This window comes from Lactobacillus sp. PV037, assembly GCF_014522345.1.
In the GTDB taxonomy this organism is placed as follows: Bacteria; Bacillota; Bacilli; order Lactobacillales; family Lactobacillaceae; genus Lactobacillus.
This window is the reverse complement of record NZ_CP041987.1, coordinates 807,401-922,743: the sequence shown is the minus strand read 5'-3', so window position 1 is coordinate 922,743 and position 115,343 is coordinate 807,401. Positions and strand designations below refer to the sequence as shown.

The 115,343-nt window shown below is 33.5% G+C and carries 132 protein-coding genes, 1 tRNA gene and 1 pseudogene (2 of these 134 running past the window's edge); 118 read left to right on the top strand and 16 right to left on the bottom strand.

Translation table 11 applies throughout. The features are described from left to right. The 21 genes from FP435_RS05015 to FP435_RS04915 form a co-directional block, all read left to right on the top strand. Positions 1-316 carry the 3' end of a phosphatidate cytidylyltransferase gene (locus FP435_RS05015; RefSeq protein ID WP_265483028.1) on the top strand. The gene continues 476 nt to the left of window position 1, outside the view, so 316 of the gene's 792 nt are visible here — the last part of the coding sequence; the start codon falls outside the window, past its left edge; its stop codon occupies positions 314-316. Between the two features lie 14 nt (positions 317-330). After that, entirely contained in the window at positions 331-1,587 is a 1,257-nt protein-coding gene (rseP, locus tag FP435_RS05010) for an RIP metalloprotease RseP (protein WP_265483026.1), read from the top strand. 24 nt (positions 1,588-1,611) lie between these two features. Then, positions 1,612-3,309: a proline--tRNA ligase gene (locus FP435_RS05005; protein ID WP_265483024.1), complete on the top strand. Its 1,698-nt coding sequence runs from the start codon at positions 1,612-1,614 to the stop codon at positions 3,307-3,309. 10 nt (positions 3,310-3,319) lie between these two features. Next, positions 3,320-7,627, top strand: coding sequence for a PolC-type DNA polymerase III (locus tag FP435_RS05000; RefSeq protein WP_265483023.1), 4,308 nt, complete (start codon positions 3,320-3,322; stop codon positions 7,625-7,627). A gap of 108 nt (positions 7,628-7,735) precedes the next feature. After that, positions 7,736-8,212, top strand: a complete 477-nt coding sequence (gene rimP, locus FP435_RS04995) for a ribosome maturation factor RimP (protein WP_265483021.1) — start codon at positions 7,736-7,738, stop codon at positions 8,210-8,212. A 17-nt stretch (positions 8,213-8,229) separates the two neighbouring features. Continuing rightward, entirely contained in the window at positions 8,230-9,402 is a 1,173-nt protein-coding gene (gene nusA / locus FP435_RS04990) for a transcription termination factor NusA (RefSeq protein WP_265483019.1), read from the top strand. A gap of 18 nt (positions 9,403-9,420) precedes the next feature. Continuing rightward, positions 9,421-9,714 carry an RNase P modulator RnpM gene (gene rnpM, locus FP435_RS04985; protein WP_265483017.1) on the top strand — a complete coding sequence of 98 codons (294 nt, stop codon included), beginning with the start codon at positions 9,421-9,423 and terminating at the stop codon, positions 9,712-9,714. Between the two features lie 3 nt (positions 9,715-9,717). Further along, positions 9,718-10,020 carry a L7Ae/L30e/S12e/Gadd45 family ribosomal protein gene (locus FP435_RS04980; RefSeq protein WP_265483016.1) on the top strand — a complete coding sequence of 101 codons (303 nt, stop codon included), beginning with the start codon at positions 9,718-9,720 and terminating at the stop codon, positions 10,018-10,020. A 13-nt stretch (positions 10,021-10,033) separates the two neighbouring features. Next, positions 10,034-12,724 carry a translation initiation factor IF-2 gene (gene infB, locus FP435_RS04975; protein WP_265483014.1) on the top strand — a complete coding sequence of 897 codons (2,691 nt, stop codon included), beginning with the start codon at positions 10,034-10,036 and terminating at the stop codon, positions 12,722-12,724. Between the two features lie 31 nt (positions 12,725-12,755). Then, positions 12,756-13,124 (top strand): ribosome-binding factor A, encoded by a 369-nt coding sequence (locus FP435_RS04970; protein ID WP_265483012.1) that lies wholly within the window; start codon positions 12,756-12,758, stop codon positions 13,122-13,124. A gap of 57 nt (positions 13,125-13,181) precedes the next feature. Further along, a complete protein-coding gene (gene truB, locus FP435_RS04965) occupies positions 13,182-14,078 on the top strand; it encodes a tRNA pseudouridine(55) synthase TruB (protein WP_265483011.1) in 897 nt (298 codons plus the stop codon). A gap of 11 nt (positions 14,079-14,089) precedes the next feature. Continuing rightward, on the top strand, positions 14,090-15,022 hold the full coding sequence (gene ribF / locus FP435_RS04960) for a riboflavin biosynthesis protein RibF (protein ID WP_265483009.1): 933 nt from the start codon (positions 14,090-14,092) through the stop codon (positions 15,020-15,022). A gap of 102 nt (positions 15,023-15,124) precedes the next feature. After that, on the top strand, positions 15,125-16,171 hold the full coding sequence (gene hrcA / locus FP435_RS04955) for a heat-inducible transcriptional repressor HrcA (protein WP_265483007.1): 1,047 nt from the start codon (positions 15,125-15,127) through the stop codon (positions 16,169-16,171). 12 nt (positions 16,172-16,183) lie between these two features. Then, positions 16,184-16,762: a nucleotide exchange factor GrpE gene (grpE, locus tag FP435_RS04950; protein WP_265483005.1), complete on the top strand. Its 579-nt coding sequence runs from the start codon at positions 16,184-16,186 to the stop codon at positions 16,760-16,762. An 18-nt stretch (positions 16,763-16,780) separates the two neighbouring features. Beyond that, complete coding sequence (dnaK, locus tag FP435_RS04945; RefSeq protein ID WP_265483004.1) at positions 16,781-18,643, top strand: molecular chaperone DnaK; 1,863 nt, start codon at positions 16,781-16,783, stop codon at positions 18,641-18,643. 79 nt (positions 18,644-18,722) lie between these two features. Beyond that, on the top strand, positions 18,723-19,868 hold the full coding sequence (dnaJ, locus tag FP435_RS04940) for a molecular chaperone DnaJ (protein ID WP_265483003.1): 1,146 nt from the start codon (positions 18,723-18,725) through the stop codon (positions 19,866-19,868). Positions 19,869-19,975: 107 nt separating this feature from the next. Further along, positions 19,976-21,427: a restriction endonuclease subunit S gene (locus tag FP435_RS04935; RefSeq protein ID WP_265483002.1), complete on the top strand. Its 1,452-nt coding sequence runs from the start codon at positions 19,976-19,978 to the stop codon at positions 21,425-21,427. Between the two features lie 62 nt (positions 21,428-21,489). Next, positions 21,490-23,328, top strand: a complete 1,839-nt coding sequence (gene lepA / locus FP435_RS04930) for a translation elongation factor 4 (protein WP_265483000.1) — start codon at positions 21,490-21,492, stop codon at positions 23,326-23,328. A 437-nt stretch (positions 23,329-23,765) separates the two neighbouring features. Then, positions 23,766-24,464: a class A sortase gene (locus FP435_RS04925; protein ID WP_265482999.1), complete on the top strand. Its 699-nt coding sequence runs from the start codon at positions 23,766-23,768 to the stop codon at positions 24,462-24,464. 62 nt (positions 24,465-24,526) lie between these two features. Further along, on the top strand, positions 24,527-26,812 hold the full coding sequence (recJ, locus tag FP435_RS04920) for a single-stranded-DNA-specific exonuclease RecJ (protein WP_265482997.1): 2,286 nt from the start codon (positions 24,527-24,529) through the stop codon (positions 26,810-26,812). A gap of 101 nt (positions 26,813-26,913) precedes the next feature. Next, entirely contained in the window at positions 26,914-27,450 is a 537-nt protein-coding gene (locus tag FP435_RS04915; protein WP_265482995.1) for an adenine phosphoribosyltransferase, read from the top strand. Positions 27,451-27,515: 65 nt separating this feature from the next. Here the strand turns inward: FP435_RS04915 and FP435_RS08435 are convergent, their stop codons facing one another. Continuing rightward, positions 27,516-27,704 carry a tyrosine-type recombinase/integrase gene (locus FP435_RS08435; RefSeq protein ID WP_416202981.1) on the bottom strand — a complete coding sequence of 63 codons (189 nt, stop codon included), beginning with the start codon at positions 27,702-27,704 and terminating at the stop codon, positions 27,516-27,518. 5 nt (positions 27,705-27,709) lie between these two features. Continuing rightward, complete coding sequence (locus FP435_RS04910; protein ID WP_265482994.1) at positions 27,710-28,150, bottom strand: tyrosine-type recombinase/integrase; 441 nt, start codon at positions 28,148-28,150, stop codon at positions 27,710-27,712. Positions 28,151-28,266: 116 nt separating this feature from the next. Here FP435_RS04910 and FP435_RS04905 point away from each other — a divergent pair, with 116 nt between their 5' ends. The 4 genes from FP435_RS04905 (at position 28,267) to FP435_RS04890 (ending at position 31,058) form a co-directional block, all read left to right on the top strand. After that, entirely contained in the window at positions 28,267-28,545 is a 279-nt protein-coding gene (locus tag FP435_RS04905; RefSeq protein WP_265482993.1) for an AbrB/MazE/SpoVT family DNA-binding domain-containing protein, read from the top strand. Between the two features lie 31 nt (positions 28,546-28,576). Next, the gene (locus FP435_RS04900; protein ID WP_265482992.1) at positions 28,577-28,906 is read left to right on the top strand and encodes a type II toxin-antitoxin system PemK/MazF family toxin; all 330 of its coding nucleotides are present in this window, start codon (positions 28,577-28,579) and stop codon (positions 28,904-28,906) included. Positions 28,907-29,387: 481 nt separating this feature from the next. Next, positions 29,388-29,576, top strand: coding sequence for a hypothetical protein (locus tag FP435_RS04895; protein ID WP_265482990.1), 189 nt, complete (start codon positions 29,388-29,390; stop codon positions 29,574-29,576). A gap of 93 nt (positions 29,577-29,669) precedes the next feature. Further along, entirely contained in the window at positions 29,670-31,058 is a 1,389-nt protein-coding gene (locus FP435_RS04890; RefSeq protein ID WP_265482988.1) for an IS3 family transposase, read from the top strand. A 681-nt stretch (positions 31,059-31,739) separates the two neighbouring features. Here the strand turns inward: FP435_RS04890 and FP435_RS04885 are convergent. The 4 genes from FP435_RS04885 to FP435_RS04870 all read right to left on the bottom strand — a co-directional run bounded on the left by FP435_RS04885 (position 31,740) and on the right by FP435_RS04870 (position 34,614). Beyond that, positions 31,740-32,915, bottom strand: coding sequence for a tyrosine-type recombinase/integrase (locus tag FP435_RS04885; RefSeq protein WP_265482987.1), 1,176 nt, complete (start codon positions 32,913-32,915; stop codon positions 31,740-31,742). Positions 32,916-32,975: 60 nt separating this feature from the next. After that, on the bottom strand, positions 32,976-33,572 hold the full coding sequence (locus FP435_RS04880; RefSeq protein WP_265482986.1) for an SHOCT domain-containing protein: 597 nt from the start codon (positions 33,570-33,572) through the stop codon (positions 32,976-32,978). 313 nt (positions 33,573-33,885) lie between these two features. After that, on the bottom strand, positions 33,886-34,260 hold the full coding sequence (locus tag FP435_RS04875; protein WP_265482985.1) for a hypothetical protein: 375 nt from the start codon (positions 34,258-34,260) through the stop codon (positions 33,886-33,888). Next, positions 34,261-34,614 carry a hypothetical protein gene (locus tag FP435_RS04870; RefSeq protein ID WP_265482984.1) on the bottom strand — a complete coding sequence of 118 codons (354 nt, stop codon included), beginning with the start codon at positions 34,612-34,614 and terminating at the stop codon, positions 34,261-34,263. Between the two features lie 100 nt (positions 34,615-34,714). Here FP435_RS04870 and FP435_RS04865 point away from each other — a divergent pair, with 100 nt between their 5' ends. Beyond that, positions 34,715-34,888, top strand: a complete 174-nt coding sequence (locus tag FP435_RS04865; RefSeq protein ID WP_265482983.1) for a hypothetical protein — start codon at positions 34,715-34,717, stop codon at positions 34,886-34,888. A gap of 2 nt (positions 34,889-34,890) precedes the next feature. Beyond that, positions 34,891-35,547: a hypothetical protein gene (locus tag FP435_RS04860; protein ID WP_265482981.1), complete on the top strand. Its 657-nt coding sequence runs from the start codon at positions 34,891-34,893 to the stop codon at positions 35,545-35,547. Between the two features lie 3 nt (positions 35,548-35,550). On the opposite strand, the gene FP435_RS04855 is transcribed toward FP435_RS04860, so the two are convergent. The 3 genes from FP435_RS04855 to FP435_RS04845 all read right to left on the bottom strand — a co-directional run bounded on the left by FP435_RS04855 (position 35,551) and on the right by FP435_RS04845 (position 36,504). After that, complete coding sequence (locus tag FP435_RS04855) at positions 35,551-35,679, bottom strand: hypothetical protein (RefSeq protein ID WP_265482980.1); 129 nt, start codon at positions 35,677-35,679, stop codon at positions 35,551-35,553. A gap of 37 nt (positions 35,680-35,716) precedes the next feature. Further along, entirely contained in the window at positions 35,717-35,971 is a 255-nt protein-coding gene (locus FP435_RS04850) for a hypothetical protein (protein WP_265482979.1), read from the bottom strand. A 128-nt stretch (positions 35,972-36,099) separates the two neighbouring features. Continuing rightward, positions 36,100-36,504 (bottom strand): helix-turn-helix domain-containing protein, encoded by a 405-nt coding sequence (locus FP435_RS04845; RefSeq protein WP_265482977.1) that lies wholly within the window; start codon positions 36,502-36,504, stop codon positions 36,100-36,102. Between the two features lie 143 nt (positions 36,505-36,647). Here FP435_RS04845 and FP435_RS04840 point away from each other — a divergent pair, with 143 nt between their 5' ends. Both FP435_RS04840 and FP435_RS04835 read left to right on the top strand, forming a co-directional pair. Continuing rightward, the gene (locus tag FP435_RS04840; RefSeq protein ID WP_265482975.1) at positions 36,648-36,833 is read left to right on the top strand and encodes a helix-turn-helix domain-containing protein; all 186 of its coding nucleotides are present in this window, start codon (positions 36,648-36,650) and stop codon (positions 36,831-36,833) included. A gap of 47 nt (positions 36,834-36,880) precedes the next feature. Beyond that, positions 36,881-37,675, top strand: coding sequence for a phage antirepressor (locus tag FP435_RS04835; protein WP_265482973.1), 795 nt, complete (start codon positions 36,881-36,883; stop codon positions 37,673-37,675). Here FP435_RS04835 and FP435_RS04830 read toward each other — a convergent pair. After that, positions 37,612-37,920, bottom strand: a complete 309-nt coding sequence (locus tag FP435_RS04830) for a hypothetical protein (protein ID WP_265482971.1) — start codon at positions 37,918-37,920, stop codon at positions 37,612-37,614. The genes FP435_RS04835 and FP435_RS04830 overlap by 64 nt on opposite strands. Before the next feature lie 278 nt (positions 37,921-38,198). On the opposite strand from FP435_RS04830, the gene FP435_RS04825 reads away from it, so the two are divergent. From FP435_RS04825 to FP435_RS04805, 5 genes are read left to right on the top strand one after another with little or no spacing between them, the layout of a single operon-like run. Then, positions 38,199-38,387 carry a helix-turn-helix domain-containing protein gene (locus tag FP435_RS04825; RefSeq protein ID WP_265482970.1) on the top strand — a complete coding sequence of 63 codons (189 nt, stop codon included), beginning with the start codon at positions 38,199-38,201 and terminating at the stop codon, positions 38,385-38,387. Then, positions 38,387-38,551 carry a hypothetical protein gene (locus FP435_RS04820; protein WP_265482968.1) on the top strand — a complete coding sequence of 55 codons (165 nt, stop codon included), beginning with the start codon at positions 38,387-38,389 and terminating at the stop codon, positions 38,549-38,551. Before FP435_RS04825 ends, FP435_RS04820 begins: the two co-directional genes overlap by 1 nt. A 28-nt stretch (positions 38,552-38,579) precedes the next feature. Further along, entirely contained in the window at positions 38,580-38,747 is a 168-nt protein-coding gene (locus tag FP435_RS04815; RefSeq protein ID WP_265482966.1) for a hypothetical protein, read from the top strand. 45 nt (positions 38,748-38,792) lie between these two features. Continuing rightward, positions 38,793-38,960 (top strand): hypothetical protein, encoded by a 168-nt coding sequence (locus FP435_RS04810; protein WP_265482965.1) that lies wholly within the window; start codon positions 38,793-38,795, stop codon positions 38,958-38,960. 57 nt (positions 38,961-39,017) lie between these two features. After that, a complete protein-coding gene (locus FP435_RS04805) occupies positions 39,018-39,503 on the top strand; it encodes a hypothetical protein (RefSeq protein ID WP_265482964.1) in 486 nt (161 codons plus the stop codon). 252 nt (positions 39,504-39,755) lie between these two features. Here FP435_RS04805 and FP435_RS04800 read toward each other — a convergent pair whose 3' ends face one another. Continuing rightward, positions 39,756-40,130: a hypothetical protein gene (locus tag FP435_RS04800; RefSeq protein WP_265482963.1), complete on the bottom strand. Its 375-nt coding sequence runs from the start codon at positions 40,128-40,130 to the stop codon at positions 39,756-39,758. 95 nt (positions 40,131-40,225) lie between these two features. On the opposite strand from FP435_RS04800, the gene FP435_RS04795 reads away from it, so the two are divergent. Further along, positions 40,226-40,546 carry a DUF771 domain-containing protein gene (locus FP435_RS04795; protein ID WP_265482962.1) on the top strand — a complete coding sequence of 107 codons (321 nt, stop codon included), beginning with the start codon at positions 40,226-40,228 and terminating at the stop codon, positions 40,544-40,546. A gap of 9 nt (positions 40,547-40,555) precedes the next feature. Further along, entirely contained in the window at positions 40,556-40,822 is a 267-nt protein-coding gene (locus tag FP435_RS04790) for a hypothetical protein (protein WP_265482960.1), read from the top strand. Between the two features lie 281 nt (positions 40,823-41,103). Here FP435_RS04790 and FP435_RS04785 read toward each other — a convergent pair whose 3' ends face one another. Continuing rightward, positions 41,104-41,640, bottom strand: a complete 537-nt coding sequence (locus FP435_RS04785; RefSeq protein WP_265482959.1) for a hypothetical protein — start codon at positions 41,638-41,640, stop codon at positions 41,104-41,106. Between the two features lie 306 nt (positions 41,641-41,946). On the opposite strand from FP435_RS04785, the gene FP435_RS04780 reads away from it, so the two are divergent. The 67 genes and pseudogenes from FP435_RS04780 to FP435_RS04450 all read left to right on the top strand — a co-directional run bounded on the left by FP435_RS04780 (position 41,947) and on the right by FP435_RS04450 (position 94,794). Continuing rightward, the gene (locus FP435_RS04780) at positions 41,947-42,141 is read left to right on the top strand and encodes a hypothetical protein (protein ID WP_265482957.1); all 195 of its coding nucleotides are present in this window, start codon (positions 41,947-41,949) and stop codon (positions 42,139-42,141) included. Then, positions 42,138-42,998, top strand: a complete 861-nt coding sequence (locus FP435_RS04775) for a helix-turn-helix domain-containing protein (RefSeq protein WP_265482955.1) — start codon at positions 42,138-42,140, stop codon at positions 42,996-42,998. Before FP435_RS04780 ends, FP435_RS04775 begins: the two co-directional genes overlap by 4 nt. Before the next feature lie 17 nt (positions 42,999-43,015). Next, on the top strand, positions 43,016-43,810 hold the full coding sequence (locus tag FP435_RS04770) for an ATP-binding protein (RefSeq protein WP_265482954.1): 795 nt from the start codon (positions 43,016-43,018) through the stop codon (positions 43,808-43,810). A gap of 74 nt (positions 43,811-43,884) precedes the next feature. Beyond that, positions 43,885-44,238 (top strand): hypothetical protein, encoded by a 354-nt coding sequence (locus FP435_RS04765; RefSeq protein ID WP_265482953.1) that lies wholly within the window; start codon positions 43,885-43,887, stop codon positions 44,236-44,238. A gap of 12 nt (positions 44,239-44,250) precedes the next feature. Next, positions 44,251-44,661 (top strand): hypothetical protein, encoded by a 411-nt coding sequence (locus FP435_RS04760; protein WP_265482951.1) that lies wholly within the window; start codon positions 44,251-44,253, stop codon positions 44,659-44,661. A gap of 10 nt (positions 44,662-44,671) precedes the next feature. Further along, positions 44,672-44,989 (top strand): hypothetical protein, encoded by a 318-nt coding sequence (locus tag FP435_RS04755; protein WP_265482950.1) that lies wholly within the window; start codon positions 44,672-44,674, stop codon positions 44,987-44,989. A gap of 3 nt (positions 44,990-44,992) precedes the next feature. Then, positions 44,993-45,154 carry a hypothetical protein gene (locus tag FP435_RS04750; protein WP_265482949.1) on the top strand — a complete coding sequence of 54 codons (162 nt, stop codon included), beginning with the start codon at positions 44,993-44,995 and terminating at the stop codon, positions 45,152-45,154. Positions 45,155-45,161: 7 nt separating this feature from the next. After that, positions 45,162-45,542: a hypothetical protein gene (locus FP435_RS04745; protein ID WP_265482948.1), complete on the top strand. Its 381-nt coding sequence runs from the start codon at positions 45,162-45,164 to the stop codon at positions 45,540-45,542. Further along, positions 45,532-46,328: pseudogene (locus tag FP435_RS04740) on the top strand (DNA-methyltransferase). Before FP435_RS04745 ends, FP435_RS04740 begins: the two are co-directional and overlap by 11 nt. 83 nt (positions 46,329-46,411) lie before the next feature. Beyond that, positions 46,412-46,609 (top strand): hypothetical protein, encoded by a 198-nt coding sequence (locus FP435_RS04735; protein WP_265482946.1) that lies wholly within the window; start codon positions 46,412-46,414, stop codon positions 46,607-46,609. Further along, complete coding sequence (locus FP435_RS04730; protein ID WP_265482945.1) at positions 46,599-46,808, top strand: hypothetical protein; 210 nt, start codon at positions 46,599-46,601, stop codon at positions 46,806-46,808. The genes FP435_RS04735 and FP435_RS04730 overlap by 11 nt, the downstream gene beginning before the upstream one ends. A 231-nt stretch (positions 46,809-47,039) precedes the next feature. Next, positions 47,040-47,480 (top strand): helix-turn-helix domain-containing protein, encoded by a 441-nt coding sequence (locus FP435_RS04725; RefSeq protein WP_265482944.1) that lies wholly within the window; start codon positions 47,040-47,042, stop codon positions 47,478-47,480. Beyond that, positions 47,481-47,690 carry a hypothetical protein gene (locus FP435_RS04720; protein WP_265482943.1) on the top strand — a complete coding sequence of 70 codons (210 nt, stop codon included), beginning with the start codon at positions 47,481-47,483 and terminating at the stop codon, positions 47,688-47,690. Positions 47,691-47,918: 228 nt separating this feature from the next. Continuing rightward, positions 47,919-48,056 (top strand): hypothetical protein, encoded by a 138-nt coding sequence (locus tag FP435_RS04715; RefSeq protein WP_265482942.1) that lies wholly within the window; start codon positions 47,919-47,921, stop codon positions 48,054-48,056. 11 nt (positions 48,057-48,067) lie between these two features. After that, a complete protein-coding gene (locus FP435_RS04710) occupies positions 48,068-48,373 on the top strand; it encodes a hypothetical protein (RefSeq protein WP_265482941.1) in 306 nt (101 codons plus the stop codon). Positions 48,374-48,382: 9 nt separating this feature from the next. Next, the gene (locus FP435_RS04705; RefSeq protein WP_265482940.1) at positions 48,383-48,709 is read left to right on the top strand and encodes a hypothetical protein; all 327 of its coding nucleotides are present in this window, start codon (positions 48,383-48,385) and stop codon (positions 48,707-48,709) included. Between the two features lie 58 nt (positions 48,710-48,767). After that, positions 48,768-48,989 (top strand): hypothetical protein, encoded by a 222-nt coding sequence (locus tag FP435_RS04700; RefSeq protein WP_265482939.1) that lies wholly within the window; start codon positions 48,768-48,770, stop codon positions 48,987-48,989. A 70-nt stretch (positions 48,990-49,059) separates the two neighbouring features. Next, entirely contained in the window at positions 49,060-49,302 is a 243-nt protein-coding gene (locus tag FP435_RS04695) for a hypothetical protein (protein ID WP_265482938.1), read from the top strand. Then, positions 49,303-49,506 (top strand): hypothetical protein, encoded by a 204-nt coding sequence (locus FP435_RS04690; RefSeq protein ID WP_265482937.1) that lies wholly within the window; start codon positions 49,303-49,305, stop codon positions 49,504-49,506. It begins immediately after the preceding gene. A 213-nt stretch (positions 49,507-49,719) separates the two neighbouring features. Beyond that, the gene (locus FP435_RS04685) at positions 49,720-49,944 is read left to right on the top strand and encodes a hypothetical protein (RefSeq protein WP_265482936.1); all 225 of its coding nucleotides are present in this window, start codon (positions 49,720-49,722) and stop codon (positions 49,942-49,944) included. Between the two features lie 39 nt (positions 49,945-49,983). Next, positions 49,984-50,520: a RusA family crossover junction endodeoxyribonuclease gene (locus tag FP435_RS04680; RefSeq protein WP_265482935.1), complete on the top strand. Its 537-nt coding sequence runs from the start codon at positions 49,984-49,986 to the stop codon at positions 50,518-50,520. Between the two features lie 2 nt (positions 50,521-50,522). After that, positions 50,523-51,341 carry a hypothetical protein gene (locus FP435_RS04675; RefSeq protein WP_265482934.1) on the top strand — a complete coding sequence of 273 codons (819 nt, stop codon included), beginning with the start codon at positions 50,523-50,525 and terminating at the stop codon, positions 51,339-51,341. 187 nt (positions 51,342-51,528) lie between these two features. Further along, positions 51,529-51,990: a single-stranded DNA-binding protein gene (gene ssb, locus FP435_RS04670; protein ID WP_265482933.1), complete on the top strand. Its 462-nt coding sequence runs from the start codon at positions 51,529-51,531 to the stop codon at positions 51,988-51,990. A gap of 23 nt (positions 51,991-52,013) precedes the next feature. Next, on the top strand, positions 52,014-52,193 hold the full coding sequence (locus FP435_RS04665; RefSeq protein WP_265482932.1) for a hypothetical protein: 180 nt from the start codon (positions 52,014-52,016) through the stop codon (positions 52,191-52,193). Further along, positions 52,187-52,552 carry a hypothetical protein gene (locus FP435_RS04660; RefSeq protein ID WP_265482931.1) on the top strand — a complete coding sequence of 122 codons (366 nt, stop codon included), beginning with the start codon at positions 52,187-52,189 and terminating at the stop codon, positions 52,550-52,552. The genes FP435_RS04665 and FP435_RS04660 overlap by 7 nt, the downstream gene beginning before the upstream one ends. A 419-nt stretch (positions 52,553-52,971) precedes the next feature. Further along, positions 52,972-53,427 (top strand): transcriptional regulator, encoded by a 456-nt coding sequence (locus tag FP435_RS04655; RefSeq protein WP_265482930.1) that lies wholly within the window; start codon positions 52,972-52,974, stop codon positions 53,425-53,427. Further along, positions 53,417-53,743 carry a hypothetical protein gene (locus FP435_RS04650; RefSeq protein WP_265482929.1) on the top strand — a complete coding sequence of 109 codons (327 nt, stop codon included), beginning with the start codon at positions 53,417-53,419 and terminating at the stop codon, positions 53,741-53,743. The genes FP435_RS04655 and FP435_RS04650 overlap by 11 nt, the downstream gene beginning before the upstream one ends. A gap of 272 nt (positions 53,744-54,015) precedes the next feature. Then, a complete protein-coding gene (locus FP435_RS04645; RefSeq protein ID WP_265482928.1) occupies positions 54,016-55,140 on the top strand; it encodes a DNA cytosine methyltransferase in 1,125 nt (374 codons plus the stop codon). Between the two features lie 39 nt (positions 55,141-55,179). After that, complete coding sequence (locus FP435_RS04640; protein ID WP_265482927.1) at positions 55,180-55,803, top strand: DUF5052 family protein; 624 nt, start codon at positions 55,180-55,182, stop codon at positions 55,801-55,803. 1,113 nt (positions 55,804-56,916) lie between these two features. Further along, entirely contained in the window at positions 56,917-57,195 is a 279-nt protein-coding gene (locus FP435_RS04635) for an HU family DNA-binding protein (protein ID WP_265482926.1), read from the top strand. 165 nt (positions 57,196-57,360) lie between these two features. Continuing rightward, entirely contained in the window at positions 57,361-57,837 is a 477-nt protein-coding gene (locus FP435_RS04630; protein ID WP_265482925.1) for a hypothetical protein, read from the top strand. A gap of 11 nt (positions 57,838-57,848) precedes the next feature. Then, positions 57,849-58,952, top strand: coding sequence for a hypothetical protein (locus FP435_RS04625; protein ID WP_265482924.1), 1,104 nt, complete (start codon positions 57,849-57,851; stop codon positions 58,950-58,952). Between the two features lie 122 nt (positions 58,953-59,074). Next, on the top strand, positions 59,075-60,367 hold the full coding sequence (locus FP435_RS04620) for an AAA family ATPase (RefSeq protein ID WP_265482923.1): 1,293 nt from the start codon (positions 59,075-59,077) through the stop codon (positions 60,365-60,367). Further along, positions 60,354-60,938, top strand: coding sequence for an RloB family protein (locus FP435_RS04615; protein WP_265482922.1), 585 nt, complete (start codon positions 60,354-60,356; stop codon positions 60,936-60,938). Before FP435_RS04620 ends, FP435_RS04615 begins: the two co-directional genes overlap by 14 nt. Positions 60,939-61,185: 247 nt before the next feature. Continuing rightward, positions 61,186-61,347, top strand: a complete 162-nt coding sequence (locus FP435_RS04610; RefSeq protein WP_265482921.1) for a hypothetical protein — start codon at positions 61,186-61,188, stop codon at positions 61,345-61,347. 1,679 nt (positions 61,348-63,026) lie between these two features. Next, positions 63,027-63,344: a hypothetical protein gene (locus tag FP435_RS04605; RefSeq protein WP_265482920.1), complete on the top strand. Its 318-nt coding sequence runs from the start codon at positions 63,027-63,029 to the stop codon at positions 63,342-63,344. 238 nt (positions 63,345-63,582) lie between these two features. After that, a complete protein-coding gene (locus FP435_RS04600) occupies positions 63,583-64,176 on the top strand; it encodes a hypothetical protein (RefSeq protein WP_265482919.1) in 594 nt (197 codons plus the stop codon). 300 nt (positions 64,177-64,476) lie between these two features. Then, a complete protein-coding gene (locus tag FP435_RS04595) occupies positions 64,477-64,740 on the top strand; it encodes a hypothetical protein (RefSeq protein WP_265482918.1) in 264 nt (87 codons plus the stop codon). A gap of 42 nt (positions 64,741-64,782) precedes the next feature. After that, a complete protein-coding gene (locus FP435_RS04590) occupies positions 64,783-65,139 on the top strand; it encodes a hypothetical protein (protein ID WP_265482917.1) in 357 nt (118 codons plus the stop codon). Positions 65,140-65,602: 463 nt separating this feature from the next. Continuing rightward, positions 65,603-65,788 carry a hypothetical protein gene (locus tag FP435_RS04585; protein ID WP_265482916.1) on the top strand — a complete coding sequence of 62 codons (186 nt, stop codon included), beginning with the start codon at positions 65,603-65,605 and terminating at the stop codon, positions 65,786-65,788. A 639-nt stretch (positions 65,789-66,427) separates the two neighbouring features. Continuing rightward, a complete protein-coding gene (locus FP435_RS04580; protein ID WP_265482915.1) occupies positions 66,428-66,766 on the top strand; it encodes an HNH endonuclease in 339 nt (112 codons plus the stop codon). Positions 66,767-66,920: 154 nt separating this feature from the next. Beyond that, complete coding sequence (locus FP435_RS04575; protein ID WP_265482914.1) at positions 66,921-67,382, top strand: phage terminase small subunit P27 family; 462 nt, start codon at positions 66,921-66,923, stop codon at positions 67,380-67,382. Between the two features lie 8 nt (positions 67,383-67,390). Next, a complete protein-coding gene (locus FP435_RS04570) occupies positions 67,391-69,187 on the top strand; it encodes a terminase large subunit (RefSeq protein WP_265482913.1) in 1,797 nt (598 codons plus the stop codon). A 24-nt stretch (positions 69,188-69,211) separates the two neighbouring features. Continuing rightward, the gene (locus FP435_RS04565; protein WP_265482912.1) at positions 69,212-70,519 is read left to right on the top strand and encodes a phage portal protein; all 1,308 of its coding nucleotides are present in this window, start codon (positions 69,212-69,214) and stop codon (positions 70,517-70,519) included. After that, positions 70,497-71,282, top strand: a complete 786-nt coding sequence (locus tag FP435_RS04560) for a head maturation protease, ClpP-related (RefSeq protein WP_265482911.1) — start codon at positions 70,497-70,499, stop codon at positions 71,280-71,282. Before FP435_RS04565 ends, FP435_RS04560 begins: the two co-directional genes overlap by 23 nt. After that, positions 71,282-72,445, top strand: a complete 1,164-nt coding sequence (locus FP435_RS04555) for a phage major capsid protein (RefSeq protein WP_265482910.1) — start codon at positions 71,282-71,284, stop codon at positions 72,443-72,445. The genes FP435_RS04560 and FP435_RS04555 overlap by 1 nt, the downstream gene beginning before the upstream one ends. Further along, positions 72,442-72,741, top strand: a complete 300-nt coding sequence (locus FP435_RS08420; RefSeq protein ID WP_322573206.1) for a HeH/LEM domain-containing protein — start codon at positions 72,442-72,444, stop codon at positions 72,739-72,741. The genes FP435_RS04555 and FP435_RS08420 overlap by 4 nt, the downstream gene beginning before the upstream one ends. Positions 72,742-72,756: 15 nt before the next feature. After that, positions 72,757-73,128 (top strand): head-tail connector protein, encoded by a 372-nt coding sequence (locus tag FP435_RS04545; protein ID WP_265482909.1) that lies wholly within the window; start codon positions 72,757-72,759, stop codon positions 73,126-73,128. Next, entirely contained in the window at positions 73,121-73,477 is a 357-nt protein-coding gene (locus FP435_RS04540; RefSeq protein ID WP_265482908.1) for a phage head closure protein, read from the top strand. The genes FP435_RS04545 and FP435_RS04540 overlap by 8 nt, the downstream gene beginning before the upstream one ends. Next, positions 73,470-73,919 carry a hypothetical protein gene (locus FP435_RS04535; RefSeq protein ID WP_265482907.1) on the top strand — a complete coding sequence of 150 codons (450 nt, stop codon included), beginning with the start codon at positions 73,470-73,472 and terminating at the stop codon, positions 73,917-73,919. Before FP435_RS04540 ends, FP435_RS04535 begins: the two co-directional genes overlap by 8 nt. Then, positions 73,919-74,302 (top strand): DUF806 family protein, encoded by a 384-nt coding sequence (locus FP435_RS04530; protein WP_265482906.1) that lies wholly within the window; start codon positions 73,919-73,921, stop codon positions 74,300-74,302. Before FP435_RS04535 ends, FP435_RS04530 begins: the two co-directional genes overlap by 1 nt. Then, on the top strand, positions 74,303-74,932 hold the full coding sequence (locus tag FP435_RS04525) for a phage tail protein (protein ID WP_265482905.1): 630 nt from the start codon (positions 74,303-74,305) through the stop codon (positions 74,930-74,932). Positions 74,933-75,219: 287 nt separating this feature from the next. Continuing rightward, complete coding sequence (locus tag FP435_RS04520) at positions 75,220-75,645, top strand: hypothetical protein (protein WP_265482904.1); 426 nt, start codon at positions 75,220-75,222, stop codon at positions 75,643-75,645. Between the two features lie 38 nt (positions 75,646-75,683). Continuing rightward, a complete protein-coding gene (locus tag FP435_RS04515) occupies positions 75,684-75,833 on the top strand; it encodes a hypothetical protein (protein ID WP_265482903.1) in 150 nt (49 codons plus the stop codon). Between the two features lie 4 nt (positions 75,834-75,837). Further along, positions 75,838-83,175 (top strand): phage tail tape measure protein, encoded by a 7,338-nt coding sequence (locus FP435_RS04510; protein WP_265482902.1) that lies wholly within the window; start codon positions 75,838-75,840, stop codon positions 83,173-83,175. Then, positions 83,165-83,911 carry a distal tail protein Dit gene (locus FP435_RS04505; protein ID WP_265482901.1) on the top strand — a complete coding sequence of 249 codons (747 nt, stop codon included), beginning with the start codon at positions 83,165-83,167 and terminating at the stop codon, positions 83,909-83,911. Before FP435_RS04510 ends, FP435_RS04505 begins: the two co-directional genes overlap by 11 nt. Then, positions 83,911-87,378: a phage tail spike protein gene (locus FP435_RS04500; protein WP_265482900.1), complete on the top strand. Its 3,468-nt coding sequence runs from the start codon at positions 83,911-83,913 to the stop codon at positions 87,376-87,378. Before FP435_RS04505 ends, FP435_RS04500 begins: the two co-directional genes overlap by 1 nt. A 1-nt stretch (position 87,379) precedes the next feature. Next, a complete protein-coding gene (locus FP435_RS04495) occupies positions 87,380-87,595 on the top strand; it encodes a hypothetical protein (RefSeq protein ID WP_265482899.1) in 216 nt (71 codons plus the stop codon). Further along, positions 87,561-90,944 (top strand): hypothetical protein, encoded by a 3,384-nt coding sequence (locus FP435_RS04490; protein WP_265482898.1) that lies wholly within the window; start codon positions 87,561-87,563, stop codon positions 90,942-90,944. The genes FP435_RS04495 and FP435_RS04490 overlap by 35 nt, the downstream gene beginning before the upstream one ends. A gap of 10 nt (positions 90,945-90,954) precedes the next feature. Then, positions 90,955-91,329 (top strand): hypothetical protein, encoded by a 375-nt coding sequence (locus FP435_RS04485; protein WP_265482897.1) that lies wholly within the window; start codon positions 90,955-90,957, stop codon positions 91,327-91,329. Positions 91,330-91,367: 38 nt separating this feature from the next. Beyond that, a complete protein-coding gene (locus tag FP435_RS04480) occupies positions 91,368-92,027 on the top strand; it encodes a hypothetical protein (protein WP_265482896.1) in 660 nt (219 codons plus the stop codon). A gap of 93 nt (positions 92,028-92,120) precedes the next feature. Beyond that, positions 92,121-92,765, top strand: coding sequence for a hypothetical protein (locus FP435_RS04475; RefSeq protein WP_265482895.1), 645 nt, complete (start codon positions 92,121-92,123; stop codon positions 92,763-92,765). A gap of 2 nt (positions 92,766-92,767) precedes the next feature. Then, positions 92,768-92,935, top strand: a complete 168-nt coding sequence (locus FP435_RS04470; protein ID WP_265482894.1) for an XkdX family protein — start codon at positions 92,768-92,770, stop codon at positions 92,933-92,935. Next, complete coding sequence (locus FP435_RS04465; protein ID WP_265482893.1) at positions 92,910-93,290, top strand: hypothetical protein; 381 nt, start codon at positions 92,910-92,912, stop codon at positions 93,288-93,290. The genes FP435_RS04470 and FP435_RS04465 overlap by 26 nt, the downstream gene beginning before the upstream one ends. A gap of 13 nt (positions 93,291-93,303) precedes the next feature. Beyond that, complete coding sequence (locus tag FP435_RS04460; RefSeq protein ID WP_265482892.1) at positions 93,304-93,552, top strand: hypothetical protein; 249 nt, start codon at positions 93,304-93,306, stop codon at positions 93,550-93,552. Next, positions 93,539-93,919, top strand: a complete 381-nt coding sequence (locus tag FP435_RS04455; RefSeq protein WP_265482891.1) for a phage holin, LLH family — start codon at positions 93,539-93,541, stop codon at positions 93,917-93,919. Before FP435_RS04460 ends, FP435_RS04455 begins: the two co-directional genes overlap by 14 nt. 11 nt (positions 93,920-93,930) lie before the next feature. Next, complete coding sequence (locus tag FP435_RS04450; RefSeq protein ID WP_265482890.1) at positions 93,931-94,794, top strand: GH25 family lysozyme; 864 nt, start codon at positions 93,931-93,933, stop codon at positions 94,792-94,794. A gap of 506 nt (positions 94,795-95,300) precedes the next feature. Here FP435_RS04450 and cls read toward each other — a convergent pair. Then, positions 95,301-96,791, bottom strand: coding sequence for a cardiolipin synthase (gene cls, locus FP435_RS04445; RefSeq protein ID WP_265482889.1), 1,491 nt, complete (start codon positions 96,789-96,791; stop codon positions 95,301-95,303). A 92-nt stretch (positions 96,792-96,883) separates the two neighbouring features. Here cls and FP435_RS04440 point away from each other — a divergent pair, with 92 nt between their 5' ends. Beyond that, positions 96,884-97,399 (top strand): dihydrofolate reductase, encoded by a 516-nt coding sequence (locus tag FP435_RS04440; RefSeq protein WP_265482888.1) that lies wholly within the window; start codon positions 96,884-96,886, stop codon positions 97,397-97,399. Positions 97,400-97,408: 9 nt separating this feature from the next. On the opposite strand, the gene FP435_RS04435 is transcribed toward FP435_RS04440, so the two are convergent. Further along, positions 97,409-99,676, bottom strand: a complete 2,268-nt coding sequence (locus FP435_RS04435; protein WP_265482887.1) for an HAD-IC family P-type ATPase — start codon at positions 99,674-99,676, stop codon at positions 97,409-97,411. Positions 99,677-100,029: 353 nt separating this feature from the next. Here FP435_RS04435 and FP435_RS04430 point away from each other — a divergent pair, with 353 nt between their 5' ends. Continuing rightward, positions 100,030-100,755: a hypothetical protein gene (locus tag FP435_RS04430; RefSeq protein ID WP_265482886.1), complete on the top strand. Its 726-nt coding sequence runs from the start codon at positions 100,030-100,032 to the stop codon at positions 100,753-100,755. A gap of 228 nt (positions 100,756-100,983) precedes the next feature. After that, entirely contained in the window at positions 100,984-101,352 is a 369-nt protein-coding gene (locus FP435_RS04425; protein WP_265482885.1) for a hypothetical protein, read from the top strand. A 760-nt stretch (positions 101,353-102,112) separates the two neighbouring features. Here FP435_RS04425 and FP435_RS04420 read toward each other — a convergent pair. After that, positions 102,113-102,200: transfer RNA gene (locus FP435_RS04420), tRNA-Ser, on the bottom strand. Positions 102,201-102,526: 326 nt separating this feature from the next. Here FP435_RS04420 and FP435_RS04415 point away from each other — a divergent pair. From FP435_RS04415 to bsh, 5 genes are all read left to right on the top strand, one after another. Next, positions 102,527-103,108, top strand: a complete 582-nt coding sequence (locus tag FP435_RS04415) for a phosphatase PAP2 family protein (RefSeq protein WP_265482884.1) — start codon at positions 102,527-102,529, stop codon at positions 103,106-103,108. A 161-nt stretch (positions 103,109-103,269) separates the two neighbouring features. Next, a complete protein-coding gene (eno, locus tag FP435_RS04410; protein ID WP_265482883.1) occupies positions 103,270-104,556 on the top strand; it encodes a phosphopyruvate hydratase in 1,287 nt (428 codons plus the stop codon). Positions 104,557-104,685: 129 nt separating this feature from the next. Continuing rightward, entirely contained in the window at positions 104,686-104,970 is a 285-nt protein-coding gene (locus tag FP435_RS04405) for a SemiSWEET family transporter (protein ID WP_265482882.1), read from the top strand. 76 nt (positions 104,971-105,046) lie between these two features. Further along, positions 105,047-106,669 (top strand): ABC-F family ATP-binding cassette domain-containing protein, encoded by a 1,623-nt coding sequence (locus FP435_RS04400; RefSeq protein WP_265482881.1) that lies wholly within the window; start codon positions 105,047-105,049, stop codon positions 106,667-106,669. Positions 106,670-106,830: 161 nt separating this feature from the next. Then, entirely contained in the window at positions 106,831-107,808 is a 978-nt protein-coding gene (bsh, locus tag FP435_RS04395) for a choloylglycine hydrolase (protein ID WP_265482880.1), read from the top strand. A 19-nt stretch (positions 107,809-107,827) separates the two neighbouring features. On the opposite strand, the gene FP435_RS04390 is transcribed toward bsh, so the two are convergent. Beyond that, entirely contained in the window at positions 107,828-108,250 is a 423-nt protein-coding gene (locus FP435_RS04390) for a hypothetical protein (protein ID WP_265482879.1), read from the bottom strand. Positions 108,251-108,663: 413 nt separating this feature from the next. Between FP435_RS04390 and FP435_RS04385 the strand changes: the two genes are divergently transcribed. The 7 genes from FP435_RS04385 to FP435_RS04355 all read left to right on the top strand — a co-directional run. Then, positions 108,664-109,512: a MetQ/NlpA family ABC transporter substrate-binding protein gene (locus FP435_RS04385; protein WP_265482878.1), complete on the top strand. Its 849-nt coding sequence runs from the start codon at positions 108,664-108,666 to the stop codon at positions 109,510-109,512. 12 nt (positions 109,513-109,524) lie between these two features. After that, on the top strand, positions 109,525-110,574 hold the full coding sequence (locus FP435_RS04380) for a methionine ABC transporter ATP-binding protein (protein ID WP_265482877.1): 1,050 nt from the start codon (positions 109,525-109,527) through the stop codon (positions 110,572-110,574). After that, entirely contained in the window at positions 110,567-111,268 is a 702-nt protein-coding gene (locus tag FP435_RS04375) for a methionine ABC transporter permease (protein WP_265482876.1), read from the top strand. Before FP435_RS04380 ends, FP435_RS04375 begins: the two co-directional genes overlap by 8 nt. A gap of 219 nt (positions 111,269-111,487) precedes the next feature. Beyond that, positions 111,488-112,024, top strand: coding sequence for a hypoxanthine phosphoribosyltransferase (gene hpt / locus FP435_RS04370; RefSeq protein ID WP_265482875.1), 537 nt, complete (start codon positions 111,488-111,490; stop codon positions 112,022-112,024). A gap of 125 nt (positions 112,025-112,149) precedes the next feature. Further along, positions 112,150-113,556: a class II fumarate hydratase gene (locus FP435_RS04365; protein ID WP_265482874.1), complete on the top strand. Its 1,407-nt coding sequence runs from the start codon at positions 112,150-112,152 to the stop codon at positions 113,554-113,556. Positions 113,557-113,570: 14 nt separating this feature from the next. Then, positions 113,571-114,956, top strand: a complete 1,386-nt coding sequence (locus FP435_RS04360; protein WP_265482873.1) for a flavocytochrome c — start codon at positions 113,571-113,573, stop codon at positions 114,954-114,956. 85 nt (positions 114,957-115,041) lie between these two features. Continuing rightward, positions 115,042-115,343: the 5' portion of a threonine/serine ThrE exporter family protein gene (locus FP435_RS04355; RefSeq protein WP_265482872.1), read on the top strand. 1,069 nt of this gene lie beyond the right edge of the window; only the first 302 of its 1,371 coding nucleotides appear in the window; it begins with the start codon at positions 115,042-115,044; its stop codon lies beyond the right edge, outside the window.

Genomic DNA, 115,343 nt, shown 5'->3' with positions numbered 1-115,343 from the left:
TAAGCATAAGCTTTGGCCAGCAATTAGTCCTAATAAGACTTGGGAAGGTTCAATTGGAGCTGTGATTGCAGCAATTATTTGTTCAGCAATCTACGTCTTCTTAGTTCCTACTGGTAGAAGTCCACTTAGCTTAATTATCTTAGCATTTTTCTTATCAATTGTTGGACAAATGGGAGATTTAGTAGAATCAGCTTACAAACGTTTTTATGGCGTGAAGGATTCTGGAAAAATTTTACCAGGTCATGGTGGTATCTTAGATAGATTTGATAGTATGCTTTTTGTATTACCAGTTGTGGCCTTTTTAGGAATTATGTAGAGAGCAGGTAATAAATGAAGGGTATTTTAATCTTTATTGTAGTATTTGGTATCCTTGTTTTTGTACATGAATTTGGTCATTTTATTGTTGCTAAAAAATCTGGTATTTTAGTTAGAGAATTCTCAATAGGGATGGGACCTAAACTTTTTCAAGTAATGAGGAAAAGAACCACGTATACACTTCGCTGGTTACCATTAGGTGGGTATGTACGTTTAGCAGGTCCTGATGATAGCGCAGTTATTGAACCAGGAACAACTGTAGTATTACAATTAGATGATTCTGGAAAAGTAAAAAGAATAGATGCGTCTGGATCTCAAATGCCAATTGAGGGTATTCCACTTCAGGTAAATAAAAGTGATTTGGTAGATAAGTTAACAATTTCAGGGTTTGAAAATGGTGATGAAAACAAACTAAAAACTTATCATGTTGATCATGATGCAACAATTATTGAAAAAAATGGCACAGAACTTTTAATTGCACCACGAGATGTTCAATTCCAAGAAGCAAAAAGTTGGAAAAAATTAGCTACTAATGTAGCCGGCCCTGTAATGAACATTTTGTTAGGTTTTGTAGTATTTTTATTATGGTCATTGACTGTACCCGGTCCAAGTACAACCACTATTAGCAAGGTAGTTCCTAATTCACCAGCTCAAGTAGCTGGAATCAAGCCAAATGACACAATTGTTTCCTTGAATAATAAAAAGATTTCAACTTTTGCTCAGGTTGGAGAAGTTGTTAGTGCAAACAAAGATAAGGAAATGAAAGTTAAGGTAAAACAAGGTTCTACTATTAAAACGTTAAAAATAAAACCTAAAAAAGAAAAGGTAGCTGGTCAAACAGCTTACCAGTTAGGAATTTATGCTAAAACTAATGATTCTCTAGGAGCAAAACTAAGTCAAGGCTGGAATACAGCAGTAACTACAACAGGGATGATTTTTAATGCAGTTGGTGGATTATTTAGACATTTTAGTTTAAATAAGCTATCTGGTCCTGTGGGAATTTACTCCCAAACTGCCCAAGTATCCAAAATGGGATTTAGTTACATTTTAATGTTTTTAGGAATGATTTCTATCAATCTAGGGATTGTTAATCTATTGCCAATTCCTGGTCTTGATGGAGGAAAAATACTTTTAAATATTATTGAATTAATCATTAGAAGACCAATTCCTCAAGAAAAAGAGGTCATTGTTGATATGATTGGATTTGTAATTTTATTAGTATTGATTGTTGCAGTAACGGGAAATGATATTTATCGCTACTTTATTAAATAATTAGAATAAATAAGAGGAGAAATTATGCGTCAATCTAAATTTTTTATGCCTACTTTAAAAGAGGCACCATCTGATGCAGTGGCAAAAAGTCATCAATTGATGTTACGTGGAGGCTACATTCGCCAGGTTACTGCTGGGGTATATGCTTACTTACCATTAGGTTATCGTGTATTACGTAAAGCAGAAAACATCATTGAACAAGAAATGGATAAAATTAATGTTCCAGAAATGATGATGCCACATCTTTTACCAGCAACAATGTGGGAAGAGTCAGGTCGTCTTCAGAAATATGGTCCAGAAATGTTTAGACTTGAAGATCGTCATGGACGTGAAAGTTTATTAGGACCTACTCATGAAGAAACATTTACAGAAATTATTGCTAAAAATTTAAAGAGCTATAAGCAAATGCCAATCGCTCTTTACCAAATTCAAACAAAGTTTCGTGATGAAAATCGTCCTCGTTTTGGTTTATTACGTGGTCGTGAATTTATTATGCTTGATGCATATAGTTTTGCTGCAAATCGCGATCAATTAGATAAGCAATTTGATGATGAAAAAATGGCATTTGAAAAGATTTTTGAACGTTGTGGCATCGAAGTGCGTCCGGTTATTGCAGATTCAGGAACAATGGGTGGAAAAAACTCAACTGAATTTCAAGCACCTGCTGCAATTGGGGAAGATACAATTGCAACCAATGAAACTGGAACATATTCTGCTAACTTAGAAATGGCAAAGAGTATCGATACTTTTACTCAAGATCCAGAAGATCCAAAAGAATTAACTAAGGTAGCCACTCCTGGAGCAGACAGTATTGAAAAATTAGCTGACTTCTTAGATGTTCCAGCTACCAGAATTGTTAAAAGCATTTTATTTATTGCGGATGGAAAGAAAGTTTTAGTTTTAATTCGTGGTGATAAAGAAATCAATGAAGTAAAATTAACTCATTTATTAGATGCCGATGATTTACATCCAGCTGATGCACAAGAATTAGAAAAGATCACTGGTAGTGCTAAGGGTGGCGTTGGTCCAATTAATGCAGATTGGGCAGATGAAATTGTAGCTGATGAAAGTATTAAAGATCTTTATAATGTTGTTGTTGGTGCAAATGAAACAGATTTCCAATTTACTAATGCTAATTTAGATCGTGATTTTAAAGTGGATAGATTTGCTGACCTTCGAGTAGCTAATGAAGGTGAACCTGATCCAGTAGATCATTTACCATTAAAATTTACAACTTCAATTGAAGTGGGTCATATTTTTAAATTAGGTACTTACTACACAGAAAATATGGGTGCTGATTTCCTTGATAACCAAGGAAAGGCGAAACCAGTTATTATGGGTTCATATGGAATTGGAGTAACGCGGATGTTGTCTGCTGCTGTTGAACAACATTTAACAGAAAATGGTATTAATTGGCCAAAAGAAATTGCTCCTTTTACAATTCAATTAATTCAGATGAAAATGAAAGATGAAGTTCAAACTAAAGTAGCTGAAAAGCTTGAAAAAAATCTTTCAACGAAGTATGATGTTTTATACGACGATCGAAATGAGCGCCCAGGTGTTAAGTTTAATGATGCCGACTTAGTTGGTGCCCCAATTAGAATTACTATTGGACGCAAAGCCGGTGAAGGAATCGTTGAAGTAAAAGCAGCTGGTTCTGAAGAAAAAGAAGAAGTTAAACTTGAAGATTTGGACGCATATATTGCTAAAAAATTGAATTAAGGTAATTAATGTGACTAAGAAAAATCAACTTTTTTTACATTTATTAGAACAAATTAAATTTCCAGATACATTTGAAGATAATGACATTCTTCAAAAAGGGGAAATACAAGACGTGGATGTATTTGCAACTGAAAAAAAGTGGCAAATCCACGTTTTTTTAAGTACACCATTAAAATTTAAAACGTATCATTCATTTATAGAGGCTTTAAAAGCTAGCTTTGTTGATATCGTAGATGTCGAATTGGAAATTAAGACTCAGGATGGTGCAAGTGATTTTTTACCGGATTATTGGAATTATGTAATTGAAAATAGTAAATTACCTACATTACAAAAACAAGTTTTGGTAAAAGAGATCCCAAAGTTAAAGGATAATAAATGGTTTATTGCTTGCACAAATAAAACGGCTGAAGAGCTTTTAACAGAAAATGTTCTTGCAGGTTTAAATGAGGAATTTAGAAAATACGGTTTCTTTAATATAAAATTTGCGACAGAAATTAGTACAGGGCAGGAAAGTGAAAATTTAAAGAGTTTAGAGGAACAAGAAAAGGCACATCAAGAAGCGATGCAAAATCTTTTTGAGCAAACTCCGCCTCCACCCATTTCACCTTCAAATGGTGAAAAGACTCAGCGAAGAGAATTTTCACATGGTAAAAAGGTAAGCCCCAAGGCTAAATTTATCCAAATAAAGGAACTAGAAGATGGGGTTAGAAATGTTCTGATTGAAGGAAATATTTTTAATATTGAACTAAAGGAATTAAAATCTGGCAATTTTATTGTTACTGGAGATATTACAGACTATACCGATTCGATTGGCTTTAAGAAGTTTGTTTCAAAAGGTGAAGAGGCAGATTTTTATAAAAGCATCAAACCAGGAACTTGGGCTAAAATCCAAGGTGGCGTTAGTGATGATCAGTGGCAACATGAATTGGTATTCAATATTAGAAGTATTGAGGTTATCGAACATAAGGGTCGCCAAGAAAAATATGAAGGTGAAGACAAGCATATTGAACTCCATACTCATACAACAATGAGTCAATTAGATGCAGTTTCTACAGCAACTGATTACATTAAGGCAGCCAAAAAGTTTGGCCAAAAGGCAGTGGCTATTACTGATCATGCTGATGTGCAAGCATTTCCGGAAGCTTTTGGTGCAGGGAAAAAAGAAGATGTTAAAGTTCTTTATGGTTATGAAGCAAATGCAATTGATGATCATGCAAAGCTTGTTTTAAATCCAACTGAAATGGACTATCGTGATCGAGAATACGTAATTTTTGACGTAGAAACTACAGGACTTTCTTCTGTTTATGACACTATTATTGAAATTGGTGCTGTTAAAATGAAAAATGGGGAAGTTATTGAAAAATTTGATGAATTTATTAATCCCCATCATCCCTTGAGTGACACAACCATCAATTTAACTTCAATTACTGATGAAATGGTAAGTAAAGCTGATGATGAAGAAGATGTTATCAAACGCTTTAAGGACTTTTATGGGGATCGTCCTTTGTGTGGACATAATGTTCAGTTTGATGTTGGCTTTATTAATGCAGCTTTAAGAAGAGCTGGAATGGAAGAAATTACTCAACCAGTTGTTGATACACTGGAAGTTTCACGTTTACTTCATCCAGAACAAACTCGTCATACTTTAGATTCGTTAGCTAAAAAGTATGATGTTGTTTTGGAACATCACCATAGAGCCAACCAAGATGCTGAGGCAACTGGCTACTTAATGTTTAAGTTATTGGATGCCTTTTATGCACGTTTTAATGAAGCAGATCTTGGCAAAATGAATGATTATGCCAAATTTGGCGAAGTGTACAAACGTGCGCGCCCTTCACATATGACTGTTTTAGCCTTAAATCAAAAAGGCTTAAAAAATATGTATAAATTAATTTCTTTAGCGAGCACACAATATTTTTATCGAGAACCACGGACACCAAAGTCAGAATTAGATAAATATCATGAAGGTTTGCTTTTTGGAAGCGGGTGTGGCGAAGGTGAAGTATTTGTAGCGATGATGCAAAAAGGATACGACGCCGCAAAAGAAGTAGCCCAGTTCTATGACTTTTTAGAAATTCAGCCACCAGCTGCTTATGAAACTTTAATTGAAGATGAATTAATTAAAGATAGAGCAGAATTAGAAGAAATCATTGGAAATATTTATAAGCTGGGAAAAGAATTACATATTCCAGTTGTAGCAACTAGTGATTCACACTATGTTGATTCTCACCAAAAAATATATCGTAAAATTTTATTGGAATCTAAAAAAGGATACACGAAGAAAAATAAAAATATTCCTGATCTTCCATTTTACACTACACAAGAATTACTTGATGCCTTTTCATTTTTAGGTGAAGAGATTGCAAAGGAAATTGTAATTACAAATCCAAATGCAATTGCAGATAAAATTGAAGAAATTTCTCCAGTTAAAAGTGGTTTATATCCACCAAAGATTGATAATGCTGATGAAGAAATGAAAAAACTTACCTATGATAAGGCTTATGAGCTTTACGGTAAGCCTTTACCTAAGATTGTAAAAGATAGGGTAGAGATGGAATTAAATTCTATTATTTCTAATGGGTATGCAGTAATTTATTTGATATCACAACGTTTAGTAGCAAAATCCAATAAAGATGGATATTTAGTTGGTTCACGAGGGTCTGTTGGATCTAGCTTGGTAGCAACCCTATCAGGAATAACAGAAGTTAACCCTTTAGCACCCCATTATCGCTGTGCAAGTTGCCAGTACTCAGAATTTTTTGAAAATGGGGAGTATGGTTCTGGATATGACTTGCCAGATAAAAAGTGCCCTAAGTGTGGTGCTGAATTAGTAAAAGATGGTCAGGATATTCCATTTGCAACCTTCTTAGGGTTCCATGGAGATAAGGTTCCTGATATTGATTTAAACTTTTCAGGAGATTACCAACCAGTAGCTCATAATTATATTCGGGTAATGTTTGGTCCCGATAATTCTTATCGTGCAGGAACGATTGGCACTGTAGCGGATAAAACTGCCTATGGTTATGCAAAACATTACGAAGATGAAAATGAACTTCATTTGCGTAAGGCAGAACTTGAGCGTTTAGCAACAGGAGCCACAGGGGTTAAAAGAACAACTGGACAACACCCTGCAGGAATTGTTGTGGTACCAAATGATATGGATATTTATGACTTTACTCCTGTACAGTATCCTGCAGATGACCAAAAAGCAGCCTGGCTTACTACTCACTTTGATTTCCATGCCATTCACGACAATATCTTAAAATTTGATATTTTAGGACATGATGATCCTACGATGATCAGAATGTTACAAGATTTATCAGGTGTTGATCCAATGACAATTCCTCCGGATGATCCAGGAGTAATGTCGCTTTTTTCAGGAACAGATATTTTGGGAGTGACGCCAGAACAAATTGGCTCAAATACAGGAACATTAGGAGTACCTGAATTTGGGACAAAATTTGTTCGAGGGATGCTTGAAGAAACGCATCCAAGTACTTTTTCTGAATTGCTTCAAATTTCAGGGCTATCTCATGGTACCGATGTTTGGTTAGGAAATGCTGAAGAATTAATTAATCAAGGAATTTGTGAGTTGAAGAATGTAATTGGTTGTCGTGACAACATTATGATGGACTTAATTCACTGGGGTGTAAAACCAGAAGTCGCATTTTCAACGATGGAATCTGTACGGCATGGACGGGGAATTAGTGAGGAAGATATGGCCGTTTTGAAGAAAAATGACAAAATTCCTGACTGGTATATTGATTCTTGCTTAAAGATTAAATATATGTTCCCTAAGGCTCACGCAACAGCTTATATTTTAATGGCCCTTAGAATTGCTTGGTTTAAAGTTTACTATCCAGTAATTTACTACACAGCTTATTTCTCTGTACGAGCAGACTTGTTTGACTTAGTAGCAATGAGTCATGGAAAAAATACAGTAAAAGCAGCCATGAAGGCAATTCAAGACCAGGGAATGGATGCTTCAGCTAAAGATAAATCTTTATTGACCGTTTTAGAAATTGCAAATGAATGTTTAGAGCGTGGAATTAAGATTAAAATGGTAGATATTGAAAAGTCAGAAGCTACAGAGTTTAAGATTCTTGATGATCACACAATTTTAGCACCATTTAATGCGGTGCCAGGATTAGGTGACAATGCTGCTCGTCAAATTGTAGCGGCTAGAACTGAACAAAAATTTCTTTCAAAAGAAGATTTAGCAACTAGAGGAAAAGTATCTCAAACTATTATGGATTATTTTGAAAAAAATGAAGTTTTAGAAGGGATGCCAGATCAAAATCAGCTTTCACTTTTTTAAGGTAAGAAATTTTACAAACATTGATAATTATGCTATCCTAACAGTAGTTCGAATAGCGAGTTCGAGTGAGCAGAAATGCTCACTCTTTTTAGTACGGAGGAATCAAAATTGGCAAAAGTTACTGAAATTGTTGCAAATGTAGTTGCTCCCATCGCACAGGCTCGTGGAGACGAACTCGTTGATGTAGAATACGTTAAGGAACGTTCACAATATTATCTTCGAGTATACGTTGACCGAGTTCCAGGTGGGATTGATATTGAAGAAATTGCTGAATTAAGTGATATTGTTTCTGAAAAACTTGATGAATTGGAGCCAGATCCATTTCCTCAACCTTATATCTTAGAGCTTTCTTCTCCTGGATTGGAACGTCCAATTAAAACAGAAAAGGATTGGGAAAAGGCAAAGGGAGAATATGTTCATGTCGGTCTTTATAAAAAGATTGATGGCAATAAGATGTATGAAGGAACTTTGAAGGATTTTGATGAAGACAAAGTTATATTAGATGTAAAAATCAAAACTCGCAGAAAAGAAATTGAAATTCCTCGTGATGCAATTGCTAACATTCGCTTTGCAGTCGAATTTTAGAAAGGACTGGTAAAATTATGTCTAAAGAAATGCTAGAAGCTTTTTCAACCTTAGAAAAGCAAAAGGGTATTAAACCAGATGTGATAGTTGAAGCAATGAAAGCTGCTTTAGTAGCCGCTTATAAGAAAAATTATAATCAAGCACAGAATGTTGAAGTAGTTTTTGATGAAAAAAAGGGTAACTTCAAAGTTAACGCTATTAAAACAGTAGTTGAGGAAGTTCAAGATCCTCGTCTGGAAGTAAGTTTAAAAGATGCTTTAGAAATTAATGGAGCATATGAAGTAGGAGATGAAATTCGTTTTGAAGTAACTCCTAAGAATTTTGGTCGACTTGCTGCTCAAACTGCTAAGCAAGTGATTATGCAACGTTTAAGAGAAGCTGAAAGAAATCATATTATTGAAGAATATTCTCAATATGAAGATGAAATGGTAACTGGAGTTGTTGAACGTCGCGATAACCGTTTTGTTTACGTTAATATTGGTAATGTAGAGGCAGTAATGCCCCATAATGATCAATTGTCGACTGAAACTTATAATCCTCAAGATAGAATCAAAGTTTTGGTAACTCACGTTGGTAGTGATTCTAAAGGAGCACAGATTACTGTTTCTAGAACTGCACCTGGCCTTGTGAAACGTTTATTTGAACAAGAAGTCCCTGAAGTTTACAATGGTACTGTTCAAATTGTTTCAATCGCTAGAGAAGCTGGTGACAGAACTAAGATTGCAGTAAAAACAGATGATCCTAACATTGATCCTGTAGGTACTTTAGTTGGGCCTAAAGGTGCTAGAGTTCAAAATATTGTTAATGAACTCGGTGGTGAAAATATAGATATTGTTAAATATGAAGAAGATCCTTCTGATTTCATTGCTAATGCTTTAAACCCTGCTGAAGTAATCGCTGTTCAATTCGGTGATGAAAAAGATGAAAAAAATGCTTTGGTAATCGTACCAGATTATCAATTGTCTTTAGCAATTGGTAAGCGAGGCCAAAATGTAAGACTTGCTGCAAGATTGACTGGTTATAAGATTGACATTAAGCCTGAATCTCAAGTAGAATTTGTTGAAGAAAGTTCTACAACTGAGGAAGCTGATAGTAGTCAAGAACCAGTTGAAGATACAGAAACAACAGAAAATAGTGATACTGAAGTAACTTCAGCTAATGAAGACGAAGTAAAAGAAACGCAAGATTAAAGAAATGGGTGAAGTGCTATGAAAAAAAGAAAAATTCCAATGAGAAAAGATCTTTTGACTAACACAATGATGCCCAAAAAAGAGTTAGTAAGAGTAGTGGTAGATAAGGAAAAGAATATTTTCGTTGACCCTACTGGTAAAAAATCGGGACGAGGTGCTTATGTTTCTTTGGAACCTGAAAAAATTGCCAGTGCTCAAAAAAATAGAGTGTTAGAAAAAAGCTTAGGCATTAAAGTGTCTGAAGATTTTTATAAAGAATTGTATGCCTATGTAGAACATCAAAAGGCACGTAAAGAATTGTTTGGTGACTAAAAAGTGCAAAAAGAAGAAAAAATTTTAAATTTTTTGGGCTTGATTCAACGTGCGGGGAAATTAGTAACTGGTTTTGATGCAGTAAAATTGGGCTTAATGCATAAAAAAATAAAAGTTATTTTCATTGCATCTGATTTAAGCGAAAATACCAAAGAAAAATTAAATTTTTTAAATCGAAAGCAACATGTTCCAATCTATGATATGTTATCAAGTAAGCAATTATCTCAAGCATTAGGTAAAGAACGCAAAATAGTTGCGGTTACTGATCAAGGATTTAGTCAAGCAATAGTTAAAAAAATAGAATAAGGAGTGTGGTTTGATGGCGAAAAAAAGAATTTATGAAGTAGCAAAAGAATTGAACATCGAAAACAAGATTGTAGTAAATCAAGCTCAGAAACTTGGTTTTGATGTAAAAAGTCACATGTCCTCCTTGGATGATACACAGATTACAAAGTTAGTTAGCAGTTTAAAGAGTGGAAAGAATAAGGAAAAATCCACTTCTGCAAAAACTCAAGCAGGTAAAAGTAAAATTAAGGTTTCAGTTGGTGCGATTAGAAAGCACGATAAAGCTGAAAAGAAAAATAACCGACCAAAGAAGCAACGACCAAATCATAATAGTAAACAAACTGCTTCTCAACAACCTGCTGCCCAAGATAAGTTAAAACAACTTAAGCAAAAACAACGTGCTGAAGCCGGTGAATTAGATGCACGTGCAAATGAAACACGCCGTAAGTGGCATGAAGAACAAAATTCACAAAAATCTGCTCCTATAAAGAGCTCAAAGAAAGAAGAAAAGCCTACGCAAACTCAAAGACCTAAAATTAAAGAAGGGGCCGAAGCTGTTAAGGCTCATATTCAATCAGCAAAGAAGACTGTTGGACCAAAGATTATTAAGCCATCACCTGCTAGAAATAAGGTAAAGAAGGTAGAGAGTGCTAAGTCAAACGAAAATAATAATCGACACACTTATAACAACCGTAATAATCATTCTTCTAATAACAACTCACAGCAAAGAAGAAGACCGAAGAAAACAGAACCAATTATTGCACCTCCTGTAGAGGGTAAAGATACTAAACCAACAAGAAATAAAGAATTTGGTAAGTCTAAGAAGCGACACCAAACTTATCAACACGAACGAAACGATCATTCAGATAAGGCACGTCGTCGTCGCAATAAGAAAAATAAAGGGATGCAACACACTGAAGTTAAAAAGCAACCTACTCAACGTAAGGAACGTCCATTACCAGAAGTATTAGTTTACGAAGAGGGAATGAATGCTCAAGATTTAGGTAAATTACTTCACCGTGAACCAGCTGAATTAGTTAAAAAGCTCTTTATGTTAGGAGTAATGACTAATCAAAACCAATCTTTAGATAAAGATACAATTGAATTATTGGCTGCTGAATATGGAATTGAAGCAGAAGAAAAAGTTCATGAAGATATTTCGGATATTGATAATCTTTACACTAAAGAAATGGAAGCTTCTAAGAAATCCGAAAATCAAGTAAAACGTCCACCAGTAGTTACTATTATGGGACACGTTGATCATGGTAAGACTACTTTACTTGACCGCTTACGTCATACAAATGTTTCTGAACATGAAGCTGGAGGAATTACTCAGAATATTGGTGCTTACCAAGTTCATGTTGATGATCGTTTGATTACCTTCTTAGATACTCCAGGACACGCTGCCTTTTCAAATATGCGTGCTCGTGGGGCAGAAGTAACTGATGTCGTTATCTTAGTGGTAGCAGCAGATGATGGTGTAATGCCTCAGACTATTGAAGCTATTGACCATGCGAAAAGTGCTGGAGTCCCAATTATTGTAGCAGTTAACAAGATTGATAAACCAGGTGCTAACCCTGATCACGTGATGGAACAATTAATGCAACATGGACTTGTTCCAGAAGACTGGGGTGGAGATACCATCTTTGTTAAGATGTCTGCTAAAACCGGTGAAAATGTAGATGAACTTCTCCAAATGATTTTACTGCAAGCAGATGTGATGGAACTTAAAGCAGATCCAGATCAAAAGGCAATTGGTACTGTTGTTGAAGCTCGCCTTGATAAAGGCCGTGGTCCAGTAGCCGACTTACTTATTCAACAGGGTACTTTGAAGGTTGGAGACCCAATTGTTATTGGTGACACTTACGGACGTGTTCGTGTAATGACTAATGATAAGGGAAGAAGAATTAAAAAGGCTACTCCTTCAACTCCTGTTGAAATCACTGGTTTAAATGATGTTCCAACTTCTGCAGATAAGTTAGTTGTCTTTGAGGATGAAAAGACTGCTAGAAGTGTTGGTGAACAAAGAGCTAAGAATTCTCTTGAAAAACAACGTGAAAATGTTCAACATGTAACTCTTGATAACCTCTTTGATACTATGAAGAAAGAGAATATGAAGGCTGTTGATATTGTTTTGAAGGCAGATGTTCAAGGTTCTGTAGAAGCTTTGCAACAATCACTTGAAAAAATTGATGTTGAAGGTGTAAGAGTTAACATCATTCACGCAGGTGTTGGTGCAATTAATGAATCTGATGTTACGTTAGCTGGTGCTTCTAATGCATTTATTATTGGTTTTAATGTACGTCCAACTGCTACCGCCAAGAATCAGGCTGAAGGTGAAGGAGTAGACATTCGCCTTTACAACATTATCTACAAAGCAATGGATGACGTAGAAGCTGCAATGAAGGGTATGCTTGAACCAACTTATGAAGAAAAGGTAACTGGTAACTTAACTGTTCGCGAAACTTGGAAAGTTTCTAAGGTTGGTACCATTGCTGGTGCATTTGTTGATAGTGGGTATGTAACTCGCGATTCAGGAATTCGTGTAATTCGTGATGGTATTGTAAAATATGATGGTAAAGTTGCTTCATTAAAGAGATTCAAAGATGATGTTAAAGAAGTTAAGCAAGGATTTGATTGTGGTATAACCATTGAAAACTTCAATGACATTAAAGTTGATGATGAACTTGAAGCATATGAAATGCAAGAAGTACCTGTAAAATAGGCCAACTCTTTTTGTAAAGGAGTATTTAACAATGAAACACAGAATTGGAAGAGTTGAAGGAGAAATTCTTCGTGAACTAACTAAAATTTTACGAAAAGATATCCGTGATCCTAGAGTTCAAGATGTCACAATTACTGCAGTAGAATGCACAAATGATTTATCTTATGCGACTGTTTACTACAGTTTATTGTCAGATACTCCAGAAGCTGAAAAGCAAGCAGCTGAAGGATTAGAAAAAGCTAAGGGTGCTATGCGTCACTTGTTAGGTCAAACTCTTACTTTATATAAAGTTCCTGAATTAATTTTTAAACGAGATAGTTCAGTAGCTTATGGTAATAAGATTGACAACTTAATTCGTCAAGTAAAAAAAGATGACGAAGCTCGTGAAAGTAACAATTAATAACAAAAAGACGTCTTAGAGACGTCTTTTTTTATGAAAATATTTAAGAGGAAAAATATGATAAATGGAATTGTAGTTTTAAATAAACCTAGAGGAATGACAAGCAGTGATTGTGTATATAAATTAAGAAAGCTGCTCCACATTAGAAAAATTGGTCATGCAGGAACTCTTGATCCGGAAGTAGACGGTGTATTACCAATTGCGATTGGTCAGGCAACGAAGTTAATTGAATTGATGCATGAAAAACCTAAATCTTATATTGGAGAAGGGATGTTGGGCAGTAGAACTGACAGCTATGACCTTCAAGGACACATTTTGGAGAGTCTTGAATTGGAGCAACAATATTCAAGTTCTGATTTAAAAGCAGCAATGAAAAAATTAACTGGCAAAATTAAGCAGGTACCACCAATTTATTCTGCGGTTAAAGTTAATGGAAAGAGATTATACGAATATGCCCGTGAAAACATCCCTGTAGAATTACCTGAAAGGGATGTAACTATTTATGATTATCAACTAACGCAAGAGCCACGCTTTGACGAAAAAGATAAACTAGAATATTTTGATTTTGCAATTCAATGTTCGAAAGGAACGTATGTGAGATCATTAGTAAATGATTTAGGAACTCTGTTGGATGTTCCAGCTGTAATGACTAGTTTAACTAGAATAGCAAGTTCTGGCTTTAATATTAATCATGCAGTAACATTATCTGAGATTGAAGAAAATTTAGATCAACCAGAAAAGTGGCTCCAACCAATTGATGAATTTTTCAAAGAATATAAAAAGATTGATTTATCTCAAGCGCAGTTTTCTCGGGTAAAAAATGGAGCTGGAATCGAGTTAGAGGGAGTCTCAGAAGAAAAAGTAGCTCTTTCTTACAATGGAAAAATTAAGGCAATTTACAAAAAGATGGGTAATGAATATCGTGCAGATTTAATGTTACTTCAAAATAGTTAGCAGGTGGTAAAATGAAGGTACTTTCATTGACCTATCCTTGGCAAGAAGAGGTCACAAATACTGGTGTGGTCCTTGCGTTAGGTTTTTTTGATGGTGTTCATCTAGGACATCAAAAATTAATAAAAGATGCTAAAAAAATTTCTCTCGAAAAAAATCTCCCTTTAATGGTGATGACCTTTACCAAGCATCCCCTTGAAACACTTGATACTACAAAAAAAGTTCAATATTTATCAACAAATGATGAAAAAATAAAATATTTTGAAAAATTAGGAGTAGATTATTTATTATTTGTCAATTTTACGCCAAAGTTTAGTAAGCTTACACCTGCTGAGTTTGTCAATAAAGTAATTTGGTCTTTAAAGGCAAAAGTGGTGATAGCAGGTTTTGATTATACATATGGAAGTAATAAAAATATTGCAAATATGGAAAATTTACCTCGCTTTGCAAAGGGAAGGTTTGTAACTAAAATGGAACCAAAGCAAAATTATAAAGATAAAAAGATTAGTTCAAGTAGAATAAGAGAAGCTATTAAGAATGGAGAAATGAGTCTGGCTGCTCAGCTATTAGGGCACCCATATGAAATAACAGGTGAAATTGTCCATGGTTTTAGAAGAGGTCATGAGCTAGGATTTCCAACAGCTAATATTGATATTTCTGGGAAAAAGGTTTTACCTAAACCAGGGGTCTATGCCACTAAGGCTAAAATTGATGGCAAGTGGTATGAAGCAATGACAAGTGTCGGCTATAACGATACATTTGAAAATAAAAATTTAACTATTGAAACCCATCTCTTTGGCTTTGATGAAGAAGCATATGGAAAAGAATTAACTGTTGCTTGGTATAAATTTATGCGAGACAATGTTAAATTTGATGGCGTTGAAAATCTAATAAAGCAACTAAAAAGTGACGAAAGAAATATTAAGCAATACTTTAAAGATAAATAATTTTTATATTTTAGCACTTAACTTGCTTTTTTGCTAATTTATTAGTATCATAATAAATAGTTAGCACAGATAAAACTTGAGTGCTAATAAAGGGGCGATAAAATGTTGACTAAACGGCAAGAGTTAATCTTGAAGATGATTATTCAAGACTTTGCTCAAACAAACGAACCAGTTGGTTCTAAAACCGTGATGACTCAACTGCCAATTAAAGTTTCAAGTGCAACGATTCGCAATGAAATGGCAGTCCTAGAAGAAAAGGGCTTACTTGAAAAAACTCATTCTTCAAGTGGACGCATTCCCTCTAGCGATGGCTATCGCTATTATCTTGATAATTTAGTTGATCCGGTTCAAATACCGACAAAGGTGTATGACAAGATAGGATTACACTTAGATCAACCTTTTAGTCAAGTTAATCAGATTGTACAAGAAGCCGCTAAGATTTTGTCAGATTTGACTAATTATACTGCCTTTGCTGCAGGTCCTGAAACTGATGGTAGGTTGATTACCGGTTTTAGAATTGTAACATTATCTGCACGTCAAGTAATGGCGATTTTAGTTACAGATGATGGCAATGTTAAGAATCAAATTTATTCTTTACCTACTAAGATTAGTGGGCAAGAGATTGAAGAAGCTGTTAGCTTAATTAATAAGCAAGTTGTAGGGAAGCCTGTGACTGCGATTAATCAAGCAATGATGCAAGAAATTGGGCAGCATCTACTTTTAAGAGGCTCATCACCAGAAGTCCTAAAACTTCTTGAAGATGTGATAAAAGATTCACTTAGTGAAGAATTATATGTAGATGGTCAAATTAACTTATTTAATAATTCAGAAAATAAAGATGTTAGACAAATAAAATCTTTATATGAGTTACTTGATAAAAATGATGAAATTTGTAGATTAATTGGTCTTAGTTCTCAAAGTCCTGATTCCCACAGAGTTCAAGTTACTTTAGGAAGTGACTTACCTTCTAGCTTACTAGATAATTACAGTTTATTAACTGCTCATTATACGGTGGGAAAATATGGAAGAGGTACAATTGCTCTTTTAGGTCCGACAAATATGCCTTATTCACAAATGATTGGGTTGCTTGATTCTTTTCGGACAGAATTAGCACAGAAATTACTTGATTATTATGGAAGGCTAAATTAAAGGAGGCTAGCTGTGAGTAAAGAAGAATTTCCTAAAGAAGAAGACTTGAAAAATAAAGTTACTCCAGATGAAGCAGAAGATAAGAAACAAGAAGTAGATTCTAAAAAACAAGCAGAAGATCCAAAAATTTTAGCATTACAAGCTAAGGTGGATGAATTAACTGCTAAAAATCAAAAGCTTGAAGATAGTTATCTTAGAAGTCAAGCAGAAATTCAAAATATGCAAAATCGTTATACTAAAGAACGAGCTCAATTAATAAAATATGAGGCTCAAAATTTAGCTAAAGATGTTTTGCCTGCAGTAGACAACTTAGAAAGAGCATTAGCAGTTAAGGCAGATGATGAAGCTGCTAAGCAACTTCAAAAGGGTGTCCAAATGACTTTAGATGCTTTAGTAAAAGCCTTAAACGATCATGGTATAGAAGAGATTGAAGCCAAAGGAGCTGCTTTTGATCCTACTTTGCATCAAGCAGTTCAAACAGTAGCAGCTGATGATGACCATCCTACTGATCATGTAGTTCAAGTTTTACAAAAAGGGTATAAATATAAAGATCGTACGCTAAGACCAGCTATGGTAGTTGTAGCTCAGTAATGAAAGGAAGCTTATAAGATGTCAAAAGTTATCGGTATTGACTTAGGTACTACTAACTCAGCAGTAGCAGTACTTGAAGGAAACCAACCTAAAATTATTACTAATCCAGAAGGTAACCGTACCACTCCATCCGTTGTTTCATTTAAAGATGGTGAAATTCAGGTAGGGGAAGTAGCAAAGCGTCAAGCAATTACTAATCCTAATACAGTGATTTCAATTAAGAGCCATATGGGTGAAGATGGTTACAAGGTTAAAGTTGGAGACAAGGAATATACTCCACAAGAAATCTCTGCAATGATTTTACAATACATTAAAAAGTTTGCAGAAGACTACTTAGGTGAAGAAGTAACCGATGCAGTTATTACAGTACCTGCTTACTTTAATGACGCTCAACGTCAAGCAACTAAAGATGCTGGTAAAATTGCTGGTTTAAATGTTCAAAGAATTATCAACGAACCAACTGCTTCATCCCTTGCTTATGGTTTAGATAAAGATGAAGAAGACGAAAAGGTTTTAGTTTACGACCTTGGTGGTGGTACCTTTGACGTTTCTGTTCTTCAATTAGGGGATGGAGTTTTCCAAGTCCTTTCAACTAATGGTGATACTCACTTAGGTGGGGATGACTTTGATAAAAAGATTATGGATTGGTTAATCCAAAACTTTAAAGATGAAAATGGCATTGACTTATCAAAGGATAAGATGGCTCTTCAACGTTTAAAAGATGCTGCTGAAAAAGCAAAGAAAGACTTATCTGGTGTAAGTTCAACTCATATTTCACTTCCATTCATTTCTGCTGGTGAAGCAGGTCCACTTCACTTAGAAGCTGACTTGACTCGTGCTAAGTTTGATGAATTAACTAATGACTTAGTAGAAAAGACTAAGATTCCATTTGATAACGCCTTAAAAGATGCAGGTTTAACTGTAAATGACATTGATAAGGTAATCTTAAACGGTGGATCTACTCGTATTCCAGCTGTTCAAGAAGCAGTTAAAAAGTGGGCTGGCAAAGAACCTGACCACTCAATCAACCCTGATGAAGCTGTAGCTTTAGGTGCAGCAATTCAAGGTGGTGTGATTTCTGGTGATGTGAAGGATATTGTTTTACTTGATGTTACTCCATTATCACTTGGTATCGAAACTATGGGTGGTGTATTTACCAAATTAATTGATAAAAATACCACTATTCCAACTTCAAAGAGTCAAATTTTCTCAACTGCAGCTGATAATCAACCAGCAGTAGATGTTCACGTTTTACAAGGTGAACGTCCAATGGCAGCTGATGATAAGACTTTGGGACGCTTTGAATTAACTGATATTCCACCAGCACCTCGTGGTGTTCCACAAATCCAAGTTACATTTGATATTGATAAAAACGGTATTGTAAATGTTTCTGCTAAGGATATGGGAACTGGTAAGGAACAAAAGATTACTATCAAGAGTTCTTCTGGTTTATCAGATGAAGAAATTAAGAAAATGCAAAAAGATGCCGAAGAACATGCTGAAGAAGATAAGAAGAGAAAAGAAGAAGTTGATTTACGTAATGAAGTAGATCAATTAATCTTCACAACTGATAAAACCTTGAAAGATGTTGATGGTAAAGTTCCAGAAGCAGATATCAAGGCAGTGAAAGATGCTCAAGAAGCATTGAAGAAGGCACAAAAAGATAATAACCTTGATGAAATGAAGGAAAAGAAAGAAGCTTTATCTAAGGCTGCACAAGATTTAGCTGTTAAACTTTACCAACAAAATGGTGGAGCTCAAGGCAATCCACAAGGTGGCCCTCAAGGACCTCAACCAAATGGTGATCAAGGTAACAATGGTTCTTCAAACGATGGTTCTACTGTAGATGGAGATTTTCACAAGGTAGACCCAGATAAGTAAAATAGCTATAATAATAGATAAAAAGAAAGAACTGCGGAATGTAGTTCTTTTCTTTTCTAAATATTGAAGGAGAAAATTTATGGCACAACATGATTACTATGAGATACTAGGGGTAGATAAATCTGCTAGTGATGCCGACATTAGTAAGGCCTACCGAAAATTAGCAAAAAAGTATCACCCTGACTTAAACCATGAACCTGGTGCTGAAGAAAAATATAAAGAAGTTAATGAAGCTTATGAAGTGCTTCATGATAAGGATAAACGTGCACGCTATGACCAATTTGGACAAGCTGGTGTAAATGGTCAAGGTGGCTTTGGTGGCGGAGCTACTGGTGGCAATCCTTATGGTGATTTTAGTGGCTTTGGTGGTTTTGGTGACATTTTTAGTGACCTTTTTGGTGGAGGTTCAAGACAAAGAAATGTTGATCCAACTGCACCTCAACGCGGTCAAGATTTAGACTACACAATGACGATTGACTTTATGGATGCAATCAAAGGTAAGGAAACTGATATCACCTATACAAGAAGTGAAACTTGTCCTACTTGTGATGGTAGTGGAGCTGAAAAAGGAACGCATCCAATTACCTGTGACAAGTGTCACGGAACTGGTCATATGACAGTCACTCGCCAAACTCCATTTGGTGTAATTCAACAACAAACTACTTGTGACAAGTGTCATGGTACTGGAAAGATAATTGAACATCCTTGTCAAACTTGCAAGGGTAAAGGAACTGTTGATAAGAAACAAACTCTTCAAGTTAAGATTCCAGCAGGTATTGATAATGGTCAACAAATTAGATTGGCTGGTCAAGGTGAAGCTGGTAAAAATGGTGGCGAGTACGGAGATCTTTACATTGTGTTTAGAATTCGTCCAAGTAAAGAATTTACCCGTCAAGGCACCACTATCTACAGCAAAGTTCCAATTTCTTTTGCTCAAGCAACTTTGGGTGATCAAATTCAAGTTGATACTGTTCATGGAAAAGTTTCTTTGAAGATTCCAGCAGGTACACAACCGAATACTCACTTTAAGTTACGTGGTGAAGGTGTACCAAAGCTTAATGGTGAAGGTAACGGAGATCATGAAGTAACTGTAGATGTTACAATTCCTAAGAAGGTAAATGATAAGCAAAAAGAAGCTTTAGTAGATTTCGTTAAAGCTGGAGGTGGGAATATCACCCCACAAGAAAAGAACTTTTTTGAACGCTTAAAAGATAAATTATCTTAGAAAGAAAGTAGTCACTGGTTGTTAGTGGCTACTTTTTCTTTTTATAGGAAACATAGTATAATTAATAAGATTGATTAAAGAGTAATTTATAGGTGGTGGCGTTCTTAGTGAATAAGGTAGAAAAATTAAAAGCTGATGTGCAGGGATTGCGGGAAAAAATCCTTGATTTAGCAATGCGAGGGAAACTGGTTAAACAAGATGTAAATGATGAACCTGCAAGTGTTTTGCTTGAGAAGATTAGAATAGAAAAAGAACAATTAATCAAAGAAAAAAAGATCAAGAAAGCTAAACCACTTCCTGAAATTACAGATGAGGAAAAGCCTTTTGATATTCCTGATAGTTGGGAATGGGTGAGATTGGGGGAAATAGGAGAAATTATATCCGGTGGTACTCCAAAGACGAAGGAAAAATCTTATTGGGAAAATGGAAATATTCCTTGGATCACTCCAGCAGTAATGTCAGAAGTAAAAGATGAAAAAATATTTAGAAGTAAAAATATAAAATATATAAATGAAGAAGGGTTGGCGCACTCGTCGGCAAAATTAATTCCAGCTAATTCTTTAGTTGTATCTAGTCGTGCACCAATAGGTTATATTAATTTAGTTCCTTTTGAATATACGACTAATCAGGGGTGTAAATCAGTAACAATATTTGGCAACACATCGCCTTCGTATTTATATAATGCTTTAAAGTTTAGAGTACCTGATATGGAAAAAAGAGCATCTGGGACTACTTTCAAGGAAATATCAGGAACAAAGTTTGGCCAAACTATTATCCCGCTCCCACCACTTAACGAACAAAAACGAATTGCTGCCAAAATTGAAGAACTTTTTGCTTTACTTAATACTATTGAACAAGCTCAAAAGAAGTATGAAGATTTACAAGGAGAGTTAAAAGAAAAGATTCTTAGTTTAGGGATACAAGGGAAGCTTGTTGACCAAGATAAAAATGATGAATCCGCAAGTATTTTAGTTGAGCAGATTAATGCTAAAAAAGAACAACTAATCAAAGAAAAGAAAATCAAGAAAACTAAGCCGCTTCCTGAAATTACAGATGAGGAAAAGCCTTTTGATATTCCTGATAGTTGGGAATGGGTGAGATTGGGGGATGTATCTGATATTCAAATGGGACAAGCTCCTAAAGGTACTAATGTAAATGAAAAAGGAATAGGTTATGAATTTCATCAGGGAAAGACTGAATTTACCGATGAAATAATTGGGAAGTCTTCTAAGTATACAACCGATGATAAAAAATTAATAAATTCAGATTATATTCTTATGGCTGTCCGGGCTCCAGTTGGGGATGTAAATTTGACTGATCGGTCAATGGTAATTGGACGTGGTTTAGCTGGAATCAACGGATTGATCAATAATAAAAAATATATTTTTTATTATTTGGCATCTGCTAAAACATATTTTGAGACTAATTCTACAGGAAGTACATTTAAAGCTGTAAATGGAAATGTAGTTAAAAATACTCCTGTTCCTCTCCCACCACTCAACGAACAAAAAAGAATTGCTACTAAGATAGAAGAACTTTTTAGCACAATAGATAATTAATTTTTAGTAATTAAATAAGCCATAAAGCTTTGTTATAATTAGAAAAGAATAGGGTGAAATTTATGGATATTGAAAAATTAAAAGACTACCAAAAGCATATCAGAAACTTTTCAATTGTAGCTCATATTGATCATGGTAAATCTACAATTGCTGATAGAATTTTGGAATTAACTGATACTGTTTCAAAAAGAGAGTTAAAAGAGCAATTACTTGATGATATGCCATTAGAGCGTCAACGTGGAATTACGATTAAGTTAAACTCTGTCCAAGTTAAGTATCATGCCAAAAATGGTGAAGATTATATTTTCCACTTAATTGATACGCCAGGACACGTGGACTTTTCTTATGAAGTATCTCGTTCACTTGCTGCTTGTGAAGGTGCGCTTTTAGTAGTTGATGCAACTCAAGGTGTGCAAGCTCAAACTTTAGCAAATACTTATTTAGCTATTGATGATGATTTAGAAATTCTTCCAGTCATTAACAAAATCGACTTACCATCTGCTGATCCAGAAATGTGTAAGAGCGAAATTGAAGAAATGATTGGTCTTGATGCTGAAGACGCTGTCGAAGTATCTGGAAAGACTGGCCAAGGAATTCCTGAATTACTTGAAAGAATTGTCCAAGATATTCCGGCGCCAGAAGGAGATATTGAAGCTCCCCTTAAAGCTTTAATTTTTGATTCAAAATATGATGATTATCGTGGGGTAGTTTTAGCCGTAAGAATTGAAGAAGGGACTGTTAAACCTGGCGATAAGATTAGAATTATGAACACTGGAAAAGACTTTGAAGTTACTGAAGTTGGTGTTTCTAGTCCTAATCCGGTTAAGAAAGATATGTTAATTGCTGGGGATGTAGGTTACATTACTGCCAACATTAAGTCTGTTCGTGAAACTCGTGTTGGGGATACCATTACAAGTGCTGAAAATCCAACTCCTGAACCTTTACCAGGCTATCGTCAAATTCCACCAATGGTTTATTCAGGAATGTATCCAGTTGATAACCAAAAATATGATGATTTAAAAGAAGCATTACAAAAATTACAATTAAATGATGCAGCTTTGGAATTTGAGCCAGAAACCTCTCAAGCACTTGGTTTTGGTTTCCGGTGTGGTTTCTTAGGTTTACTACATATGGATGTGGTCCAAGAAAGACTGGAACAAGAATTTGGCATTGATTTAATTATGACGGCGCCAAGTGTTGATTATCATGCAATTATGAATGATGGATCAACTAAGTTAATTGATAACCCAGCAGATCTTCCAGAAGCAGGAGAGTACAAAGAAGTTCAAGAACCTTATGTGAAAGCGGAAATCATGGTTCCTAATGATTTTGTAGGACCAGTTATGGAATTGTGTCAACGTAAGCGCGGAGAATTTATCACAATGGATTATATGGATAAATACCGTGTAAATGTTAAATACAATATGCCATTAGCTGAAATTATTTTTGATTTCTTTGATGATTTAAAATCTTCAACTAAAGGTTATGCATCCCTTGATTATGAAATTACAGGTTATCGTGCAACTAACTTGGTAAAAATTGATATGTTACTTAACAAAGAACCGATTGATGCTTTAAGTTTTATTGCCCATCGTGATGAGGCTCAAGCACGTGCTCGTCAAATGACTACATTACTTAAGAAACTAATTCCACGTCAAAACTTTGAAGTTGATATTCAAGGTGCAATTGGAGCAAAAATTATTTCACGTGCGACAATTAAACCTTATCGTAAAGATGTTACTTGGAAGATTCACACAGGAGATCCTGATAGACGTGCAAAACTCCTTGAGAAGCAACGTCGTGGTAAAAAGCGAATGAAAGCCGTTGGTAAGGTAGAAGTACCACAAGATGCATTTATGGCAGTTCTTAAGATGAATGATGATGACATCAAGGGTAAGTAAAACTTTTAAATTTTTAGAGTATCAATAATTTGGTACTCTTTTATTATTTTGGAGAAAACTCTTTCATATGGTTTCCATTATACTAGCATATTAGGAGGCTCATGCCTAAGAAATACCTAAAGCTGGTTACTTTAGGTGTCTGTTTAGCTTTTTAGCTTTAGTTGTGCTCTTGCTGTTTCAAATGCAAGGGCTTTTTTATACAAATCACAAGTACTCAAATTTTATAAATTTTGTATTACAGATTATTTAATGTAGATATAGCAGTAGCAAGCTGTAATAGGTGTGAAGCCGTCCAGATAAATAATTTTTTCAAAGTTTGGAGTATCAGTAATTTGGTACTCTTTTTTTCAATAATTAACACTTTGCCTAACTTCCTGTATAATAGAAAAAGATTCAAAAATTGAGATAATTTACGTAAAGATGAGTGAGTTGTTTTTATGAAAAAAGATTCTTCAAAGAAAAGTAAAACTAGTAAATCAACAATATGGCTAAGAGTAATAGCGATAATTTTGTTGGTGGTAGGTGTAGCTTTAATTTTTAGCCCTAAAATCCGCGATGCAATGGTTAAGCAAAATCAAACTACAGCCTTGAAGAGCATCAGTCGTTCCTCAGTAGAAAAAAATGAAAAGAAAAAAGGAATGTTTGATTACTCGAAAGTAAAAGATATTGATTTTGGCAAAGTAACAAAAAGTAGGGTAAAGAATACTTCAAATGCAATTGGAGCAATTGCAATTCCAGCAGTAAAAATGTATCTGCCTATTCTTAAAGGTCTAAGTGATGATTCCTTATCGACAGGTGGGGGAACAATGCGTGCTAATCAAGTTATGGGGAAGGGAAACTATCCATTAGCAGGTCACTATATGACAGCAAATGGTGTCTTATTTTCTCCACTGGAAAATACTAAAAAGGGTGAAGATGTTTACCTAACTAATCTAAAGAAAGTATATGTCTACCGAATTTATTGGAAGAAAAAAGTTGATCCAACTTCTGTTTGGTTAGTAAATAACACGAAAAAGAGTATTGTAACTTTAATTACCTGTGCTGATGGCGGGGTAAATCGTTGGGCAGTGCGAGGAAAGTTAATCAAAACAGAAAACGCAACTAAAGAAAAATTGCAAACTTTTAAATTAAAGTAGAAAAAGACTACATTAGTCTCGCTGACTATGTAGCTTTTTTAATTTTGAAATGAGGGAAAGTAATGAAATGGAAGCAGCGTCAAGCACCGGAAATGCCAGAAGAATTGGTCAGTGAGTATTCTTTAACCCCATTACAGGCTAAGTTACTTGCTAATCGAGAAATTAATACCGCAGAAAAATTAGATTTTTGGTTAAAGGCAACTGAAGAAAATTTTGCGGATCCATTTTTAATGCATGACATGGATAAGGCAGTTCAAAGAATTAACCAAGCTATTGATAGTGGTGAAAAAATTACCGTTTACGGGGATTATGATGCTGACGGTATCACAGCAACAGCAATTATGGTCGAGGTCTTAGAAATTTTAGGAGCAGACGTCCATTATTTTATTCCAAATCGTTTCAAAGATGGCTATGGTCCAAATATGAAACGTTATGAAGACATAGTAGCAGATGGAACAAAATTAATCATTACAGTAGATAATGGGGTAACTGGGGTTGATGAAATCGCTTATGCAAAAAGCAAAGGAGTAGATACAATTTTAACGGACCACCATACTTTCCAAGAAAAAGTGCCTGAACCTTATGCCTTAGTGCATTGTAATTATCCAAATCAGAAGTATCCTTTTGATGATTACTGTGGCGCAGGAGTTGCTTACACAATTGCTAGGGCTTTAATGGGCGATAGTATGCGTGAATTACTTGACCTCGCTTTAGTTGGAACAATTGGAGATATGGTAAGAGTTGATGGAGAAGGCCATCTTTTAACAAAAAAGGGTCTGGAAGTCTTAAATCAAACGGAACGACCTGGGCTGCGAGCATTAATTAAAAATGCCGGTTTAAAATTAGGTACGGTGACGGATGAAGATATTGGTTTTGCAATTGCACCCCGCCTTAATGCAGTTGGTAGATTAGCTGATGCTTCATTAGCAGTAGCTTTACTGTTAAGTGATGATGAGACTGAGGCGCAAAAATTAGCTGATAAACTAGAAGATTTAAATCAGGAAAGAAAAGATTTAACCCAAGAAGTTTATCAAAAAGCTCTAGCACAAGTAAAAAAACATGGTTGGCAGAATAAATCGACTTTAGTTATCTATGATCCTGATTTTCATGAAGGAGTTTTAGGATTAGTTGCGAATAAAGTAGTACAAACTCTTCATAAACCAACTATTATTTTGACTAGGGATGAAAGTGGCGAGCTAAAAGGTTCAGGAAGAGCGGAAGCAGGTTTTAATTTATTCGATGCTTTAAGTCCAACTAAGGAGGAAATTCTCACAAAGTTTGGTGGACATGATTTTGCTTGTGGGCTTTCATTAAAAGAAGAAAATCTAGAACTTTTGCGCCAGAAGTTTGAAGAAAGTTTTACTGGTGGAAAAATTGAAGCAACCAAGGAATATGACTTTGAATTACCACTTGATGAGATTAATTTAGAAACTATCCAACAAATTCAGGAATTAGGCCCTTATGGCACAGCTAATCCAGCCCCTATTTTTAGTATGACAGCACCGAAAATTAGTAATTTTAGAAAAATTGGGGCTGATAAAAGCCATGTGAGTTTTACTAGCCAATTGCCAACAGGTAAGATTAAAACCTTAGGTTTTAGCAAGGGATATTTGAATGAAGGTTTGTTGCCTTTTATTCATAAGTTATATGTTAAAGTTAGTACAAATGAATTTCGCAATAAGGTAAATCTGCAAGCCATGATTGAAGGAATTGATTATGATTCTCCTTTAGTAACGTTGAACAAATCGAATTCAATAATTGATTTGCGACAAGATTCATACATTATGGGATTTGCGGACAAATATTTGCTTTTTAATGCCAAAAATAAAGATTGGGCGGTTAAAAACTTGGGTATTGCTCCTGAAAAAGTAATTTTGTCAAAAGATTATCATGAAAGTGACGAAAAGATTGTTCTTTTAGATACTCCAGCAAGTAAAGTTGCTTTAGAGAAAGTGTTGCAACAAAATTACCAAGAAATATATTTGAGATTTTTAACTGATGCTCTTACTTTATCAAGATTACCTAGTCGCCAAGAATTTGGAAAAGTATGGCAGTATGTAGCAGCTCATACTGGGTTAAGTTTAGAGGACTATCAAAAGGTAACTGGATATTTGGGGATGAATTATGCAAGCATTTTATTTATCTTGAGGGTCTTCTTTGACTTAGGACTAATTAAATATGAAGAAGATAAAATCGTCCCAATAACTGATTCTGTTAAAAAATCCCTCACTCAATCTCGTTACTATCAAAGTGTCGCTCAAGGAATTAAATTTACAAAGCAGCTGCATAGTTTGCCTAGTCAACAATTAATAACTTATATTGATAACTATAAAAATTCTTTGAAATAGTTGAGTTGACAAGATTTTTAATGCCTTTTAAACAAAATTTTGGTAAAATATAACAGTTAAGATGTACAATTTGTACTTAAATTAAATGGAGGTTTGCTTTAATGGCAATTGATTTCAGTAAATATATTGCAAGTGTAGAAGATTTTCCAAATAAGGGTATTATCTTTCGTGATATGACCCCAATTTTACAAAATGGGGAACTGTATCGTGCAGCAACTCACGAATTAGCTGAATATGCTAAGAGTCGTGGAGCAGATGTAATTGTTGGGCCAGAAGCAAGAGGATTTATTGTTGGTTGCCCAGTAGCAACTGAGCTTGGAGTAGGTTTTGTTCCAGCTCGTAAACCTCATAAGTTACCTCGTGAAGTAGAAAGAGCTTCATATGATTTAGAATATGGCTCAAATTCATTGGAAATTCATAAAGATGCAATTAAACCAGGTCAAAAAGTAGTGGTATGTGATGATTTAATGGCTACTGCTGGTACCTTGCATGCTACTAAAGAATTGGTAGAACGACTTGGTGGTGAAGTAGTGGGAGCAGCTTTTTATATTGAGTTAATGAATTTAAAGGGCCGTGAAAAGTTCCCAGATACTGATATTTTTTCATTGGTAAAATACGATGACAATGTAATGAGATAGTGGATAAGCCTGTGCTATCAGTACTTATTACGCAGTAAATTTATTTTTAGCGTAAGCTTAGATCACTATAGATCTAAATTATCAAGTGAATCCGAAAGATTTTCTTTTTGTTTTTTGGTTATATGGGTATAAAATTCTAAAGCTGTATTTACAGACTTATGCCCGAGCATATACTGCACATCTTTAGGTCTAATACTTGAGTTACCTTCATAAAGAAGAGTGGCTAGGATATGACGAAAGCCATGGGGAGTGATTCTCCTTAATGGCTTTTTTTATTATCTGGGTGTTCAGCATTCCAGTGCTTAACTTGCTTGTCACTAAAATCATATATTTCATGTATCCAATCTTCTGCTGCTTGAGTTCTAACTAGGAATTGGTTTTCAGGTTTTCTACCAGCTACAGGTATTCTAGTGTGAAATAGCAAAGAGTTAGTGTCTCCAAGCGATTTTTGAATTTCTTTGTACTCTAGTAGAGTACTTTTGAGGCTTTTAGACATAGGGACTGTATGAGATAACCCGTTTTTTATTGGATTGATGACGGGTGATTTGCTAAGGGATAAAGCCACAGTTTTTGTTAGAAAAATCTGGTTATGCTTAAAGTCTATGTCTTTCCAAGTTAAAGCTAAGGCTTCTCCACGCCTAGTGCCAGCATTAGCCAAAATCATAAAAAACATATTTTTTGAAATCATAATTTTTGGCATATCCTAGAAACTCTTCAAACTCTTTGCGTTCATAAAAATTATTCAAGATTGATTTATGTTTATACAAAATGATATACTTAATATAAAGACTGATTACATGATTCAAGGAGATTACTATGCAAACTACTCATTTAAATTCTTGGGGGAATTCACAAGCTGTAAGGATCCCCAAGAGTATCTTAGAAGAAGCAAAAGTAGACCGTAATGAAACTTTTAATATAAAAGTTGATAAAAATAAAAATATAATTTTAGAAAAGAAAAAAAAGCCTCAAACAATCGAAGAATTATTTGAGGGATTTGATTATAAAAAGTATTGGGCTGATTGGGAAAAAGAAAATCCTGGCAAATCAGTTGAGTACGATTGGGGTAATCCTGAAGGAAGGGAGCTATTGTAAATTTATACTTTTATTGAAAGGAAGTGAAGAGGTGGACTATTTAAAAAAGGGAGATTTACTTTATGTGAACTTAAATCCCGTACGAGGACATGAACAGGCAGGAATGAGGCCTGTTATGATAGTGTCAAACAATGGATTTAATAAGATGTGTAATGGAATGTACAAGGTTGTTCCTATTACATCAAAAGTTAAGAAGTTTCCCCTAAATGTAGATCTACCAGATGATTTGCCGGTGCATGGTCAATTACTTCTATCGCAAGAAAAAGCCATAGATTTAAAGGCGAGAGCACATAAAAAAATAGGTAGTGCTCCCGTCGCATTCGTAAAAGAAGTTGATGATTTAATTGCACTTACCTATTAGTTGGTTAAATAGACTTTATATTTAGTAAAAAGTCTATTTTTAATATTGTAAACAATAATATTATTGCTATAATTATGGCATGTAGTATTATATACCTTATAAAAGTGCTATTGTACGTGAGGATAGTACGGGCATGTTTTATTAATTTTTGACCACTTACGTTAATTCGTAGGTGGTTATTTTGTATGTAAATATAAATATTTTCATTATTTATATTGATATTACACGTTATAACGTGTAATATCAATAGATGACAGGAGGAAATGAAATGCTTGAACATATAAAAGAAAATAAGCATAAAGCCGGGAGTTAGAGCTTCTGCCTATACTGTAACATTATAACAAGCATTTCAAATTAATACTATGAATACAATTTTAGATTACGTACTATTCGGAAGTTTAATAATATTAGTGGTAGCTATATTAAGATTTTGTTTTTACTTCGTTAAAGGAACAGTAATAAAATTTAGAAAGAGAAGTAAATGAGTAGATTAACACCCGCAAAAGTTAAAGCAAATAAAAAATGGGACCAAAAAAATAAAGAGAAAAAATCCTATATAGTTAAAAGGTCGACTACAAAAAGTTTTATTTTAAAGTTAGCCACACAAGAAGACCTAGAAAACATTAAAAAATACATCTCTGAAAGAGAAGAAATGTTAAAAGAAAAATGAAAATTAGTAATAAATTATTCATTTAAAAGTACTCGTATTTTATAATTTGATATGAACCCCGAAATTCGGACAAGAATTTCGAGGTTTTTTATTATGACTAAACTGTCTAAACAAGATAAAATTGATATTTATAATAATTGGAAATATTACGGTAAATCTTCTCTTCAATTAGGAAAAGAATATGGAATTACCTCTGATAGTCTTAGATACTTATTTAAATTAATCGATAAATATGGATTAGAAATCCTAGATAAGCCCTATACTTTTTATTCAATAGAATTTAAAGAAAAGGCAATTAGAAGGGTTCTTTCAGGAGACGAAACTATGTCCCAAATATCATTAGATCTTGGTTTACGTAGTAGGGCCATGCTTTACAATTGGGTTCGCAAATACAAAGAAAATGGGTATAATGTCATTAATCATAAGAAAGGTAGAAGATCTAATGCAGAACAAAGACAAACAGATTCAAGAACTTCAAAAGCAAATCAAGGACCTCAAACAAAAGAATTTAGAGCTTACTGTCGAGAACGAATTTATAAAAAAATTAGATGCCTTAGTGGCACAAAGAATCAGAAACCAAAAGCACAAGAAATAGTTTCTGCAGTCACACAGCTAAGGCAAGAACTTCATGTGACTGTGAGTTTTGTGCTTAAAGTGATCAATTCTAAACCTGACCTTCCTCACCTATCTAGGAGTAATTATTACTATGTTCAAGGACATGATGATAAAGATAGGAAAAACCAAAATATCATGGAAAGGATCAAAGAAGTATATGAAGAGCACAAACATCGCTACGGTTATAGAAGAATTACTGCACAACTTCAACGTGAAGGACTTAAAATCAATCATAAGAAAGTAAAACGTCTAATGACTAAAATGCACTTATATGGCATTGCCATTAGACGTAAGCATAAATATTCAAGCTATCGTGGAACTGTAGGTAAGATCAAAAGTAACTTGATTAAACGTAATTTCAAGTCTGTAATTCCAAATAAAAAGTGGTATTCAGATGTGACGGAATTTCATTTGAATGGTGAAAAGCTTTATCTATCCCCAATTATGGACGGTTGCACACAAGAGATTGTCTCTTATACTCTAAGTCGTCATCCTGTTTTAAAGCAAGTAATGGATATGTTAAAGCTGGCCTATAAAAAGTATCCGGCCCTTAATGGTTTAGTATTTCATACTGATCAAGGCTGGCAATATCAACATCCTCTCTTTCAATCATGGCTTAAAAATCATGGCATAACCCAAAGTATGTCACGTAAAGGTAATTCTTTAGATGATGGCATGATGGAGGGTTTCTTTGGCATACTTAAAAGAGAAATGTTTTATGGATTCGAAAATAATTTTAGTAATTTAGATGAGTTAGAAGAAGCCATCAAAGAATATATTGAATATTACAATACTAAACGAATTAAAACTGTACTAAAAAATCGCACACCGATTGAATATCGGAATGCGATTATGAATCAAAGCTAATTAATAATATGTCCTAATTTTAGGGTTCATATCAATTTCAGGTTACAGATTATTTAACAAAAATACTCTAACTGTTAAAATTTACCCCATAGAATTAATTTTTAATATAAAAGTGCAAAATCATACTTGGAATATTTAAAAACACTTAGAAGCTAAAATAAAAATACAAGTAATATACTTTAGTTGGTTGTGAAGATATATTTTGTTCATTGGAAATCCTTTAAGTAAGTTGTTAATTGACTACAAAAAAGATACTCGAAGTTATTCGGGTGTCTTTTACGTAATTAGCGTAATAATTTGCTTTTTTATGATTTACCAAGATTTACAATTTAAATAAAATTGTTATAATAATAGCAATAGACATACTATGGTGTCATATTTCAGAATATGATGACAATGTAATGAGGTAAATGAAAAAGGTTGGTACTTAGTTGCCAACCTTTTGTAGTAATAGCCATTTAAAAGTGATAAAATTTTTAGTAAAGTGATGAAGCGAAGCTTAATTTACTGGGATCTTTTTAGTCATTTCTCCACGTAAGTGGAGGTGATTATAAGATGAGTTTTAAATCAAAAGAACAAGTTATCATTTCTCCACGTAAGTTGGGTTAGACGTATTAATAGACGATAATTAACGATTATGAATATTGAAATATCGTCATTTTGATAATTGTTAATTATTGTCTATTTTTGCTTTGTTGCATTTTTTGTTGCATTGCTTTTAGTAAAGTCTTCCAAATAAGTTTCAAATAAATTGTCACTTTCTTGTTTATCTTCATCGGCTAAATAAGCATATACTTTAAGTGTGGTTCCAAGATTTGAATGTCCCAATCGTTGACTAATTGCATACCAATCTACAGGTAAATTGTGTTCTTTATAGAAATGATGAAGTAAAGCAACATGTGCATGTCGTAAACTGTGAAAGTGAAAATCATTTAAAGTAATATTTAAGTCTTCTAATATCTTTCGGAGTATTTTATTAACATAGGGAGATCTAGGGACAGAATTGTTATTAGCAAAAATAAATTTAGTATTGTTTTCTTTTAATTCGGCAATAATATCTAAAACAAATTGATTAATTCTAATGGTTCTATAAGAAGATTCATTTTTTAATCGCTTAAGTCTGGTTCCTTTAGATTGTTTATAATCATAAGCTTGGCTGATTGTAATTGTATGGTTTTTAAAATCAATTTTATCCCAAGTTAATCCGGCAATTTCCTCTAAACGCATACCAGTATAAATAGCTGTAATAATCATATAATATTCGGTATGAGAGGGATCCTTCTTTTTAACTGCGTGATTTACTATATCCTTAATTTGAGATACAGTGGGGTATTCTACCTTTAGTTCCTTATCTTTATTTCCACGTACGGAAACACCTTGAGTGAAATCTTTAGTAATGATTCCATCTGCAACTGCTGATTGAACACAGGCCTTAATAAAACCCATGTAATGTCTAACAGTTCCTCGAGCATGGTTACTAGCAAATTCATTTGCTTTTCTTTGAAAATCAATCCTTTTTATTTGATCTAATCGCAAAGTACCAAATTGTCTTTTAATATGATGATGTAAATTATAGTAATGTTCTTGGGTTTTTGGAGTTATCTTGGGGATGCGATATGCTTTAGCCCAGTCAATAAAGTAATCAGCAAAAGTGGGGACTTGTGTTTGACTGATTAGTCCTTTGATTGCTTTATCTTCATATTCAGTTGCCCAACGTTTGGCTTCTAATTTTGTCTTAAAACCTTGTTTAGCTTTTTGTTTCTTTTTCGGTTTACCAGAATCATCTAAATCCGTCTTATCTCGCCATGATACTCTAGCCAACCAATTTCTAGTAGATAATTGCTTGTAGTATGCCATAATTTTAATTTCTCCTTGTATTAAAAAAGCCGTTAAATAAAGTACAACGGCTTTTTATGATTAATCAGTTAATTGATCTAAAAGTTTATTTTTACGTTCATTATATTCAGACTCGCTGATTAAATTGTTTTTGTATAATTTTTGTAATTCTTCTAATTTATCACTAGTTGATGATGTAGATGATGTAACGGATGGACTAGAAGATTTTTCTTGAGTAGTAGAGTTAGAATTTTCCTGAACAGGTTGCTTAAAGGGTGTATTAGCGGTTTCCCAACTATATTCTTTATAACCTTTACCCCATGGCATTGCTATCAAGTTAAGAATTAAAAGCACACTACCCAAAAGGGACAAATCTGAATATGCTTTTGAAGCACTCATAAAGCATAAAAATGAAAGAACAATTACAATAATATCCAAAACATTTTCTACTAATTTAGTAGGCTGCTTAGCTCTAGTAACAATATAATATATTCCTAGTCCTATACCATATCCAGAAGTTAAAATACCTAAGAATCCTTGACCAGCAGCAGAGCTGTTGATTGAACTATAAATAGTAGTAACGTCGAGTGCTTGAATCAAAAAGATAGCTAAAACGACAATCATAATAATGCCCATGATTAGGCGACGCTTAATTACAGGATTTTTCCTGTTATTCATAAAATAAACCTCCAAAATTGCCTTAAGTTTATCGTCATTGGCAGATATGGACGTAATTCTAAACCAGTCGAAATCGACGGGTTTAGAATTAAAGATATTACTAGAAAAAATTTCATTATTAATGAAATAGGGGATTTGTTAGTGATTGCAAATAAAAAAAGACAGATACAAATAAATGCACCTGTCTTTCCAGCCCTGGACCGGGCACATCTTACATAGAAAAATATATCTCCTATGTCTGCAATATTTAGCCATTGACCTTTTTAATTGTACATTTATTGTAATTTTAGTGCAATAAGGCAGACATTAGTAATTATTTAAGTAGAGATGTAATCAATGCTACTAAAGTACCACCTATAACAGCACTTAATATTCCTAGTATCCAATTTATTTTGGCATTTGCAAATTTTGTTTCGCTTTTAACACTATTTAAATCTAATTCGATTTTATTAAAGCGATTATCTATATTCTTGCTCATGTCATTAAAGCGATTATCTATATGATGCAGTAATTTTTCATTGCTTAATTCTAGTTCTTCGTGAGTAACGTATTTGTCATTATTCATATTGTCATTACCTCCATCATCTTTATTATGAGGTAGAGGAGAAGAAGTGTCTAGGCGATTATTTTTAATACCTTTTTTAAGACCACCATCTACTGTATAAAGAAAAGAAGAATTGTTGTTCATTTATTCGTCAACCTCCGTTGCTAAAATAGCAGTGGAAAATACATGAAGTGGTTTATCTGAGAAACTTGATACGTATGATATATTTAACTCTACATTTTGAGGAAAATTGATATTATTATTTGGAACATTAAAAGAAAATCCTACTTCAAGGAAGTTATCAGTAGCTAGATTTTCTATTGGAATATCTAAATAAATATCTTCTAATCCCTTTCCCTCTAAAATTGCTTGAAAATTAAGTTGATTAACTTTAGATTGAAACATTTGCTGTTTACTATTATCATCAATATATAGAATAGCGTGCATCATCATATGAGTTGTTTTATTCTTGTTAAGAGGGATGAAATTAACTTTCATCTTATCTGCTGTTTCTTCAAAATATAGACTGATTACATTTATTTTTATATTATTCATGAATAAAATTCTTTCTAACTAATTACGATGAATTGAGGTTACTATGAAAAGATTACGATTGAGTACTATTTTTAATGAGATTTCCGATATGATTTTGAAATATAGAATGCTGGAAAAGGAAGTTAAAGAAAAACAATCGACAATAAGAAAAGAACATGAGGAAATGAAAAAGGAATTCCTTGCATTAAAAAAGAAAGTTAATAATAGAATGAGGTAAATATGTATACAATAAATAACTTAGTAGCAACTTTATTAACGGCAGGTGGATTAGGATATATTAACTACGGTACGCTAATACGTATGGGTGTCATAAATAAAACCAAAGATAAAAGCGAAATGTTACCATTATGTTTAATTTTTTCTATAATTGATTTCAGCATATATTTATTAATTCAAGAATGTTTGAATATCTTAGGTCTTAAAGATAATAATTGGAACATTTTATTAACAATCCTAATAACAATGCTCATAGTACTTATGCTGACTGTTCTAGCAGGACGAAGAATCGCTAAAATGTTTAACAAATTGATTAATCGCTCACGCCAAAAAGATCAAAAAGGAAAATATAGTCATCAAAATCCATTTAGACTTATGTTAAATACAAATAACCAATCTCAAGCATATGTTTATGATTTTAACTATCAGCCATTAGGATATGGATATGTTCTTTCATCATCTGCTAGTGATGATGAGTTTCAATTAAATCTAGATCCCTATGTGTTTAAAGAAGGGGATACTGAAGATGAATTAGAACAATTGCCTTATAAAGATCTAATTAAAAATACTCAAACACCTGAATGGAAAAAAGATTATAATATTACTCAGCATATAAACTTTAATCAAAAATTTATTGTGGTTTTATTAGATCCAAGATAGTACTTATTCATCTTTTTTTGGTTTAAAGGTAGGCTTTGGACGACTGGCATTATTTGCATTAGGAGTTGCTTTAACATCACTTCCGTCTTGCCGTATTACTTTATTATTTTTTCCTTGAACTTCTTTATTCATAAACATTACCTTTCTAGCCACCTTAATGGTGGCTTTTTTATTTTGCTTTCATTTTGAACAAATGTTCCGCTAGTTTGCTCACTCTATCTGGAATATGATATTTAGTAATAAAGCCTTTATAGTCCAAAGTTTCCTTATCGTACGTTTGATAATATTCAAAAATGAACCTCAAGGCATATCTATCTGCAAAACTATCATTTCCATTCTTGTTATCATGAGGAAGATTACCACGGTAGAGCATAGTATGACCGAGTTCATGTGCAATAATAAAAGGAAATTCTTTAGGATCCACAACATTAAGGTTAATCATGATTATGTTGTGAGCATAAAGTGACTTAGCTTTAAAAGAAGTAGCCTCACGTGAAAGTAGAAGAATAATACCTTTATTTTTTGATGAAGTTATATAAGTAAGTAATTAAATCATTCATTTTCGAGTAAGTCATTTCTTTTTAGAATGGCTTTAATAATCTTTAAATCTTCATCAGTTAAATCTTTACCACCATAACTTATAGCAATATGTTTATCTTCTAATTCTTTTAAATCTACTTTTTTAGGATAATGCTTTTCCTCTAAAGTAGATGGAGTGTTGAATCTAGGATCTAATTCCTCAGGCTTAATGCCAAAGTACTTAGCAAGCTTTTCAATATTTTCAGGTGAGGGGAGACGTTTACCACTAACATAGTTACTCATAGTAGCAGCAGAAAACTTAAGTTGTTTTGCAATAGTTGCTTGCGGTAATTTTTTTCTGCTAATTAGTTTCTGCAGTCGTTCACTTATAATCCTTTTAGATTCTTTTTCGATAGGGGATGAAATGTTTCTAGACATTTTAACGCCCTCCTTTATTAAATATTATACTTGCTATATTAAACATTTTAAATGTTTTGTCAAAATATTTTTAAAAATAATATTGACATTTACACTAGTGTAAATTATTATAATTACATAAGCTAAACGAAAGGAGGAAGCAAGTGGTTAAAATTTCTTTTGCGGCAGCAAGAAAAAATGCAAACTTAAGACAAGAGGAAGCAGCTAAGGCTCTTAAGATTTCTAAAGCTACCTTATCTACATATGAAAATCATCCAGAACAGGTAACTTTAAAAACTTTGAGAGAAATGGCATCCCTTTATAAGGTACCTATTGAAGTATTAATTTAATTTTTTTGCACTAAATATTAACACTAGTGTAAATATAAGGAGGAAATATGGAAGATCAATTAGCTATTTTTAATTTTGAAGATCAGCAAGTAAGGACAGTGATTGTTGATGAACAACTTTATTTCGTAGGAAAAGATGTAGCAACAATTCTTGGATATAAAAGATCAGCGGATGCTATTAAAATGCACGTCGATGAAGAAGATAAAGGGGTCGGTAAAATACAGACCCCTGGAGGAAAACAATCTTTAACCATTATCACCGAATCTGGCTTATACAGCTTAATTCTTTCTAGTAAGTTACCAACAGCCAAGAAATTTAAACACTGGGTAACAAGTGAAGTTCTTCCAACTATTCGGAAGAAAGGAATTTACATGACTGATGAAAAAGCAGTAGATATTGTTACTAACAAAGATTCACTTGCTGATTTATTGAGTATGGCATCTGAACAACTTAGAGAAAAAGATATTAAGATTGGTCAACTTGAAAACCAAGTAGATGAATTAATGGAACAAAAGAGTTACTTAGATGTCATCTTAAGCACTACTGATCCAATTGCAATTACTCAAATTGCTGCTGATTATGGTTACTCAGCTAGAGCATTTAATACTTTATTAAATGAAGTACGTATTCAACATAAAGTAAATGGTCAATGGATTTTGTACAGAATGCATATGGGTAAGAACTATACAGTTTCTAAGACTAAAACATTCAAAGACAAGTCAGGAAAAGATCATACCAAGATGCAAACTTATTGGACACAAACAGGTCGTAAGGCAATCTATCGTATTTTAAAAGAAAAGATGGATATTTTACCGTTACTTGAACGTGAAGATATTGAATAAATAAAAAGCCACTCGTTTGAGTGACTTAATGTGATTGGGTTACCATCTGGAACTTGAGTTGCAGCAAATTTTTCAATACTTGCGGAGTTGCTAATTTCTGAAACAACTGTTGCTTGTTTCTTCATGGCATCAACTCCTTCAAATTTAATGATTGGTTTACTTAATTTCTCAACAACAGATTGTAAATCACGTTGTGGTTTAGTAAGCGCCTTAACCATTTCTGCCGCAGTGTCAATTCCATTCAATCATGTTAACGTTAAAGCTTTTTATCTTTAACTTCTATTAGTTTCCTAATAGTTCAGCATATGTGTTCAACTACGAGAGTTGCCGAGCGCTCGTGGAGGTAATATCCTCTATGCGTTGCACCTTCAATTAAGCTTGGCTCAAAGTCGCCATATCTTTTTAAAACTTAGGTTTTCTTTGAATTCACTCGGTTCAATTAGCACATCGCTGTACTAACGGGCAATTAACACAACCAATTATATACCTACATCTAGGATATTGAAAGAAAATGAGGTAACCAATGATACAAAAAGTAAAAGAAATTTTAAGAGATAAAAATAAATCTTTTTATTGGTTAAGTAAGCAAACAGGAATTCCTACATCGACCTTAGGAAATTATGTAAATGGTGCCGAGGTACCGTGGAAAAATGCATGTAAAATTGCTGATGCTTTGAACGTGAAACTTGATGATTTAAGGGAGGACAACTAGTGATAGAAGAAGAATTTATTTTACAACTTTCGAAGTTAATTGCTGATGCTACTAAGGGGTTACTTAATGATAACCACCAAGAAATAAATACGGCACTAAGTAAAGAGCTTGATGTTATCAGAGAGTATATTGTGGCACGCAATTTATTTAATAAAAAACAATAAAAAGTTGTCCCACGAGGTGAAACAACAAATGAATAACTTAACTTATATAACTTGGATATTAGTTGCAGATATTGTAGCAATATTACTAGATCAAATTGTTTTAAGAAAGTTAGCTGGCCATACCTTAGGCTGGGCATACTACTTATATATTGTGTTAGCAACTATTCTATTTTCTCTTGTTATTTATAATGGCTGATTAAATTATAAACAACATCTTGTAGAAAAGGGAGCAAGTTAAAAAATGATATTAACGATTATTTTAGTGGCTTCTATGTGGTTAATCTTAATTCCAATGATTATTGATTTGCATAAAAGATCGTCTGATGGCTTTCTAACGCAGTGTGTAATTGCAAGTATTGGAATCATTGAAACAATTATTCTTTTAAGCCTTCAGTTTATAAAGTTCTAGCATTTAAGTAAAAGGAGATGAACAACATTGATAAAAACTCAAACAGAGGATCTACTAATGGAAAAGTTTGTATCTCAAGTTTCAGATCAAGTTCCTTATCGAGATACTTATATGACAATTAAAAAGCTAGCTAAGTGTAATGAGTTGCAACCACTAACTATGATGCGGTTGTTAGATGTAATCACATTGCAAGCAGTAGATGATCCTAGTTCAGACTTAATTGCGAAGTATGTACTAACACTAAGCGATTATGTAGACAGATTAGTAACTAAGTTCTTAGACCATAGCCTTACAGGAGAAAGAGCACTTAGTGAAAGAAAAATTATTAGTGCTTATCTAAACGATGCTTCTGAGGAAAAACTACTGGATTTATTTACACAACTTGCAAAATCTAATAGGAACAGTCTCAAAGATTCATATATTACCTTTAACTCCATTCATGTTATGCGGTATTTATTTGGAATGAGAGACCCACTAACCGTTAAAGCGTATAAAGCTATTGAAAAATTAGAAGAAAGGATGGGAGATAAATGGCTACTGTAAATGAAAATCATGCAGAATTAAAGCCCTCACCTGAATTTGTGAGAGCTTGTAAAGAATTTGAGAAAGCCGCTAGTTTAGAAAGCAAGCGTTTAGGAGAAAACATACTAAAAGAACTTGATAATCATAATCTGCAAGATGTTAAGCCTGAAAGATATGAATTTATTATTAGCTCTTTCAAAAGATATGGTGACAATCTCCATGATTTAGGTTTTACAAGAGATTTTTCAGACTTATTTAGCAATGGTTTTGATTTTATCCATTATTTGAAAGCTGTAAATAGAAATCATCTAGTAAATCTACCTGTTTCCAAATTTTTTGTTTTTCCGTTTCTTCGAAATGATTTTTAGCACGTGCACATTTAACTGTATTGATCAAGTTAAATACTTGCTTACGAAAATTATTATATTTTCCTGCATTAACTGCTGGTGCTGGTATATGAGAAGTGAAAATGCTATCAAATATTTCTGCTTGTTGTTGGTAAATGTTGAAGCGGAAATCAAATCGTTGAGCATAGCTTTCACTTTCAAATACATCTTCAAGATGAGTAAAGATTAGGGCATCTGTATTTAATAAAGCAGCATATCGTGGTGCTAAATCATCATTGATATCAACTGGGAGCAGTTCCACTAGAATCACCTCCTTAATTGTTTAGATGATTCTAGTGTAGCAAAAAAGAAGTTTAGTATTTCATAAATTTTAATTGAATAAAGGAGTTGGTTAGTATGGAAATCACAATGCCAGACAGTGTTCTGGATAAAAAGATTGATGAAGCAGTACAAAAAAGACTAGAAGACACAGGATTAATTGGCCGAACCATTGATATCAATGAATTTCGTAAAAAATATTGTGGTGGGAAATCTGCCGAATGGGTACGTCAAATGATATTTGATCGTTACCCAGAAGTTAATTTTGATAAAGGGGGTTGGGTGGTTAATCCACGTACATCTCCACAAGGAAGAAAAGCAATTATCTTTGAAAAACAAGCTGCAAAATGGATTGAGAAACATAAGTTCGAGCTTGATTGGAATGAGCGGATTATTTAGGAGGAAATTATGAGTAGTAAAGATTTAAGTTATAAAGAGTTATTTGAATTGAGCCACAAGGTTTACCAAGACAGATTGGATAAGTCTGAAAGCAAGAGCAGAGTTCTTGAAAAGCAAATGGCTGTTAGAGATGAATTAGAAGAATTATCCGATGAAAATGAAAAGTATTATGCCAGAGCAAATAAAGCAACGGTTTTAATAAGTTCATTTATCGGTGGATGTTTCTTAGGGGTTGCTTACTTGATTGGAATTGTCGTAGGAAGAGGAGGATTCTAAAATGAAAATATTTGATAACCACCCAATTTTATTTGGAATAGCAAGCATAGCATGTGCTGTACTTGGATTTATAGTAGCGGTTGGAATTGCACATATTTAGGAGGAAACCATGAAAAGTAATTTTTTATCAGAAACAACTATTAACAACTTAGTTATTAACTCAAATGCGATCTTTAGTAGAGAAGATTTGAACACAAAAAAAGACCGCCTTTACAGCGATCTAGTTATCAAATGAGTAAGAAATTGGTTAATTGCCTGGCTCAATTATACTACTGTATCAACTAATTGTCATGCTTGTACTTTAAAGCAGTTACATATTGTTGAGTTGAAAGTTTATTACTTAAGGGCTTAGTGATTGTTTCTTCTTTATTATTAAGTTTTATCTTAATACTTAATGGACTGTTTCTTTCGAAAATACTATTCAATAGCATTGAATCAACATCCTGAAAAACCATTACAAAGGTCTTAGAAGATCGAGGAGGAATATTTAAAGGCAGACAGTCAGAATATGTTTTACTTCCACCATCGTCGGTTAGCCAAACACTAAATAAAGTTGATTTAAAACCATATTCAGATTGAGTCAAAGCCCATAGCAATTCTAAATCAGTAATTGTATTAGGTCTTGAAGACATATTAGTTATTAATAAACACAACGTTAACTGCTTGCTATCAGGAGTTTTGTAGCCCCATTTATACAAAATACTTGCTTGGATTCGCTCCTGCTTCCAGTTATGGATATTAGCAATTAAAGCAAGAATTAATGATAAGGCAGAGATACAAAGAGATACGCTGGAAATCTGTTCTTTTAAAAAAATCATAGGAGACCTCATGAATAATAACAATTTAACATTAATCATTATATCAACTGTTTTAGCAGTTATTTCAATGATTTTATCAATCATCGTTTTATTGAATTAGGAGAAAAGAATGGTAGTAATTACTACATTGTTGGTTATAGCAGTAATTATACTAACAAGTTTTTCAATTTTGTGTTCATGGAATACTAGTCGGCATTATACTGTGCCACTTTATAGAGAAGCACTTATGACATGCGGAATCGCAATAGGCTTGGTTATAGCAGTATTGCTTATATTGCTAGCTAAAGCTTTATAAGGAGAAAACATATGGCAAAATTAGTATTTATTCAAACAGGAATTGGCTTTTTATTAGCGATAGTAGGAATTGCTTTTGCAAATTTAAGTGAGAAAAGAGATTCACTTAAGTACTATACCATTGCTACCGCAATGACAGGAATGTCTTGTGGATTAGGAGTAGCGGTTATCTTATTAGATGTCTTTTTACAAGGAGGTATTAAATGAGTGAGTTTGGTGGAAGTAGAATTTTCCTTAATATTCCAGTAGCAATTGCACGAGATAAGGACTTATTAAAGAAACCTAAATCAATTTTATTAATGGGTGAGATTATCTCAATGCTCAATACTACAGGAAAGTTCTTTATGAGTAACGGTGAATTAAGTAGAAGGCTAGATTGTGATAAAGCAACCATCGGTCGGTATCTTTCAATGCTTGAAGAAAAAGAATTAATTGTAAGAGAAAACGTTTATAAAAATGATGGATCTAAAGAAATTATAGGTAGGAAGATACAAGCTGGAGAGGCACTTAAGCACTTAAGTTTATTTGGTGGAATTGAACACCCCCTCCGCACAGATGCGGATACCCCCTCTGCACCGGTGCGTACCCCCTATCCGCACGGGCGCGCATACCCCTCCGCATCGGTGCGTACTAAAGAGAACATAATAAGAGAACAGTATAAAAGAACAGAAGAAAAGAAATATAGTGCATCTAGCGATGCACACCCTTCTAAAACAGAATTAATTGAAAAAGAATTCGAAGAATTATGGAAACTATATCCAAAGAAGAAAGGTAAGAAGCAAGCATTAAATCACTATAAAGCTTGGAGAAAGAAATCTGTTAAGAATACAAAAGAGTTTATGCTATCGAGATTAAAAGCTTACTTAAATCAAATTCAAAATGATAGAACACCACAGCAATATATCCTTAATGGATCTACTTGGTTTAATGGACGCTTTGAAGATGATTATAGTACTGAAACAAATACTAGAACTAATCCAAGTAATTGGAGTTCTGGAGTAACAGATGGCTTAGTGAGCGATGATAGCTTTAAAGATATCAAAGATGATGATTTGCCGTTCTAGGCTAGAAAGGATTGAGAATGGAAAAAATAGACACCTTTACAAGTATTTCTAAACTGTTCGTTAAATTGCCAAAGTATTGTTCTAAACATCCAGATACCAATTTAATTAAGCTACCTGATGGCAATACAATGTGCACTAAATGCCAACAAGAAAAGGTAGAAAGAAAAGAAAATGAAATGGTCAATGATTTTTTAGCAGATAAATCAAAAGGCTATTTAAGGCGCTATAGCTTGGTAGAAGATAGTGAAGAGTATGATTGCACCTTTAGCAATTTTAAAGCCACAGAGGGCACAAAAGAAGCTAAATTATGGAATAATTCACGTCAATTAGCAGGAATTTATTTAAAGAAACCAGATTTAAAAATGTGTACCATCTTTTACGGCACTCCAGGGGCCGGAAAAACACATTTAGCAATGGGGATTCTAAATGCAATTAATGACAATGCAGAGCCACCACAAAAGTGTTTATTTCTAAATACTAACCGTCTATATCAAAAGTTAAAAGATTACATCGGAAATGAACAAGATGGGTGGAGTAAGAAAATTGCTACCCAAATCATTAACGATGCTGATTTAGTGGTTTTAGATGACTTAGGCAGTGAGTCAGCAATGAGAAGTGGAAGCGAAGCAAGTAACTTTTGGCAAACTTTTCTTTATGACATTACTAGTTCTCAAAAACGAATCATCACTACGACTAATCTTACGCAAGATCAATTACTACAAACTTATAACCCAAAGATAGTTAGTAGATTAAGAGCTGGCTCAAAAGGCTTTCTATTTGATTTTGCAGGTATTGAGGATAAGCGGTGGTAATTATTAAATTCTCTAGTAGTTGGGCAAGATAAAGAATAAGGCAACACTAGATAACTTAAATAAGGAGAAAAATTATGGACTTTAAAGTAATAAAAGAATATGAAAAGCATGGTAGGAAAATTGCGATTGTTCATGCTGGAGTACCAGAAGAAATAAAACAAATTGAAGAAAAATTTGATTTTAGGGCATGGTCATGGTATTGCGGATATGTTCAAGTTAGGAAGTACCTGACAGAAGAACAAGAATCAGATTTAATTGCACCGGGGGGGATTACATATGAAGGAGATTTGGAAAGATATGGCATTGAAGGCAAGTTTGTAGGGTTTGATACCGCGCACTACTTTACGGAAGATTACACGGAGCAAGATGTAGCTAAGGCGTGTGAAGATTTAGCAAAACAATTAAATGAAGAGGGTAGAGAATCATAGTAAAACACGATTATGGAAAGAAAAATATATGTTTTTGTTGAAGAAAACAAAATTATAGCAAGAGGTACAGCTGATGAAATTGCTAAAGCTTTAAATAGTACTCTTAACAGAGTTTATAACCAATATGCACGTACTAAAGCAGGTAAAACCAGATTTAAACACATATTTTTGGAAAGTGAATTGTCGGAAGAAAAGCTTTCAAGACTAGAAAATCGTAGCAATCTTCGAACTAAAGAAAGCAAGAGAGCACTAGCCGATAAAAGAATTTATGCAATTTATCATGGGGATAAATTTGTTGATGTTGGTACGGCAGAGGAACTAACTAAAAAACATAATATATCACCAGGTTCCTTTTATAGCAGAGTCTCTAGAAGTAAAACTGGTGAATATAAGACCAATGTAATAATAATTGTTCAAGAGTAGGAGATTATAAATGAACCGCATTGAATTCAAAGGGAACGATACTGTAATTCCATTAAATGATGAGTTTGCAACAGTAAGTACACATATCTATGTGGATAATCCACAAAAAGGTAATTTTCTAACAGATAAAAAAGAAATTGAAATTTATACTTCCGAAGGGCAAATAACTCTAGGTCAAATTTCTAAGATGGTAGAACTGTGTTATCTAGGGAAAACTTATCCAGGACAAACAATTTATGTACAAGTTGATTTTTACTTGAATGGTTATATTTATCGAACAGATGTTGATGGCTGGCGTCAATACGCTACAACGATAGGAATGGCATAAAACATGAAAGGAACAATAATTTTTATTTTAGTAGTCGCACTAGCTGGTTTTGCCATTGAAGCAGTAGTTGGACAAGAAGCTTTTAACAAAATTAGTAAAGTGGTGGCGATTGTTGGCGTAGTAATTTTTATCATTGCTTTAATTTGGGCAGTAAGCAAAATATGAGGTAAATATGGAACTATCAAAACAAGATCAAATGGTTAGACGTGAGTTAGCAAGTATGTCACCAGAAACAATTAAATATATACCGTATAAATTTAATGATAAGTATGGTGCCTTAGAATGCAGATGGATTAATAAAGACACTATCCAGTTAATAGCAGGAACTAATCTAGAATTAATGGATCCCTTTAATGATTCACTAGAGGTGATATTTGATAAGAAAAAAGGAGTTTTCGATGACTGTGGATACACCAGCTATAACTTGTATTGTGTGGGAATTAGCATTGTAGTGCTTGATGGAAAAACGTGGAGAAGTTTAGTTAGTACTTCACTTAATGATCTAATTTTAATTATTAATAGATTATATGGAGATGAAACAAATGCTAAGTAACGAAGAAATAAACTATAAAAAATTAGAAAATTTAAAGTGTGAGCTTTACTGTGACAACTTTGAAAATTTTAAACGTTATGGAATACCAAAGGCACAATTAATCATTGCTGATATTCCGTATAACATTGGTAAGAATGCTTATGCATCAAATCCTATGTGGTACAAAGGTGGAGAAATTGAGCAAGGGCAGAGTGATAAAGCAGGAACAAATTTCTTTAACCGTGATGAAAGTTTTAATGTGATTAACTTTATGAAGTTTGCTAGAAAGCTTCTGATTAAAGAACCAAAAGAAACAGGTAAGGCCCCAGCAATGATTGTATTTTGTTCTTGGCAACAAATTCCAATGCTAATTGAGCAAGCTAAGAAAGAAGGATTTAAACATGCATTTCCATTAGTTTTTACTAAAAAGACGAGCTCACAAGTATTAAAAGCTAATATGAGAATTGTGGGTGCAACTGAATTTGCATTAGTGCTTTATCGTGACAAGCTGCCAAAATTTAATAATAATGGGCGCATGATTTTAGATCATATGAATTGGGACGTTGACCCAGGTTATCCCAAAATTCATCCAACGCAAAAACCTATTCCATTATTAAAAAGATTGATTGAAATTTTTACTGATGAAGGTGATGTAGTAATTGATCCAACAGCGGGAAGTGGTTCAACTTTAAGAGCGGCTGCAGAGCTTAAACGTAATGCTTTGCTTATGGTTTTGAAGTTGAAAGAGCAATCTATGAAAAAGCTAAAGCTGTGATGCTTAAACATGCAGAATTAAGTTTGTTATAAGGACAAACTAATGGGGAGTTTAGGAGTACTTAACTTAATGCCCTGATCCTAATTATTAAGAGATTATATGGAGATAGAAAAATATGTTGAGTAAGCAAGAAGAGGATAAAAAAAGAAAATTAATTGAAAAAGGCTATCAGTTTGTACCTGTATCAAATATCACCCTATTTGAGAGGGATGAATTCTTTGATGTGATTTCGCCAACTGGTCGACATATTATGAATGGAGTTACTGAAAAAGAAATTATTAGATGGCTTGGAGGTATAAAAATTGCTAAATAAGTCTAAACAAAGAAATTGTCCGTACTGTCACGGGCGTAATGCACTTTTGCAGAGAGATTTTAGAGACTTTACAGGGGATGTAATAAGTTTGGTGGTTGATGTTCGTGAAAATAGATTGGAAATTGACTACGACCCTTTTAATTATGAAATTGAAGAATATTTTTTATTAATTATTGTCCTATGTGTGGGAGAAAATTGAATAAATAAAATTAAAATTTTAGGAGGAAACTATGGAAGCACAAGATTTTTTAATTAAATATGAGCAGGATTCGTGTAAGTACTGTCATAAACCGTACGAAACACTAATCGAATCAGAAGAGGTCTTCGTTTATATTGATTCAGAAGAGGGACTAATTGTAAGTATTGGAGAACCTTTGAATATAGAGTTCTCTCAGAAAATCGACTTTTGTTTCAAGTGTGGGAGAAAATTATGAGTGCAATTCAAAATTTAAGATTAGAAAAGAACAAAACGCAAAAAGAGGTAGCTAATGCTGTTGGTATAAGTAATAGTTTGTTATCGGCATACGAACATGGTAAAAGCAAGCCTAAACCAACTACACTGCAGAAATTAGCAAATTATTTTAATGTAGCGGTAGAAGATTTAAAAGACCCAGTAGATTTGTCAGCAGTAACTGCCCGATATAACTCTAATAATTCTCGTAATGTATCAAACTATAAATTCAAGATAATTCAAAAGTATTACTCAAATTTTGACATATTAAACGCTGACATTAGTATTGAAACTGATTTTGAGAACAGAGTTAATCAATTTATTCATGATAAGCAAATTGAAAGTATCTCTTTTGAAAGAAATGCAGATAAAGCTGGCGTTATGTTTGTATGCGGAATTTTATACAAGGAGGAAAATTAAATGTATTTATATGCTGAAGATTGGAAGTGCCCGAAGTGTGGCGCTGGAGTATACATTGAAGATGATATACATGAACTCATTAAGGACAAGACAATTGAATTTTTAGAGGATTATGCAATTGATGATGAGGTTCAATGTGAAGAATGCGGCTATCAAGAAAAAATTATGATAAGTATAGATATGGATTTACACGGCAAAATTGAGGAGTAACAAGGATTTAAGGGAGTCTAATTATGAAAAAATGTGAGTACTGCAATTTTGATGAAGATGACCTAGGAAAAATTTGGAAGGATGTAATGGGGTATGCCTCATGCTTGATTCAAGATTCAGGAGGAACCTACATAAGATCCACGACGTATGGAGAAGATGTAAGCTTTTCAGCTGATATCCTATATTGTCCTATGTGTGGACGTGAATTAAATAAGGAGAAAAATTAAATTGAAACAGTGGAGCTGGGATAACCGCCGTAGAGTTTACTTTTATGTAGATAAAGACGGAAAGCGACATGAGACTAAAGAAGATGTTCTTGGATTAAACGCATTAAAGAAAGTTACATTTCCAATTTATGAAGATTAGGAGGACTAGCAATGGAAGTTGTATTTAAAGAAGAGGATAAAAATTTTAAAAAGAAAATTGGTTATGGAACCATTTTGATGTGTGAAGACCATATTCCAGATAAAAAATTTGATCTTTATAGAGTTTCAGCAACTAAAGATTCAGATGGTAATTTTGAATTGGATATCTTACATGAGGAAGATGATATTGAAGAAATAGGATGGGATATAATCTATCCATCTATTTCTGAAATGATTGCCAATTTAAAACGTAATTATGACAGCGTTAAAGTGGTTGATGCCCACATAGTAGTGGACAGGGTTAGTGGGGAGGTATAGGTACTAAACATGAAAGCATATAGAGTATATTTTGATGAAAGTGAATATTCAACAATTTCTTTTGCAGAAACGGCTAATAAAGCTAGATATAAAGCTTTTCTAGGGCAGACCGTATTTGATGACTTAGGGGTAGACAATTCAGATGCTGAGGAATATCTTGCATTAAAAGCTAACAAGGAACCAGCAGTTGATGATATGGAAAAAGCTAGCGCTGAAGAGATTGCTTACAAACTAATTAAGGAAGCCGGATGGATTTGGGCTGGAGAAATTGATGAAACAAATGTTGATGATCCAGAATTTAGAAGTATGCTACATGACATGCTTAAAGATATTTAGGAGGATTGAGCATGGAAATTATTGAAAAAGTGGAATTAGAAGCCAGAGAGGTGTAAGCATGGAAAGTTATGAAGTAACTTTTTTAAAGGCAATCATGAATAAAGAATATGACGAGGCAGAAGAGGCATTAAAAAAATTATCTATTATCGAAGACCTTGATAGTGAGTCAGTACTATTTTCTTTAAAATTAGCTGGAGACCTTACTTTAGAAGGGGAGAAGTTAGTACAATTTTTAAATAATTTCAAGGAATTTGGAGATTTATTTATTAAGGAGCATTAACCATGCCTGACACAAAAAGCGAAAAAGAACGTAAAGAGTTTGAAAAAAAAAGCCTTTTATTGAAGAAACAATGAAAAGTATTGAGGTTAATTGTGAAGCTCCAAGTAAGCAAGTAAAAGAGATCAAAGGTGCTTCTATGTATGGCAGAAAAATGGCACTCGCCAGCAATGGGCATGTTACTTATATCAGATACTTAAGCGAAGATGGTACAAAGATGATTGATCGCCTTAGTGGCTATCTTCGTGGCATTCACTCTAGAAAATTTACAGGGAATGAAGTAGGTGCAGATATTATCAAGCAGGAGGTAAAGTGAATGAAAAAGATAACATTATTAAAACTTGTTAATGGAGAAAAAATCTATGTTGATGCATCTCTGGACCGTGTAGAAAAAGAACTTATTAACAAAATAACTGACGAGAAACGCTTTGCTGAAATAGTCAGTAAATACCCTAAAGCTGTAAAATATTTAGTTCCAGTGGGCAATATTTTGTATTACAAGGAAGAGGAAGTTGAATGATAAATTTTATCGTAGCTCAATTAGTTTATATGGGCTCCTTAGGTTGCTTAATATTTGCCATAAAGAGTAGAAATAAAATGCTAACTCTATTTAGTATTTATTGGGTTTTAGCAGCAATTTTTTTAGTAGTATCAGAAATATTGTCAAAAATGCTTGAAGTGTGGAAATAATTAATATTAAAAACTGAAACAAATATAAAAAGGAACGGTGAGTATGACTAAGGAACAATTAAATGAAAGATTACACTCAATAAATCCAAAATTAAGTGTTAAAGGGAATTTAGTAAAGTTTAATGATGGAACTGAATCTAAAGAGACTGTATTTGATTTGAACAAATGGTGTTATAACAATAAATCAATGTTAGCAGAAAAGGAACAAGCCTTATTAGAGAAATTATTAAAAGAGTATTTTATAAAGTTGTTTTCAATGACTGAATAATATTAAAAAATTGAAGTAAAGGAAGTAATAGCATAAGTAATGAAATTTAGTTTTACTATTCCAGAACCTCCACGAGGAAAAGCAAGACCAAGACATAACAAAAGAACTGGTGCTACATATACTACTCCAGAAGATCATTGGTATGAGGCGAGAATCCGCCAAATTGGTAGGGATGCTTATGAAGAATATCTGAATGCCAATAATTTAGAAATAAAAATGCTAGATGAACCAGTTGGAGTTGATATTGTAGCTTATTATCAAATACCTAAATCTTATTCTAAAAGAAAGACTGAAAGCTGCTTGCAAGGACAAACATTACCTACTAAGAAACCAGACATTGATAATATTGATAAAGCAGCGCTAGATGGATTAAATCCAGATAAACGAAGAAATCCTTATAAGCGAATTTATGAAATCTTTAGTGAGGGTATCTATAAAGATGATGCCTTGGTAGTAAAGAACAATTTACTAAAAGTATATTCAACTACTCCACGTTTAGAAATAACGATCACGTGGGGTAGTGAACTACAAGATTACATAATTAATTTATTAAAACAAAGAGAGGAAAATAATTAAGTATGAATTATATTACTGAACATAAATATAAAGAAAAGATTGGAAATTATTTTAAACATAATGGTAAATTTCGAGTATTTGAGGAATACTTTTTAACAGATATATTAGATTATTGTTATCACTTAGATAAATATCAGAATGAAAAACATAGCATTGTTGATAAATTTACTTACTCTGTAATTCATGATGTGATTACCGAAATATTTGGTGAAGATGCTAAATTAGGGTATAAATACTTGGCCAGAGATGCAAAAGAATTATTTTATACCAAACCATTAGGGGGTAATATACACATAATGGTAGATATTTTAAATAAATGGGTATGGATGACCAACCTTAAGCATTGTCAAAGAGAGTATCCATTGGTAACTAAATGTTTGTTTGAAATGATGGATCAACTTAAGGGAACAATTCAAAAAGAAGTTAAAGAAAGCACTAATAAGATGTCAAATAAAAATCCTGAATCAAATATCAAAGAAAAAATGTCAGATGTAGGTAAAAGCGCCCATAAAGCAGAAATTATGGAAGGTTTTAAAAAATATACTGATTTTTTAGCTGAAACTTTAACTAAGAAAAATTTAGCCTATGGTAATTCTTTTGATAAAGATATGGAAATTTTTGGATATGCAAATATCGGTATTAGACTTCATGATAAATACGGTCGCATTGAACACCTTATTAAGAATAATAAGACTACAGAAAATGATGAGAGCTTGTTAGACAGCCTTTTGGATTTAGCAGGATATTCTATCCTATCAATTAAAAACTTGATGGAGAAAGGAAAAATAGAGGGATTGAAGGGATTAGATGGTAAAGATTAAAGAACTTTCTAAAAGTTATGATAAAGAAACTTATATTATCGAAGATGCCAAATTGCAACATGAAATAAAAATGTAATGCATCAGTTAGGACATGAAAGCATATTTCCTGAACAGGTTCTATTAGAAATAGATAAAGCCCATATCAAAATTAGTACTGAGAGACTATAGCGAAAGGTAGAAAAAATAGATGATTAATAATGTAACATTAGTAGGAAGATTAACTAAAGATCCAGAATTAAGAACTACAGGTAGTGGAAATTATGTAGCAATGTTTACGCTAGCAGTAGAAAGAAATTATGTAGATCAACAAGGTAATAGAAAAGCAGACTTTATTAATTGCGTTTTGTGGCGTAAAGCTGCAGAGACATTTTGCAATTATACCTCTAAGGGATCTTTAGTAGGAATTGTTGGGAGCATTCAGACACGTAATTATGATGATAAAGACGGCAAAAAGGTGTTTGTTACCGAAGTGCTAGTAAGTGAATTTACATTTTTAGAATCTCGCAAAGAACGTGAAAATAGAACTAATAACAGTTCTAATGGTGAAAGCAACTCTTCTCAACCGATGCAAACTCAAAAGGAGCCAATTGATCCTTTCACAAACACTAATGGGCAAGTAGATATTTCTGGTGACGATTTGCCATTTTAGTATGAATTTAGGGGGATATAATTTTGCTTGCTACTGATAAAAATAATGATAGAACGAGAATTACAGAAATTCTGGATATCATTATGAGAAAATACAATGATTCACTAATTGAAGCACCACAATCTTTAGTGTTGGAACTAAGAGAGCTTTGTAATAAAAGCAATGAAAAGGATAAAAAAGGGAACGGGCAACTGAAATGCTAATGCTAGGATACCCATCAAAAGAAATAGCAGATACCTTAGGTAAAAGCCAGTCTTGGGTTCGTACTATTGGTTCTAAGTTGCCTAAGCCACCAAGATTTAGATTTAAATTATTTAGCCAAATTCCTGAACATAAAGAAGAATATTACTTCTTAACAAAAGCTGATTTTGAAAGATGGTGTAGTAATAATAATCTGAATGCTAGTGATATAATTCACCGAAAAACTATGTGGAAATTAAATAAATATAACTGGCATTGGTATGAAATCCCACTTGGTTCAAAAGTAATTGCTAAAAAGGGTAGTATAACGCTTAAAAAGGATAGCGCCGATTATCGAAAGTTTAAAAAGTACTTTGTTTAAACATCTTTTCTGTAGTGTCAGTAAAAATGATGTTTTGGGAAAATCATGATAAAATTTAATTAGTTGAAATTAATGCAAAGAGTTATGCTAGTCTCAAGATTTTCCGCGTATTCAAAAGACCAGTATAAGTCGGATTTTGCTAGGGCCGCCGTGATTTAGTTTTTAACTAATAGCGCCCGTTGTGGAGATGCAGGAACTTTGGGTTGCTTTTACGAACTTGAGCACCGCCTTTACAAAGTTTAGGGTTCGATTCCCTAGCTCCACTTAAAGAAAACTAGAAGATAAAATATTATTTTAATAAAATTCTTTTCTTCATTTATTTATGTAACTTCTAGTTTTCTAAAAAATAAACTAATATCTTCTAGAAGTGAGTTAATTAATAACTTGCTTTTTTCTTTTGTGTAGAAAGGAACACTTGTTTGAAAAAAGAAACGAAGCGCTATGTTAAGTCACTCTTATACGATTATGGTAGGTATGATGACTATGTAGCTCGCAGACGTTACCAGCTCCAACATCCCTTGCAACAAATTGATGAAAATGTTGGTGGTGGACGGGCAAAAAATAAGTTCACTAACCCAGTTTTAACAATGTTAATTACTATTGATGAAGATGAACGACTAAATAATTTGCGCATTCAACATGAGGCGATTAGAGAGTGTTACGATGAAGCAAATGTAACGGTAAAAACAATCTGTGAAGAACTTTATTTTAAAAAGAAGTCTTTAAGAAGATATGGCTCTATTGAAGCACTAAGTCGAGCCCATAAAATAAATACATCATCATCAAACGCTTATCGCATGCTTGATGAATTTTTAGAAAATATCGCTAATACTTTACATTTAGGATTAATGGAGGATTTCAAAGATGGAAAATAAAAAATATGCATTAGTAGGATTACATATTGAAGGTGAAGAAAATCCAACTCGAATTTTAATGGAACAAGAGAGCCTTAATGCAATTTTTGCAGGAGTTTTACCAACAAAGGCAGAGGGAACAATTAGCTTTACTTCTATTGATTCAAATATTGCAATTATGGGACAGGTAGTTGAACTTTTAGATCCAGAAAATGAATTATACAGAGTGATAGATGCAAATAAAGCAACATTTTTAAATAGGGTTACTTCGTTTGTAGTTAAACCATACTTAGTAACTGTTGATACTCATGGATACTTGATGAAAGTAGAAGATTAAATAAGAAAGGGGCTTACTATGAGCTGGTTAACAAGTTTATGGCCTTTTACAGTAGTTATGCTCAATATTTGGGCAGTATATTTTGGATTTAAGGTATTAGGAACAGTACTATCTTTTATTATTGGCGTTTTTTCTAGTTTTTTTGAGAATTTAAAAAAGTAGAGTAGAAAAGTAAGATTAGTGCAATTTTATTGGTTTGAAAAAGTAGGACTATTGTTATTAGTAATAGTAACAATAGTGCTTTTTATTATTTTACTTAAGGAATAATTGCAATGAAATTTATTGATTTTTTTGCTGGTATTGGTGGATTTAGAAAGGGACTTGAATTAGCAGGACACAAGTGTGTAGGATTTATCGAATGGGATAAATACGCAAGAAAAAGCTATCAAGCAATTTATGACACCAAAGGTGAATTTACAGCAACTGATGTTAAAGATGTTTGTGGAGTAGATTTACCTAAGGCTGATATTTGGACATTTGGTTCGCCTTGTACTGATATCAGCATTGCTGGTAAACAGAAAGGCTTAGTTAATGGTAAACAATCAAGCATGTTCTTTGAGGTTATCAGATGCCTTCAAGAACGGACTAAAAACAAGAAGACGCTACCTAAATATCTCTTCATGGAAAATGTTAAAGCTCTGCTTTCAAGCAATGGAGGACGAGACTTTGGACGGGTTCTCATTGAAATGGACAAAGTCGGGTATGATGTCGAATGGTCAGTTATCAACTCTTCAGATGTCGTCCCTCAGAACCGAGAACGTGTCTATATTATCGGACATCTTAGAGCAGCAAGTACCAGAAAAGTATTTCCTATCACAAGACAAGGTAAAAGAATTACTCAAAGACCTAAAGTCTTAGGTAATTATAGTGATAAGAGGCATCAATCAAATATCGTGTACTCAAACGAGGGTATTAGTCCGACACTAACAGCTACTGATTATAAGCGCCCTGTAAAAGTAATGGTTAAACAAGTAGAAAATATTAAAGATACAAGTTCATTTGGTGGTAATCCACAAACTGGAAGAGTTTATGATCCAAAGGGGTTAAGCCCAACGTTAAATACTATGCAAGGCGGAGGAAGAGAGCCTAAGATCATTGTTAAGCCAGTACTAACACCAGATAGAATAAATAAGCGCCAAAATGGTAGAAGATTTAAGAATGCTGAAGAACCTGAATTCACTTTGACAGCTCAAGATAAACATGGAGTCTTAATTGAAAAAGAAAATAATATTGCCATTAGAAAACTAACTCCAAAGGAATGCTGGAGACTACAGGGATTTAGTGATGAAGATTTTGAAAAAGCTAAAAGTGCTGGTGTAAGTAATAGCCAATTATATAAACAGGCAGGTAATGCTGTAACTGTTCCAGTTATAAAAGAAATTGGATTGAAATTATAATTAGGGGGATTAGTCATTGAACAGAAAGGTCATTTTAGTATGAAATTAAAGAAAATAGGAATACTTGGTGTAATAGTATTGTTAGGTTTAACCTTAGGGGGATGCACTTTATTTGATAATGCAAGTTTAACCATAGATGAGTATACGAAGGGGCTTCCATTAACAATTTCAACTTATACTGCACAAGGTAAAAAGATAGATCAAATTAAAACAAATAAAGCTTATATCCATACTGACAGGACTATGAGTGAAACTGATAGCAATAATAATCAGATTTCAAAGGTAATTGATATTGATTATGGGACTCATAGAACAACTCATGTTGGCTCAAGTATGATCGCCTATTCCGAATTAAAGAACTACGTGGATGAACTAAGCCATACAAATGTTGATACTAGAAATCAAGAAATAAATGATAATTCTATTCCTTGGTTGAGTAGCATTTATAAAGATTTTAAAAATCAATGGTCAGGTAGAGATAGTGTTCTATTAATACGTTCACAAACTGGAGTGCCAATTGCTACTTTTGTAGGGCATTCAATTTCACTTCACCAAACAGGGATGAAGTCAGTAACTAAATTTATAATTGATAAGCGCCCAGTATTTGTGTATCGGTGTGACTACTCTACTTATGACATGGATACGATTAAGAATATGAAATAACTTATTGAAACGTATGTTCTTTAATGGTACAATTAAATCAATTGAAGCTGGTGTATGAGTGCTTGACAAACACGCCCAGCGACACATCTTTAAAATCCACGCAAGGCGTTAAGCTGGGATACTTGCTTAATTCTTTGAGACTTACTTGGTAGTGCGAGTAAGGCGACTATTTAACTGGTAGTGTGGAAGATGGAAGCGAAAGATAATATATTTGATGCTGACAAACAAGCGTGGAGGGCTACAATTCTCGCACAGTAGAGAGCCTTAGTTAATGCAGTCGGTCACTACTGCAGACCCAAAAAGGATTCCATACAGCCCTTTGGCAATTGAAAACCGAAAGGGACTATAACAAGTTTGTTTGCAAAGTAGCCCAAATTTGCCAAAACAATTTACGTGAATTTGATTTTTATAAATAATACAACAATCCAATCAAAGAAATGTACGCAGTCGGGTGAAATGAGGTCTAGGACGTAAGCCTAGAGCCCTATCTTTATAAACCATGTCAGTTCTATCAGGTAGCTCCTGATAGTGCGTCTGATATGTGATAGAAGCAGCTGAAAAATCTCTTATATTATTGAATCAGAGCTAAAAACTCCAATTCGAAATGCTCATCTAGGTTAATTCTTAGATGGGTATTTTTGTATTATAGTAGTGTCAATAAGCTGGTAACTAGTTTTAATACTTGATAAAATAAGATTGTAAAAATAATGTTAACCGAATTTTTTACATGAAAAACATCTAAAACGTTCTATAATTGTAATTAATTCATTTGTTAAATATGATTGTTTGCTGGGACGTTTTTATAAAGGTAAATTTGTAAATTAGTTTTATAGAATACCTCTATTATGCCAAAATCTACTTCTTTCAGTATGTGTCAATCAGGGGACCAACTGTAAAGAAGTATTTTTTGTTGCGTCAGTTTTATAGAAGATTTTTGCTTGTTTTGATAAACTATCAATTAGTGGTAGCAGACGTTCCTTTAAAAGAAAATAAGTTAAAATCTTGATAATTGAGTAAAAGTTGCTTAGTTATCAAGATTTTTCTATCAGCGGTGAAGTTATGCTACATTGATAGCAATTGAAACATACTTAGAGTTTTGATTAGGAGTAAATTATGGCTAATAAGACTGATTTAATTAATAAAGTGGCAGAAATTACTGAAATGTCTAAAAAAGATACTGGATTAGTGGTAGATACTTTATTTGATACAATTGGCAATGAACTCAAAGATGGCAAAAAAGTTCAATTGATCGGATTTGGTACATTTGAAGTTCGTCAACGTGCAGCACGTAAAGGACATAATCCACAAACTGGAGAAGAAATGGAAATTCCAGCAACTAAGGTTCCAGCCTTTAAACCAGGAAAACCTTTAAAAGATAAAGTAAAAGATTAATAGTAAGAAAGGGAAACCTTTTATCTTCTTGCACTTGTCCTCTATTTAGATGTAATGGAGGACATTTTTTATCCCCTTAAAATATATTACTTTAAATAAACTGTTGACAGTTAATATAAAAATGAGTAATATAACTGTATAAGATAAATGAAAGAGGATGAAAACATGAGATTACATGGATTAAGTTACGACCCAGAAAAGGCTAAATTTATTGTTGGTTACACTCCATATATTAGTGTGAATGACAACAGCTTTTTTACTGAAGGACTATATAAGAAACGAACAGGAGAATACTTTTTGTATGGTGAAGGCAATGCAGATAGTCCTTACGCAAGTTACAATAAGGAGTACAATGGATATCAACCTGGAACTAAGATTAAGCCTTTAAAGTTCGATGAAGCTAAAGCTTACTTTGATAAGTATGATTCAGATGAATACAGTGATGCAGATGGGAACTTCTTAGAAGAAGATGCTGTAAAAAGACTTTATGATAAAGAGTTTGGAAAGATAGAAGTAAGTGAAGCAAAAAAGATTAAAAGTTTTAGCTTAAAAGAAAGCACAACTAAAAAGATTGCTAGAATTGCACAATCTCAAGGAAAAACACAATCTGAAGTTATTGATATGTTAGTAGAAAATGCATAAAGAGCTTAAGTATGAGTGATAAAGTAGAGTTAGAATATCAAGGGAAAAAGTATTTTAGATTAGTAGATTTAGCACACGATTATGACATTCCAGCAAGATTAGTTAGCTATCGTTGGCACAGTGGACATCGTAATCCAGCTGATTTAGTTCAAAAGGGTAGGTTAAATACTAGATCTGCCAATCATACTATTTTTTATAAAGGGGAAACATTTCTAAGTGCTAAGGAATTTAGCAGAAAGTATAAGCTTCTTTATCAAAAAGTGCTTATTCTTATCAAGAAAGGCATTACTGATCCAGAAGAATTGATAAAACAGGGAAGTATTGCTAAAGATGCACTTAAGGAAATGCTGAAAGATGGTAAAAAAGATGAGAAGGAAAAAACTAAATTATTTAATCAAAAAAGCATTTTAACTCTTAATCAAGTAAGCGAGCTTACAGGAGTACCAGAAGAAGAGTTAAATCAACAAGTTCAACATTTAATTAAAGGCAAAGCTAAAGATAACGGCTTAGGTATTCAAGAAGATGACATTATAAAAGTAGAACTGCCTGAACTTAAAGAGAAAAAAGAAGTTAAAAATTATACTTATGTAGCAAACTATGCTTTTAAAGAAGATGTAGTAAAACATATTCTAAAGAGAATTAATATTATTAAAGATAAAGGCATGGTTCAGCTACCAAAGCCGTTTGAAAGCTACTTTTTTGATAGTGATGACGATACCATTTGGAAGTATGGTATGAAAGATGGACTTAAAAAAGATAGGAAACAAACATATCAGCTAAAGCTGCATAAAACTACACAAGTTTTTGAACTAACCCCAAGCAATCTTAAAGGAACAAGTAAAGTTATTAAGTGGAAGTTAGAAGAAATCAAAGATTTATTAGCATACCCTGAGATAACTGCAGATGATTTGATGTCTCGCAGTGATATTTCTAAAGCTTACAAATTTCCTTATAGCCGTAATTTAAGAACTGTATTACCTGCTCAACACAAAAGGTATTCAGTACGTAAGGATTTAAAATTGAGTGGTTGGAGTAAATTCGAAGTTGAAAGTGCTGCTGAAAAATATCCCAAAAAATTTATTCCATATCAAGCACAATTTAAGACAACTAAATAGTAAGCAAAATAACCCTCTAACTAAAAAAAGTTAGGGGATTTTAAATAATAAGCACGAAAAATCGTGATAAAGGTAAAGATGATGATATAATTATATTGTAACTATTGAAAGGATCTATAAAAATGTTAATTGATTTTACTGCTACAAATTATGCATCCCTAAGGGATGAGACAACTTTATCTGCTGAAACGGGAGCCAGATTAAGAAAGTTCAAAAAAACAAATACATTTCAAAATGAAAAAATTCCTGTGTTAAAAAGTATTTTATTATTTGGACCTAATGGAGCAGGTAAATCACAATTAATAGATGCATTAGGGCATATGCAGGGTATTATAGTAAACCCTACAGGATCTGTTACTGATAAATTGCCCTATGATCCATTTTTACTAGATGATAATTCACGTGAAAAACCTACTACTTTTGAGGTAACAGTTGAAATAAAAGGAATTATTTATAAGTATTCATTTTCATATATTAGAGAGAAAATTGTATCAGAAAAATTAATAATAATAAGTTCTGTTGGAAAAGAAATAAAAAAGATTTTTTCTCGACTAAATGATAATGTTGAAACTGATGATAAAAATTTAATTAGGGTTTTACCAACTTTGCGAGACAATTCATTATTACTATATTTAGCACAAGCAGAAAATAATAGGGATGCTGTTGAAGTATTTACATGGTTTTCTGAGGATTTACTCTTTTTATCTACGACTACTACCAATACAACTAGCCTTTTAATTCCGAAAGAGATGCTAGATTTAATGAATGACAAGCATTTAAAAAAAGAGATGATAACTTTTTTGAAGTTTGCAGATTTTAATATAAAAGATATTAAGATTAGAGAAGTACCAGCTACTTTTTCTACTGCAGATGGAGAAAATATTACTAGAACAATGACATCATTATATACAGTTCGTACTTGCTATGATGGTAGTAAAAATATTGGCGAGCAGGAATTAAATTTAGCTCAAGAATCTAGAGGGACACAAAGACTATTTTATATTGTGCTAGCAATGATTTTTGCTCAAGTTAATGGGAATAAAAAGACTTTAGTAATAGATGAATTCGATGATTCTTTGCACTATGAATTAGCAAAAACGTTAATAACTTTATTTAACTCAGAAGAAAATTTAAATCAATTTATAATAACAACTCATGATGTACAGCTATTAGATAATAGCTTAAGAATAGACCAGATCTATTTGATAGATAAAGATTTTAGAGGGGTAACTTCATTAAATTCTGTATTTGATTTTTCGGATACTAGAAATACAGGGAGAGCAGATTTAAGTTTTGCTCGTAAATATATTCTTGGAAGATTTGGTGCATATCCAATTATTGATGCTGAGAAGTTAAAAAACATTTTAAAAGCTACGCACGATAATTATAATGGGGGCACTAATGGTAAGAAGTAGAAAAGGGTTAAAGAAACAAAAAGAATCTATTGAGATTTTTTGCGAAGGTGAATCAGAAAAAGAGTATTTTAACATGCTTAAGAGAAAATATCGTGGCTCAAATGTTAAAGTAAAAGTTATTGCTGCTGATTTATCTGGTAAGAAGCTAGTTGAAAAAGCTATTAAGAAAATGAAGCATGATAAGGTGCAAAGGGGATATATAGTTTTTGATAGGGATGAACACAGCAAACAAGAACTACAGGAAGTACAATCATTAGCAAGTAAAAATAATATTGGGGTAGTGTTTTCTTCAATAGATTTTGAGGTATGGATTTTACTACATTTTGAATTTATTACTAGAGCATATTCTAGAAAAGAGTTAGAAGATAAGTTATCTGGGGAAAAGTACTTTAATACTAATTATCGGCAATTTAAGGGTGATAGCTACGAAGATTTTTTGTTTGATAGAATTGAAAATGCAGTAAAAAATGCAAAACTACTATATAAGACACATAATAACTGGATAAGTGATGACCCTTTTACAAACATTCATTTATTTATTGATGAAATATTTCATCCAGATAACTATTAAAATAACCCTCTAGCTAAAAAAGCTAGGGAGCTATTTTTATTTGAGATAATAATTTTTAAACAAAAAAAGCGGTTAAAAATAATATATTGGTACTATATTGTACTATATTTATTAAAAACAATAATATTTAAACAAAAAATAAGTTTAAAAATAATAGATAGCGATGGATAGCTTTTAAATATCAAATGAATCAACGGCTAATGCTATATAAATAACTCTCTAACTAAAAAGGTGGTAGAAGATAAATATGAGTAAAGAACTAATTGCTGTGATTGCAGATAAGAAAATAAAAGATTATTTCACTGAAACATCATTTAATAAAAAATTAGATGATGATTTTAAAGAAAGACTATTTGAAGAAACTTTTTTGGAAAATAAAACATCAATGGATTGGCTTAAAGATAAATAATCTACGCATTTAAATAATCGCTAACTAAAAAATAGCTAATATGATAGCAGGAACAACAAATACTCTTATATTTACTAAACGTAATTATGAGGGTATTTTTTTATGTTTAAAAATTAAAAGGGGGCTATTTTTAAGAATAGGAAAAATGAAAGTTAAGGGGGTGAGTTTTTGAGTTTTTAAAATTAAAGGGGGGTGTTTTTGTGATTTGGAAAATCACTTTTGTAGAAAGCTTCGGGGGTGATTTTTCAGCAATTTAAATTAAAGGGGGAATGTTTTTCGAATTGGTAAAAAAGTTTTTTACTAAACAAAAGGGGGTGATTTTTACAGAAAAAATTTTGACGGGGAGTGTTTTTGACCCTAGTAAAATTTTATTATAGAGAGTATAAATTAAATGCAATAAATAGTAGCAAGTATTGAATATACAGTAATAAAAGTCATAACTAGTCAGGACAGTAATAATAAAATCAATAATTATATACTGACAGCCTAAGTAGTAAATTATTCAATAAAATAAATCAGTACTGTTACATACTTCAGCAGCTAGAAATGATTACGGTAGCAAGATACCAATAATCAGCTATAATAGCTTATTATTTCAATAGTAACCATACTTAAACATAAAATGTTATGGAATAGTAAGTGTATTAGGTAATATTAATAGGATTAAGGTATTATAGATTGTTAATCAGTAGTAAAGATATAGCAAGTAATAATCAATTTAACCTATAACTCCAAACGTTACAGTATGTAGCATAAGTTAGGGATGAAAATGGCATGAAACACTTATTCCTGGCAGGGGATATTCATGGGCAGGGATGCATGCCTTAATAAAATATTTGATAGAGTATCTTATTATAAAGCTTAAAATAAAAAAAGCATTACATATCTGTGGCGCATATGATTATTCATTCCACAAATATGTAATGCTTTAGAAAAACTATAGCTATCTACAATAAATAAGAGTAGGAAATAAAACTCTTTTTTGATTAAATATTTATATATTAGATAGAAAATAAGGGTAAATATAGAGAAAGATCTCTATGAATTAATTATATCAGTAGGTATGCAATAATTAAATTTAAGTGACACAACACTACTTTATAAAGATATTAAATATAAACAAAAATAAAAGAACATCTAACAATTTAATGGAAGGTGTTCTTTTTATTATGTGTAATTAGTACTTATTTCTAAACAAGGAGGTGTTTAATTAAAAAAACATTATTGGCTCAAATCATTAACATTTCAACTTGGAGTAAAATCAAACGCCAAGAAAAAAATAAAAATATTGCATACATACTCCCCAATTTCCTGAAGAAATTTACGGGCGCACACGAGAAAAAATCGTAGTATTGAAAATTTTTTGAATCCTATATTTTTTAAAATTCCTGTTTTTTTATGGATTACCGTTATAAAAATAATAACGGTAAAACCGAATTTTAAGGAAAATAAGAAATAAACAGGCTAAAAACTATAAAATTTAAATCTTCAAATTCTTTGATATACCTTTATTATATGCAACTTTTTAAAATATCTTTTTATGTTTTCTTCCTTATATATAAAAAAGGCGGTAACAACGGGCTTAAAAAGGTGTAAAAAAATTTAATTTAGCTATTGACTATTTACTATTATTCATGTATGATAATTATGTAAGTTGATTGAGGGGCAAAAATAAAAAGATGGCTCGACTTAATAAGCTTATAAAGAAGAAAAGAAAGAAGGCGGCTACTATAGGACGTAAAAGCCTAAATTTAAGCGAAGAAGAAAAAAAGGAGCGGCACCGCTTGGCTGCCAAACGCTACCGCGAAAGATTAAAAGAAAAAGCAAAAAGCGACCCTAAAGCACAAAAACAGGTCGATAAAGATAAATACAACCGGTTAAAAGGGTCGGCGGTTTCTTTTATAAGAAATTATATTAAAAAGAGTGATATTTCATATATAAGGGAGGAACTAGCAGAAAGGCAAAAAGAATTAAGAGAAAAAAGCAAAAAAAATTAATTTAACTATTGATTTTTTAAAATGAAACATGTATGATAATTATGTAAGTTGATTAAGGCAATAAAAAAGCCGTTTAGGTGTTGCAGCACCTAAACGACAAGAACTTAATTAATTTATAAATGCATAACTACAAACATTTGAATAAATGACCCTAGACGGGTTTTTAAATTAAGTTACTTTATTATAGTAACAATTTTAAAAATCTCCGTCAAGGTATCTTTATTTAAGTGTTCAGATATTGAGAAGGAGATTTTTTAATTATGGAAAATTTAAAAAAGCAGAAGTTAAGAGTTTAGAAGAAGTTAACACTTTAACTGTTTGGGTAGGTGCTGTGAACGGATTTAATAAAAATGTGAAAGAGTTCTATATAACTTTGCCTACAAGCAAAGAAGAAATTAAAAGACAGTTAGACCATGCGGGGATAAGATTTGAAGAAGTAACTACTGAAATCATTTCAAACACCTTTAAAGGTATTAATTTTATGACAGTAACAAGCTTTTTGAGCATCACAAGATTAAATGAGCTTATAAAAAAATTAAATGCCGAAAATATTAAGGACGCGGAAGATTTATTTAATGCCGTTGATATGGGCGAAAAAATAGAATTTAACCCCATTGAATTAGATGAAGAAAATTTAGATGCTGCATTAGATACTTATACACCAAGCGAAGTTATTAAGTCTTTAACCTCGGGATTTAATTGGTCTGATGACTACTTTATTATAGATGACCTTGGGAAAATTGAGAGCATGAACGAAGTGGAGATTAATAGCATATATAGAGAGTATTCCAAAGAAGCATTAGAAGATTTTATAGAAAGTAATTTAAATTAAAGGAGATAAAAAACGCATAGGGACACTAGTGCCGGCATATGTATGGCAAAAACCAGACGGTTCCATTTTACCGCTATACGGTAGCAAAGAAGATGCAATTGAGTTTGTAAGCAGACAAGGAGAAAAATAAAAATGTTTGAGTTGATTGTAGTACTGATAATTGTATTTTTTGGCGGATACTTAGCAGGTAAGCCGGAAGAACTTAAAAAGTTTTTTAAGTAAAAAAGCGTTAAAAAGCACAAAAAAGCGTGTAAAAGTGTTAGAAAAGCGTTTCTAACATATTAAGAAAGGATTTTAAAAATGAAATTATTAAAAAGTATAGAAGTAGCAGGCAAAAAAGTAGATTTTTTAGAAGAAGATAGTAAAAAAGTATCTATCTATATAGATGGATACCAAGAAGGAAAGTTATTACTTGAAGAAAGTTTTGAGGACCCCGAAAAGTTAGCGGGGTGGGTTCTATATCTTCCTTACTTTATGGGTGAAAAGTTTGCAAGTGGGACGGTATACGATACTGAGTTAAAAGAAGCTATTAAAGAAGTTATTGAAGACATGGAAACACTTTAAAAGATTTAGTTAAAAAGTTAAAACACGAAAGGAATTTAAAAAATGAAAACATTAAAAAAGTTTATTGAAGTAGTTGCAATTATTTTTGTAGGTGTAGTGATTTTTAAAGCAGGTCAAGCAAGCGGAAATAATTCCGCTGGTACAAGTAAGCCACAAACCGTTAAAGCTTCAAGGGTTAAAAATGCGAAGCTTAAAGAAGGTACTATTTACGACTATAAAGGGGTAAGAGTACAAGTTAGAAAGTACAGCGATGAAGATAACAAGGGCAAAAAATACACACATGAAATTGTAGAAGTAGCACCAAAGGAAGCGGAAAGTTTAGAGCTTGCGAAGTGGGACACTAAGAGCGGTAAAAATAAGCGTGTAGTTATGGATTACAGTAAGCAACCAAAGGAATAAAAAAAAGATAGGGCGCAAGCCCTATTTTTTGTAGAAATATTAAATTTGTTATTGATTATATAACTGGACAGTTATATAATAGTATTTGTAAGCGCAAGGGATTAAAGCCCCGGTATAAAGGGGGTGTAAAGTTGAGAAGGGTAAAACTTCGAAAGAAAAAGCCCATGTACTTACTAAAAAAAGGCAATAAAAAAGATGATAATTTAAATCTTGAATTGGCCATCATTAACTTAATTTTAATGGTAATTCAAATTATCATCGCTATTATTGCACTTTTTAAATAATTCAAAAGGGTTGACGTTGCGGTTTTGCGTCTTCCCTTTTATTATAGACAAGAAAGGGAAAGAAGTAAATAAAATGAAAAAAGAATTATTACAAAAATTATTAGTTACATTAGTTATATTACAGGTAGTAAGCATTTTAATAGAAATTATAAATTTTTTTAAGTAAGATGGGGGATATTATGGCGAGTGATGCACAAAAAAGGGCGGTTAAAAATTGGAAGAAAAAAAATAAAGATAAAGATAATTTATATAACTACCGGTCCAAGGCCAAAAAATTTATTCGCGATTATATGACAATTGAAGACTTAAAAGAGTTTAAAAAGCTTATCCAAGACAAGGAAAAAGAGCTATTAAAAGAAAGCTAGAAAGATAAAGACTTAGTGAGTGCAAAAAAGTATTCACTAAGTCTTTTTTTATTTGAGCTTGCTTAAGAGTATATAGCTTTAAAGAGTCTAGTCGTGTAAACAGCGGTAGAAGTATAGTTATATACTGATATAAAAAGTAATAGTTATATAGCTAGTATATAGCTAGCTTAGTGCAAGGGATGCACGCAAGATATAAGCACTTATAAAAGAAGACATTAAAAGAGTGATTTTATTTGAGAAAAAATTGAGAAAAGTAAGCACTTTAAAAGTGTTATTATAGTATCATCGACTAAATAAAAATATAAATCATAGATACCTTACCAAGTAAGTAGATAGATAGTGAGAAGCAGACACTTGCGCAAGCTATACACTAGCTAAATAACATAATAATGATAATAAACTATATAAACAAGTTTAAATATTGATTAATGTTTGAACTTGTTTTTTGCTTTATTTTTAAGTTTTAAAAACTTTTCAGTTGTTTAGTATGTGATACTTACTAAGCTATTAAAGCTTTATACAAGACTATAAGCAAGCATATAGAAGTATATACTGTGTGTTCATAGGTACATGTTATAAGTATTTTATTTATCTTTAATAAAAAAGTTTTATTTATGATGAAAGGAAAGAGCGCAAGGCATGAGCGGCAGGCGATATGGCCACTATAATACCCGGTTTTACAGGTCTAAAGAGTGGAAAGTCTTAAGAAAGTTAGCACTTGAAAGAGATTTATATTTGTGTCAAGAGTGCAAGAAAGCCGGAAGGATTACACCGGCCAAAATTGTCCACCACATTAAGCCCGTTAGAGTTTCCGACGATGACAAGTTAAAACTTGAAAATCTGGAAACGGTTTGCGCTGCTTGCCATAACTTTTTGCACCCTGAGCGGGCATTTAATTATAAAAAGAAAAAGACGAACATTAAAAATTTAAAGTCCCAAGAAATTGTTAATTTTAAACTAAATCACGAACTATATTAGAAGTGTTATAATACCCCCCCTACCCCCAAAAACGGCGGTAATAAAGCCACTGGGAGCGGTGATGGGGGAAACTTCACAATAAAGTCGTTTTTCAAAATAAAAAAATGCGGTTCTGATGGGGCTTAAAAATGCTAAAAAAAGGAGGTGATTTTTTATGCCAAGGAAAGCTCAAAGTGCAGCACTTCATATCCTTAATGGAAACCCGAATAATAAGGCTAAGAAGGAATTGCGTAAGCGTGAAAAAAACGAAAAAAAGCTGAATTTTGGTACTGAAAAATTGACACCTCCATCTTGGCTTTCTTCGGGTGCGAAAAAACTATTTATTCAAATTGTGGATATGTATAAAGGCACGTCATTTCTGAATAATGCGAATTTGATAATTCTCACCCAATATTGTGATTGGTACAGTGAATATACAGCCTGTAATAATCGTTTAAAGAAAAATGGGCGCTCAATTGCAGGAAAAATTAACCCTGATTTACGAATGAAGTTGTCTATTTCACAAGAATTAGACAGACTAGGTAAAGAGTTGGGATTAACACCAGCTGCACGTGCCAGTCTTGCAATTCATTTGGATGATGAAAAAAGTGATACAGAAGAAGATGAATTTGAATAGGAGGATTCATGGAGACAAAAGAACTTCTTAAAAAGAATCCTTTGGAACTTCCTTATCAAGATGTAGCAAAATGGGCTAAAGCTTATATTGAAAGAGAAAAGAGCTTAGCCCATTTTTTAGATACTCCAGCACCTTGTCTTTTGACAACATTATATGCTGAAATGGTTACTGAAGGATCAATTGTAGCAAGTAAAGATGTAATTTTGGCTTGTGAAAGGCACTTAAAAGATTTAAAAAGGTCCAAAGAAGATCCAAATTACCCATGGAAGTTTGATGAAGAAAAAGGATGGCGACCAATAAAATTTATTGAACAAAAGTGTCATCCAACTAAAGGTAATTTTCAGCACTTGGTTATGCAACCATGGCAGCATTTTATTGTAGGATCAATGTTTGGGTGGATAGATAAAATTACTGGTCAAAGACGTTTTCGTGAGTCTTTAATTTTTGTCGGCCGTAAGAATGGTAAAACGGAGCTGGAGTCGGGGTTAGCCGATTATATGGCAGGATTTGATGGAGAAAATGGCCCAAATGTTTACTTTTTAGCCAATTCTCAACAACAAGCTCGTGTTTTATATGAAGCATCCCGATCCATGATTACTAAATCTCCCTGGTTAAGTGATAGATTTGTACCAAACAGAAGTGAGATCAGATTTCCTAAAACTAACGGTACAATTAGAGCAATGTCCGCTGAAAAATCCAATAAAGATGGAGAAAATGTACACTTTGCTGTTTTTGATGAAATTCATGAATATGAGGATTATGCATTAATTAATGTTATGAAAAACAGTCGAGGTACACGTACTCAGCCATTGATAGTTTATATTTCAACTGCTGGATATGTCCTAGATGGACCACTAGTAGATATGGTGCAATCAGCAGAAGATACTCTTAAAAATTATGATGATAATATAAATGAACAGACGTTCTATTTTATTGCTCGCTTAGATGATAAAAAAGAAATGGAAGATCCTAATATGTGGGTAAAAGCTAACCCAAATATCGGATTAATGGACTTAAAATCCATGATTTCTGACTTTAAGAGTGCAAAAAGAGTACCTAAGGAATTAGCAGACTGGGTTACTAAGAGATTTAATATATTCGCTGAAGTTAGTGAATTAAGCTTTATTACTTTAGAGACATTACAAAAGAATAATAGACACTACCCATTAGAGGATTTAAGAGGTAGAGATTGTATTGGTGGTTATGATTTATCTGAAACCGAAGACTTTACATCTGCCTGTTTAGAATTTCCTTTAGATGATGGTAGTGTTTTTGTTTTGGAGCATTCTTGGATACCACAAGCCAGATATGCTAAAGATAAGAACCCAGAACGCATCAGATTTTGGGAAGAAGAAGGGCAAATTACTATTATTCCAGGTGATTATGTCAAATTTGAATATGTTTTAGAGTGGTTTGAGAAACAAGCAGAGTTATACAATATTCTCCAAATCAACTATGACCCAGCTAAGGCAATGCGACTTAATAAAGAATTAGAATTTGCAGGATTTAAAACTGAAGTTGTAAGACAAGGATTTCTTACTCTAGGACCACCTCTACAAAATCTAAAAGAAATGCTACTAGATGGAAAAGTAGTATTCAATGAACAATCAATGTTTAAGTGGTATCTAAATAATGTCCAATTAGTAAGAGATAGAAATGATAATTGGCTGCCAACTAAAGCATCCCGATCTAGAAAAATAGATGGGTTCGCTGCTCTATTAGATGCGCATGTATCTGTTGTCGATATGTTAATTTTGCCTTCTAGTTCGGATGAAGAAATCGTAGAATTTATGCCATTTGATTAACTTTGAGGGAGGGGAGGTGAAAGAGTGAAATTTTTTGATGCAGTAAAAACAACTTTTCAAAATGTAGTGCAAGGTAATAAAGCAACAGCTGGTGATAATGCAGCATGGATTGGTAATAGATCAGATTTTACCGCTTGGAATTTCTTAGATGGATTCGGTGGAAATCAGGTATTGAAAACTAACGAAGCAGTATTTAGTATTGTTACTCGTTTATCTAATACATTATCTAGCTTACCAATTCACGAATATCATCAATATGAAGAGTGCTCTACACCTCTTATTGATTTGTTAAGAGTACAGCCTAATCCAAATATGACTGCCTTTGAAATGCTTAATATGGTAGAAGCAGCAAGAAATGTTGATGGAAATGGTTATATTTTGATTGAAAGAGATCCTAAGACATTGGTTCCAGTAAATTTATGGCCGATTGATCCAGGATATGTAACCATTAAAAGAAATATTGATGATGGAAGTATTTGGTATGATATTTCAAGTCCTCAATTTAATTGCATTGTTTACAATACAGATATTATTCACGTTAAACATGTAACGGCTGTTGGGGATGTATATGGTATAAGTCCAATTGATGTCTTACGTGGAGCATTAAAGTTCCAACATGAGGTTCAAGAATTCTCATTAAGTGAAATGAGTAAAAAAGATGCATATATTGTCAAATACGACCGTAGCATGAAGCCTGAAACAGCTAATAGAACACTAAAAGCCATTAGAAATATGATTAAAGCTAATGGTGGTGCAGTACTGACACAAGCAGGTTATAGTATTGATCGTTTTGAATCAAAATTTAAACCAGCTGAATTATCAGACACTGAAGCTATTTCAAGAATTAGAATTGCTAATGCTTTTAATGTTCCACTGTCATTCTTAAACGACGGGCAGGCGAAGAATACTGTTAATGTCGAACACGTAATGACCCAGTTTGTAGAAACAACGTTATTGCCAATTATTAGACAATATGAATCTGAATTTAATAGAAAGCTCCTTACTACGGAAGATAGAGTAAGGGGCTTTTATTTTAAGTTCAATGTTAATGGACTAATGCGTGGGGATACGGCAGCACGTACCCAGTTCTATCAAATGATGATTAGAAATGGTATTGCTACTCAAAATGAACTTCGCAAGCTTGAAGATATGGCACCTCTTAAAGAAAAATCTGCAGATGTGGTTTGGATTTCTAAAGATTTATTCCCATCTGAAAATCAATATAAGGCATCTGATATTCAAGCAACATTGACACCTGCAGAGAATAATTTAAGTAAAGATACTGATAATAATTTGAAGGGAGGTGAAAATGATGACCAAACGAGCGGATAATATGCCCAAATATTTAGAAATTAAGCAATCAGCTGGTAAACAATCAGCTGATATTTTCATTCAAGGGCCAATTGTAGAAGAAGAATGGGAAGAAAATGATGTTTCAGCAACTGGCTTTAGGGATGCGCTCCAAAAAGTTGGAAATGTTAAAGAAATCAATCTCCATATTAATTCACCGGGTGGGAGTGTGTTTGCTGGTATTGCAATTAATAATATGCTTCAGCAACACCCAGCTAAGGTAAATGTTTATGTTGATGCATTAGCTGCATCAATTGCAAGTGTCATCGCAATGGCTGGTGACACTATTTTTATGCCTGAAAATTCATTTTTAATGATTCATAATCCAGCAATGATGCTCTATGGCAATGCAAGTGATTTAAGAAAGGCAGCCGATGATTTAGATCAAATGACTAAAGCGAGTGTTGCTACCTACTTAAATAAATCCAATGGAAAGATTGATGAAGATAAGCTTCATGAATTAATGGATGCTGAAACATGGCTTACTGCACAAGAAGCTGTTGATTATGGTCTAGCAGATGAAATTTTAAAAGCTAATACCGCAGTTGCATCTCTTGATAAAGAAACAATTAAAGAATTTAAGCATATGCCAAAGCAATTAATTATTGAACAAAACGCTAAAAAACCTACTTCTACTTCAACAATAGACGTAAATGTAGTGGAAGAACTAAAGAAAGAAAATAATGCTTTTCATATGCAATTAGAGGACTTAGAAAGAAGTCTTTACGAAAGGAATAATGATTAATGGAACTTTTTGAAATGAAACAAGAAGCGCTTAACCTTGGTAAGCAGTTAGAAAGTGTTAAGCAAAAGAAATTAGAAGCAGCAATTAATCCAGAAGAAAGTGCTGTAGAAAAGATGCAAGCTTACAAGGAACAAGAAACTGCTTTACAAGCTCGTTTTGATACAATGCAAGCTGCTATTAAAGAAAAGGAAACTGTCCAAAAGGCTAGATTAAACACTGTACCAAAGAAAGCTAAGACCCCAGAAGAAAGCTACAATAATGCCTTTGCATCTATGGTCAAAGCAAAAATGAGTAATAAGCCAATTAGTAGAGAAGTATATCAAGCATTTGGTGAAGACGCATTGTTTGATAACGATACTACTGGTGGTGGCAATTTCTTACCTAAGACTGTTTCAAGTAATATTATTACTACACCAGCTGAAACTAACCCATTACGTGATATTTCTACTGTAACAGCTATTACTAATTTAGAAATTCCACGTTTAACTACTTCTTTAGATGATGATGACTTTATTGCTGATGGTGAAGATGCTAAGGAACTTAAGGCTAAAGGTGAATTAGTAAGCTTCTCACGTAACAAGTTTAAGGTGGGTGTTGGTATTTCAGAAACTGTTTTAATGGGTAGCAACGCTTCAATTACTAATTACGTACAAGCTAAATTACAAGATGCCTTTATTACTAAGGAACGTAATGTAGCATTTGCCACTAACCCAACTAAGGAAAATGAAAAGCACATGAGTTTCTACGATGATAGTGTAGGAATCAAGAAAGTTAGCGGTAAAGATTTACGTGAAGGTATTTTTAAGGCAATTGCTGATTTACCAGATGCTTACCGTCAAAATGCTACTATTGTAATGAGTTACATGGATTACATTGAAATGTTGGACGGATTAGCTAACAATTCAACTACTTTATACAGTGCACAACCTGAACAAGTATTAGGTAAGCCAGTGGTATTTACTGATGCAGCTGTTAAGCCAATTGTTGGTAACTTTGCATTTTCACAATATAACTATGATTTACCTATTTTCTTTGACCAAGATAAGAACATCATTAAGGGTGTTAACTCATTTGTAGTTACAGCATACTTTGACCACCAAATCTTAATGGCAAACGCATTTAGAATTGTTGATGCTGATAGTAACGGTGGTTCGGGAAAATAAAAACCCCGTCAGTAGATAATCCTGCTGGCGGGGGTACAACAACCCCTAAAGTAGAATCTAAGCCAGATAATACAGCTAGTGGTGCTGCTAAATCAGCTGCAGAAGCTGATGCAGAAGCAACTCAAGCACTTCAAGATGCGTTAAAGGCAATTCAGGATGAAGAAAATTCAAAACCTAATGCTTCTAACACAGTTGATGAGATCAAGAAATACTTAGATTCTAAGAATGTATCTTACCCTGCTAACGCTAAAAAAGATGATCTATTGGAACTTGTAAAGAATGTTCCTTTCCCTTAAAGCGAGGTGGGATAGATGAGTATTAGTAAATTAATGTCTGAAGTAGACGATGAAATGCTTAAACAATTTAAGATTTATGCTAAAGTCGATTCAGAAATTGAAGATGATTTACTAAAAATGTGGTTATTATCTGCACAGAGAAAGGTCATTGGAGAAGTTGGAAAGAAAATTGATGATTTCTTTGATGATAACCCTGCATTTATGGCAGCTGTTTTGATAGATGCTTATACTCACTACAACAATAGGGATGCAGATAGTAATGCAATGATTTTTGAAAAGCCTGAATATCGTAATGATGTTAACCAACTAAAAGATGACTATAGAGATCTTACTGTATCATTAGATGATGACTATTATCGTGTTTATGGTGATGATCTAAATGGTTAAACACAGATTGAATATTGCGAGAATGGTTTATCGGCTTGAATTTGGCCATGAAGAACCTACTGGCAAAATAAATCCAAATACAGGCAATGAAATAAGTGGCTTTAAAGTTGAAACTACCCGTTGGGCGGCTAAGTGGAGCTTAACTCAATATCAGCAACTTAAACTTGCTGGATCTGGAATTAAAAATGCAATGGTATTTGCCATTCGACATGACCCTCAAATTACTACTGATTATTTAATTCAATTTGAAAGCAAGAAGTATATCATTGACCATATTCTTTATGATGAAGGTAGAACCGCAGATGCTTATGATTTGATAACCTGTCACGTGGAGGATAAACATGGCTAATGAAATACTAAATGAAGTTAACATGGATAAAAAGCTTGAAGAATTGGGTAAAAGCTTTACTGAAAAAGAGCGTTTTGAGATAAATGGTGCAGCAATGAAACCATTTGAAAAGCACTTAAGAAATTTTTTACAAACCAATCTTAAAAATAACCCATATGGTGCTAAGCAGATTAGTAACGGAGAACAGCATTTATTGGATACTTTAAAAAGAAATAAAGTATCTGGTGGTGAAGTAGAACTTGGCTTTACTAAAAAAGGTAAAAAAGCATATATTGGAAGATTTTTAAATGATGGTTGGGATGTTAAGAACCAATATGGTGGTCCATATAGACATGTTGAAGGGATGCACTTCTGGGAAGAAACAGAAAGTGCTACTGAACACGAAGTAAAAAAGGCAGAACTAGAAGCTATTAAAAAAGTGATGAAACGGAGAGGATTATAATGGCTACTGATGTCGGAACTGTTGTAACTCTTTTAAAGCAGAATACGGATAAATTTATTGATATTTTGCCCGAACATATTCATGGTTTTATGGTTTCTCCGTCTGATACTTCGACTGACAAACCTATCATTCTTGTTACTGAAGTAACGAGAGGTAGGCATTTATATGGTAATAACACTCCTATTGCAACTAAAAAAAGAATTCAACTTCAATTCTATTATCCAAGAGATTACGAAGAAGATATTGATAAGCTCGAAACAACAATCGAGCTTTTTTTAGTGCAAAAAAATTATTATTGCTATCAAAATGCAGGTCACGTAATTACACCAGATAATCAACAAATAACAAATACATTGAAATTTAATTATATAAAGGAGCTTTAAATGGCAGCAATCGGTTTAAAGATGGTTTACGTTGGTATTAAAGATGACAACGGAAACGTAGTTGCAGGAGATGCTGGTTTATCTGATACCGGTATTTTTGAAATTGATACAAATAAAGCAAACAGAAACTTAGGTACTAAAACAGCTAACATTTCTAACTTAGCTGGTAATGTTACTAAGATTTCTGGTAATAACCAAGTTGTTGATGTATCAGCACAAGATGGTGCACCAACAGTAGCAATTGATTCTAACTTTATTAATCCTGAAAAGAAGGAAAAAATGTTAGGTCATGTTCAATTAGAAGATGGTGGTTGGGTTGATGGAGATAAGCCAGTTGAAACTGGATTGATTATTGAATCACAATCCCCAATTACTTTAACTTCTGCATTTTTCTGCTTTGGCCGTGGAATTATGACACAAACAGCACAAAACGTGCAAACTAATACAAATACTGCAGAAACTCGTGAAGACGATAACTTAACTTATACTGCAATTGCTTATGATAAATTTAACAACAAATGTGCAGCTTACTACGATGCAGCTGATAAGAACTTTGATAAGCAAAAAATGTTTGATCGTGTCTTCCCTGGCAATCAATACGATGCCACAAATGGTGGTAAAAAAAAATAGTTTTAGAGGGCGGATCACTTAGTGAAAGCAAGATTTCACAGGCAAATAACTCAATAAAAGTTGATGAGTTAGTAAATAATGAGGATTCACCTATTAGTAAGTTGGAAAAAGAAGAACCACTTACTAATAAATCAGAAGATTTGAAGCAAGATTAATATTTAAATCTTGAGAGCAACTAAATGGATGTGATTTGTTGCTCTCTTTTCTTTATCGGGTTTGGATGGCGGGCAATATTACAAGTTTAAATAACTAGAAATTATGTATTAAAAGAAAGAGAGAATGACATTATGACAAAAGTTGTTACCTTTGACGCAAAAGAAACTATTTTAGATAAAGAATTTCATGTAATGGATAGCATGAAAAATATCAAGATTGTTTCTTCTAATATTCAAAAGATGTTAACTAACATTGATGAAATGGAAAGAAAGAAACGTGAAGAAGGTGCTGTTGCTATCAATTTATTAGATTATTCCGATATTGTATATCCATTAATCGTTGACGGAACAGCAAAATTATTAGGTCTAAATTCTGAAGATAAGAAAAAGTTAGAAGATATGTCATTTGACGATATCAAGAAATTCTATGAAAAGGTTGCTAACGACTTCTTAGACATGCAACTTCCAACAAATGATAAATTTAGCTCATTAGCAGCAAATAATGAAACAGTTGAGGAAGAAGAAACAGAAGACCCAAAATTAAGCGCCGTCGATTAGTATGGGATTTAAAAAATCTTAATGAAGACATCGACTACATGGGACAACAACTTTTAACTGAAAAAGGTGTTTTACCAACAGACTTCTATAATGGTTCATTCTCAGACTGGACAGAGATTAATAAGGCAAAATCTAGAAAAGACAGAGAAGTCGATCCTCTAGATTTAATTCATAGTTTAGGAGAGTGAAAGAATGCCAGTTATAGAAGGTTATAGATTTGCGATTAGTTTAGAAGATCGTGGTATGACTAGAGGCTTGAGAGTTATTAAGAATGAAGCTCAAGCTTTGAAGACAGTAATGAGAGCAAACTTTGCGACTTTGCGTGAAGGTGAAGGCACTGTTTCTGCATACTCTCAAAGAATTAAGGATGCCGCAAACACTTCTGAAACTTATAAAATTGCAATTGAAAAACTACAAAAGAACATTCAAGCTTGGAAACAAGAACTCAAGCAATCTGGTGAGGAAAATAATACTTTAAATGGTAAGATTGCGCGTGCAATTAATACTATTAATCGGTATAAAAATGCTATCGCTCAGTTAGATCATCAAATGCAGCAAGATAAACTTGCTGTTGAAAGAGCAAAAACTGGTATTGATGCTTTTAGAAAATCAACTGAATCAATAACTACTGCCAATAAAGCATGGACTAAATCACTAGAAGAAAGTGGCTCATATTACAAAGCTGAAAGAAGCCGAATTCAAGGACTTAAAACTGAGCGAGAATCTTTAAAAAGCCAGTTAAAAGCTGAAATTAAAGTTACAGAACAGCTTGGAAATTACCAAAAGAAACTTCAATCTAATTACCAAACAACAAGACTTTCTTTAGAAAAGAATGAAAAAGCTTTAAATGGTAATTCTAAAGAGTTAATTAGGGCGAGAAATAATTATAACCAACTTTCTAATAAGTTAGGTGAAAATGATTCTAAAACCCAAGAAGCTAAAGAAGCTCTTGAAAAACTCCGTCAAGAGTATAACAAAGTATCTGAGGCAATAGAGCAAGATAAGGCTAAGTTACACGGCTTAAGTGAAGAACTTGGAAAAAGTGCAAAAACATACGCAAATCAAGCTGCACAAACTGAAAAGGTTGCAGGAAATTTAAAAAAAGTATCAAAAGAAGCAAGTGGGTTTAAAACAACCAGACTTGCTTCTTTTAGTACTACTTTAAAAGGAATGCGTAATGAGCTTAAGCAAAATACTGGTGCCACAAAGGAATGGGCCTCGTCTGTTAAAGGTGGCTTTGGTATTGCTGCTGCTGGTATTGGTGGTGTTGGGGTAGCAGCTACTGAAAGTGTTAAAAAAGCTGCTGGACTACAACAAACCTATAAAGAAATTACCAACCTAGCGGTAGTTGGTGGAGAACAAACAGCTGAAGCCACTAAAAGTGTAACTGCAATGCAAAAAGATGGACGGGAAATGTCCTTAAAGTATGGACTTGCTCAAAAAGACATTGCAGAAGGTTATGAAGACCTAATCAAACGAGGGTATTCTACTAAACAAGCCATGGGGGCAATGCGTTCTGAAGTTGAAGCTTCTGTTGCAACAGGAGACACTTTTAGTGATGTTACTACTGTAGCATCTCAAACTTTAGAAGGTTTTGGGCTTAAGAGTAAAAGTACTGCCCAAATGCTAGCTAATACTAAGAAAGTTACTAATGAATTAGCTTATGCAGCAGATGCAACTTCTACAGGATTCCATGATTTAGGAATCGGAATGTCTTATGTTAACTCAACTGCTCACCAAGCAGGTTTTTCATTAAATGAAACTGCTGCTGCAATGGGTATATTATCTAACAATGGACTTGAGGCAGATAAGGCTGGTACTGGGTTAAGAAAAGTTATCAACTCTTTAAGTAGTGCTGTTAAAAAGATTGATGAAAAAGATAGTCCACTAAAGAAGTTGGGAATTACTAAGGACGAGTTGGTTAAACCAAATGGCCAATTAAAGAGTTTAACCGAGATTATGGGTGTCTTAGGAGAAAAAACCAAGGGACTTTCTAGAACAGAAAAAACCAATATCTTCCAAAGTTTATTTGGTACAACAGGGCAACAAGCCGGAATGATTTTGGCTGAAAATGTTAAAGATTTAGCTGATATTTCAAAGAAAACCAAAGAAGCTGGAGATTCTGGAACATATGTTCATAAAATAGCACAAAAGAATATGGCTACTACTCAAGGACAGCTTAAGCGACTTAAAGCTGTTGTTGATGACACAGCTATTAACATTGGTAAAAATCTTTTGCCGTCGGTTAATAAGGCAGCTAAGTATTTTGCAGATTGGGCAGTATCTAAAGAAGGACAACAATCTATTAAAGATGTATCTAATTTAGTTACTGGTTTGGTAACAACTGTTACTAAGCACATACCAACAATAATTTCATTTGTAACTGGAGTTGGAAGTGGACTTAAAACTGTTTGGAATGTTATCAAACCAATTGCAAAAGGAATTGGTACGGTTGCTCGAGCATTAGGCTTATCTGATAAAAATGCACGTGGTTTTGCTAATGGACTTGGTAAAGTTGTAGGAGTAGTAGCAGGTATTACTTTAAGTGTTAAAACTTTTAAAACTTTAATTGGTGGGGTAGTAGCACTAGGTAAAGATGGTGTTGGCTTAATTAAAACTATTGGAGGTTGGTTTAGCAAACTTCGAGGTAAACAAAGTGATGTTAATACCACTCTAAAAGAAACTAATAAGCTTTTAGAAGAACAGATTAGAATCCAAAAAGAAATTAATGGCCTTGCTAATGATACTGAAAGAACTGTTGCTAGAGAAAATAAAGACCTAAATAATATCAATAAAAATGGCGGATCTGGCGGTGACTTAATGTCTGACGCTGTAGACGCTGTTGGAGATGTTGCTGAAGCTAAAGGTGGCAAAGAAGGGAAAGTTGCTAAGGACATTGAAAAACTTGGTGGTAAGCATGGTAATGGTTACAAAAAAGGATTCAAGAGCAAGCTTTCTAAAGTAAATCCTAAGAATTGGAGTATCTTTAAGAAATCTGAAAAGGCTGGAACAGCTTCAGGTATGAAATCATCGACAGGTTTTTTAGGTAAATTTAAGTCTGGACTTTCTAAGATTAATCCTAAGAATTGGGGTATTTTTAAAGGGTTAGGTAAAGCAGGTGCAACTGGTGGTGCTGAGGCAGGTACTAAAGCTACTACTGGTATACTTGGTAAGTTAGGCAAGGCTGGGTCAAAGCTTAAACCACTGGGTAAAGGCTTATTTGGCAGCTTCTTTAATGGTTGGAATCTGGGTTTTGGTCTTGCTGATGACGCTTTTAATATTGTTGACGGTATTAAAGAAAGAAACCCAGAAGAAAAAAGTAGAAAAATTGGTTCTGGAATTGGTGGTGGTGTAGGTGCTGGTGTAGGTGCTGCACTTGGATCAGTAATTCCGGGAGCTGGTACACTTGCAGGTGCTGCATTAGGCGAAACCATTGGTAGTGCCGTAGGTAAGTATTGGCCAGAAATTAAGAGAGGCTTTTCTGGGGTATTTAACTTTGGTAAAAAGGTAGCTAAAGGTGCTTTTGATACAATCGGAAAAGCGGTTGGGCCAACTGTTAATAAGATCAAGAAAGGCGACTGGAAAGGCGCTTGGAATGATGCTGTTAAATTTGGAAAAAATGCATTTAGCAAAACACTTCCCGGCCAAGTATTTAATTTTGTTGGCAAGGCAGTTAACAAGATTAAGAAGGCAGGTTGGAAAGGCGCTTGGAGTAGCGCAAATAGTAGTATTAGAAGTACTTTTGGTAAAACTAATCTTGGACATGCAACTAGCTTTGTAAGTAAAACAGTAGGTTACATTCGCAAAGGAAATTGGAAAGGTGCTTGGAGTAATGCACAAAACAGCATAAAGAGTACCTTTGGTAGAACTAGTCTTGGTCATGTAACTAGTTTTGTTGGAAAAGCAGTTAATAGTATTAAAAAGGGTGGTTGGAAAAAGACCATCAAGGATACTATGGACGGTGCTATTAACACTGCTAAGAAACAATGGAATGGATTCAGCAATTGGTTCAATAAGAATATTGAAGGAACTGGTTCAAAAAGCTCTTCTACTAGTTCATCTAAATCAAAGTCTAAATCTAGTTCTTCTAATACTGTTAGTGAAAGAATCATTAAATCAGGTACAAAAGTTACAAAGGCAGAAATTGCTAATGTGAATAAGCTTTCAGCTGCTTTAAAGGGTTATGCTAAGAATCTTAAAATAGTTCATGATGAAATGAAGAGCGATCAAGTTGAAAAACAACTTGAAAGTGTAAATAAATTCTTAATTGACCATACTAAGGGCTGGAAAAAGGTTGCTGACCAAGTTAGAGATATTGGTAATGCCTTTAAGTATCTTGCTACTTTTGCTAATTCAATGGCTAAAAAAGATGCGTTTGAGGCATTTAACCGTGATTTGCCAAAACTAGACAGAACCCTTAAGTCTCATGCTAAAAGCATAAAAAGAGGGCTTAATACTCTTAATGATGCTTTCAAAGGAACCAAAGGTAAATCAGGATTAGTTTCCACAATTAATTCTTTAAAAACTGCATTTGAAAAATTTACCTCTAAAGTAAAAGCTTTAAATGATAAATTAAATAAAACCGCTAGTGATTTTAAAGCAATTGGTAAAGTAACTAAACAATTTACTGGTAGAAATAATCCTTTTGATAAAATGGCTAAAGGATTAGATAACCTGAAAAAAGCTTTAACTAATGACACTAAGAAGATTACAGAAGCAGTTAAAAAAATTCGAGATGCTTTCCAAGGAACTAAAAAGCAAAAAACACTTGCTAGTTTATTCACTGACGCTAAAAAGCCACTTGATGGTTTAACTAAAGATTTTAGATCTTTAAGTAAAGATGCTCCTAAAGCTGGTAAAGGATTCCAAGACATTAAAAAGTCTATTGAAGCTTTATCAAAAGGTGGAGGAAGCGGTAAAGGTAAGAAGAATGGATCTATCTTATCTCAATTCCAAACTGATCTTGATAAACTAACCAAGACTTTAAAGACCGACTCTTCTAAGATGGTTACTTATATCAATAAGATTACTAAAGCCATTGGAAAAAGTGGTAAGAAGGGTAGCGGACTTGTTAAGGCATTTTCAGATACTGATAGTAGTCTGAAGAGTACTGATAAAGAGTTAAAGAATAGTTCAAAGAACTTTGATAGGCTTTATTATTCAGTACGAGACGTTGCTAAGAAACTACAAGCTGTTTCAAAGGCAGCTAAAGATTCAAGAGATAGCCTTAAAAAGTTAATCTCTTATTTTGAAAAAGCAGAAGATGCAATTGATAATGTTTACTCAGCAATTACGAAACATCCTTTTGGGGATGAAATTAGTGATCAAGCTAAATATGCTGTAGAAACTCTTAAGAGTGATAAAGGCAACTACACTAAACGCCTTAAAACCATGAATGATGATGCTTTGAAGAATCAAAAAGAATTTTCTTCAAAATATCAATCAGAATGGAAGAGTATGTGGTCTAAGAATGAAAGTGCAATGAGCACTTGGGTGAGAAAAACCTTATCATCTCTTAGTTCATTTAATAGCAAATTTAAGAGCGGTTGGAATAGTGTAGCTCGTGGCGTTAAAAGCATCTTTAGTAAGATGTGGTCCACAATGAAGACACAGGCCGGAAAAGGCATGAATAGTGTTTTGAGCATCTTGAATCAAGCAATTGGTAAAGTTGATGGAGTTATCAGTTCATTTGGTGGAACATCAAGTGCTGTTTCAAAAGTATCATATGTAAAGTATGCAACTGGTACAGGTGCATTCAGTGGTGTAAGACGCCCAATTACTGAACCAACTTTAGCGATGTTAAATGATGGAAATGATAGTCCGGAAACCGGCAACAAGGAAGCTATTTGGAGACCATCAACAGGGCTATTTGGCGTGGTCGATGGTAGAAATACCAAAGCACTTTTAATGCCTGGAGATGAAGTGTTTAATGCAACTGAAACTAAAGCATTAATGGCACAAAGAGGGATTAAACATTACGCAACTGGTACAGGTTGGTTAAGTACTTTAAGTGATTTTGCAAATAATCCTGTTATCCCACCAAATACCAAAAGTGAAAAGGTTCTTAAAAAATGGTATGATTTAGCCGAAAAACTAGGATCACATAGTGAGCAGGGACTTAAATCACTTACTCAATTTTCAGCAAATGGTGTTAAAGGTGCTATGTTGCAACTTGCTGAAGGGGTTTATGATAAAACTTATTCAAATATGAGTAATTGGTGGCAACAATTATGGAAGATGACTAGTGATAAGCTTGATGATGGGGACTCTGTTTCTAACAGTGGATTACTAAAAGCAATGGAAAAATATGGTAGTGGCAAGCCATATGTATGGGGTGCCACTGGTGCAGAAGCTTTTGACTGTTCTGGGTTAGTTCAATATTCACTTGAAAATGGATTTAAGAAAGCATTTCCGAGAACTTCAGGAGAACAGTATGCTGCTACACAACATATTAGTCAAAGTAATGCTAAACCTGGTGACTTGGTATTCTTTGGGCCTGGTGGTAGTGAACACGTTGGGGTTTATGCAGGTGGAGATAATTATTATTCTGCACAAAATCCTCAAGATGGTATAGGAATGGGTAAAATTTCAGCATTTGGTTCTAAGCCATTATTTGGTAGAATACCTGGAATGAAATTCGATAATAATAACACGCCTACGATTAAAACAAATTCTAAATTACAAGCTCAAATAAAAAATCAAGTCGGTAAAGGATACTGGAACTTTATCAGTAAATTAGCAGATGTATTTGGCTTAGATGATGTCGGAGGCAACGCTGCATCTATCAGCATGATTGAATCAGCTGCTAGAAAGATGAAAGTATCATTACCAAGTGGATTTGCTAAAAAATTAATGCAAGTAATTATGAGTGAATCTGGTAATAGAAGTGTCATCCAAAGTATTCACGATGTGAATTCTGGTGGTAATGAAGCTCGAGGGATTTTACAATATACTCCTCCAACCTTTGCGGCGTATGCAATGCCAGGCCATAACCATATTATGCACCCTTATGACCAACTATTAGCTTTCTTTAATAACTCTGATTGGGCAAATTCTATCGGTTGGACAACTATTTGGGGTGTAAGAAAGATGGATTGGCTTCATTCTGGCCCTCAAGGTCACCGTAGATTTGCTAATGGTGGTTTTTCAGCTGTTCACCAAATGGCTGAAATTTCAGAAGGAAACAAGCCTGAAGCAATTATCCCATTAGATCTGAATAAGCGTAGTCGAGCACAAGAATTACTTGCTGATGTATTGGCAGTAATGGGTGGCGACACAGCGTCTGGCTCTAATTTAAGTAGTAACCTAAATAAGATTGTTACCGAGTTTAGAAATGAACAAAAGAAACATGAAAAGTTTGAAAAAGAACTTTTAAAGGTTATCAAAGAATTAGTAAACAAGCCAGAAATAATTCAAACTACCGTAAATATTGATGGTCAAAAAGTAGCTCGACAAATTGATAAATATATTCGTAAAAATCAAACACAACGATATATTAATGGACAAAAAGGAGTAACAAATGGTTTCTAATCAATCATCAAAATTTGCTAGAATGAAGTTTCGTACTCAATCTAGTTTAGATTTTGGAATTTACCTCAATTGGCCATTACCTTATACATTTAGTCAGCCAGATATTACTTCAACTCATTTAGTTGGAAGATCTGGTGATATTTTAGTTGATAATCATAGTCGGCAAAATGTAACTTTAACAGTTAACTTTTTTATTAAAAAACCAGATAGATATTCTAGCTGGTTTGCTTTAAAAAATGATATTGCTGACTGGATAATGGACAATGATTATAATTTTCTTTCTTTTGATACACAAGAAAACTATGTTTGGAGCGCAATTGCGATAACGCCTCCTACATTAACTGAAACAAATGAGCTTACAGGAACAGGTACTATAACTTTTAACTGTAAGCCTTTTTTATACCGTAATGATGGTATTGATTTTCAACCACTCCCGCCTACGGGCGTGGTTTATAATACTGAAAATATGGAAGCAATACCTGATTGGCATATTACAGGGGACGGAGAATTCACTTTAACAGTCAATGGACTTGAATATGTAATGGAAGTGGATGGGGAAATGTTTATTGATGGTGAAAACTGTCAAGCATATAAATCTCCAGTTGAAGATCGAAACGGACAAGTTCAATTTGCTAATAATGATACTCCGATACTAGAGATGGATAAGAATATTATCACGTTTAGTGGAAATTTGAATTCAATTGAATATAGACCGAATTGGAGGCGATTAGCTTAATGCCAGTAGTTCCAACATTAGATGATTTAGAAGAAGAATATGGCGAATATGAAGTTGAAGAACAACCTGACCAATATCTTATGCGTTTTCCAATTTTATATGAAAGGGCATCTGATAATGATTATAGAAATGGATTAGGGGCACTAAGTGATACTCTATCATGTACTGTTACTAGAACTGCTAATGCATTTCCTACTCTTCAAATGACGTATAAAGTTGAAGGACAACATGCAACTGAAATTATTCCAGGAAGAATAATTATGACAGATATGGGACCAGATTTACTTCATCAAAAATTCCGTATCACTCAAGTACAAAAAAGCTTAGAAGGGCTTGCTATAACTGCAAATCATATTGCAGCTGATATAGCTAATAACACAATTACAAGCGACATTGTACAAAATGCAATGAGTGCAGCTGATACTTTCAATACGATTATTAATTCATTAGCTGAACCAATGCCACAAATCACATTTAATACAGATGTTTATAATGTGTCAGCAGTCAATTTTCCAATGACTACACAAGCTGCATCTAACTTGCTACTGGATCCTGACCAAATGGGAGATACACAAGTTCAATCAATGGTTTCTCTTTATGGTGGTTACTGGGTATTTGATAATTATGAATTTAATTTTAGACAGAACCCAGGAAGTGAAACAACCCAAACGATTAGATATGGACGCAATTTAAGTACATTAACTCAAGATAAAAATATTGATGGAACATATACTGCGATTTATCCTTATGCTAAATATACGCCTCAAACTCCCAAGGCAACAGAAACTAACGTTGATTGGAATAGTATTGGTGATGATTACACAGAACATGCAGAAGTAACATATGCTGCTGGTGCTTCAATTGACATTTACAATACACCAATTATGGGCCATAAAAAAATTGGTTCTGTTAAAGCTGGGCAAAAAATTAATACAGTTAAAATTGTAAAAAATGATGAAAATGTTACTAGCAATGAAGGTAAAACGGTAGTAGTAGAAACTGTTAATGGTGATGACTGGGTCAGAATTACTTCTCCAATGAACGGCTGGATTGATTCAACTTATTTAACTGTTGATAAAACAGGAACATACGTTGTTAATGATGTGATAGGAAATGGACATATTGATGTAACAAAATCTGGTGGTAATAGCATTAAATATGCTGAGAGTGGGAAAGTAGTAGTTAACTATCCTGGCGGTATCTATGAATGGTATTCTCCATATAAAGGACCTGAACACTATCACGTTAAGAAAAAAGGTAAAGATGTTGTTCATAAATTGGGTGAGCCATTAACCTACGATGAAGTAGCAATAGATGAGCAAGGAAGAAAATGGTACCACTTAGGTAACGGAAATACGCATAGATGGATATTTGGACCACACACATCACAATCTAAAGAAGGCTCTTATATTACTTCTCCAGCTCGAGGAACAGCCGTAATTAAAAAGAATGCCCAGAGTTATACTAAGCCTGGAGAAAAAGCCTCAAAGACAAAAACTAAAGTAAGCACCAGAACTAAGAAAACGAAACCTACAAAAAAGATCTCTTATTATACTTATGAACCTCGTGCAAAAACTGCTAATGGCAAAAAGACAAAAGGAAAGTATGGGGATAAAAAGAAAGTTAGACATACAAAGATTGTGGCTAATCCAAAGTATTATGGAACGAAGACTAAATATGTTAAAACTACTTTAAAACAAGGGGCTTGGAAGGTTACTAAGCAAACCCAGATTAATGGTGAAACTTATTATTGGGTTCCTGGACAAAATAGATGGGTAAAATCAGGCGATGTAAACTGGAAAGCTGCTAAAGCATATAAGCCACCTTCTATTGAAAAAGTACGACAAGATTTGATTGATAAAACAGGACGAGTTGAGTTGTATGAAACACCAGCGGGTAAGACTTTAAAAGATGGAAATATATCAATTGCTGATATGACTAGTGTTACAATCACAAAAACTGCTGTAGCTGGTAAAACCGGAGGAGATACTACCAACTGGAGCTACGTAATACTTAAAAATGGCAAAGAAGGTTGGATATTATCAAAATATCTTAAATATACTAAATCAGGAGAAGTAGCCCCTCATGCAAAAAGTGCTGAAAGTTCAGAAAACCAACCTCTTGATACTATCAATAATAATGAACAAGGCGAAGTTATGGTTGATCTTGGTGGAGTCGTATATGCACCTAATGCCTATGATACTGAAGTAGCTAGAGTAGAAAATGTAGATCTTTCTTCATATTTTACTCATGATAACACCGATACTAGTGGCGAAAGACCTGATGGTACTTGGGAAGCAACTGATAAAGATAGAGAACAATTATATCAACTTGCCCTAAATTATATGACTGAAAATAGAATCGGTTATCCTGTAACATCTTTAACAGTGGACTATCAGCAATACGATCATGAAGAATTTGATTTATCTAATGTTAATTTATATGACCGTGTAAAAGTAGTTTATCCAGCATTAGGGGTAGATGAAACAGCTATGGTTTCTTCTACTACTTGGGATGCAATTGCTCATAAATATACTAGCCATACTATTGGCGAACTACCAATCACCTATGAACACTTAATGGCTAATGCAGTTCAAGATGGTGTAGATAAATCAGCTGGTGAAATTAATGATAGAACTGATAGTTTGCTTGGACGATATCATTCCATGTTAAAGCTAGAGGGTACGGATAGAAAACGTGCTGAAAAGCAAATGATGAAAGACATGGGATTAATTAGGGAAGTAACCAATAAAAATGGTAAAAGAATTGATGAACAACTAGTGACAAATAAGCGCTTTGAAGAACAAATGAATAAGATTGATAGTGCTGCTCAAGAATCACTTAGTTGGATTCGGTCAGGCGGTGGTGGTGTTATCCATGCTTACCCCGATTGGACTAATCCTACTGAATTACAAGCTCGCAGTTCAGATGGTGGTCATATGTATTTCAGCGCTCAAGGACTAGGATATACAGATGCAACCGGACAAGTTTTAAGAGGAGCAATTGATAGTCAAGGGCGAGTTTATGCAGAAGCAATTAAAGCTGGGACGATTGATGCGGTTAATATTACCTCGTGTTTGGTTGAATCTGCTTTAACTGTTGGAAAAGAAAACGGAATGCAAATATTTATTGGTACTAATAAACCTGTTGGAACAGATCTAAGCCCGATGAATGGTGGAAACGTAATTTGGTTAACTTCTCCAAATTATTCGTCTATGGTTTCAAGTGGTCAAATATCGGTTGAAGGATTTAATGATAGTTTTAATGGTGGAGTTTGGGGGATAGAAAAAAATGCTGTTACAACGATTTCCCCAACACATATTACGGTGGGGTCATCAGGTAATGAAGTATTAACCTATGCAAACTTCGATGAGATTGTTAAGGCTCATGCTAAAAGCTGGGTTCAAGATTGGGTAGCAGATTATATCACTGTTAATGGAAAACGACATACTATTTGGAAAGGCTAATATGGATAATTTAACAGATACAATTAAAACAAGCTTAGCAACAAATGCAGGAAATATTGTAGGTAACCTTCTATTAGAAATTTCTACACTACAAGCTAAAAATGGATATTTAGCTAATGAAAATAGTGAATTAAAGATGCAACTTAAGACATTGCAAAACAATCAGAAAGTAGGTGATAGTGATGTCACTACCAAATCTAGAACTTCAAACAAATAAGAATGTAACTAGTGTTGATATTGACCATATAACAATTCGGCAATCAGAAAAAGGATTAGTGCTTAATGTAACAATTCTTAATGCAAATCTTACTGCTTATGATTTAACTGGAGCAAGAATCCAGTTTGTTGATAATAAAGAACAAAATAAGATAGTTATTGATGATGCAGATGAACGTATTAAGATTACAGATGCTAAAGCAGGTAAAGTTAGTTATACTTTACATCCACAAGTTTATGCAGCAACTGGTAGTGCGTGGCTTGAAATAATCAAAGGATCAGATGTTGTTGATACAACTCAAACATTTTCAATTAATGTTCTTAAAGAAGCCAATCTTTATCTTGATAATAATAACTATGTTTCTGATTTTGAAGCTTTAGAAAATCATTTTAAGGCTTTAATTAAAAGCGCTGAAACAACAGTTAATACACAGATTAGTGATACTAAGAAAAAACTTCAAGATACGTTAAATTCAGCTAATAACCAAGTAGCTGATTCTAAAAACAAAGCTTTAGCAGCAATTAATGAAGCTAAAAATAATGCCACTCAGACTTTAACTAACATGCAAAATGAATTGAATAGTTATAAGGCTAAGTATCAAGCATTAGAGAATCAACTGAATCAAGATATTAAGCAAATTAATACAAATGCTACTAATCAATTAAATGATTTAAAAAAGGCAGCTGATAATCAAAGAAATGCAGATCATACTAGTGCTACTAATCAAATTAATTCAGACCATGCTGCAGCTGAAAAGGCTAAAAATGATGCTATAGCTTCTATTAATTCTGCTAAAGATAGTGCAATTAAACAGGCCCAAACAAATTTCACCAATAAGATTAATAGTCTTCAAAATGACTATAACAATTGGAAAAATCAACGTATTGCTGATTTTAATAAACAAGTTCAATCTATTCAAGATAAGTTAAATCAACAAGGTAAAGATACTACAGCACTAAATAATAAGCTTGATAGTATTAAAGCAGAAATGTCAAAATTATCTGTAGATTTTTCAAAAATTGATTTTAACAATTTCGAAACGCATGATGAGTTTTATGTTTCTAGCCCAGGATTAATTGAAAATACATATCATGATACTGCGACGTTTCATTCAACATATGAAAATGAGTGGAACGCAGTAACTGATATTTCAGATAAATCTTTTTTTGATAAAGATTTTGCTGGCACAAAAGATGGATTAGGAAATACAAGATTACAATGGTACGGTAGCTCTAGTGTCGTTGGACAAAAAGTTTATTTTCATACCGGGGCTACAGTTACAATTAGTGCTCTTTTCCAAAATGTTAATGTTAATGATTTATATGTTGATTATAAGCTTTATGGAGGATTAGATTCTGATACAGGCATAGTTAACTTTGTAAGAGGCGGATTTTATGTACCATGGACTACGCCGTCTTTAATTTTAACTACATCTAGCAACTATGAAACAGGAATAACTGCAGAAAATGCACCTAAATCTGGATTTACCATTATTGATAATGGTAATTTAAAAAGCCTTGGTGGTACTAGTGATGTTAAAGTTTTTGCTACTTTTAAAATCACAAAAGGTGGTTCGTTTACTTTTGGATTTGGCTCTAATTCATCTAGTGATACACGCTTTTTTATAAGTTCATTAATGGTTTCAGAAACAGATCATATGGTTCCTTGGACAACTCACCCTAAAGATTATGAGTCAGCAATGACAAAATCTGTAATTTATGGTGACCAAGATTTAAATCAGTATAAAGTTGATGGAATCTATGACTTATCTAATTCATTAAGTTTAAAAAATTCCCCTACAACTGATGTTTACTCTGTTCTAAGAGTAGTTTCAACTAATAAAAGACATAATGGAACCCAAGAATTAACAAATACTAATAGCGCCCAAAAATGGATTAGAAATTGGTCATCGACCAATACATTTACTCCTTGGGTGTCGATTGCAAGTTCTGATTCAAGTAATCCTCATGACAATTTACTTCATAATACAGACACTTTAACTGGATTTTCTGGACATGTTCATAACAATAGTGTTGGCCATGGCTCTGAAATTCAGCCAATAGATTCAAATTTAAGTCCTTTAAATTTGAAACAAATGCATGTTTGGGGAGATGTATTAGGTAATGCTGGGTTTGATACTAGCTTCTCTGGGAAATTGCCAGCAGGTAATTACACTTACTCAGTATATATTCGATCAAATAATCAAAATGTTAATACTGACGGACTAAGACTAGAAATAGCTCAAGCAGAAAGTTTTATCTTAGATAGAATTACAGTCACTGGAACATGGTCTCTTTTTAAAGTAAGTTTTACGCTAAAAAATACATATGATAATCCTCAGATCATGTTAATGCCACAAAATATGGATATTAAAATTCCAGGTGGATCTTTATGGTATGCAATGCCTAAACTTGAAATGGGAAATGTGGCAACTGGCTGGACGACTAATACTAATGACATAAATAATAGAATTGATCAAGCTGGTAAAGTTAAAAAAGTTAATGGTGTGTCACCAGACGGTTCCGGAAATATTAATGTGCATTCTCAAATAATACGTGGATATGATATTGCGGCTAAAAAAGATACGAATAGAAAAGATGAAGTTATTGGTGGAAGTTGGTTAGTAGATGGTCAGGCACTAGCCCCATTTGCTGATGCTATTAATAAAGTTAATGGCAATACTAAGCTTACTGGAGCAACAGATGTTAACACTTTAACTTCACAAGGTGTCTATGTGCTACAAAATCAGGGCAATACTAACACTCCTAGTTTCTTCCCCGATAAACGTGGAACACTAGTTGTTTATAACTTTGATGGTAATGCAAAAACACAGCTATTTTACCCAGTGGGAACCAATGCAACAATTGAAACTTTTGCTATTAGATACTGGGAAGGCAATCATTATGGTACTTGGCGTAATATTGCCAGCTATGAAGACTTGAAACATCCACCAGAGAAATATGCAGATTATATTTCAGGAACTATTGACTTTAACAATAATACTTACTTACAAGAAACTAAAGTTTGGAAAGCTGGAAATGCAACATTTGTACATGGACCTAATCTTAGTGGAACAAGATGGGGCTGGATAAAAACTATTCACTGGGATAATAACACAACAGTTCAGTATTGGATTGAAGCTGGAGGAGATACTTATTTTCGACGAGGCAATATAACAAAAATGCCTGATAGTTGGAATAAAGTTTCTGATTCAACAGATATAAATAATTTGCAGAACCAAATTAATTCATTAAAGAATAAAGAAACAAGTCATGTATCTGCTAATGAAACAGATGCTTTAAATTATTCGAAGTCTCATCCAGGTATACCTGTATTTGTAGCAGGATAGGAGGTATGCAATGATAATTAATGGTAAGAAAGTAATGAATGTTTATTTTAATGGTGAAAAATTTACTAAAAGCTTAAATGCTCAAAGAATTAACACATTTGACTCAAATAAAGTAAAGATTCCACTTTATCATATTTATACAGGAAATTATGAGGGAGCAAAGCAAGGTGAGAATATATTTTTTGAAAGAGATGAAACACAATCTTTAAGATCTCCTAGTGAATATGAGTGGGGTGTAATTGTAGCAGAAATTTCATATGAAAATGAAGAATTTGTAGGAATTGTTGGATTAAACGGAGTGGACTATACGTATGATACAGGAATGTTAATGGTTTGGTGTAAGAAAAAAGACGTAATACCCTATATAATAGGGGGGGGTAGCTAGGGTATTTAAATGCCTTTTATTAGTAAAGGAGGGCTTATATGTCCGCTTTTATTAATAATAAAGAAATAAAATCAGCATACATTAATGGTAGAGAAGTTTCAGAGATTTATGAAAATGGATTATTAGTATGGCAAAATTATTTTAAAGCTGGTACAGAATTAATATTAACGATGGATTCAACAAAAAAAGACTATTTAGCACCGTTTCATTTGTATGATGAAAATGGTAACCATACTTACGAATATGGGGCTGAAGTTCATTTAAGTAAAAACACGCTTAATAAGTTGAATCCTACTGGCAAAGTTAAGATAGCATATGAGTATGGTCAGTATAATAAGGATATTGGATTTATCAAAGTAAAAGAAGAAGTACCAATTTCATTTATTAAAACGTCTACTGCTTCTCCTATATTTGATAATTATGAAGACAAGGGACAAGTATTAGTGGATAGTAGTGGAGAATATTATTTACCGACTAGCGCAAGTTTATTTCATGTAAATAATAAAAATGATTTTGGTGTATTTGAAAGCCAGCTCCATAAGTTTTCAGATGTTTCATATATTTACGGCGAGCCAGAAAATTTTGACGCTACTTTTGTTATTTTACCTCCCTATAAATCTCACTATCCCACCATTAATAATGGTCCAGAAGATTATCCTTCTAACCCAGAAGATAAATTGAAAATCACTATTATTTAGGAATTATTCTAAAAGTTTATAAATTATTAATATAGTACGATTCATAAAGTGTAAATCTTTTGATCGTGCTTTTTATTTTGAAAGGAAAATATTATGACAGAAGAAACAGTAGAAAATGTAGTATCAAATGAAAGTGCTCAAGCAGTTCAAGAAAATGATTGGGAAGAAAGAGAAAAGGAAGCTAAGGCGTACATTAAAAATGATCCTCTTTATAAGCAGGTAGTATATATTTCTAATGATGATGATGATTGTTTTCCAATTCCTTATCATGAATTAGATAACGATTTGTATCCATATGTCGTTGAAAGACCTACTGGAATTAATCATCCTAAGTACAATTGGACTACTAGACAATGGGAAGAGAATAGTGCACAGGGGCAAGCTACCAAGTTAAATGTTTTAACCAATGAATTAAAAGAAGCACAACAAGAAATTGCTACTTTAAAAGAAAATAACTCAAATATTGCTAAAGAAAATACCCAATTAACTACTCAATTAGATAATTTAAAAGAGGCGCTTTCTTCTAACACAGAGCAGAGTGCAAAACAAGCAGCTACTTTAATTCAAATGTTAAGTATGGCTACAGCTAAAATTGATGCTTTAACTACTAGTGCAGGAACATCTACCGCTGTTACGCCACCTAGTCCACAACCTACTTCACAAGCAACTACTACAGAATCTCAAGCACCAGTTGCGCCTGTAGCTACTAGTGACGATACTAAGAAAGAAGGTGAATAATAATGTTAGATTTAGCAGCAAGTTTTGAATATTTTTACAAAATGTACTATGATATGGGACTTTACACTAAAGCAACCATTGCTAGTTTTGTCCAAATGGGTTGTGTAGGTCCTGATGCATATAAGAGAATTACAGGTGATGACTATGCAAAAAGTACTTCAGCTAACTAATAAATACCATGAACAGATAATTGCAGGAACTGCAGTAGCTGTAATTGGTATTTTTTTAATTGTCAGTCGTCAGTATTTCTTTTGGCCACCAGAATGGTCATCAACACTAAATGATATGAGAATTGATATTGTAGTCTTTATTGCAGGAATTGGAATGGTTACTTCGGCCTACATGGATAATAAAATTAGGTGGTTAAAGATTCTTTCTTTTGTATTATCGGGTGCGGTGATCTTAGCGTTAGGGGTTACACAACTTTTTCATATCATATATGCCGGACAGTTTAGAATGGCACATACGATTATTGGAGATATGGTAATTTTTGCGCTAATTCTATATGCAGCCTACGATAGTTAGGCGGTGAAGAATCTTGCATGATTTGTCAAATCTTGTTCAAATGTTAGCTCTTTTTATTGGGGCAGTAAGTACTGCACTAGCAACTACTCACAAAAATAATCGGAATGATTATTCGTCCATTATTCAAGAACTAAAGTCTGAGCGAGATGAATATAAGCAACGTTGTCAACTTCTTCAAAGAAAGTTGGATAAAACACGAGAAGAATTGCTAAAAGTAAAAAATAAGAAAATAGAAGAAGGTAGTAGAAATGAACGGAAGTAGTTGGGCAGAAATTTTTACATTTATACTTTGGATTTTAACTATTGGAATTGGTGCTTGGTTTGGTAACAAATCACTGAAGCTAAAAAAATTAGGGTTGAAGAATCAGTTTCTTGAAACCTTAGTTAAAAATGCTGTCAATTCCTATGAAAACACTACACTTAATGACCATGGAAAAAAGAAAGCAATTGTAAGAGAAGTAGCAAGTTCTCTTAATAATAAAGGTTTTAAAGTTAGCGAACAGACGATCTCAGATATTGGTAAGAGTGTAGAAAATGCTGTTAAAGAAATTGAAAATAGTTCGGGTTCTGCTAATACAAAAAGTGTGGCCAAACTTGAAGAAACAGTAAAATCCGAACAAAAGAAGTAGGGGGTAAGCCAATGTTAAAAATGGTTGATGTTTATAGTGATAGCCCTAGAAGTTTTGCTACTCAAAGTGGTACTGATATCACTATGGTAAAAGCTACTCAAGGTACAGGATATGTAAATCCATATTGTGATGTAGACTATCAAGCAGCAAAGAAAGCTGGTAAACTTTTGGGAATTTACCACTATTGTAGTGGTGGAAATCCAGAAGCAGAAGCAGAGTACTTTTACAAAAATACTAAAAACTACGTTGGTGAAGCAGTTCCAGCGGTTGACTGGGAAGAAGGTCAAAACGCAAGTTGGGGCAATACCAGCTATGTTAAGCGTTTTGTTACTCGCTATCATGAATTGAGTGGAGTTTATCCACTTATCTATGTACAAGAATCCGGTATTTGGCAAGTAGCTAACTGCTCTAATTTATGTGGCTTATGGGTTGCTAAGTACCCTTCAATGAATTGGAAGAGTTGGACCATTCCAAATATGGCAGTTAATACATCCCCATGGGGGACTTACACCATCTGGCAATTCACTGGCGATAACATGGATAGAAATATCGTAAACTTGGACAAAAAAGGCTGGCTAGCAATTGCTAAGGGAGATAGTAAGAAGAGTACTACTGCTGCTAAGGAGTCTATCTCTTGGAAGTCTGAAAAGGGCACTTTTACCGCTAAGCAAAATCTTTTCTTGCGTACAGCACCAGAGGATAAAGCTAAACACATTGCCACAATTCATAGTGGCGATGAAATCACTTATGATGCTTATGCAGATATAGCTGGTTACAGATGGTTAAGACAGCCTAGAAGTAATGGTACTTATGGATACTTACCATGTAAAAATAACAGGTCGATGAAGTACTTTGGCAATTTTAGCTATAAGTAGTATAATTAATAAGGACCATTGACACCCAAAAAACCACTCACGTTAGTTCGTGGGTGGTTTTTTTACTTTGTCTAAAAGATTGTCTAAATTAAAATTAAATTTCAGTTTAGACAATAACTAGACTAAAAGTTGTATACTAGTGTTTGGCATTATAAATATGGTCAGGGACTGGCCGTGGTAAATTGACGTTTAATAATCAACTTTGAAATTAAGCTGGCAATAACAATGTAATTATTGCTACAAAATTTAAATGAAAGTAAAAATACCACTTAGGAGAAATCCTAGGTGGTATTTTTTTGTTGCAGTAATGTTGCAGCATATAGATTAACAAGTACTGATATAGCGGTAATCCTCAATTATATTAACTCACGTAAGTGGAGGGAATTGCTGACGTTAAAGGCTCAAGAAAAAAATAAGTTAAATCCCTATATCATTAATTTGGTAGGGAGATTTTTGTATAAAGGATAAATTAAAAGCCACAACTTAGGAGATGTGACTTTTTGAAATTACAATACTGGTGATAGCAATCTAGAAAAGTATTGCTTAAATTTACGCCAGTGAGATTGCTTGGCAAAGTATTCATTTGTCATTAAAGTACAATCTTTTAAATCATTTTCAAAAATTGCCTTTAGTTTTTGAGTCAATTCAGGACTATAGGTGAAGGCGTTAACTTCAAAGTTAAGTTTGTAGCTTCTAAAATCTTGATTGGCTGATCCAACAGAAGCAATATTTGAACCACTGACCATAGTTTTAGCATGAATGAATCCATCGTTATATTTGTAAACTTTAATCCCTTGGCTAGTGAGATATTTTGAATAATATTCAGTCGCACGATAAACAAAAGGATGGTCCGGCATACAAGGAACCATAATACGTACATCAACACCGCTTTTTGCGGCGATGATTAATGCTTCAAGTATGGGATCACCAGGAATTAGATAAGGGGTTTGAATATAAACATATTCTTTGGCAGTTGCAATAATTCCTTCATAGGCGCGGCGAATTCCATAATCTTCGCTATCGGGGCCTGAGGATACAATTTGCATTGGTACAGTATTTGGATCATCAGTTGGTGGTTGAAGCTTGAAGTTAGCAATTTCTTTTTCAATATCAAACTTAGGTAAGTGGGTTTTACGACAGGTAGTATTCCAATCCATTGCAAAACGAATTTCCATCATTACAGCCGCTTGACCGACGACACGTAAGTGAGTATCACGCCAATGACCAAATTTTGCACTCTTGTTAACATATTGATCGCCAATGTTATAGCCACCAATGTACCCAATCTTGTGGTCAATAATCACAAGTTTTCGATGTAAGTGATAGTTAAGTCTTGGAGTGGTAAAAAAGTGATTGCCAGAATCAGAGATAAAAGCTTGTGCGTAGCCACCCAATTCTTCTAGATGCTTAAAAAATTTAGGATGTGTTCCTCTTGAACCACTGGTATCATATAAAACGCGAACTTTAACGCCACGCTCAGCGGCATTTTCTAAGGCAGTAAGTACTCTTTTACCTAGGTCATCAGAGTAAAAAGTATAAAATTCCACATCAACTGAAATTTTAGCTTGATTAATATTTTCAATAATATTATCAAAAAGTTTTGGTCCACTTATAAAGACATTAACTTTATTATTGAAAGTTAAGATAGCATCGTCATTATTGAGGTTTAAATCTACCAACATTCGTGAACGTTGATGACTATCATTTTTAGGAAGTAAATCTTTTTCCTTTAGAAGTTTGTGTTGCTCATTTAAAAATTTTTGCCGAATCTTTTCTTGTTCTTGTTGGATAATAAAAATATCATCATGAGATAATTGTCGTCCAACAAAGAGGTATAAAATAAAACCAACGTAAGGAAAGATACATAACACTAGTAGCCAAGCCCAGGTTGAGGCAATGTCACGTTTGCTACGAAAAACTGTCCAGATAGCAAAAGCATCATTGATTAGCCACAAAACTTCAATGATACGTCGGATAACATCCCAAGTCCAAATCATTAACTTTTCTCCTTTATTGTTATATTATTTGACTGAATAATTTTAACATAATTTTAAAGATTTATGAAATTGAGGTAGTAGGGAGAGGAAAAATGCTTGGTTTTATATGGTCAGAAGATTTAGATGGTAATATTGGTTATCAAGGTAAATTACCTTGGCAGCTGCCAGCTGATTTAAAACATTTTAGGGAAAAGACGTTGGGTCACTCAATTATAATGGGGAGAAAAACTTTTGAAAGTTTACCCCAACTTTTACCTGAAAGACTGCATGTTGTTATAACAACTAATACAGAGTTAAAAGAAAAATATAAAAATAGTGAAATAGTAAAAATTTTTAGAAATATTAGACAATTGCGTAGGTGGATAGAGAGCCAAGAGGGTTGTCTAATTTGGGTTATTGGCGGTACAAGTTTATTTAAAGAATTTAAGGATGAAGTAAGTGTTTTAGAAAGAACGATAATTCAAGCTTATGTTAGAGGGGATGTAAAGATGCCAGAGATAGAGTACTCTAAGTTTGAGTTGATAAATGAGGAGTGCCATTGGGTTGATGTGAACAATAAATATAACTTCACATTTTTAACCTATCAAAAAAGAGTTAGCATTCGCTAACTCTTTTAATTATTTGTTTTTCATAATTGGTTGGTAGATTAAGTCAATGAGAATAGCTGCAATTAAGGCAATTACAATGGTAATGCCGAGGTTTACTAGAGTGATTTTCGTCATTGCTAGACCAAAGAGTGCCAAGATAAAGGTTAATAACACATCAATGATTTGCACAACTCCAACCATCTTAGAGGGATGAGATTGCCAGAAAAACTTTTTAGTTCTAGTAATTAAAACAATTAGCATCGCACTTAAAACTAGGTAAACATAAACCATGGTGGAAACAGTGCCAGCTGTGTAATGATGCGCGACTAAGTACCAAACAAAACTAAAGCCAATAACTGTCCAGCCGGCAGCAAGTGAAAAAGCAATTTTGGCAAGTTTTGCCATATTCCAGCTTTCCGGTTTATAAGTAATATAGGTGTTATCAGTCCCAATCATCATTGTAACCATGTTGTTCATGATCGTGTAAATAACCATGGCGTTTAAGGCCATTGGAATATAATCGAAGAATAAGAAGCCAAAAGTTAAAAGCATGGTCAATTCAGCAGTACGAGAAAGCTTGGTAAGAGACCAAGTAGTCATTCTTTGGTAAACACGGTGTCCAGCATCGAGGATTTTCACAATTGGTGTTAAGCCATCGTCTAAAAGCACCATTTTACCACTTTTTTTAGCAACATCAGCTGCATTTGAAACAGCAATCCCGACTTCGGCTTGTTTTAATGCAGGTGCATCATTAACTCCATCACCGGTCATACCAACGATGTAGCCATCTTGTTGGAGCGTTTTTACTACGCGTAACTTGTCTTCAGGTAAAACATCGGCAATTCCTGCTAAGTCTTTAATATCAGTATCTTTATTAAAATCCTGAATTGAGATGACTTTTCCTTGAAGACCAACTTGTTTAGCAACAGCGGCGGCAGTTTTTTGGTTGTCACCAGTAAGCATAATTGGTTGAATACCGCGTCGCTTTAACTCTTTAAGGGCGCTAGCGGAATCTTCACGCACTTTATCTTGCAAAATGAAAATACCTGCTAATTTGTCATCAATTAAAACTGCTACTGAGCGACCAGCTTCAAAGTTAATATTTTTGACTTTTTCATCGGCGCTAGGGTCAATCTTAGAAAGTTGTTTAAATGATCCAAGTTTGATATTTTTACCATCAACTTCGGCCATGGAATAACCTGTATTTGAAGTAAAAGGTACAAATTTGCTTGGAACTGCAGCAGTAATGTTTTCTTGAGCAAGGTAATCATCGATTGCTTGATCGATAATACTTGGGCTACGTTTATCTGTAGCAGCACCAGCGAGGGATAAGACTTCCTTGCTTGGAAGAGTAGAGACGTTATCCCAACTAGCAACTGCAGTTTTATTTTCAGTGATCGTACCCGTTTTATCAAGTAAAAGAACATTTAAATTGGCTGCGTCTTGAATACCAGTTAAATCAGATGTCAAAACTCCCTCATGACTCAAACGAGTTGCTTCAAATGAGTTTGAAAGGGCAAAAGTAGATGGCATTGCTACCGGAATTGAGGCAATAAACATCATTGCTAAGAACGGTAACATGTCAATAACATTTTTGCCACGAATTAAAGCAGCGATAATTAAAATTAAGGTTAAAACACCATCTAATAAGCAAAGATAGTAGATAATCTTAGTAAGTAATTGTTGCAAGTGTCCAGGAGCAGCTGATTGGTTAATTAAATTGATAGTTTTTCCTGAACGAGAATTGCTACCGGTTGCAGTGACATAAGCTTGTGCATCCCCGCTAACAACTGTAGTGCCCGCATAGGCAGTCTCACCGACATTTTTGGTGATTTCTTTAGATTCACCAGTAATTGAACTTTCGTCTACAGCAATTTGTCCTTGAGCAATCTTGACGTCAGCTGCTAAAACATCCCCACGTTTTAAACTAATTAAGTCGCCAACAACCAAGTATTTGGAGTTAATCTTAATCCATTTTCCGCTTCTTTTAACGGCAACAGTAGGTGTGAGTTCATGGGAAATGGTATTTAAAACTTTGCGAGACTTTTTCTTTTGAGTAGCCCCATTAAATGCTGCAAAAAGCAACATTAATAATACAAAGAGTGACTGAATCCATTTTCCTAAAAAACATTCTAATAATAAAGCAGCTTCTAAAATCCAAGCAGAGAGGTTCCATAGTTTACCCATAAATTCTTTTATAAAATTAAATTCAGGTTCTGGAACTTCATTAAGCCCATCTTTTTTTAAACGGACTTGAGCTTGGGCATCTGTTAAGCCTTGAAGCTCTTTTTCTTCCATAAAATACCTCCGTTAATTTCTTTCCGCTATCAAGTTTAGCGCATTTTTTTATAGGAAAAAAGATAATCTAAAGAGTTAGCAGAAAATATTAATAATTTTTTGGTAAAATAATAGGTAGTTCTTCACGTAAGTGGAGGGGCTACCTATAGTTGAACTATATATCTACGTAGAGAATAAGTTTGCAGAGCTTAATGAGTGGTAGATCATATAAATGATGAAGTTAGTGCAGTAGAGGACTACGTTTTTATTTAGATAAATATGATGATGAAAAATGCCGTAATTTTATAACAGATTAGATAGAGGTCCAAATACTGACGACTTAAAAAGCTGGAAAATAATTTTTGGAGGAAAATATGGCAAAAGAAATCAAGGGCGATGATGGGAAGACCTATGTAATTAAGCAAAAGAAGCCTTGGTATAAGCGTTGGTGGGCTTGGGTACTAATAGCACTAGCAGTAATTATTGTATTTGCAATTATTGCTGGTAGTGGAGAAGATGATTCCGGTTCTTCATCTAACAGTTCAAGCCAGAATCAGACATCAGTTTCAACATCTAAGAAAACATATAAAAATACTGCTAAGGCAGTTACTTTAGGTGCTGGTAGCTTTGAAGTTGGAGCGGGTAAAGATATTGAACCTGGACGTTATGTGATTAAAGCAGAGTCTGGAGACGGTAACTTCCAAAGTGACGGTGGAGAAGATATTAATATTATCTTAGGTACTACTCCTGATGAAGATGGGGGTCAAGTTGATTCTTACACTACAACTCTTGTTAAAGGTGAAAAAATTAAAATTAGTGGTATTGAAAAAACTAGTTTTGAACCGGCACCAAAGCCAAAATTTCAAACTTCATTTGGCCCTGGTACTTGGATTGTAGGACAAGATATTAAACCTGGTAGATATGAAATTAAAGCAGTTAGAGGTAGTGGTAATATTACTTCAAATAACTCAGACATTAATGAAATCTTAGGTACTACAGCTGATAATGATGAGGGTCAAATTACTCACTTTACTGCTGATTTAACCGATGGAGAAGCAATTACTACTGACGTTCAAGAAATTGAATTAGTCAAAAAATAGATAAAAGTCCCTATCGGGACTTTTTATTTTGTGAGAATCACTCTAGAATAAATTTTTAGTTGAACGAAAAGCATGGTTAATTAAGTATTGAAGAGTTTTAACTTATGGAGTGTCTTCAATATAAATATAATACCTTTCATCATAATATCTGCTGATTGTTAACTTTTTAAGCTGGATATTAAAGGTGCTATACTAAAGATAGAAATAGTAAATATTGGAGGCATTGAAATGAAAACTACTAAACTAGTTGTCGGAATTCTACAAATCGTAATTGCTGTTTTTATTACCTTTCAGGCTTGTATAGTAGGGATTGGAAAAATTTCCGGAAATAGCATCACCCATCTTAGCGGTGGAAGTGCTGGGTTGTTATGTGCTATTTTATATTTGGCAACAGGAATTGTTTACATTTGTACTCATAATAAGAAAAAAATGGCTGGAGATATAGCTTGTTTAATAATGATGCTAATAGCTTGGTTTGTTTCAATTGTGAACGCAAGTACTTTCAGTGATTTGGCTCTTTGGGGATGGTTAGCATTTATTATTGGAATCGGATTCTTTGTTTGGCATTTAATTTTGAATAGAAGAAAAATTAATTAAATCACCAAAGTTTAGTTTGTAATGAAGTTTGGTAAGGGCCAAAAGTATTTTATTATAAAAGTGAAGAACCCCATAATTGTTAGAAAGAGAGCTAATGATTATGGGGCTTTTTACAGAAACGTTGAGGATCCCATTAAAAATAAAAGATCCATGTATCAAGAAACAGGGCTTCCACTTTAAGGAGAGAAGTGCTCAAAATTAAGATTTCGATTTTGATTATCCCCATAGTTAGAAGGGCGATTCGTTGTTAAGATGCGTTTAGGTTAAATTCCACAACTAATCAAAAAAGACCTTACACTATGTGTAAAGTCTTTAAGTAAACGCCTATTCATGCTATAATTACTTTTGCAATAAGAATTATACAAATCCTTAAGGCTGGTAACAAATAGACTTAAAAGCGCCGAATTTTGGTGTATTGGTAGTACACCCCAGCCAAGCGCTTAACAAAAAGGTTTTTATTTTTCCCACCTCTTGGGTTAATTACTTGGTGTGTGCTTTACTGCATACACTTTTTTATTTTATCAATAATTTTGGTATAAATTATACAGTTTTTGTATCTTGAGTAGTTAAGGATAATTAGCAAGATATAGTAAAATGGAAGTTAATTTACCTCAACCCCTAAGGAGCAATTTACAGTGTGAAGCCGACGTAAATCTATAGTGTTTCAGTATTTACAGGGATGCCCATAAAAGAAAAACCCTAGAATAAAATTCTAGAGTTGTTGTTTAGTTAAATTAGTTATCTAAGTTAAAGACTAAAAAGGAGAGTACAGGATTTGAACCTGCGCGCCGATATAAATCGGTTCGCCGGATTTCGAGTCCGGTGCATTACCACTCTGCCAACTCTCCGCAACATTAAAAGTATATCATAGAATATTTAATCTTATCAAACTTAATTAAATGGTAAAAGGAAACATGTTACACTTTTTTAGCATTTCCTTAACTAAATCCTTACCTTTTTCTTTTAGAATTAATGTATTAATAATAGAAATAAGGTATAGAAGATGAAATTAAAGCCTCTCCCAATAGATATTAAGGAGTTAACAAAACTTCTTGAAAGTAATATACCTGTAAAAAAGGAACAAAAAAAGTAATTTATATCAATTAAATTGCTACCCGTTATTTAATTATGCTGTTAAAATTAAACTATTGGTAGTATTAATTGAGGTAAAGCTGTGAAATTTTTTTGTCCAATAGAGGTAATTAGTACTGGATTAGTACTAGCTCTTTTAATTTTTACTATAAGAAATTCTCGTTTATTTAATTTTTATGATCATTGGGTTCACCATAAATTAGTTCGTCATAGTGATACTAAGCTTTGGCAAATTATCACTTTTTTGAATGAACCAAAATTAATAGTCATTTGGGACTTAATTTTAGCAGGGACATTGTTTGCTACTCATCATCCCTATAGTGGAAGTTGGGTAGTTTTAACTTTGGCTTTTACAGATTTGTTGGGAATTTTACTTAAAAATTCTCTTAAAAGAAAGCGTCCAGTCGCACCCCAAGAAGTTAGAAAGGGATATAGTTTTCCTAGTGGACATGTGCTAAGTGTCACAATCATGGGATTAATGCTTTGGCGCATTTTTGGAAAAAAGGGGGGGCTAATTCTTTTCGTCGCAATTATGAGCGTCTGGGTATTGGTTGCTTTATCACGCTTGAATACGAGGGCGCATTATCCTTCTGATATTATTGGAGCAACGACATTAGGAATTTTTTGTTTTACAATTGCACAACAATTTTTAACTCTGGTTTAAGGACCAGAGTTTTTTTGTGAAAATTATTTCTTGAATATAAGTTTACAACATCACAAAGTTGCATTAAAATAATCCATGTAGGCAAAGGGCAAAAAGCCCAAAAGCACGACGAATTATAATCATTTATTTTTCGCCACATATTCTAAGGAGGATTTTGACTAATGCTCAAATCAGTTATTGAAAATATTCACGCACTTGAAATCTTTGACTCACGTGGTAACCCAACTGTTGAAGTTTTTGTTACTCTTTCAAATGGGGTCGTAGGTAAGGCTGAAGTTCCATCAGGTGCTTCAACTGGTGAAAACGAAGCTGTTGAATTGCGTGACGGTGGTGAACGTCTTGGCGGTAAGGGAGTTATGACCGCTGTAAACAATGTTAATACTGAAATTAACGATGCTTTAAAGGGCTTGGATCCACACGACCAACCAAACATCGATGCAACTATGATTGCTTTAGATGGTACTCCAAACAAGGGTCGTTTAGGTGCTAATGCTATTTTAGGTGTATCTATGGCTACTGCTGCTGCAGCTGCTAAAGATAACCACCAACCTTTATACCGTTACTTAGGTGGTACTGATCTTGAAATGCCACAAACTTTCCACAACGTTATTAATGGTGGGGAACACGCAGACAACGGTATTGACTTACAAGAATTTATGATTACTCCAGTTAAGAAGACTTCATTCCGTGATGGTTTCGAAAAGATTGTTAACGTATACCACACTTTGAAGAAAGTTCTTGAAGATATGGGTTACGAAACTGGTTTAGGTGATGAAGGTGGTTTCGCACCTAACATGAAGAACTCAGAAGAAGCTTTGAAAGCTTTACATGAATCAATTATTAAAGCTGGTTACAAGCCAGGTGAAGATATTGCTATTGCATGTGACTGTGCTGCTTCATACTTCTACAACAAGGAAGATGGCAAGTACCACTTGGAAGGTAAAGTCTTAACTGATGAAGAATTAAGTGACTACTACGACAAGTTACTTAAGGAATTCCCAGAATTAATTTCTATGGAAGACCCATTTGATGAAAACGATGTTGAAGGTATGGTTAAGTTTACTCAAAGCCACAAAGATCGTGTACAAATTGTTTTAGATGACTTTATCTGTACTAATCCTAAGCTTTTAAACAAGGCTATTCACGAAGGTGCTGGTAATGCTTCATTAATTAAGTTGAACCAAATTGGTACTGTTACTGAAACTTTAGAAACTATTCGTCTTTCACGTAAGAATGGTTACAACACTATGATTTCTCACCGTTCAGGTGAAACTGGTGATACTTTCATCGCTGACTTCTCAGTTGCTGTAAATGGTGGTCAATTGAAGACTGGTGCTCCAGCACGTTCAGAACGTGTTGAAAAGTACAACCGTTTACTTGAAATTGAAGAACAACTTGGTAAAGGTGAACGTTTAGCATTCTTCCCAGATAACGTTGACTTGGACTAATTTTAGCTAATTAAATAAATTAAAGATCGATACGGCAAGAGCTGTATCGATTTTTTATAAGAAAGATTTGAAAACCTTTTCATATTATTATAGAATAATCCATATACTCATTTTTGAAAGAAGAATATTATGGAAAATAATGAAAATAGTAATAAAGAAACCTTATTTATTAGCATATTAGGTAAAGTAGCTTCAATTATTGCAATTTTGATGTATGTTTCTTACATCCCTCAAATTATGAATAATTTACATGGACAATATGGTAGTCCAGTTCAGCCATTGGTAGCTGCTATTAACTGTACTTTATGGTCAATCTATGCCTTAAAAAAGAGACAAAAAGATTGGCCGGTTTTCTGGGCTAATGCACCTGGAATTATCTTTGGTTTACTCACTTTTATTACCAGTTTACATTAAGTCTCTCCTAGGCGAGTTTAAAAAAATCTGCTATACTAAGAACATTATAGTTTTGAAGTAGAAAGGATTATTACATTTGATTACAGTATCTGACTTAAGTTTAAACTTATCTGGTCGTACCCTCTATGAAGATGTAAATTTAAAATTTACTCCTGGGAATTGTTATGGAATTATTGGAGCAAATGGAGCAGGAAAATCTACCTTTTTAAAATTATTAGAAGGTAAGTTAGAACCTACAACTGGAAATATTGCAATTGATCCTAATGAAAGAATGTCTAGCTTAAATCAAGATCACTTTGCATTTGAAGATTTTACGGTTTTGGATACAGTTATCCAGGGTCATAAAGAACTCTATAAAGTAATGAAAGAAAAAGATGCCCTTTATGCTAAGCCCGATTTTGGGGATGAAGATGGAGTTAAAGCGGCAGAATTAGAAACAAAATTTGCGGAATTAGATGGTTGGAATGCAGAAGCTGACGCTTCAAGATTATTGCAATCATTAGGAATTCCAGAAGATGTGCATCAAAGTAAAATGAGTGAATTACCAGAAGCGGAGAAGGTTAAAGTATTACTTGCTCAAGCTTTATTTGGGGAACCAGATATTTTATTATTGGATGAGCCTACTAATGGTTTAGATGTGCACAGCATTAATTGGTTAGAAAACTTTTTAGCTGATTATCCTAAAATTGTTATTGTTGTTTCTCACGATCGTCACTTTTTAAATCAAGTATGTACACAGATGTGCGACGTAGATTATCAAAAAATTCAACTTTATGTGGGGAACTATGATTTTTGGTATGAATCAAGTAAACTAGCTTCTGAATTGGCTGCAAACCAAAATGCTAAAAAAGAAGAAAAAATCAAGGAATTACAAGAATTCATTGCTCGTTTTTCAGCCAATGCTTCTAAATCTAAGCAAGCTACTTCACGTAAAAAGCAATTAGATAAGATTACTTTAGATGATATTCGTCCTTCTTTAAGAAAGTATCCTTATGTAAAATTTGAAACACATCGTGATTTAGGAAATGATTTACTTAAAGTAGAGGATATATCATATTCAGTAGATGGCGAAAAAATTCTGGATAATGTTTCCTTTATTGTTCGTCCAGGAGACAAGGTAGCGTTTTTATCCAAAAATACCTTAGCTACAACTGCCTTGATGGAAATTATTACGGGTAAAGTAACTCCAGATACTGGAACAGTAACTTGGGGGCAAACAACTGCTTTTAATTATATGGCGAGAGATTTAAACGCTAACTTTAATAATGATGAACTCACTATTTTAGACTGGTTGCGTCAATATGCCCAAAAGGATCAAGATGATAATACCTTTTTACGTGGCTTTTTGGGAAGAATGCTATTTAGTGGGGATGAAATCGAAAAACAAATCAAGGTGCTTTCTGGGGGAGAAAAAGTTCGTTGTCAATTATCTCGCATGATGTTACAACCTGCTAATGTGTTAGTAATGGATGACCCAACTAACCACTTGGATTTAGAATCCATTACTTCATTAAATGATGCATTAAAGGATTACCCAGGGTCTTTGATTTTTACTTCGCATGATCATGAATTTATTCAGACAATTGCCAATCACATTATTGAAGTTGGACCAAAAGGAATTGTCAGTCGTGCTGATACGACTTATGATGAATTCTTAGAAAGAGAAAATATTCAAGAGCAAGTTAAAGCTATTTATTAAATCAAATACTGCTAAACGTTAAATGTTTAGCAGTATTTTTTTGAAAAATAATATAATAACTATAATTATTAATTATTAGAAGTGTTAAAATTTAAATTGTAGAAAATTTGGGGTTAAACTCAAAGTGAGTAAAAAGAAATATTTTAATAAGGAGAGTAATTATGTGTACAGGAATCCTTTATAGTTCAGACAATCATTATTTTGGACGTAATTTAGACTTAGAAATTACTTTTGGTCAAAAAGTAACAATTACACCTCGAAACTATGAATTTAAATTCAGTGAAGTTTCAAATATGAAGAGTCATTTAGCCATTATTGGAATGGCAATGATTGCTAATGATTATCCTTTATATTTCGATGCAGCTAATGAAGCTGGACTTGGTATGGCAGGATTAGCTTATGCTGGTAATGCAACTTACATGCCTTCAAATCCTAAGATGACTAACGTTGCATCTTTTGAATTTATTCCATATATTTTAGGTCAAGCTAAAACTGTGGCTGAAGCTAAAAAGTTAATGGAGAACCTTAATATTACTAATACTGCTTTTTCAAAGGAAACCCAACCATCACCTCTACACTGGATTTTAGGTGATAAAACTGGAGCAAGTATTGTAGTTGAACCTGATGCTGATGGACTTCATGTTTATGATAACCCTATTCATACCCTTACTAATAATCCATCCTTCCCACAACAAATGTTAAACTTAGGAAATTATGTAGGAATTACTCCAGGTGAACCTAAAAATACTTTTGCACCAGGCGTGGATATTAATTACTATAGTCGTTCTCTTGGGACACATAATTTACCAGGTGGAATGGATTCAGAAGGTCGTTTTGTAAAAGTTTCTTTTGCTTTGCAACATGCACCAAAAGGTAAGAGTGAAGATGAAAATGTTACTAATTACTTCCATGTTTTAGGATCAGTAGCACAGCCTAAAGGACTTGATGAAGTAGCACCAAATTCATTTGAATATACCATTTATTCTGATTGTATGAATTTAGAAACAGGAATGTATTACTACACTACCTATGAAGATAATCAAATTTCTGCAGTTGATATGCATAAAGTTGACTTAGATGGCAGTGACTTAAGTTCTTATGCCACTAAAAAGTCACAAACAATTAATTACCAAAACTAAAAAGCGCCGTAAGGCGCTTTTATTTGTTCTCAATAATTTGAATTAATAAATCTAAAAAAATGGTCATTAAGGTTATGATGGTATAGATTAAACCTAAAATGAACCAGAGATTAAAATGAAGATGAAGCACAAAAAAGATTAATACTGCGATCACAAAGATGAAAAATATTAATGATGCGATTAAAACAGGGGGAGATTCAAGATATTTTTCGTCTACTTCATCAGGGATATCATATTTTTCTTGAATTTCTTTTTTCCAGGTCGAAGTATAATGATTTAGAAAAATGATAATAATAGCTATTATTAAAAGACAAATTCGGGCAAAAGTATTGATTTCTTGATTAGTTCCATAATAAATCATTCCACAGCCAATAACTAGATTAAAACTCGTACTGAGAAACTCCAGTCTGTTAACCATTTTTTGAGCATCAGAATTTTTCAAAAATTAAATCCTCCTTTTAGTAATTTTAGTCTACTAGGTTTAATGATTAAAAGCAATTTCAAAAATATGAAAAAAATCCTTGACATCATCTCCAGAAGATTATAATATAATTTTAACAAATTTATATTAAACATTTTACTAGTTGAGTAAATATGAACTTCACTCTTAGAGAGTCTATGTGTGGTGGAAATAGATAGGAATTAGTATTGAATATGGACTAGTACATAATGGTAATGGTGAGTTTTAAGGTAAGCCATTAACGGGGTTGCTCTCGTTAACAAAGCAAAGTAATTCTCTTTGTTAGAGAGCTACTTGTTGAGGCTATTTATGTAAATAAATAGTAAATTAAGGTGGTAACGCGAAGCATTCGTCCTTTTGAGGGCGAGTGCTTTTTTGTTTGGGGAGGAAAAAATATGCATAAAAAAAGAGTACGGAATAGGATAATTTGGACGCTAGTAGCGGTGTTAATTGTAGTGGCGGGTTGGTTTAGTTTTGGACCAACTAGCTCAGCTAAGCCAGATGATAAACAAATTGTCGTAGGAGTAGTTAGTCAGACTAAAGAAGATGCAGCGATTTGGAAGAGTGTGGCAGAAGATGCTAAAGAAGAATATGGGATTAATATTAAAATTAAGAATTTTACTGATTATAATCAACCCAATAAGGCATTAGCTAATGGAGATATTGATCTTAATGCTTTCCAACACTATGCATTTTTGAAAGCTTGGAATAAGGCAAATAAGGGAGATTTGGTTGCGGTTGGTAAAACTTATATAGCTCCAATTCGGTTATATTCAAAGAAGTATAGCAGTATTAAAGAAATTCCAGATGGGGCAACAATTGCTGTACCAAATGATGCTTCTAATGAATCAAGGGCACTCTATCTTTTGAAAAATGCAGGTTTAATTAAATTAAAGGATGGGAATACTCTAGCAACAATTGCAGATATTACGTCAAATCCAAAGCATTTAAAAATTAAAGAAGTTTCAGCTGATCAAACAGCCCGTGTCTTAGAAGATGTTGATGCAAGTGTAGTAAATAATACTTATGCAAGACCAGCTAAGTTAACTGATAAAGAAACAATTTATGTAGAGCCAATCAATAAAGATTCAGAGCAATGGATTAATATTTTGGTAGCAGCTAAAGCTAATAAAAATAAAAAGATCTATAAGGAATTAGTTAAGGCTTACCAAACAGAAAAAACGAAAAAACTTATTAAGAAATATTATGGGAGTACTGAAGTCCCAGCGTGGGATACAAAGTAAGGGGGAAATTTGATGAGTGTACAAATTGATCTAAAAAATATTACTGTAGAATTTGGTAAAAATAAGGCAGTTAATGATGTTAGCTTAAGAATAGATAAAGGTGATATTTACGGAGTAATTGGCTTTTCAGGAGCAGGTAAGTCTACTTTAGTTAGGACAATAAATCTTCTGCAACTTCCTACCTCAGGTACAATTGAAGTAAATGGAACAACTTTATTTGCAGATAAAAAAGTTGAAGTAAGTAAAAAAGAACTTCAAGTTAAAAGAAGAAAGATAGGAATGATCTTCCAACACTTTAATCTTTTAAATGAGGAAACAGTTTTAGAAAATGTGGCTTTTGCTTTAAAGCATGCTAAGTTATCTGATCAAGAACTTGAAGAAAAGTGCCTGCACTTATTAGATTTAGTTGGATTAAAAGATAGAGCTAATTATTATCCTGCTCAACTTTCAGGTGGGCAGCAACAACGTGTTGCAATTGCTAGAGCTTTAGCTAATGATCCAGATATTTTAATTTCAGATGAAGCCACTAGTGCACTTGATCCAAAGACTACGAATCAAATTTTAGATTTATTATACGAATTAAATAAAAAATTACAATTAACTGTAGTTTTGATTACTCACGAAATGGATGCAGTAAAAAGAGTGGCTAATAAAATTGCCATCATGGAAAAGGGAAAAATAGTTGAAAAAGGAAACTTAAGGGAAGTATTTTTACATCCAAAGAAGGAGCTTACGCGTCAATTTGTTGGAGGAGCTTTGGAGGTTCAACATATCTTAGAAACTTACCACTTTAGTAATTTAGAAGACAATGAACAACTTTTCCAATTAGTCTATAACATTAATGATGTTACAAAGTCAGTTGTTGCGGATTTAGATGTAGCTTTAGATACTAAGGCAAGCATTCTTTATGGAAATGTAGAAGTGTTAAGTGGACAACCAATTGGAACATTGGCAATTCTCTTAAAATTAGATAAAGCAAAGCAAGAAGAAGCAATTAAATTCTTGGAAAGTAAAAATGTAGTAGTAACTAAGTTAGATAAGGATGTGTTGACTAATGGTTAGTTTTTTTGAAAAATATTTACCTAATGTAATTGCCCTGGGCTGGGGTGGGGATGCAGGCTGGGGTACTGCCATCTTTCAAACTTTATTTATGACCTTTTGGGCTGCAATCTTTGGAGGAATCTTGGGAATAATTTTTGGCTTATTGTTAATCCTAACTAAACCAAATGGTATTTTAGCTAACAAAGTTGCTTATAATATTGTCGATAAGATAGTTTCTATTTTTAGAGCTGTGCCATTTATTATCTTATTAGCTTTTGTAGCACCTGTTACTCAGAAAATTGTTGGAACTCAAATTGGAATGAAAGCAGCCTTAGTGCCTTTAACTTTAGGAGTTTTCCCATTCTTTGCGCGTCAAGTACAAGTAGCACTTGAAAGTGTTGATTCTGGAAAAATTGAAGCAGCTCAGGCTTTAGGTGCTTCAACAAGTGATATTATTTTTGATGTATATTTACAAGAAAGTCGTTCAGAATTAGTTCGAGTTTCAACAGTAACTTTAATTAGTTTAATTGGGTTAACTGCAATGGCTGGTGCTGTTGGAGCAGGTGGTTTGGGTAATACTGCTATTTCATACGGATATAACCGATTCAATAATGATGTTACTTTAGTAGCTACCTTACTAGTATTATTGTTAGTATTGATAATTCAAGTGGTGGGTGATTTCTTAGCTAAAAAATTAAATCACCAAGAACGTTAATAAACTTCCCTTTAAGTCGCATTTCGGTTTTCAATCGAATGCGATTTTTTATAAATTTCTATATCGATATTAAAAAATGTTTTTTAACAAAACACGAATATTTATTTTTAAAATATTTAAAATAGTTAACAAAAAACACATTAAAAATGCTTTTTTTGTTAAATTTGTGTCTAAAATATGTTAAAATCTTATCGTTAATGATTTTAAAAGGAAAAGCAAATGAATAACGATATTGAAAAAGTACTATATACTCAAGACCAATTAAATAAACGAATGGATGAATTAGCACAGGAGCTAACAGCAGAATATAAGAGAGATTTTCCATTAATTATCTCTGTAATGACGGGAGCAATGATTTTTACGGGGGATATGTTAAAGCGTCTAAATTTCAAATTAAATGTAGATGTAATGAAAGCATCAAGTTATGTTGGCGCTCATTCAACTGGGGATGTGAAGATTATTCATGATGTATTAACTGATGTCAAAGGTCGTCGCGTAATCCTATTTGAGGATATTATTGATACAGGTCATACCTTAAAAGCAGTAAAAGAGCTTTTACTAAAAAGAGGGGCAAAAACTGTGGAAATTTGTGCCATGTTAGATAAGCCTGAGAGCCGTGAGGTAGCCTTAAAGGGAGATTATATTGGCTACAGTGCACCTGATGAATATTTGGTGGGATATGGCTTAGACTACAGTGGGATGTATCGTAATTTACCATATGTAGGAGTTTTAAAGAAAGAAGTCTACACTAACTAAAGACCGAAAGGTCTTTTTTATTTTTGAGTTTGAGATGCTTTTCACAAGTAATTAATTATGGTATTATCACTTTAGAAAAATGATTAGAAAGGGCATTAAGAAAAATGATTAGAAAGGGCATTAAAATGGTAGAAAACAATTATCGTATTGAAAGTGATACATTAGGACCAGTTAAAATTCCTAAGGATGCACTTTGGGGTCCTCAAACTCAACGTAGTAAAAATAATTTCCATGCAGGTGCTTTAATGCCAATAGCAATTATTCGTGCACTACTTCACATAAAAAAGGCAGCCGCCTTAGCTAATATGAAGATGGGCAAGCAAACTGCTCAAAAAGGTCAAGCGATTGTAGATGCTATTAATCAATTATTAAGTCTAGATGATGAAAAGTTACGGGTAGATTTTCCTCTTCATATTTATCAAACAGGTTCAGGCACACAAACTAACATGAATGTTAATGAAGTTGTCGCTAACTTAGCAAATAAAAATAATCCTGGACTTGATATTTTACCCAATGATGATGTAAATATGGGTCAATCTTCAAATGATACTTTCCCAACCGCAATGAATTTAGTAGCAGTTGGTGCAGTAGATACCTTAAAAAAGTCAATTTCACACTTAGTAGATGAATTATTAATTAAAGAAAAAGAGTATTGGACAACAGTTAAAGTGGGTCGCACCCACTTGCAAGATGCAGTCCCTTTAACTTTTGGCCAAGAAATTTCAGGATATATTTCTGCTTTAAATCACGGATTAGATTATCTTAAGAAGTTAGAACCAACTTTAGATGAATTACCAATTGGAGGCACTGCGGTTGGAACGGGGTTAAACGCAGCTGACGGTATGGCAGAAAGCATAGCTGAAACTTTGTCTAAAGAATATGGACATACCTTTAAAGTAGAAACTAATAAATTTTTTGGACTTGCCAACCATTCTGGTTTAGATGTTGTCCATGGAGCAATTAAGACGATTGCTGCTGATCTATTTAAAATTGCACAAGATATTCGTTTCTTAGGTTCAGGTCCAAGAGCTGGTTTAGGAGAGTTGGAACTACCAGCAAACGAACCAGGTTCTTCTATTATGCCAGGTAAGGTTAATCCCACTCAAGCAGAAGCAGTAACCATGGCTGCAGTAAGAGTATTTGGAAATGATACCACAATAACTGTTGCGGCATCACAAGGTAATTTTGAAATGAATGTCTATAAACCAGTAATGATTGCTGCCTTTTTGGAATCAGCAGAAATTTTATCAGAAACTACTGTAGCTTTTGCTGACAAAATGATCTATGGAATGAAGATTAACAAAAAGCAAATGCAAAAAGACATTGATAATTCGTTAATGACAGTGACTGCTTTATCTCCCCATATTGGTTATCATGCTGCTGCAGAAATTGCCCAACTTGCTGATAAGGAAGGATTGACTTTACGTCAAGCGGCGTTAAAGAGTGGAAAAGTTACTGAAAGTCAATATGATAAGTGGATTGATCCCTTACAAATGACTAAGGCTACGCAAACAAAGCCAATTAATGATTAATGTGAGGAAATAAAATGGAAAAGTTTATTTTTACACCTCAAGAGCTTAAAGATAGTCAAGATAATTATGATGTAGTAATTATTGGCTCTGGTGGTACTGGCCTTGCTGCTGCAATTCAAGCTCATCAATATGGTTTAAAGCCAGTAATTTTAGAAAAAAATGAAAAATTAGGTGGTAATACTACTAAGGCAAGTTCAGGGATGAATGCTGCAGAAACAGTAGTGCAGTCGCGTTTAGGAGTTAATGACTCAATTGAAACTTTTTATCAAGAAACTTTAAAAGCCGGTGGGTTTATGAATGATCGTCAAATGTTACGCTTTTTTGTTGATCATGCACCTTTAGCAATTTCTTGGCTAGCAGATTTGGGTATTCATGTTGATGATTTGACAATTGCTGGTGGAATGAGTAAAAGACGTACTCACCGTCCAACTACCATGGCACCAATTGGCGCATTTTTAGTAACTGGCCTTTTAAAGGAAGCTGCTAAGAGAAATATTCCGATTATTAATAAAGCAAAAGTAACAAAACTATTGCAAGATGATCAAGGTAAAGTTTTTGGGGTGGAAGTAAACGGAGAAAAAGAAATTACTAGTCAAGCAGTTTTACTTGCAACAGGTGGTTTTGGAGCTTCTAAAGACTTAATGGCCAAATATCGTCCTGATCTTAAGGATTATGCTACAACTAATCAAGCAGGAGCAACTGGCGACGGTTTGAAATTAGCAGATAAAATTGGTGCGCAACTTGAGCAATTAGAATTGGTGCAAGTTCATCCAACAGTCCAACAAGATACTGAGCGCGCATATTTAATTGGGGAAGCTGTCCGTGGTGAAGGCGCAATTTTGGTTGATCAAGCAGGAAAAAGATTTGTTAATGAATTAGCTACACGCAAGCTTGTTTCTGAAGCAATTAATCAGACTGCTACTAAACACGCTTATTTGATTTTTGATCAAGGAGTTCGGGAGCGTGTAAGAGCAATTGAATTTTATGATTCAATTGGCTTGGTCAAAAAGGGTGATACTTTAGCGAAGTTAGCCCAAGAAATTAATGTCGATCAAGAGACTTTGAAGCAAACAGTGGCAAAATGGAATCAAGCGGTTGTATCTAAAAATGATAATGAATTTCACCGTACTACTGGAATGGAACGTGAGCTTGATAAAGGACCATTTTTTGCTATTCATATTGCTCCAGCTATTCACTATACGATGGGTGGTATTCATGTAGATGAACATACACGCGTTTATGATACTAATGGTAATTTAATTCCAGGTCTTTATGCTGCAGGAGAGGTAGCAGGAGGACTACATGGTAATAATCGTATTGGTGGTAATTCAATTGCTGAAACTATAGTTTTTGGTCGAGAAGCTGGAAAGCAGATTGCCCAAACTATTCAAGCTAAATAATTTAAGAGAGCTGAACTTTTCAGAGTACAGCTCTTTTTTTGTGATAAAATTTATTAAGTAAAACAAATTTTAGGAATGTGAGAAAATGACAAAAAAAGAAGATGAGCAGCGAAAGCGATTAAAACCACAGGAAAGGTTGTCCCATCACCATCATATGAGAATTCGCTGGAAAGAATTTTTTACTAGTGATAACCAGACAGCTGCAAAGGATGCAACTTTATCTGAACGCGCAGTAATTGTTGGTCATATTGGAATGATGTTTTTATCTTATGGAACTGGTGCTTGGCGTGTTAGAACTGCAATGAATACAGTAGCTAGAAAGCTGAATATGACTTGTAGTGCGGATATTGGTTTAGTGTCTTTAGAGTATACTTGTGTTGATAGAGA

Bases quoted from the DNA above. Each gene is read 5' to 3' on its own strand.
- rseP (WP_265483026.1), top strand. From the start codon at position 331: ATGAAGGGTATTTTAATCTTTATTGTAGTATTTGGTATCCTTGTTTTT.
- FP435_RS05005 (WP_265483024.1), top strand. From the start codon at position 1,612: ATGCGTCAATCTAAATTTTTTATGCCTACTTTAAAAGAGGCACCATCT.
- nusA (WP_265483019.1), top strand. From the start codon at position 8,230: ATGTCTAAAGAAATGCTAGAAGCTTTTTCAACCTTAGAAAAGCAAAAG.
- rnpM (WP_265483017.1), top strand. From the start codon at position 9,421: ATGAAAAAAAGAAAAATTCCAATGAGAAAAGATCTTTTGACTAACACA.
- infB (WP_265483014.1), top strand. From the start codon at position 10,034: ATGGCGAAAAAAAGAATTTATGAAGTAGCAAAAGAATTGAACATCGAA.
- FP435_RS04970 (WP_265483012.1), top strand. From the start codon at position 12,756: ATGAAACACAGAATTGGAAGAGTTGAAGGAGAAATTCTTCGTGAACTA.
- truB (WP_265483011.1), top strand. From the start codon at position 13,182: ATGATAAATGGAATTGTAGTTTTAAATAAACCTAGAGGAATGACAAGC.
- ribF (WP_265483009.1), top strand. From the start codon at position 14,090: ATGAAGGTACTTTCATTGACCTATCCTTGGCAAGAAGAGGTCACAAAT.
- hrcA (WP_265483007.1), top strand. From the start codon at position 15,125: ATGTTGACTAAACGGCAAGAGTTAATCTTGAAGATGATTATTCAAGAC.
- dnaK (WP_265483004.1), top strand. From the start codon at position 16,781: ATGTCAAAAGTTATCGGTATTGACTTAGGTACTACTAACTCAGCAGTA.
- dnaJ (WP_265483003.1), top strand. From the start codon at position 18,723: ATGGCACAACATGATTACTATGAGATACTAGGGGTAGATAAATCTGCT.
- lepA (WP_265483000.1), top strand. From the start codon at position 21,490: ATGGATATTGAAAAATTAAAAGACTACCAAAAGCATATCAGAAACTTT.
- FP435_RS04925 (WP_265482999.1), top strand. From the start codon at position 23,766: ATGAAAAAAGATTCTTCAAAGAAAAGTAAAACTAGTAAATCAACAATA.
- recJ (WP_265482997.1), top strand. From the start codon at position 24,527: ATGAAATGGAAGCAGCGTCAAGCACCGGAAATGCCAGAAGAATTGGTC.
- FP435_RS04915 (WP_265482995.1), top strand. From the start codon at position 26,914: ATGGCAATTGATTTCAGTAAATATATTGCAAGTGTAGAAGATTTTCCA.
- FP435_RS04910 (WP_265482994.1), bottom strand. From the start codon at position 28,150: ATGCCAAAAATTATGATTTCAAAAAATATGTTTTTTATGATTTTGGCT.
- FP435_RS04905 (WP_265482993.1), top strand. From the start codon at position 28,267: ATGCAAACTACTCATTTAAATTCTTGGGGGAATTCACAAGCTGTAAGG.
- FP435_RS04895 (WP_265482990.1), top strand. From the start codon at position 29,388: ATGAGTAGATTAACACCCGCAAAAGTTAAAGCAAATAAAAAATGGGAC.
- FP435_RS04890 (WP_265482988.1), top strand. From the start codon at position 29,670: ATGACTAAACTGTCTAAACAAGATAAAATTGATATTTATAATAATTGG.
- FP435_RS04885 (WP_265482987.1), bottom strand. From the start codon at position 32,915: ATGGCATACTACAAGCAATTATCTACTAGAAATTGGTTGGCTAGAGTA.
- FP435_RS04880 (WP_265482986.1), bottom strand. From the start codon at position 33,572: ATGAATAACAGGAAAAATCCTGTAATTAAGCGTCGCCTAATCATGGGC.
- FP435_RS04875 (WP_265482985.1), bottom strand. From the start codon at position 34,260: ATGAACAACAATTCTTCTTTTCTTTATACAGTAGATGGTGGTCTTAAA.
- FP435_RS04870 (WP_265482984.1), bottom strand. From the start codon at position 34,614: ATGAAAGTTAATTTCATCCCTCTTAACAAGAATAAAACAACTCATATG.
- FP435_RS04865 (WP_265482983.1), top strand. From the start codon at position 34,715: ATGAAAAGATTACGATTGAGTACTATTTTTAATGAGATTTCCGATATG.
- FP435_RS04860 (WP_265482981.1), top strand. From the start codon at position 34,891: ATGTATACAATAAATAACTTAGTAGCAACTTTATTAACGGCAGGTGGA.
- FP435_RS04855 (WP_265482980.1), bottom strand. From the start codon at position 35,679: ATGAATAAAGAAGTTCAAGGAAAAAATAATAAAGTAATACGGCAAGAC.
- FP435_RS04845 (WP_265482977.1), bottom strand. From the start codon at position 36,504: ATGTCTAGAAACATTTCATCCCCTATCGAAAAAGAATCTAAAAGGATT.
- FP435_RS04835 (WP_265482973.1), top strand. From the start codon at position 36,881: ATGGAAGATCAATTAGCTATTTTTAATTTTGAAGATCAGCAAGTAAGG.
- FP435_RS04825 (WP_265482970.1), top strand. From the start codon at position 38,199: ATGATACAAAAAGTAAAAGAAATTTTAAGAGATAAAAATAAATCTTTT.
- FP435_RS04815 (WP_265482966.1), top strand. From the start codon at position 38,580: ATGAATAACTTAACTTATATAACTTGGATATTAGTTGCAGATATTGTA.
- FP435_RS04810 (WP_265482965.1), top strand. From the start codon at position 38,793: ATGATATTAACGATTATTTTAGTGGCTTCTATGTGGTTAATCTTAATT.
- FP435_RS04805 (WP_265482964.1), top strand. From the start codon at position 39,018: ATGGAAAAGTTTGTATCTCAAGTTTCAGATCAAGTTCCTTATCGAGAT.
- FP435_RS04795 (WP_265482962.1), top strand. From the start codon at position 40,226: ATGGAAATCACAATGCCAGACAGTGTTCTGGATAAAAAGATTGATGAA.
- FP435_RS04790 (WP_265482960.1), top strand. From the start codon at position 40,556: ATGAGTAGTAAAGATTTAAGTTATAAAGAGTTATTTGAATTGAGCCAC.
- FP435_RS04785 (WP_265482959.1), bottom strand. From the start codon at position 41,640: ATGATTTTTTTAAAAGAACAGATTTCCAGCGTATCTCTTTGTATCTCT.
- FP435_RS04780 (WP_265482957.1), top strand. From the start codon at position 41,947: ATGGCAAAATTAGTATTTATTCAAACAGGAATTGGCTTTTTATTAGCG.
- FP435_RS04775 (WP_265482955.1), top strand. From the start codon at position 42,138: ATGAGTGAGTTTGGTGGAAGTAGAATTTTCCTTAATATTCCAGTAGCA.
- FP435_RS04770 (WP_265482954.1), top strand. From the start codon at position 43,016: ATGGAAAAAATAGACACCTTTACAAGTATTTCTAAACTGTTCGTTAAA.
- FP435_RS04765 (WP_265482953.1), top strand. From the start codon at position 43,885: ATGGACTTTAAAGTAATAAAAGAATATGAAAAGCATGGTAGGAAAATT.
- FP435_RS04760 (WP_265482951.1), top strand. From the start codon at position 44,251: ATGGAAAGAAAAATATATGTTTTTGTTGAAGAAAACAAAATTATAGCA.
- FP435_RS04755 (WP_265482950.1), top strand. From the start codon at position 44,672: ATGAACCGCATTGAATTCAAAGGGAACGATACTGTAATTCCATTAAAT.
- FP435_RS04750 (WP_265482949.1), top strand. From the start codon at position 44,993: ATGAAAGGAACAATAATTTTTATTTTAGTAGTCGCACTAGCTGGTTTT.
- FP435_RS04745 (WP_265482948.1), top strand. From the start codon at position 45,162: ATGGAACTATCAAAACAAGATCAAATGGTTAGACGTGAGTTAGCAAGT.
- FP435_RS04735 (WP_265482946.1), top strand. From the start codon at position 46,412: ATGTTGAGTAAGCAAGAAGAGGATAAAAAAAGAAAATTAATTGAAAAA.
- FP435_RS04725 (WP_265482944.1), top strand. From the start codon at position 47,040: ATGAGTGCAATTCAAAATTTAAGATTAGAAAAGAACAAAACGCAAAAA.
- FP435_RS04720 (WP_265482943.1), top strand. From the start codon at position 47,481: ATGTATTTATATGCTGAAGATTGGAAGTGCCCGAAGTGTGGCGCTGGA.
- FP435_RS04710 (WP_265482941.1), top strand. From the start codon at position 48,068: ATGGAAGTTGTATTTAAAGAAGAGGATAAAAATTTTAAAAAGAAAATT.
- FP435_RS04705 (WP_265482940.1), top strand. From the start codon at position 48,383: ATGAAAGCATATAGAGTATATTTTGATGAAAGTGAATATTCAACAATT.
- FP435_RS04700 (WP_265482939.1), top strand. From the start codon at position 48,768: ATGGAAAGTTATGAAGTAACTTTTTTAAAGGCAATCATGAATAAAGAA.
- FP435_RS04695 (WP_265482938.1), top strand. From the start codon at position 49,060: ATGAAAAGTATTGAGGTTAATTGTGAAGCTCCAAGTAAGCAAGTAAAA.
- FP435_RS04690 (WP_265482937.1), top strand. From the start codon at position 49,303: ATGAAAAAGATAACATTATTAAAACTTGTTAATGGAGAAAAAATCTAT.
- FP435_RS04685 (WP_265482936.1), top strand. From the start codon at position 49,720: ATGACTAAGGAACAATTAAATGAAAGATTACACTCAATAAATCCAAAA.
- FP435_RS04680 (WP_265482935.1), top strand. From the start codon at position 49,984: ATGAAATTTAGTTTTACTATTCCAGAACCTCCACGAGGAAAAGCAAGA.
- FP435_RS04675 (WP_265482934.1), top strand. From the start codon at position 50,523: ATGAATTATATTACTGAACATAAATATAAAGAAAAGATTGGAAATTAT.
- ssb (WP_265482933.1), top strand. From the start codon at position 51,529: ATGATTAATAATGTAACATTAGTAGGAAGATTAACTAAAGATCCAGAA.
- FP435_RS04660 (WP_265482931.1), top strand. From the start codon at position 52,187: ATGCTAATGCTAGGATACCCATCAAAAGAAATAGCAGATACCTTAGGT.
- FP435_RS04650 (WP_265482929.1), top strand. From the start codon at position 53,417: ATGGAAAATAAAAAATATGCATTAGTAGGATTACATATTGAAGGTGAA.
- FP435_RS04645 (WP_265482928.1), top strand. From the start codon at position 54,016: ATGAAATTTATTGATTTTTTTGCTGGTATTGGTGGATTTAGAAAGGGA.
- FP435_RS04640 (WP_265482927.1), top strand. From the start codon at position 55,180: ATGAAATTAAAGAAAATAGGAATACTTGGTGTAATAGTATTGTTAGGT.
- FP435_RS04635 (WP_265482926.1), top strand. From the start codon at position 56,917: ATGGCTAATAAGACTGATTTAATTAATAAAGTGGCAGAAATTACTGAA.
- FP435_RS04630 (WP_265482925.1), top strand. From the start codon at position 57,361: ATGAGATTACATGGATTAAGTTACGACCCAGAAAAGGCTAAATTTATT.
- FP435_RS04625 (WP_265482924.1), top strand. From the start codon at position 57,849: ATGAGTGATAAAGTAGAGTTAGAATATCAAGGGAAAAAGTATTTTAGA.
- FP435_RS04620 (WP_265482923.1), top strand. From the start codon at position 59,075: ATGTTAATTGATTTTACTGCTACAAATTATGCATCCCTAAGGGATGAG.
- FP435_RS04615 (WP_265482922.1), top strand. From the start codon at position 60,354: ATGGTAAGAAGTAGAAAAGGGTTAAAGAAACAAAAAGAATCTATTGAG.
- FP435_RS04610 (WP_265482921.1), top strand. From the start codon at position 61,186: ATGAGTAAAGAACTAATTGCTGTGATTGCAGATAAGAAAATAAAAGAT.
- FP435_RS04605 (WP_265482920.1), top strand. From the start codon at position 63,027: ATGGCTCGACTTAATAAGCTTATAAAGAAGAAAAGAAAGAAGGCGGCT.
- FP435_RS04595 (WP_265482918.1), top strand. From the start codon at position 64,477: ATGAAATTATTAAAAAGTATAGAAGTAGCAGGCAAAAAAGTAGATTTT.
- FP435_RS04590 (WP_265482917.1), top strand. From the start codon at position 64,783: ATGAAAACATTAAAAAAGTTTATTGAAGTAGTTGCAATTATTTTTGTA.
- FP435_RS04585 (WP_265482916.1), top strand. From the start codon at position 65,603: ATGGCGAGTGATGCACAAAAAAGGGCGGTTAAAAATTGGAAGAAAAAA.
- FP435_RS04580 (WP_265482915.1), top strand. From the start codon at position 66,428: ATGAGCGGCAGGCGATATGGCCACTATAATACCCGGTTTTACAGGTCT.
- FP435_RS04575 (WP_265482914.1), top strand. From the start codon at position 66,921: ATGCCAAGGAAAGCTCAAAGTGCAGCACTTCATATCCTTAATGGAAAC.
- FP435_RS04570 (WP_265482913.1), top strand. From the start codon at position 67,391: ATGGAGACAAAAGAACTTCTTAAAAAGAATCCTTTGGAACTTCCTTAT.
- FP435_RS04560 (WP_265482911.1), top strand. From the start codon at position 70,497: ATGATGACCAAACGAGCGGATAATATGCCCAAATATTTAGAAATTAAG.
- FP435_RS04555 (WP_265482910.1), top strand. From the start codon at position 71,282: ATGGAACTTTTTGAAATGAAACAAGAAGCGCTTAACCTTGGTAAGCAG.
- FP435_RS04545 (WP_265482909.1), top strand. From the start codon at position 72,757: ATGAGTATTAGTAAATTAATGTCTGAAGTAGACGATGAAATGCTTAAA.
- FP435_RS04540 (WP_265482908.1), top strand. From the start codon at position 73,121: ATGGTTAAACACAGATTGAATATTGCGAGAATGGTTTATCGGCTTGAA.
- FP435_RS04535 (WP_265482907.1), top strand. From the start codon at position 73,470: ATGGCTAATGAAATACTAAATGAAGTTAACATGGATAAAAAGCTTGAA.
- FP435_RS04530 (WP_265482906.1), top strand. From the start codon at position 73,919: ATGGCTACTGATGTCGGAACTGTTGTAACTCTTTTAAAGCAGAATACG.
- FP435_RS04525 (WP_265482905.1), top strand. From the start codon at position 74,303: ATGGCAGCAATCGGTTTAAAGATGGTTTACGTTGGTATTAAAGATGAC.
- FP435_RS04520 (WP_265482904.1), top strand. From the start codon at position 75,220: ATGACAAAAGTTGTTACCTTTGACGCAAAAGAAACTATTTTAGATAAA.
- FP435_RS04515 (WP_265482903.1), top strand. From the start codon at position 75,684: ATGGGACAACAACTTTTAACTGAAAAAGGTGTTTTACCAACAGACTTC.
- FP435_RS04510 (WP_265482902.1), top strand. From the start codon at position 75,838: ATGCCAGTTATAGAAGGTTATAGATTTGCGATTAGTTTAGAAGATCGT.
- FP435_RS04505 (WP_265482901.1), top strand. From the start codon at position 83,165: ATGGTTTCTAATCAATCATCAAAATTTGCTAGAATGAAGTTTCGTACT.
- FP435_RS04500 (WP_265482900.1), top strand. From the start codon at position 83,911: ATGCCAGTAGTTCCAACATTAGATGATTTAGAAGAAGAATATGGCGAA.
- FP435_RS04495 (WP_265482899.1), top strand. From the start codon at position 87,380: ATGGATAATTTAACAGATACAATTAAAACAAGCTTAGCAACAAATGCA.
- FP435_RS04490 (WP_265482898.1), top strand. From the start codon at position 87,561: ATGTCACTACCAAATCTAGAACTTCAAACAAATAAGAATGTAACTAGT.
- FP435_RS04485 (WP_265482897.1), top strand. From the start codon at position 90,955: ATGATAATTAATGGTAAGAAAGTAATGAATGTTTATTTTAATGGTGAA.
- FP435_RS04480 (WP_265482896.1), top strand. From the start codon at position 91,368: ATGTCCGCTTTTATTAATAATAAAGAAATAAAATCAGCATACATTAAT.
- FP435_RS04475 (WP_265482895.1), top strand. From the start codon at position 92,121: ATGACAGAAGAAACAGTAGAAAATGTAGTATCAAATGAAAGTGCTCAA.
- FP435_RS04470 (WP_265482894.1), top strand. From the start codon at position 92,768: ATGTTAGATTTAGCAGCAAGTTTTGAATATTTTTACAAAATGTACTAT.
- FP435_RS04465 (WP_265482893.1), top strand. From the start codon at position 92,910: ATGCAAAAAGTACTTCAGCTAACTAATAAATACCATGAACAGATAATT.
- FP435_RS04455 (WP_265482891.1), top strand. From the start codon at position 93,539: ATGAACGGAAGTAGTTGGGCAGAAATTTTTACATTTATACTTTGGATT.
- FP435_RS04450 (WP_265482890.1), top strand. From the start codon at position 93,931: ATGTTAAAAATGGTTGATGTTTATAGTGATAGCCCTAGAAGTTTTGCT.
- cls (WP_265482889.1), bottom strand. From the start codon at position 96,791: ATGATTTGGACTTGGGATGTTATCCGACGTATCATTGAAGTTTTGTGG.
- FP435_RS04440 (WP_265482888.1), top strand. From the start codon at position 96,884: ATGCTTGGTTTTATATGGTCAGAAGATTTAGATGGTAATATTGGTTAT.
- FP435_RS04435 (WP_265482887.1), bottom strand. From the start codon at position 99,676: ATGGAAGAAAAAGAGCTTCAAGGCTTAACAGATGCCCAAGCTCAAGTC.
- FP435_RS04430 (WP_265482886.1), top strand. From the start codon at position 100,030: ATGGCAAAAGAAATCAAGGGCGATGATGGGAAGACCTATGTAATTAAG.
- FP435_RS04425 (WP_265482885.1), top strand. From the start codon at position 100,984: ATGAAAACTACTAAACTAGTTGTCGGAATTCTACAAATCGTAATTGCT.
- eno (WP_265482883.1), top strand. From the start codon at position 103,270: ATGCTCAAATCAGTTATTGAAAATATTCACGCACTTGAAATCTTTGAC.
- FP435_RS04405 (WP_265482882.1), top strand. From the start codon at position 104,686: ATGGAAAATAATGAAAATAGTAATAAAGAAACCTTATTTATTAGCATA.
- bsh (WP_265482880.1), top strand. From the start codon at position 106,831: ATGTGTACAGGAATCCTTTATAGTTCAGACAATCATTATTTTGGACGT.
- FP435_RS04385 (WP_265482878.1), top strand. From the start codon at position 108,664: ATGCATAAAAAAAGAGTACGGAATAGGATAATTTGGACGCTAGTAGCG.
- FP435_RS04380 (WP_265482877.1), top strand. From the start codon at position 109,525: ATGAGTGTACAAATTGATCTAAAAAATATTACTGTAGAATTTGGTAAA.
- FP435_RS04375 (WP_265482876.1), top strand. From the start codon at position 110,567: ATGGTTAGTTTTTTTGAAAAATATTTACCTAATGTAATTGCCCTGGGC.
- hpt (WP_265482875.1), top strand. From the start codon at position 111,488: ATGAATAACGATATTGAAAAAGTACTATATACTCAAGACCAATTAAAT.
- FP435_RS04365 (WP_265482874.1), top strand. From the start codon at position 112,150: ATGGTAGAAAACAATTATCGTATTGAAAGTGATACATTAGGACCAGTT.
- FP435_RS04360 (WP_265482873.1), top strand. From the start codon at position 113,571: ATGGAAAAGTTTATTTTTACACCTCAAGAGCTTAAAGATAGTCAAGAT.